The 89,346-nt window shown below is 74.6% G+C and carries 87 protein-coding genes (1 of these 87 running past the window's edge); 47 read left to right on the top strand and 40 right to left on the bottom strand.

The features are described 5' to 3' along the window. Window positions 1-2,738, top strand: a 2,738-nt coding sequence (locus tag ACYVO2_RS17660; protein WP_461008795.1) for a tetratricopeptide repeat protein, incomplete at its 5' end; no start/stop codon positions are given. 70 nt (window positions 2,739-2,808) lie between these two features. Here the strand turns inward: ACYVO2_RS17660 and ACYVO2_RS17655 are convergent. After that, window positions 2,809-3,102: a hypothetical protein gene (locus tag ACYVO2_RS17655; RefSeq protein WP_461008794.1), complete on the bottom strand. Its 294-nt coding sequence runs from the start codon at window positions 3,100-3,102 to the stop codon at window positions 2,809-2,811. Window positions 3,103-3,169: 67 nt separating this feature from the next. After that, window positions 3,170-4,036, bottom strand: coding sequence for a mycothiol conjugate amidase Mca (gene mca / locus ACYVO2_RS17650; RefSeq protein ID WP_461008793.1), 867 nt, complete (start codon window positions 4,034-4,036; stop codon window positions 3,170-3,172). A 133-nt stretch (window positions 4,037-4,169) separates the two neighbouring features. Here mca and ACYVO2_RS17645 point away from each other — a divergent pair, with 133 nt between their 5' ends. Beyond that, a complete protein-coding gene (locus tag ACYVO2_RS17645) occupies window positions 4,170-4,577 on the top strand; it encodes a DUF4307 domain-containing protein (protein WP_461008792.1) in 408 nt (135 codons plus the stop codon). 165 nt (window positions 4,578-4,742) lie between these two features. After that, window positions 4,743-5,240, top strand: coding sequence for a transcription elongation factor GreA (gene greA / locus ACYVO2_RS17640; RefSeq protein WP_461008791.1), 498 nt, complete (start codon window positions 4,743-4,745; stop codon window positions 5,238-5,240). Window positions 5,241-5,291: 51 nt separating this feature from the next. Here the strand turns inward: greA and ACYVO2_RS17635 are convergent, their stop codons facing one another. From ACYVO2_RS17635 to ilvA, 3 genes are all read right to left on the bottom strand, one after another. After that, window positions 5,292-6,146, bottom strand: coding sequence for an ABC transporter permease (locus ACYVO2_RS17635; RefSeq protein WP_461008790.1), 855 nt, complete (start codon window positions 6,144-6,146; stop codon window positions 5,292-5,294). Beyond that, window positions 6,146-7,159, bottom strand: coding sequence for an ATP-binding cassette domain-containing protein (locus tag ACYVO2_RS17630; RefSeq protein WP_461008789.1), 1,014 nt, complete (start codon window positions 7,157-7,159; stop codon window positions 6,146-6,148). Before ACYVO2_RS17630 ends, ACYVO2_RS17635 begins: the two co-directional genes overlap by 1 nt. Before the next feature lie 418 nt (window positions 7,160-7,577). Continuing rightward, a complete protein-coding gene (gene ilvA, locus ACYVO2_RS17625; RefSeq protein WP_461008788.1) occupies window positions 7,578-8,786 on the bottom strand; it encodes a threonine ammonia-lyase in 1,209 nt (402 codons plus the stop codon). A 318-nt stretch (window positions 8,787-9,104) separates the two neighbouring features. On the opposite strand from ilvA, the gene ACYVO2_RS17620 reads away from it, so the two are divergent. From ACYVO2_RS17620 to ACYVO2_RS17610, 3 genes are all read left to right on the top strand, one after another. Further along, window positions 9,105-9,623, top strand: a complete 519-nt coding sequence (locus ACYVO2_RS17620; RefSeq protein ID WP_461008787.1) for a MarR family winged helix-turn-helix transcriptional regulator — start codon at window positions 9,105-9,107, stop codon at window positions 9,621-9,623. 208 nt (window positions 9,624-9,831) lie between these two features. Next, the gene (locus tag ACYVO2_RS17615) at window positions 9,832-10,299 is read left to right on the top strand and encodes a SigE family RNA polymerase sigma factor (protein ID WP_461008786.1); all 468 of its coding nucleotides are present in this window, start codon (window positions 9,832-9,834) and stop codon (window positions 10,297-10,299) included. Next, window positions 10,296-10,580 (top strand): hypothetical protein, encoded by a 285-nt coding sequence (locus ACYVO2_RS17610; RefSeq protein WP_461008785.1) that lies wholly within the window; start codon window positions 10,296-10,298, stop codon window positions 10,578-10,580. Before ACYVO2_RS17615 ends, ACYVO2_RS17610 begins: the two co-directional genes overlap by 4 nt. Before the next feature lie 15 nt (window positions 10,581-10,595). Here the strand turns inward: ACYVO2_RS17610 and ACYVO2_RS17605 are convergent, their stop codons facing one another. Continuing rightward, entirely contained in the window at window positions 10,596-11,753 is a 1,158-nt protein-coding gene (locus tag ACYVO2_RS17605; protein WP_461008784.1) for a cystathionine gamma-synthase, read from the bottom strand. 128 nt (window positions 11,754-11,881) lie between these two features. Here ACYVO2_RS17605 and msrA point away from each other — a divergent pair, with 128 nt between their 5' ends. Beyond that, window positions 11,882-12,571 (top strand): peptide-methionine (S)-S-oxide reductase MsrA, encoded by a 690-nt coding sequence (gene msrA / locus ACYVO2_RS17600; protein ID WP_461008783.1) that lies wholly within the window; start codon window positions 11,882-11,884, stop codon window positions 12,569-12,571. 162 nt (window positions 12,572-12,733) lie between these two features. Further along, entirely contained in the window at window positions 12,734-13,393 is a 660-nt protein-coding gene (locus ACYVO2_RS17595; protein ID WP_461008782.1) for an HAD family hydrolase, read from the top strand. Here ACYVO2_RS17595 and ACYVO2_RS17590 read toward each other — a convergent pair. Then, a complete protein-coding gene (locus tag ACYVO2_RS17590) occupies window positions 13,374-14,660 on the bottom strand; it encodes a transcriptional regulator (RefSeq protein WP_461008781.1) in 1,287 nt (428 codons plus the stop codon). The two genes, ACYVO2_RS17595 and ACYVO2_RS17590, sit on opposite strands and share 20 nt — an antisense overlap. Before the next feature lie 200 nt (window positions 14,661-14,860). Between ACYVO2_RS17590 and ACYVO2_RS17585 the strand changes: the two genes are divergently transcribed. Together ACYVO2_RS17585 and ACYVO2_RS17580 are read left to right on the top strand one after the other, a co-directional pair. Continuing rightward, a complete protein-coding gene (locus tag ACYVO2_RS17585; RefSeq protein WP_461008780.1) occupies window positions 14,861-15,388 on the top strand; it encodes an ATP-binding protein in 528 nt (175 codons plus the stop codon). Between the two features lie 924 nt (window positions 15,389-16,312). Continuing rightward, window positions 16,313-16,618 carry a hypothetical protein gene (locus tag ACYVO2_RS17580; protein WP_461008779.1) on the top strand — a complete coding sequence of 102 codons (306 nt, stop codon included), beginning with the start codon at window positions 16,313-16,315 and terminating at the stop codon, window positions 16,616-16,618. A gap of 645 nt (window positions 16,619-17,263) precedes the next feature. Here ACYVO2_RS17580 and ACYVO2_RS17575 read toward each other — a convergent pair. Beyond that, window positions 17,264-18,049, bottom strand: coding sequence for a GntR family transcriptional regulator (locus ACYVO2_RS17575; RefSeq protein ID WP_461008778.1), 786 nt, complete (start codon window positions 18,047-18,049; stop codon window positions 17,264-17,266). 172 nt (window positions 18,050-18,221) lie between these two features. On the opposite strand from ACYVO2_RS17575, the gene ACYVO2_RS17570 reads away from it, so the two are divergent. The 4 genes from ACYVO2_RS17570 to ACYVO2_RS17555 all read left to right on the top strand — a co-directional run bounded on the left by ACYVO2_RS17570 (window position 18,222) and on the right by ACYVO2_RS17555 (window position 21,773). Beyond that, window positions 18,222-18,581, top strand: a complete 360-nt coding sequence (locus ACYVO2_RS17570; protein WP_461008777.1) for an SCO3933 family regulatory protein — start codon at window positions 18,222-18,224, stop codon at window positions 18,579-18,581. Then, window positions 18,578-19,864 carry an FtsK/SpoIIIE domain-containing protein gene (locus tag ACYVO2_RS17565; protein WP_461008776.1) on the top strand — a complete coding sequence of 429 codons (1,287 nt, stop codon included), beginning with the start codon at window positions 18,578-18,580 and terminating at the stop codon, window positions 19,862-19,864. Before ACYVO2_RS17570 ends, ACYVO2_RS17565 begins: the two co-directional genes overlap by 4 nt. Continuing rightward, window positions 19,861-20,046 carry a hypothetical protein gene (locus ACYVO2_RS17560; RefSeq protein WP_461008775.1) on the top strand — a complete coding sequence of 62 codons (186 nt, stop codon included), beginning with the start codon at window positions 19,861-19,863 and terminating at the stop codon, window positions 20,044-20,046. Before ACYVO2_RS17565 ends, ACYVO2_RS17560 begins: the two co-directional genes overlap by 4 nt. Window positions 20,047-20,387: 341 nt before the next feature. Further along, window positions 20,388-21,773, top strand: coding sequence for a replication initiator (locus ACYVO2_RS17555; RefSeq protein ID WP_461008805.1), 1,386 nt, complete (start codon window positions 20,388-20,390; stop codon window positions 21,771-21,773). Window positions 21,774-21,913: 140 nt separating this feature from the next. Here the strand turns inward: ACYVO2_RS17555 and ACYVO2_RS17550 are convergent, their stop codons facing one another. The 3 genes from ACYVO2_RS17550 to ACYVO2_RS17540 all read right to left on the bottom strand — a co-directional run bounded on the left by ACYVO2_RS17550 (window position 21,914) and on the right by ACYVO2_RS17540 (window position 24,807). Then, the gene (locus ACYVO2_RS17550) at window positions 21,914-23,371 is read right to left on the bottom strand and encodes a recombinase family protein (RefSeq protein WP_461008774.1); all 1,458 of its coding nucleotides are present in this window, start codon (window positions 23,369-23,371) and stop codon (window positions 21,914-21,916) included. A gap of 397 nt (window positions 23,372-23,768) precedes the next feature. Then, window positions 23,769-24,236 (bottom strand): NUDIX hydrolase, encoded by a 468-nt coding sequence (locus ACYVO2_RS17545; protein WP_461008773.1) that lies wholly within the window; start codon window positions 24,234-24,236, stop codon window positions 23,769-23,771. Next, complete coding sequence (locus tag ACYVO2_RS17540; RefSeq protein WP_461008772.1) at window positions 24,223-24,807, bottom strand: DUF5919 domain-containing protein; 585 nt, start codon at window positions 24,805-24,807, stop codon at window positions 24,223-24,225. Before ACYVO2_RS17540 ends, ACYVO2_RS17545 begins: the two co-directional genes overlap by 14 nt. A gap of 291 nt (window positions 24,808-25,098) precedes the next feature. Here ACYVO2_RS17540 and ACYVO2_RS17535 point away from each other — a divergent pair, with 291 nt between their 5' ends. After that, on the top strand, window positions 25,099-25,665 hold the full coding sequence (locus ACYVO2_RS17535; protein ID WP_461008771.1) for an ATP-binding protein: 567 nt from the start codon (window positions 25,099-25,101) through the stop codon (window positions 25,663-25,665). A gap of 33 nt (window positions 25,666-25,698) precedes the next feature. Here the strand turns inward: ACYVO2_RS17535 and ACYVO2_RS17530 are convergent, their stop codons facing one another. After that, window positions 25,699-25,965: a hypothetical protein gene (locus ACYVO2_RS17530; protein ID WP_461008770.1), complete on the bottom strand. Its 267-nt coding sequence runs from the start codon at window positions 25,963-25,965 to the stop codon at window positions 25,699-25,701. Between the two features lie 185 nt (window positions 25,966-26,150). On the opposite strand from ACYVO2_RS17530, the gene ACYVO2_RS17525 reads away from it, so the two are divergent. After that, the gene (locus ACYVO2_RS17525; RefSeq protein WP_461008769.1) at window positions 26,151-26,882 is read left to right on the top strand and encodes a GAF domain-containing protein; all 732 of its coding nucleotides are present in this window, start codon (window positions 26,151-26,153) and stop codon (window positions 26,880-26,882) included. A gap of 34 nt (window positions 26,883-26,916) precedes the next feature. Here the strand turns inward: ACYVO2_RS17525 and ACYVO2_RS17520 are convergent, their stop codons facing one another. Then, the gene (locus ACYVO2_RS17520; protein WP_461008768.1) at window positions 26,917-28,161 is read right to left on the bottom strand and encodes a helix-turn-helix domain-containing protein; all 1,245 of its coding nucleotides are present in this window, start codon (window positions 28,159-28,161) and stop codon (window positions 26,917-26,919) included. A gap of 143 nt (window positions 28,162-28,304) precedes the next feature. Here ACYVO2_RS17520 and ACYVO2_RS17515 point away from each other — a divergent pair, with 143 nt between their 5' ends. Continuing rightward, window positions 28,305-28,841 carry an ATP-binding protein gene (locus ACYVO2_RS17515; protein WP_461008767.1) on the top strand — a complete coding sequence of 179 codons (537 nt, stop codon included), beginning with the start codon at window positions 28,305-28,307 and terminating at the stop codon, window positions 28,839-28,841. A gap of 43 nt (window positions 28,842-28,884) precedes the next feature. Here ACYVO2_RS17515 and ACYVO2_RS17510 read toward each other — a convergent pair whose 3' ends face one another. The 6 genes from ACYVO2_RS17510 to xylA form a co-directional block, all read right to left on the bottom strand. After that, window positions 28,885-29,403 (bottom strand): DUF1203 domain-containing protein, encoded by a 519-nt coding sequence (locus ACYVO2_RS17510; protein ID WP_461008766.1) that lies wholly within the window; start codon window positions 29,401-29,403, stop codon window positions 28,885-28,887. 148 nt (window positions 29,404-29,551) lie between these two features. Further along, window positions 29,552-30,292, bottom strand: coding sequence for an SAM-dependent methyltransferase (locus ACYVO2_RS17505; RefSeq protein ID WP_461008765.1), 741 nt, complete (start codon window positions 30,290-30,292; stop codon window positions 29,552-29,554). A gap of 314 nt (window positions 30,293-30,606) precedes the next feature. Then, window positions 30,607-33,930 carry a S8 family serine peptidase gene (locus tag ACYVO2_RS17500; protein WP_461008764.1) on the bottom strand — a complete coding sequence of 1,108 codons (3,324 nt, stop codon included), beginning with the start codon at window positions 33,928-33,930 and terminating at the stop codon, window positions 30,607-30,609. 331 nt (window positions 33,931-34,261) lie between these two features. Then, a complete protein-coding gene (locus ACYVO2_RS17495) occupies window positions 34,262-34,963 on the bottom strand; it encodes an ABC transporter ATP-binding protein (RefSeq protein ID WP_461008763.1) in 702 nt (233 codons plus the stop codon). Window positions 34,964-34,997: 34 nt separating this feature from the next. Continuing rightward, window positions 34,998-36,455 (bottom strand): ABC transporter permease, encoded by a 1,458-nt coding sequence (locus ACYVO2_RS17490; RefSeq protein WP_461008762.1) that lies wholly within the window; start codon window positions 36,453-36,455, stop codon window positions 34,998-35,000. A gap of 311 nt (window positions 36,456-36,766) precedes the next feature. Continuing rightward, window positions 36,767-37,924 carry a xylose isomerase gene (xylA, locus tag ACYVO2_RS17485; RefSeq protein ID WP_461008761.1) on the bottom strand — a complete coding sequence of 386 codons (1,158 nt, stop codon included), beginning with the start codon at window positions 37,922-37,924 and terminating at the stop codon, window positions 36,767-36,769. A 136-nt stretch (window positions 37,925-38,060) separates the two neighbouring features. On the opposite strand from xylA, the gene xylB reads away from it, so the two are divergent. Together xylB and ACYVO2_RS17475 are read left to right on the top strand one after the other, a co-directional pair. Continuing rightward, window positions 38,061-39,494: a xylulokinase gene (xylB, locus tag ACYVO2_RS17480; protein ID WP_461008760.1), complete on the top strand. Its 1,434-nt coding sequence runs from the start codon at window positions 38,061-38,063 to the stop codon at window positions 39,492-39,494. Then, window positions 39,491-40,783: an ROK family protein gene (locus ACYVO2_RS17475; protein WP_461008759.1), complete on the top strand. Its 1,293-nt coding sequence runs from the start codon at window positions 39,491-39,493 to the stop codon at window positions 40,781-40,783. Before xylB ends, ACYVO2_RS17475 begins: the two co-directional genes overlap by 4 nt. On the opposite strand, the gene ACYVO2_RS17470 is transcribed toward ACYVO2_RS17475, so the two are convergent. Beyond that, a complete protein-coding gene (locus ACYVO2_RS17470; protein WP_461008758.1) occupies window positions 40,753-41,454 on the bottom strand; it encodes a L,D-transpeptidase family protein in 702 nt (233 codons plus the stop codon). The two genes, ACYVO2_RS17475 and ACYVO2_RS17470, sit on opposite strands and share 31 nt — an antisense overlap. A gap of 280 nt (window positions 41,455-41,734) precedes the next feature. Next, entirely contained in the window at window positions 41,735-42,910 is a 1,176-nt protein-coding gene (locus ACYVO2_RS17465) for a L,D-transpeptidase (RefSeq protein ID WP_461008757.1), read from the bottom strand. A gap of 232 nt (window positions 42,911-43,142) precedes the next feature. Here ACYVO2_RS17465 and ACYVO2_RS17460 point away from each other — a divergent pair, with 232 nt between their 5' ends. Then, window positions 43,143-43,502: a hypothetical protein gene (locus ACYVO2_RS17460; protein ID WP_461008756.1), complete on the top strand. Its 360-nt coding sequence runs from the start codon at window positions 43,143-43,145 to the stop codon at window positions 43,500-43,502. Between the two features lie 158 nt (window positions 43,503-43,660). Beyond that, complete coding sequence (locus ACYVO2_RS17455) at window positions 43,661-44,056, top strand: LPXTG cell wall anchor domain-containing protein (protein ID WP_461008755.1); 396 nt, start codon at window positions 43,661-43,663, stop codon at window positions 44,054-44,056. A 43-nt stretch (window positions 44,057-44,099) separates the two neighbouring features. Here the strand turns inward: ACYVO2_RS17455 and hutH are convergent, their stop codons facing one another. Beyond that, complete coding sequence (hutH, locus tag ACYVO2_RS17450; RefSeq protein ID WP_461008754.1) at window positions 44,100-45,677, bottom strand: histidine ammonia-lyase; 1,578 nt, start codon at window positions 45,675-45,677, stop codon at window positions 44,100-44,102. 443 nt (window positions 45,678-46,120) lie between these two features. Between hutH and fdhD the strand changes: the two genes are divergently transcribed. Next, on the top strand, window positions 46,121-46,948 hold the full coding sequence (gene fdhD, locus ACYVO2_RS17445) for a formate dehydrogenase accessory sulfurtransferase FdhD (protein ID WP_461008753.1): 828 nt from the start codon (window positions 46,121-46,123) through the stop codon (window positions 46,946-46,948). Window positions 46,949-46,966: 18 nt separating this feature from the next. Here the strand turns inward: fdhD and ACYVO2_RS17440 are convergent, their stop codons facing one another. The 4 genes from ACYVO2_RS17440 to ACYVO2_RS17425 form a co-directional block, all read right to left on the bottom strand. Continuing rightward, complete coding sequence (locus ACYVO2_RS17440; RefSeq protein ID WP_461008804.1) at window positions 46,967-48,088, bottom strand: GGDEF domain-containing protein; 1,122 nt, start codon at window positions 48,086-48,088, stop codon at window positions 46,967-46,969. A 313-nt stretch (window positions 48,089-48,401) separates the two neighbouring features. Further along, window positions 48,402-49,199 carry an enoyl-CoA hydratase/isomerase family protein gene (locus ACYVO2_RS17435; RefSeq protein WP_461008752.1) on the bottom strand — a complete coding sequence of 266 codons (798 nt, stop codon included), beginning with the start codon at window positions 49,197-49,199 and terminating at the stop codon, window positions 48,402-48,404. A 139-nt stretch (window positions 49,200-49,338) separates the two neighbouring features. Further along, complete coding sequence (locus tag ACYVO2_RS17430; RefSeq protein WP_461008751.1) at window positions 49,339-50,619, bottom strand: adenylate/guanylate cyclase domain-containing protein; 1,281 nt, start codon at window positions 50,617-50,619, stop codon at window positions 49,339-49,341. A gap of 349 nt (window positions 50,620-50,968) precedes the next feature. Further along, window positions 50,969-51,832 (bottom strand): biotin--[acetyl-CoA-carboxylase] ligase, encoded by an 864-nt coding sequence (locus tag ACYVO2_RS17425; RefSeq protein WP_461008750.1) that lies wholly within the window; start codon window positions 51,830-51,832, stop codon window positions 50,969-50,971. A 292-nt stretch (window positions 51,833-52,124) separates the two neighbouring features. Between ACYVO2_RS17425 and ACYVO2_RS17420 the strand changes: the two genes are divergently transcribed. From ACYVO2_RS17420 to ACYVO2_RS17405, 4 genes are all read left to right on the top strand, one after another. Continuing rightward, window positions 52,125-53,762 (top strand): acyl-CoA carboxylase subunit beta, encoded by a 1,638-nt coding sequence (locus ACYVO2_RS17420; protein WP_461008749.1) that lies wholly within the window; start codon window positions 52,125-52,127, stop codon window positions 53,760-53,762. Window positions 53,763-53,785: 23 nt separating this feature from the next. Beyond that, window positions 53,786-54,022 carry an acyl-CoA carboxylase subunit epsilon gene (locus ACYVO2_RS17415; RefSeq protein ID WP_461008748.1) on the top strand — a complete coding sequence of 79 codons (237 nt, stop codon included), beginning with the start codon at window positions 53,786-53,788 and terminating at the stop codon, window positions 54,020-54,022. A gap of 98 nt (window positions 54,023-54,120) precedes the next feature. Continuing rightward, on the top strand, window positions 54,121-54,258 hold the full coding sequence (mmpB, locus tag ACYVO2_RS17410) for a morphogenic membrane protein MmpB (RefSeq protein WP_461008747.1): 138 nt from the start codon (window positions 54,121-54,123) through the stop codon (window positions 54,256-54,258). Between the two features lie 43 nt (window positions 54,259-54,301). After that, on the top strand, window positions 54,302-54,919 hold the full coding sequence (locus ACYVO2_RS17405) for a Maf family protein (RefSeq protein ID WP_461008746.1): 618 nt from the start codon (window positions 54,302-54,304) through the stop codon (window positions 54,917-54,919). 9 nt (window positions 54,920-54,928) lie between these two features. Here ACYVO2_RS17405 and ACYVO2_RS17400 read toward each other — a convergent pair whose 3' ends face one another. Beyond that, the gene (locus ACYVO2_RS17400; protein ID WP_461008745.1) at window positions 54,929-57,046 is read right to left on the bottom strand and encodes a serine/threonine-protein kinase; all 2,118 of its coding nucleotides are present in this window, start codon (window positions 57,044-57,046) and stop codon (window positions 54,929-54,931) included. 82 nt (window positions 57,047-57,128) lie between these two features. Then, a complete protein-coding gene (locus ACYVO2_RS17395) occupies window positions 57,129-57,569 on the bottom strand; it encodes a hypothetical protein (protein WP_461008744.1) in 441 nt (146 codons plus the stop codon). Window positions 57,570-57,997: 428 nt separating this feature from the next. Here ACYVO2_RS17395 and ACYVO2_RS17390 point away from each other — a divergent pair, with 428 nt between their 5' ends. After that, window positions 57,998-59,773: an acetyl/propionyl/methylcrotonyl-CoA carboxylase subunit alpha gene (locus tag ACYVO2_RS17390; RefSeq protein ID WP_461008743.1), complete on the top strand. Its 1,776-nt coding sequence runs from the start codon at window positions 57,998-58,000 to the stop codon at window positions 59,771-59,773. Window positions 59,774-59,851: 78 nt separating this feature from the next. Here ACYVO2_RS17390 and ACYVO2_RS17385 read toward each other — a convergent pair whose 3' ends face one another. The 3 genes from ACYVO2_RS17385 to ACYVO2_RS17375 all read right to left on the bottom strand — a co-directional run bounded on the left by ACYVO2_RS17385 (window position 59,852) and on the right by ACYVO2_RS17375 (window position 62,778). Continuing rightward, the gene (locus ACYVO2_RS17385) at window positions 59,852-60,721 is read right to left on the bottom strand and encodes a DeoR/GlpR family DNA-binding transcription regulator (protein WP_461008742.1); all 870 of its coding nucleotides are present in this window, start codon (window positions 60,719-60,721) and stop codon (window positions 59,852-59,854) included. 86 nt (window positions 60,722-60,807) lie between these two features. Next, window positions 60,808-62,289, bottom strand: a complete 1,482-nt coding sequence (locus ACYVO2_RS17380) for an NAD(P)H-quinone dehydrogenase (RefSeq protein WP_461008741.1) — start codon at window positions 62,287-62,289, stop codon at window positions 60,808-60,810. Window positions 62,290-62,385: 96 nt separating this feature from the next. Next, window positions 62,386-62,778, bottom strand: a complete 393-nt coding sequence (locus ACYVO2_RS17375) for a winged helix-turn-helix transcriptional regulator (RefSeq protein ID WP_461008740.1) — start codon at window positions 62,776-62,778, stop codon at window positions 62,386-62,388. A gap of 96 nt (window positions 62,779-62,874) precedes the next feature. Between ACYVO2_RS17375 and ACYVO2_RS17370 the strand changes: the two genes are divergently transcribed. Then, a complete protein-coding gene (locus ACYVO2_RS17370) occupies window positions 62,875-63,426 on the top strand; it encodes a luciferase domain-containing protein (RefSeq protein WP_461008739.1) in 552 nt (183 codons plus the stop codon). Window positions 63,427-63,917: 491 nt separating this feature from the next. Next, window positions 63,918-64,355, top strand: coding sequence for a gamma-glutamylcyclotransferase (locus ACYVO2_RS17365; RefSeq protein WP_461008738.1), 438 nt, complete (start codon window positions 63,918-63,920; stop codon window positions 64,353-64,355). Window positions 64,356-64,365: 10 nt separating this feature from the next. On the opposite strand, the gene ACYVO2_RS17360 is transcribed toward ACYVO2_RS17365, so the two are convergent. Next, entirely contained in the window at window positions 64,366-65,217 is an 852-nt protein-coding gene (locus ACYVO2_RS17360; protein WP_461008737.1) for a siderophore-interacting protein, read from the bottom strand. 397 nt (window positions 65,218-65,614) lie between these two features. Here ACYVO2_RS17360 and ACYVO2_RS17355 point away from each other — a divergent pair, with 397 nt between their 5' ends. Next, window positions 65,615-66,436 carry a purine-nucleoside phosphorylase gene (locus ACYVO2_RS17355; RefSeq protein ID WP_461008736.1) on the top strand — a complete coding sequence of 274 codons (822 nt, stop codon included), beginning with the start codon at window positions 65,615-65,617 and terminating at the stop codon, window positions 66,434-66,436. 106 nt (window positions 66,437-66,542) lie between these two features. Continuing rightward, complete coding sequence (locus ACYVO2_RS17350) at window positions 66,543-68,267, top strand: phospho-sugar mutase (protein WP_461008735.1); 1,725 nt, start codon at window positions 66,543-66,545, stop codon at window positions 68,265-68,267. Between the two features lie 37 nt (window positions 68,268-68,304). Here the strand turns inward: ACYVO2_RS17350 and ACYVO2_RS17345 are convergent, their stop codons facing one another. Next, window positions 68,305-68,793, bottom strand: a complete 489-nt coding sequence (locus tag ACYVO2_RS17345; protein ID WP_461008734.1) for a hypothetical protein — start codon at window positions 68,791-68,793, stop codon at window positions 68,305-68,307. A gap of 303 nt (window positions 68,794-69,096) precedes the next feature. On the opposite strand from ACYVO2_RS17345, the gene ACYVO2_RS17340 reads away from it, so the two are divergent. Beyond that, window positions 69,097-69,297, top strand: coding sequence for a hypothetical protein (locus ACYVO2_RS17340; RefSeq protein WP_461008733.1), 201 nt, complete (start codon window positions 69,097-69,099; stop codon window positions 69,295-69,297). Between the two features lie 466 nt (window positions 69,298-69,763). Here the strand turns inward: ACYVO2_RS17340 and ACYVO2_RS17335 are convergent, their stop codons facing one another. After that, window positions 69,764-70,417, bottom strand: a complete 654-nt coding sequence (locus ACYVO2_RS17335; protein WP_461008732.1) for a PH domain-containing protein — start codon at window positions 70,415-70,417, stop codon at window positions 69,764-69,766. A gap of 144 nt (window positions 70,418-70,561) precedes the next feature. Between ACYVO2_RS17335 and deoC the strand changes: the two genes are divergently transcribed. The 4 genes from deoC (at window position 70,562) to ACYVO2_RS17315 (ending at window position 74,860) form a co-directional block, all read left to right on the top strand. Further along, window positions 70,562-71,557 carry a deoxyribose-phosphate aldolase gene (deoC, locus tag ACYVO2_RS17330; RefSeq protein ID WP_461008803.1) on the top strand — a complete coding sequence of 332 codons (996 nt, stop codon included), beginning with the start codon at window positions 70,562-70,564 and terminating at the stop codon, window positions 71,555-71,557. 7 nt (window positions 71,558-71,564) lie between these two features. Beyond that, on the top strand, window positions 71,565-72,998 hold the full coding sequence (locus ACYVO2_RS17325) for an aldehyde dehydrogenase family protein (protein ID WP_461008802.1): 1,434 nt from the start codon (window positions 71,565-71,567) through the stop codon (window positions 72,996-72,998). Then, window positions 72,991-73,887, top strand: a complete 897-nt coding sequence (locus tag ACYVO2_RS17320) for an aldehyde dehydrogenase family protein (protein WP_461008731.1) — start codon at window positions 72,991-72,993, stop codon at window positions 73,885-73,887. Before ACYVO2_RS17325 ends, ACYVO2_RS17320 begins: the two co-directional genes overlap by 8 nt. 97 nt (window positions 73,888-73,984) lie before the next feature. After that, window positions 73,985-74,860, top strand: coding sequence for a hypothetical protein (locus ACYVO2_RS17315; RefSeq protein WP_461008730.1), 876 nt, complete (start codon window positions 73,985-73,987; stop codon window positions 74,858-74,860). Here the strand turns inward: ACYVO2_RS17315 and ACYVO2_RS17310 are convergent. Further along, the gene (locus ACYVO2_RS17310; RefSeq protein WP_461008729.1) at window positions 74,849-75,250 is read right to left on the bottom strand and encodes a hypothetical protein; all 402 of its coding nucleotides are present in this window, start codon (window positions 75,248-75,250) and stop codon (window positions 74,849-74,851) included. The two genes, ACYVO2_RS17315 and ACYVO2_RS17310, sit on opposite strands and share 12 nt — an antisense overlap. Before the next feature lie 236 nt (window positions 75,251-75,486). Between ACYVO2_RS17310 and ACYVO2_RS17305 the strand changes: the two genes are divergently transcribed. Beyond that, window positions 75,487-76,200, top strand: a complete 714-nt coding sequence (locus ACYVO2_RS17305; RefSeq protein ID WP_461008728.1) for an ATP-binding protein — start codon at window positions 75,487-75,489, stop codon at window positions 76,198-76,200. Between the two features lie 106 nt (window positions 76,201-76,306). On the opposite strand, the gene ACYVO2_RS17300 is transcribed toward ACYVO2_RS17305, so the two are convergent. Further along, window positions 76,307-77,191 (bottom strand): SigE family RNA polymerase sigma factor, encoded by an 885-nt coding sequence (locus ACYVO2_RS17300; protein ID WP_461008727.1) that lies wholly within the window; start codon window positions 77,189-77,191, stop codon window positions 76,307-76,309. Window positions 77,192-77,512: 321 nt separating this feature from the next. On the opposite strand from ACYVO2_RS17300, the gene ACYVO2_RS17295 reads away from it, so the two are divergent. The 4 genes from ACYVO2_RS17295 (at window position 77,513) to ACYVO2_RS17280 (ending at window position 81,112) form a co-directional block, all read left to right on the top strand. Next, window positions 77,513-78,190 (top strand): response regulator, encoded by a 678-nt coding sequence (locus ACYVO2_RS17295; protein WP_461008726.1) that lies wholly within the window; start codon window positions 77,513-77,515, stop codon window positions 78,188-78,190. Further along, window positions 78,187-79,794 (top strand): ATP-binding protein, encoded by a 1,608-nt coding sequence (locus tag ACYVO2_RS17290; protein ID WP_461008725.1) that lies wholly within the window; start codon window positions 78,187-78,189, stop codon window positions 79,792-79,794. The genes ACYVO2_RS17295 and ACYVO2_RS17290 overlap by 4 nt, the downstream gene beginning before the upstream one ends. Then, complete coding sequence (locus ACYVO2_RS17285; protein WP_461008724.1) at window positions 79,791-80,417, top strand: hypothetical protein; 627 nt, start codon at window positions 79,791-79,793, stop codon at window positions 80,415-80,417. Before ACYVO2_RS17290 ends, ACYVO2_RS17285 begins: the two co-directional genes overlap by 4 nt. Before the next feature lie 170 nt (window positions 80,418-80,587). Next, complete coding sequence (locus ACYVO2_RS17280) at window positions 80,588-81,112, top strand: VanZ family protein (protein ID WP_461008801.1); 525 nt, start codon at window positions 80,588-80,590, stop codon at window positions 81,110-81,112. 82 nt (window positions 81,113-81,194) lie between these two features. Here ACYVO2_RS17280 and ACYVO2_RS17275 read toward each other — a convergent pair whose 3' ends face one another. Next, window positions 81,195-81,857 carry a hypothetical protein gene (locus tag ACYVO2_RS17275; RefSeq protein WP_461008723.1) on the bottom strand — a complete coding sequence of 221 codons (663 nt, stop codon included), beginning with the start codon at window positions 81,855-81,857 and terminating at the stop codon, window positions 81,195-81,197. 334 nt (window positions 81,858-82,191) lie between these two features. Beyond that, a complete protein-coding gene (locus ACYVO2_RS17270) occupies window positions 82,192-83,340 on the bottom strand; it encodes an adenosine deaminase (protein ID WP_461008722.1) in 1,149 nt (382 codons plus the stop codon). Between the two features lie 101 nt (window positions 83,341-83,441). On the opposite strand from ACYVO2_RS17270, the gene ACYVO2_RS17265 reads away from it, so the two are divergent. The 3 genes from ACYVO2_RS17265 (at window position 83,442) to ACYVO2_RS17255 (ending at window position 84,986) form a co-directional block, all read left to right on the top strand. Beyond that, on the top strand, window positions 83,442-84,194 hold the full coding sequence (locus tag ACYVO2_RS17265) for an alpha/beta hydrolase (protein ID WP_461008721.1): 753 nt from the start codon (window positions 83,442-83,444) through the stop codon (window positions 84,192-84,194). Window positions 84,195-84,382: 188 nt separating this feature from the next. Further along, window positions 84,383-84,577, top strand: a complete 195-nt coding sequence (locus tag ACYVO2_RS17260) for a helix-turn-helix transcriptional regulator (RefSeq protein WP_461008720.1) — start codon at window positions 84,383-84,385, stop codon at window positions 84,575-84,577. After that, window positions 84,564-84,986, top strand: coding sequence for a hypothetical protein (locus ACYVO2_RS17255; protein ID WP_461008719.1), 423 nt, complete (start codon window positions 84,564-84,566; stop codon window positions 84,984-84,986). The genes ACYVO2_RS17260 and ACYVO2_RS17255 overlap by 14 nt, the downstream gene beginning before the upstream one ends. On the opposite strand, the gene ACYVO2_RS17250 is transcribed toward ACYVO2_RS17255, so the two are convergent. Beyond that, complete coding sequence (locus ACYVO2_RS17250; RefSeq protein WP_461008718.1) at window positions 84,947-86,146, bottom strand: MFS transporter; 1,200 nt, start codon at window positions 86,144-86,146, stop codon at window positions 84,947-84,949. The two genes, ACYVO2_RS17255 and ACYVO2_RS17250, sit on opposite strands and share 40 nt — an antisense overlap. 64 nt (window positions 86,147-86,210) lie before the next feature. Here ACYVO2_RS17250 and ACYVO2_RS17245 point away from each other — a divergent pair, with 64 nt between their 5' ends. After that, window positions 86,211-87,185 carry a helix-turn-helix domain-containing protein gene (locus tag ACYVO2_RS17245; protein WP_461008717.1) on the top strand — a complete coding sequence of 325 codons (975 nt, stop codon included), beginning with the start codon at window positions 86,211-86,213 and terminating at the stop codon, window positions 87,183-87,185. A gap of 52 nt (window positions 87,186-87,237) precedes the next feature. Here the strand turns inward: ACYVO2_RS17245 and ACYVO2_RS17240 are convergent, their stop codons facing one another. Further along, window positions 87,238-88,236, bottom strand: coding sequence for a helix-turn-helix domain-containing protein (locus ACYVO2_RS17240; RefSeq protein ID WP_461008800.1), 999 nt, complete (start codon window positions 88,234-88,236; stop codon window positions 87,238-87,240). Window positions 88,237-88,414: 178 nt separating this feature from the next. Here ACYVO2_RS17240 and ACYVO2_RS17235 point away from each other — a divergent pair, with 178 nt between their 5' ends. Together ACYVO2_RS17235 and ACYVO2_RS17230 are read left to right on the top strand one after the other, a co-directional pair. Then, window positions 88,415-89,278, top strand: a complete 864-nt coding sequence (locus ACYVO2_RS17235) for an NAD(P)-dependent oxidoreductase (protein ID WP_461008716.1) — start codon at window positions 88,415-88,417, stop codon at window positions 89,276-89,278. Next, window positions 89,275-89,346: the 5' end (the start) of a maleylpyruvate isomerase N-terminal domain-containing protein gene (locus tag ACYVO2_RS17230; protein WP_461008715.1), read on the top strand. 522 nt of this gene lie beyond the right edge of the window; 72 of the gene's 594 nt are visible here — the first part of the coding sequence; its start codon is at window positions 89,275-89,277; its stop codon lies off the right edge, out of view. Before ACYVO2_RS17235 ends, ACYVO2_RS17230 begins: the two co-directional genes overlap by 4 nt.

The raw sequence follows: 89,346 nt of genomic DNA, 5'->3' as shown, positions 1-89,346 counted from the left end.
GGCCCGCCCCCGCCCCCCCTCCCGGCCCGCCGCCGCCCCGCCGGCCCGGGCGGCGGCCCGGCCTGCCGGTGCACCGGGCCGGGACCGAGCCCGCGCGCTCCTTCGAGCGGGCGCCGGTGCTCCAGGGCCCGCTCCTGGGCCGCGAGGACGACCTGGCCCGCATCGAGCGCTGGTCCACGAGCGGCCCCGCGGGCGGGCGCGGCCCGTGGGTGGTGGTGCTGCACGGGCCGCCTGGCGTGGGCAGGACCGCGCTGGCCATGCGCGCGGTGGAGCTGCTGCGGGAGCGGTACCTCGGCTGGTGCCTGGTGAACCTGCGCGGCCGCGCCGTCGGGGACGACGGGCCGGACGCCGACGCCCCGCTGTCCGCCCGCGACGCCCTGCTCCGCCTGCTCAACCAGCTCGGCGCCGCCCAGCAGGACCTGCTCTTCCGCGACCAGGCCGCCCGCGGCACCCAGCTCAGGCACCTGCGGCAGCGGTACACCGAGCGACTGCGGGACGTGCCCGCGCTGCTGGTGCTCGACGACGCCGCCGACGCCGCCCAGGTCCGCGCGCTGCTGCCCGAGGGGTCGCCGAGCCTGGTGCTGGTCACCAGCGGCGCACCGCTCGACCTCGGCGGCGCGGCCACCACGCACCACATCGCCGTCGAGCCGCTCCCCGAGGCGGAGTCGGCGGCGCTGTTCACCGCCGTCGCGGGCCGGCCGCCCGGCTCCCCGCCCGAGGAGGAGCTGCTGCGGGCGGCCCGGGGCCTGCCGCTCGCGGTGTGCCTGGCCGCCGCCGCGGCGGGGCGCGCGCCCTCCGGCGAGGCGCGGCCCGGCCCGCCGGAGCCGCCGACCGTGGTGGAGCACGCCTACCGGGCCCTGGACGAGGACGGCCGCCGGCTGTTCCGGCGGCTGGCGCTGGTGGGCCGCGGCAGCGTCGGTCCCGAGGCCGCCGCGGCGCTGCTCGGCCCCGCCGGGGGCGGCGGCACCGCGGCGCAGGCGCGCCGGGCCGGGCAGGCCGGCCTGGCGGCGCTGGCCCGCGCCCACCTGGTGGAGCCGGTCTCCGGCGGCCGGTACCGGGTGCACGACCTGCTGCGCCCCTTCGCCGCGGCCAACCTGGCCGCGGAGGACCCGGCGGCGGAGCGCGCCGCGGCGCAGGAGCGGCTGATCACGGACTACGCCGAGCTGGCGCAGCGGATGATCCGCCAGGTGGAGGGCGGCTCCGCGGCCCGCTCGGCGCCGGAGCGCCCCGGTGCCGCGCGCCCGGCGCGCTCGGTGCGGGCGGTGCTCCAGCGGCGCGGCGAGGAGGCCGCGCGGGAGGCGCTGGCCTGGCTGGACGAGGAGAGCGGGTTCGTCACCGCGGCGCTGCGGCGGGCCGAGGACGTGGACCCGTCGGCGGTGCGGCAACTGGTCGAGGCGCTGTGCGACTACTGCCTGCTGCGCGGCGACCTGTACCGGCTCGGGGAGATCGCCGACCTCGCGCAGGGGCTCGGCGAGCCGGTGGTGCGCGCGGTGAAGCTGCGCACCGGCATCGCGGCCCGGCAGCTCGGCCAACTGGACCGGGCCAGCTCCACGCTCAGCTCCCTGGTCGGCGTGCACCGGGAGGGCAGGGACGAGGCGGGCGCCGCCCGCGCCCTGTGCAGCCTGGGCATCACGCTGCACCACCGGGGGAACCTGCCGGAGGCGGAGGAGCGGCTGCGGGAGGCCCTGGAGCTCCAGCGGCCCGACGAGCGGGGCGGCGACCGGGCCTGGACCCTGCACGCGCTCGGCGCGGTGCTGCGCGACCGGGGCCGGCTCGCCGAGGCGTGGGAGCTGCTGCTCCAGGCGCTGCGGCTGCACGAGGCGGCGCTGAGCCCGCACGGGCAGGCGTGGACGTGCCTCCAGCTCGGCCAGGTGCACCTGCGGCTCGGCGAGGTGGACGCGGCGGAGGAGCAGTTGTGGCTGAGCCAGGAGCTGCACCGCATGACCGGGGACGGGCGGGGCGGGGCGTGGGCGCTGACCCAGCTCGGCCGGGCGCGACTGCTGCGCGGCGCCGCCGAGGACGCCGTCGCGGACCTGGACCGGGCCAGGACCCACCACCGGGAGCAGGAGGACGCGCGGGGCGAGGCGTGGACGCTGTACTACCTGGGGCAGGCGCTGGAGGACACCGGGCGGCTGGACCGGGCCGAGGACGCGCTGAGCCGGGCCCGCCACATGTTCAGCACCATGGGTGACCGCTACGGGCAGGCGTGCGCGCGGCACCACTTCGGACGGGTGACTCGCGACCGGCTGGCGAAGCGGACGGGCTCGCTGCGCAACACCGGGTTCGCCCGGCAGTTGCTGCACGAGGCCCGGCAGGACTTCCGCACGGTGGGGCTGCCGCACGGCGAGGCGTGGTCGTGCGTGGAGCTGGCCGTGGTGGACGCCGGGTGCGGGCGGGTGGCGCGGGCGGAGGAGGTGCTGGCGGAGGCGCGCGTGCTCTTCGACGGGCTGGGCGACGCGCACGGCGCCTCGTGGGCGGCGTTCCTGCACGGCACCCTGCTGCCGCTGACCTCCGACGACGGGCCGCGCCTGGCCCGGGAGACCGTGGCGCGGGTGGCCGCCGACCCCGCGGCCCACCCCCAGGCGCGGCAGCACGCCGCCCGCTGGCTGGACGAGCCCTGGCTGGACCCGGCGCCGGACACCCCCTGGCCGGTGTGGCGCCGCGGCCTCACCCCGCCGCGCCGCGCCCGCGACGTGCTGGGCGTCCCGCTGCCCCGGGCGGAGGAGCCGACCCGGTGAGGGGCGCCGGCCCGCACCCCGGACCACCGCGGGCGGGCACGGGCCCGCCGGGTCTGCCGCCGGACCGGCCCTAGGCCGAGCCCGGACCGCCGTCCCCGGCCTGCCGCCCGCGCCGCCCCGGGGCGCCCTCGCCGCCGGTGCCCCGGGCCGCGCCCGCGGCGGGGGCGGCCCCGCCGCTCTCCGGCTGCTCCTCGAAGTCGATCTTGCTGAACTGCTTGTTCATGTTCTTCATCAGCAGCCACACCGCCACCCCGATGGCGGCGAACACCAGGAAGCCGAGGACACCCGGCGTCACCTTGTTCTTGTCCAGGGGCTCGGCGAGGACCACCAGGTCTGCCATCGAGGCTTGCACAGTTCCGTTCACCCCTCCAGTGTCGCCCCGCCGCCCGGCGGCGGGGCGACCGGGTGGGCACCGCGGTCCCGCGGCACCCTCAGCGGACGCCCGCGAACAGGTCGTCCTCCGGCAGCGTGGTGTCGACCAGCGACTTGGCCAGCTCGAAGTCCTCCGTCGGCCACGCCTCCTGCTGGATGTCCAGCGGCACCCGGAACCACGGCCCGTCCGGGTCGATCTGGGTGGCGTGCGCGATCAGCGCCTTGTCCCGGACGGAGAAGTACTCCCCGCACGGCACCCGGGTGGTCAGCGTGCGCTCGGGGAAGTCGCTCTCGTCCCAGCGCTTGAGCCACTCGCCGTACGGCGACTCCAGGCCGCGGGCCAGCACCGCCTTGTGCAGGGCCTCCGTGCGCTCCCGGTTGAAGCCCTGGTTGTAGTACAGCTTCAGCGGCTGCCACGGCTCGCCGGTGCCGGGGTACCGTTCGGGGTCCCCCGCCGCCTCGAACGCCACCACCGAGATCTTGTGGGTCATGATGTGGTCGGGGTGCGGGTAGCCGCCGTTCTCGTCGTACGTGGTGATCACGTGCGGGCGGAACTCACGGATCAGCCGGACGAGGGCTCCGGCCGCCTCGTCCACGTCCTGGAGCGCGAAGCAGCCCTCGGGCAGCGGGGGCAGCGGGTCGCCCTCGGGCAGGCCCGAGTCGACGAAGCCGAGCCAGGACTGCTTGACGCCGAGGATCTGGCGGGCCTCCTCCATCTCCCTGGCCCGCACCTCGTGGATGTGCTCCTCGATGTAGCTGTCCCCCTGGAGCTTGGGGTTGAGGATGGAGCCCCGCTCGCCGCCCGTACAGGTGGCCACGAGCACGTCCACGCCCTCGGCGACGTACTTCGCCATCGCCGCCGCGCCCTTGCTGGACTCGTCGTCGGGATGCGCGTGCACCGCCATCAGTCGCAACTGCTCTGTCAACGCAAGATCCTTAAGGATAGGTGTCCCGCGGCCAGGACCGGCCTGGGCCGAAGACGTGTGACAACGCCTTCTATAGTGACCGAACGGGAGGCGTATTTAGTCCCCGCTTCCTCGATCGCGGAAGGGAAAGATCATGAGTGCGACGCGCGGCGGCCCTCCCCCGGGGCGTTACGGGCGACGCACCGCCGAGTCCTCCGCGCGGCGGCTGCGCCTGGTGGGCGCGGTGCTCGCCGTGGCCTTCGTCGGACTGATCGGCTGGCTCGGCTGGTCCTACCTGGACGAGCAGGACGTCTCCGGCACCCTGGTCGGCTTCCGGGTGGTCTCCGAGGACACCGTCGAGGTGCGCCTGGAGGTCCACAAGCCGAAGGACGCCGACGGCCTGTGCACGATCCGCTCCCGCAGCGAGAACGGCGCCGAGGTCGGCGTGCGCGACGTGCGGATCTCCGAGCGCGGCGGCACCGTGAGCACCGTCGTCGAACTGGAGACGACGGCCCGGGCCACCACCGCGGAACTGGTCCGCTGCCAACTCGCCGATCGTTGACTTCCCCGGAAGCCCGGCACAGCGGGCGCGAGGGTTGAACCGCTCCCGTCCGGGAGAGGGAATTGTTAGGCTCGTGGTTTCGCCCGCCCCTGGAGGCGCAGTCTTCTGGGGAGGGCGTTCCTTTATCAGCGCAGCCCCATCAGTGACATCATCCGAGGAGCACCTGTGACCCAGACCAGCGACAACGTCACCTGGCTCACCCAGGAGGCGTACGACCAGCTCAAGGCGGAGCTGGAACACCTGTCGGGGCCTGGCCGCATTGCGATCGCCACGAAGATCGAGGAGGCCCGGCAGGAGGGCGACCTCAAGGAGAACGCGGGTTACCACGCGGCCAAGGAGGAGCAGGGCAAGCAGGAGGCCCGCATCCGGCAGCTCACGCAGCTTCTCGAGCACGCGAAGGTGGGCGAGGCGCCGGCCGACACCGGCGTGGTGGCGCCCGGCACCGTGGTCACCATCGCCTTCGACGGCGACCCGGACGACACGGTCACCTTCCTGCTCGGCTCGCGCGAGTACGTCAGCTCCGACATGGAGATCTACTCCCCGCAGTCCCCGCTGGGCTCCGCCGTGAACGGCAAGAAGGTCGGCGACGACGCCGAATACGAGCTGCCGAACGGCAACCGCGCCTCGGTGAAGGTCCTGGAGATCAAGCCCTACCGGGGCTGAGCGCTGACCCGCTGGGCGCCGCCGGGGTCTCCCGGCGGCGCCCAGCGGCGTTCACGCCACCGACCGGTACTTGCGCACCGCGAGGGTGCGGAAGACCGCGACGATCAGCAGCGAGTACGCCAGCGAGGCGATCACCGGGTGCTCCATCGGCCAGGCGTCCGACGGGGAGACCGGGTTGCCGAACAGCTCCCGCGCCGCCTGCACGGTGGCGCTGAACGGGTTCCACTCGGCGATGTGCCGCACCACGGTCGGCATGTTGTCCGTGGGCACGAACGCGTTCGACAGGAACGTCAGCGGGAACAGCCAGATCAGGCCGCCGGACGTGGCCGCCTCCGGCGTGCGCACCGACAGGCCGATGAGCGCGCCGATCCAGGAGAACGCGTAGCCGAGCAGCAGGATGAGCCCGAGCGCGGCGAGCGCCTTCGGCAGCCCGTCGTGGATCCGCCAGCCGACGATGATCGCGCAGATGATCATCACGACCATGGTCAGCGCGCTCTGCACCAGGTCGGCCAGGGTGCGCCCGGTCAGCACCGCGCCGCGCGCCATCGGCAGCGAGCGGAACCGGTCGATCAGGCCCTTGTGCATGTCGTCCGCGATGCCGGCGCCCGCGGCGGCCGTGGCGAAGGTGACGGTCTGGGCGAAGATGCCCGCCATCATGAACTCGCGGTACGCGGTCCTGTCGCCGTCCGGCGCCCCGGCCACGTCGATCGCCCCGCCGAAGACGTAGGCGAACAGCAGCACGAACATCACCGGCTGGACGAGCCCGAACACCACCATCTCGGGGATCCGGGACATCCGTATCAGGTTGCGGCGGGTCACCACGAGCGAGTCGCGCAGGGACTGCGCGAGACCGCCCCCGCCGTGCCCCCCGCTGCGCTGCTCCGCCGTCGTCGTGGTCGCCGCCATCACGCCTCGTCCTCCGTCTTCTTCTTCCGGCCGTCCTGCGCGCCGCCCGCGGCGCCCTCGCCCTCGCCGGTCTCGGCCGCGTGGCCGGTCAGCGCCAGGAACACGTCGTCCAGGGTGGGCCGGCGCAGCCCGATGTCGTCGATCTCCACGCCGCGGGAGTCGAGCTCGCGGATCACCTCGGCCAGCAGCTTGGCGCCGCCGCTCACCGGGATGGTGATCCGCCGGGTGTGCCGGTCGAGCGAGGGGGCGCCGCCCTTGCTGAAGCCGCCCAGCACCTCGGTCGCGGTGGCGATCAGCTCCGGGTCGTGGACGACCACCTCGACGCGCTCGCCGCCGGTCTGCGCCTTGAGCTGGTCGGCGGTGCCGCGCGCGATGACCCGGCCGTGGTCCACGACCGCGATGTCGTGGGCGAGCCGGTCGGCCTCCTCCAGGTACTGGGTGGTGAGCAGCAGCGTGGTGCCGCCCGCCACCAGGGACTCGATGACCTCCCACAGCAGCATGCGGTTGCGGGGGTCCAGGCCGGTGGTCGGCTCGTCCATGAACATCACCGGCGGCCGCACCACGAGCGCGGCGGCCAGGTCCAGCCTGCGGCGCATGCCGCCGGAGTACGTCTTGGCCGGGCGGTCGCCGGCGTCCGTCAGGCCGAACTGCTCCAGCAGCTCGGCGGCCCTGGTCCGGGCGTCCCGCGAGCTCATCTGGTAGAGCTCGGCGACCATGCGGAGGTTCTCCCGGCCGGTGAGGTACTCGTCGACCGCGGCGAACTGGCCGGAAAGACCGATGCTGCGGCGCACCGCGTTGGGCTCGGTGAGCACGTCGCGGCCGGCCACGACGGCCCGGCCCGCGTCCGGTTTGAGCAGGGTGGTGAGCACCCGGACGGTGGTGGTCTTCCCCGCCCCGTTGGGGCCGAGCAGGCCGAGGACGCTGCCCTCCGGCACGTCGAGGTCCACTCCGTCCAGCGCCCTCACCTCGCCGAAGGTCTTGACCAGACCCTCGGCGTATATGGCACTCGGCATGTGTCCAACTCCCGCTGTGGTGTTGTTGCTGTGGTGTTGTGGGTGAGTGGTGTGTCGCAGGTGTGCGCTCCCAAGGGCTCCGTGCCGCGCCCCGTCCCCGGGCCCGCGGCACGCCCGGCCGGCTCCGGCCCGGCCCACCGCCCGCCGCCACGACCGGCGCGCGGCCGCGCACACCAACGCCCGTGACGCGCACACCGCCTCCGCGGATCGCCCAACCGCCACGATTCCCCCGGACCGGGAGGACCGCGACCGGCGCCTCCCGGAACGCGATGCATCGCGTCTACGCAGAGACGATAGTGCACCTGGCGATATATCGCGTCAACTCCGAAGGCGCGACCACCCGCGCACGGGCGCGCGGCCGGCACGGCACAGCATGCCGTACCCCACCGACAACGCCGGGCCCGCGCGGCGCGGGGCCCTACAGCACCGTGTAGCCCGCCTCGCGCAGCGCCCGCACCACGGTGGCGCAGTGGTCCGGGCCCTCCGTCTCCAAGTGCAGCTCCACCTCCGCCTCCGTGACCTTCAGCCGGGGCTCGGTGCGCACGTGGCTCACGTCCAGCACGTTCGCGTTCACGCCCGACAGCACCACCAGGAGCGTCGCCAGGGCGCCCGGCCGGTCCGGGACGCGCAGCCGCAGCGACAGGTAGCGCCCCGCCGCCGCCATGCCGTGCCGCAGCACGCGCTGGAGCAGCAGCGGATCGACGTTCCCGCCGGAGAGCACCGCCACGACCGGCCCCTCGAACCCCTCCGGATCGCTCAGCAGCGCCGCCACCGGAGAGGCCCCGGCGGGCTCCACCACGAGCTTGGCCCGCTCCAGGCACAGCAGCAGAGCGCTGGAGAGCGCGTCCTCGGAGACGGTACGGACTTCGTCCACCAGAGCGCCAGCGATTTTGAACGGCACGTCACCGGGGCGGGCCACCTTGATGCCGTCGGCCATCGTGGCCACCCGCTCCAGGGCCACCGGGTGCCCCGCGGCCAGCGACGGCGGGTACGCGGCGGCGCCCTCCGCCTGCACCCCGACCACTCGCACATCCGGCCGCAGCGCCTTGACCGCCACCGCGATCCCGGCCACCAGGCCGCCGCCGCCCACCCCGACGACGATGGTGCGCACCTCCGGGCACTGCTCCAGGATCTCCAGGCCCACCGTGCCCTGGCCCGCGACGACGTCCGGGTGGTCGAACGGGTGGATGAACACCGCGCCCGTGTCCTCCGCGTAGGCGCGGGCCGCCCGCAGGGTCTCGTCCACGACCTGCCCGTGCGTGCGCACCTCCGCGCCGTACTCCCGGGTGGCGGCCACCTTCGGCAGCGGCGCCCCGGCCGGCATGAACACCGTGGAGCGCACCCCGAGCAGCGACGCCGCGAGCGCCACCCCCTGCGCGTGGTTGCCCGCGCTGGCCGCGACCACGCCCGCCGCCCGCTCCTCGGGCAGCAGCCCGGCGATGCGCACATAGGCGCCGCGCACCTTGAACGAGCCGGTGCGCTGGAGGTTCTCGCACTTGAAGTGGACGGGCGCGCCGACCAGGGCGGACAGGTGGCGGCTGCCCTCCATGGCGGTCACCCGGGCCACGCCCTGGAGCATCTTGTGGGCGCCACGGACGTCGTCCAGGGTGACCGCGAAATCGTTCATGCGTCCAGTCTGGCCCGCCCCCGGCCCCACCGGCCACCCGGCCCCGCGGGGAGCCGCGGGGGAGCCGCGGGGAGCCGCGAGGCCGGGCCCGCCCCGGCGCGGGCGCCGCCCGGGGGTGCCGCTCGGGGCGGGACCCGGACCAACCCCAGGAAGGGGCCGGGCGACTTGGCGCACCGCGGGCGCCGGGGCGGTGGGACGGGCGGTGGGCGGGTTGCCGGGCGGGCGCAATCTCCCGCTTCGGGCCCCGCCGCAACCTCGGCCGCGTACCCTTCTCACACGACTGCCGACAGGACCGAACAGAACGCGAGCAACTGGGCCATGCCTTCTCCAGAAACGGTCACCCGGGGCGCGGCGGCCGCCGCCGGCACACCCACCCTCTACGACCGCCTCCAGCACGAGGTGGCACTGTTCGCGCGCCGCGCGGAGCAGACCCGCCTCGGCGGCGTCGGCAAGGCGCGCAACTCCATGGACCGCGCGGCCTACCTGCTCCTCAACCGCCTCGACGTCGAGGGCCCCATGGGGGTCAAGGCGCTCGCCGAGGGCATGGGCATCGACTCCTCCACCGTCACCCGCCAGGTGGCGCCGCTGGTCGAGTCCGGCCTGGTCAACCGGGACTCCCACCCCGAGGACGGACGCGCGGTGGTGCTCGCGCTGTCCGCGCGGGGCCGCGAGCGCCTGGAGGAGGTCCGCGAGTCCCGCCGGGCGCTGATGGCCCTGGTCACCGAGGACTGGACGGAGGAGGAGCGGGAGGCGTTCTGCGTCCTGCTCGGCCGCTTCAACTCCGCGCTCTCCCGCCACCACACCGGCTCCGAGCGGCCGCGCCCGGCCGCCCAGTAACCCCCGGCGCCGGCCCCGCCCCGCCGGAGGCCCTCTTGACCAGCCGCGATGCCAGGGCTTCCCATGAACGCAGGGGTTTGTCCACGGCCTCGCCCCGGGCCCCTGAGCCCCAGCTCAGGCCGCATGTCCACGGCCACCCCCGGGAACGGCCGGCCGAGCCGGACCCGGCCCGCCACTGGGGTGGCGGGCGGGGAGACGGGCGGGCACGGTGCACGGGGCACGTCAGGCGGCCGAGCGCCGCCGCGCCCAGGAGTTCGCCGCTTTCGTCGGCGGTGCCGCGGGGCGGCTGCTGCACCTTGCCACTCTGCTGAGCTGCGACGACGCCGAGGCGGGCGAGCGCCTGCTGTGCGAGGCGCTGGCCCGCGCCTATCTGCGCTGGCCCCGGCTGCGCGGCGAGGACCCCTACGCCTACACCCTGGAGGAGCTGGTCACCGCCTACCACCGCAGGGCCGCCGCCAGGCCGTGGCACCGCGACCCCGCGGGCGGACGGCTGTCGGCGCTGAGCCCGCTGGAGCGCCTGGTGCTGGTGCTGCGGATGTCCGAGGGCATGGCCGAGGCGCAGGTCGCCGCGCTGCTCGGGCTCGCCCCGGACCGGGTGGCCGTGGTGTGCGCCCGCGCCTGCGCCGTGGTGCGCGGCGCGCCCCGGCTGTCCGCGGCCACCGGAGGGGAGCGGTGAGCGGGCGCACCGCGGACGGCTCGCCGGCCGCGGCGTCCGCCGACCTCAGGGACGAGGGGGTGCGGCACGTCCTCGCCGGTCCCCACCCGCCGCTGCCGCCCGACCTGGCCGCGCGGGCGGTGGTACGGGCCCGGCGACTGCGGCAGCGGCGGCTCGCCACCGGCACCCTGCTGGCCCTCGCCGCGGTGGCGCTGGCCGCGGCCCTGATCGCGCTGGCCGTCGCCGGCTGGCCGGGGGCGGTGCCGTCCGGCCCGCCGGCGGCGCCGCCACCACCGCCCTGAGCGGTCCGCCCCGCGTCAGCCGATCGCCTGGGCCAGGTCGGCGATCAGGTCGTCCACCGCCTCGATGCCCACCGACAGCCGCACCAGGTCCGCGGGGACCTCGAGCGCGGACCCGGCCACCGACGCGTGCGTCATCCGGCCCGGGTGCTCGATCAGGGACTCCACCCCGCCCAGGGACTCGCCCAGCGTGAACAGCCTGGCGCGGTCGCACACCGCCACCGCCTCCTGCTCGCCGCCGGCCACCCGGAACGACACCATGCCGCCGAAGCCGCGCATCTGCTTGGCCGCCACCTCGTGGCCCGGGTGCTCCGGCAGCCCCGGGTAGTACACCCGCTCCACCCGCGGGTGCCCGGCGAGGAACTCGGCGACCTTCGCGGCGTTCGCGCAGTGCCGGTCCATCCGCACCCCGAGCGTCTTGATGCCGCGCAGCACCAGCCACGCGTCGAACGGCCCGGCCACCGCGCCCATGGCGTTCTGGTGGTACGCCAGTTGCTCCGCGAGTTCGGTGTCGGAGGTCACCAGGCCGCCGCCCACCACGTCGGAGTGGCCGCCCATGTACTTCGTCGTGGAGTGCACCACCACGTCCGCGCCCAGCGCCAGGGGCTGCTGGAGGTAGGGGCTGGCGAAGGTGTTGTCCACCACCAGGCGCACCCCGGCCTCCCGGGCCACCTCGGCGAGGGCCGCGATGTCGGTGATGCCGAGCAGCGGGTTCGACGGCGTCTCCACCCAGATCAGCCGGGTCCCCTCCGTCACGGCCGCCCGCACCGCCGCCGGGTCGGAGGTGTCCGCGACGCTCCAGCGCACGCCCCACCGCTCCAGCACCTTCGCGAACAGCCGGAACGTTCCGCCGTAGGCGTCGTTGGGGATCACCACGTGGTCGCCGGGGGAGCACACCGTGCGCAGCAGGCAGTCCTCCGCGGCGAGGCCGGACGCGAAGGCCAGGCCCCGCCGCCCGCCCTCCACCGCGGCGAGGTTCTCCTCCAGTGCGGTGCGGGTGGGGTTGGCGCTGCGGCTGTACTCGTAGCCGCCGCGCAGACCGCCGACGCCGTCCTGCTTGTAGGTGGACACCTGGTAGATCGGCGGCACGACGGCTCCGGTGAGCGGGTCGGCCCGGTTGCCGGCGTGGATGGCCAGCGTCTCGAAGGAGTAGCTGCTGAGGTCCTCGTGGGTCATGCCGCCGAGGGTAACGGGCGAGCGCGCGCCGCCGCGGGACTATCGACCCGGGGTCGAGCGTTGCACGGATGATGGGAGTGCCCTGCCGGACCGCTGCCCACCCGACGCGAGATCACGGAGCCCGCGCGATGCTCTTCAACCGCTTCAAGACCCACCTGCCCACCGCGGAGGAGGCCCTCCCCGGCCGCCCCACCCGCCCCTTCCCCGTCCCCGAGCTCCACACCGTGCTGGGCACGCCGCTGCTCGGCCCTTACCCCGAGGGCCTGGAGACCGCCGACTTCGGCCTGGGCTGCTTCTGGGGCGCCGAGCGCGTGTTCTGGCGGACGCCGGGCGTGTGGACCACGCTGGTCGGCTACCAGGGCGGCCACACCCCCAACCCCACCTACGAGGAGGTGTGCTCGGGCATGACCGGCCACACCGAGGCGGTCCGCGTCGTGTTCGACCCGGCGAAGGTGTCGTACGAGACCCTGCTGAAGGTCTTCTGGGAGGCCCACGACCCCACCCAGGGCCACCGCCAGGGCAACGACGTCGGCACCCAGTACCGCTCCGCCGTGTACACCCACTCCCCCGACCAGCAGCGCATCGCCGAAGCCTCCCGCACTGCCTTCCAACAGGCCCTCACCGCCGCCGGCCACCGCCGCGACATCACCACGGAAATCCTCCCCGCGGCCCCCTTCCACCCCGCCGAGGACTACCACCAGCAGTACCTCGACAAGAACCCGAACGGCTACTGCGGCCTGGGCGGGACGGGGGTCAAGCTGAGTGACCCTTCGGCTGGCGGGTCCTGCCAGACGGGGATTGCGTCTGTGGACGGCTGAACAGAGCAGGATCAATGTCGGAGGGCCTACCCAGCCTCGTCATCCGTACTGCTTCGGTTGCCGCCGGACCGCTCATGGCCTGGCGGCGACCGGTCACGGCCGACTGGCTCCGGTACTCGACCCCAACCGAACCGCATCCGCACGTGTCCTAGGCTGCTGGCCATGATCCGTGCTGTGGTGTTCGACGTAGGTGAGTGCCTGGTTGACGAGTCCCGCGAGTACGGCACGTGGGCGGATTGGCTCGGGGTTCCCCGGCACACGTTCTCGGCGATGTTCGGGGCGGTGATCGCGCAGGGTCGGGACTACCGCGAGACCTTCCAGGTGTTCCGGCCCGGCTTCGACCTGTACGAAGAGCGGGAGAAGCGGGCGCGCGCCGGGCAGCCTGAGACGTTCGGTGAGGACGACCTGTACCCCGATGCCCGCCCAGCGCTCGGTGCGCTCCGCGACGCTGGACTGTGGGTGGGGATCGCCGGGAACCAGACGGTCCGCGCCGGGGGCATCCTGCGGTCGCTGGACCTGCCCTGCGACTTCCTGGCCACCTCGGACGACTGGGGGGTCTCCAAGCCGGATCCGGCGTTCTTTACTCATGTGGCCGAAGCGGCGCCCTGCCCGGCTGAGGAGATCCTGTACGTGGGAGACCGCCTGGACAACGACATCCGGCCCGCGGTCAAGGTCGGCATGAAGACGGCGCTGATCCGCCGGGGTCCGTGGGCCACGATTCAGCAGGCGGACCCCGACGCGGACGCCCTCACGACGATCCGCCTGGACAGCCTGGCGGAGCTGCCGGAAAAGGTCGCGGCGTTCAACGCTGAAGCGCGCTGACGGTCGCGCCCCACCCGTACATGCGGTCGTCCAGCTCCCTGACGCACGGAAGGTGCTGCCAGCGGTGGAGCTTCTTCCGCACGTCGCGGATCCGGTCCATGCCGGTGGCGTACCAGGTGCGGGAGAGCTGGTCGAGGGCTTCCATGGCCCACCGGCAGGATTCCTCCGGCTTCTCGTCGGCGGCCTCCACCGCGGCGAGGTCGCCGAGGATGATGGTCCGCTGCTTGCCGTCGCCTGCGGGAAGATTCTCAAGGACCTGCCGGAGCGTGTCCCGGGCCTGGGCGGTGTGGCCCGCCGCAAGCTGCGTGTTGCCCTTGAACGCGGCAAGGCGAATGGGGGTGAACCAGTCCATCCACGGTGGGCAGTGCTCCTCCGCCCCTTCGGCGAGCCTTGCCTCCGCGTTCGCGATCAGGCGCAGTGCGGTCCGGGTGTCGCCACAGCGCGTCTGGCACTCGGCCTCCACTGCGTCCAGCCATGCCCACATGAGGGCGGGGGCGGCACCTCGGCGGGCGTAGGAGCGGGCGGCGGACATGCGTTCCGCCACGTCGTCCTTGCGTCCGGCCCATCCGGGGATGAAGGCGGTGTGGGCCAGGATCGCGGCCCCCAACAGGGCGTCGTCGGCTTCTCCGGCGGCCTGGAGGGCGCGGACGAACGCCTCACTCGCCGAGTCGGGTTGCTGCTGGTCGAAGAAGTCGATCCGCCCGGCAAGTAGGTAAGACTCGGCGAGGGCGGCGGCGAGAACGGTGCGGCTGGAACCCGTGGTCTCGGCCAGTAGCGCTGTGCCCAGCTTGGCGTGCTCGATGACGGCCGGGTAGAGCTGGGTGGACTGGACAGACCAGTACAGGCGGCGATGGGCGGTGGTTATCGCCGCGAAGTCCGCGCCTGCGGTTGCTGGCTGGGTGGCCTGCCTGGCGGTCGGGATGGGTGGGGCGGCTCGGCCTATCGCCGTGGCACTGCCGGACACGGAAGAGCGGCGTGCGGCAGTCTCCCGCTGGCTCCCCGACTCCTGTTCCTCCCACGGCGGGGTGAACCCCAGCTCCTCGATCGGCTGCCCCAGCAGGTGCACCAAGACGCGCTGGTGGTGCGGCTGCGGCCACGGGGGGTCGGCGGATTCCCAACGGCGTACCTGCCGAACACTCACTTCGAGGTTGCGCAAGCCCACCTGTGGTGCGGCTGCGGACATCGCCTTGGCGAAGTCCTCTTGCGAGGAGAACCCGGCCGCCTGCCGAGCTGCCTTGAACTTCGCATTGCCGACCGGCCTGGGCATCTTCCTACCTCCGCCGCAACTGAACGACTGGGTTCGAAGGTAGCCCGTTCCGGTCTTCTTGAGGACCCCTATCCGACAGAGGGAGGAATTAAGTCCCTTAGAAGTCCTCTCAGAGTCCTTTCAGTGGCCTTCAAAGGGACTTACGGCACGGGAATCCTGAACGGCGTCCTGAAGCGCAGACCCTCATGGGGTGACCACTCATGATCTGCTTGACGCAAGGCCCGGGGCCGACGGCCGTGACGAACGGCCGCGCGAGACCGGGTGATTGGTTCTCCAACGTCATATGTCGGAGCGGTCGTTTCCCCGCCGACTCGGAGCGCACCCCGCACAACGCGCGTTTGCTGGTGACGGCTGCGCTGGCGGACTGGGGGTTGTACCCGGTGCTGGACGACGCGGTGATGTGTGCCAACGAGTTGGTGATCAACGCGGTGCGGCATGCCTCGTGCGTTCGGCACGGGGCGGCGCCGGATCGGCTGGTGTCGCTGTCGTTGCGGCTGCGGGGCTGGTGGGCCTTGGTCCTGGAGGTGGCCGACGACGACCCGTGCCTGCCCCGGCGGTCGGTGGGGGACGGTGCGGAGCTGGCGGTGTCCGGGCGGGGTCTGGCGATCGTGGACGGGCTCGCCGACCAACTGTGGTGGGCGCGCTCGTCGGTCGGCGGGAAGTTCGTGCTGGCGCGGTTCGACCTGGCGCGGTACAGCCTGCCCGCCGGGTGGCGCGGTCCGCCGTAGGGCACACGGGCGCAGGTGCCGTGTTGCGGCCCTTCGCTTCATGATCCTCCCGTCATGCCTCCCCATGCGGGCCGGGCCTTGCCCCCGTGCCGGTCGGAAGGCGCGGTCCGCGTGCAGCGTGGCGGGGTGGTACGGCGGCTGGCCGTTCTCCTGGGCGGCTGGTCGTCGAGGGGCTGCGGTCCCGGCCGGGTGGGGTACCCGGGTGCCTGGCCGGGACCGCAGTCAACGTGCTGTGGAAGCTGGCAGTCGCGTTTGGAGCGGGTTGTGGGAGCCCGGCGGCTGCCTGGGCCCGTCGTATCGGTGCGTGTTTCGGCCCCGGGGTATCGGGGTGTGCCGGTGCGGTGGGTGGGTGGCGAGTGGAGGTGAGCCGCGTGTCGTCGCCCGGGGCTCCCGGCCGGGCCTGGATGTCCCCCCGGCCGGGAGCCCTCCATGCCGGTGGCCAAGCGAGCAAGGGAGATGGGTGTGGGTGTGCTCAAGGCGCCACCTGGGTGCAAGGAGCCGGACGCGTCGGCACTGGGGAACGGCTCTCGCTCGCCGGGGTGTCGTGGCAGGGCGAGGTGTCTGCTGCGTCGGTGGGTGCGCACTGCGCGCTGGGTGTGGGGCGGGAGGTGAGTCTCCCGCTGTGCGGCGGTGTGCCGGGGTGTCGAAGCGCTCTGGCCCGGCCTCGTCGCACGGCGGGCTGCGGCGGTAGGTGCTGACGCCCACCTTCCGCCGTGGCTGCGGCTCCCGGCCGTATCACCCCCAACCACACCGGCCGGGAGCCGTAGCGGCCCTTTGATCAACAACCCCATAACGCAACCGGACCACCCCTGCGCCTGGACAGCTTCCGGGGTGGTCCGGCAGGGCCCTCCACGCGGCGGACCCCGGTGCCGATGGTACCGGGGCGCTCGTCGTGCGGCTGATCAAACTACGGAGGGCAGCAGGGTGTTGGAGGGGCGGGACCGCTGGGAGCCGGAGGTGGACGGCCTGGATCCTGACGAGTGGTCATGGGCCGAAGGCGTGGACTACCTGGCCGGGTGGCGGGACGCGCAGGAGGTGGCGCGGGAGGTCAACGCCGCAATGGACTCGGCCGGGCTGCTGGGCGAGGTGCGGGCGGCTGCCCTGACCGACGCCGACGGTCGGGGCAGAGTGAAGGTGCGGTGTTCGCTGGAAGGGGCGCGGAAGCTGTCGGCGCTGGTCCTGGCGCGAACTGGGCGGGCGCCTGACTCCGGGGCCGAGGGCTCGCGGTGAGGTGTTGGTCCTGGTGCTCGCGCTGGGACCGGCGGCCGGGAGCAGGCGGCGCCCAGCCACACCACGGCCCGGCTGGGGGTGCGCCCCGATGGACAGCACGCAGTGCTAGCGGGGGTTCTCCGGGCCGCCAACCCTCCCGCAGGGACCATCGGCTCGGGGTTGGCGGCCCGGGGGTTCTCCGCTACCCCTTGGGGTGGCCATCGGGGCGTGCCCCCAGCCCCGCCCGGCCACCCACCCAGCCGCAGCACGACAGCCCGACCGGTGCCCTGATGGACTGCTGGCCGCTTGTTGCGTGCCAAGCCACGGACCCGCAGGACGGCAGCGGCAGGCGACCTAAGCCGCACGACGTGTCCGCCTCGGCCTTCCGCGGCTGCGGCTGCTTGGCCTCTTCGGCGAACCGCTAATTGATCTTGCTCCAGGCCGGCCTGGAAGTTGATCTTGGGGCGGACGCAGCCTCAAGGAATGTGCTCGGCCAGGGAGGTCGGTGGCCCTTCCTCCAGGGCGGGAAGAGCGAGCGGGACAGGCCGGGCGGCCCGGGGCGCGCGCCGGGACCGGCCGCCAGGCCGCATGCCCGGCGCGGCGGCGGGAGGGCCGCCCGGCGGCGCGCAGCGCCGCCCTTGAGGAAGTAAAGAAGATCGCGACAGCTCAACCGGCGGCCGTCGCGCGGGACTGCTCCGCGGGGGCTTTGGCCGTGACGGAGTAGGTGAGGGCGGCTGCGGCGGCGCTGGTCCGTGTCTCTTCAAGGATCAGCGGGCGGCCGTCGGCGGTCTGGGTGATCCGGGTGGCGTGCAGGACCGGGGTGGCCTCGGGCGTGTCGAGCGCGGCGGCCTCGTCAGGCAGGGGCATGCGGGCGCTGATCGTGTCGCGCCATGACAGGGAGCCGTGGGCGGCGGCGAGGGCGCTGTACGCCCTGCCGGGCTCGGCGTCGGGTGCCTCGGCCAGTGCGGTGCCGTCGGCCACGGCGAACGGCAGCACCCGGCGGTACATGACCTTGACGCCCGTCTCGGGGTCGGTGGCGGCGCACTCGACGGTGAACACCGCCTCCCCCTCCTCAATGCCGAGCAGTGCTGCGGTGGCCTGGTCCGCCTCGCCCCGGTGAACCGTGACTTCCTCGCCCGGCCGCCACCATGCGTCGGCGGGGGTGTCGTGCTGCTGGGTGCTGGCCTGGATGACATCCCGGTTCAAGGTGGCCTTGGGGCCCGCCGGGACGCCCCGGACGTAGCTGCCCTTGCCGTGCACCACCTCGATCAGCCCTTGGGCGCGCAGGGCGGCGATGGCGTTGCGGACAGTCGGGCGGGACACGCCGTAACGCTCGATGAGGGCAGTCTCCGACGGCAGCAGTGAACCGGCGGGGTACTCCCCGCTGACCATGCCCTTGCGGATCTCTGCTGCGAGCTGCTTGTAGAGCGCTTCTCCCCGTCGCAGTGCCATGTCTGCCCCCTCCGGGCCCGTCTCGGGCCTGTCGTGTGATAACAGCTCGTCACTCGTAAGCATATGTGTTTGCGCCTTGGGGGCAAGATGCTCCACACTCAACACTCGTCAGCACGAGTGACGTCAGCCAACTGGTGGCGTGCTCAGTCGAGAGAAGGAGCTGTAACCCCTGATGCAGTCCATACCTGTGGACATCGCCCGGCTCGGCACCTGCATGTGCGTGGTGCCGCCGGAACCCAAGACGAACCAGGAAACCGGAGAGGTGAGGACCGACCGGGACGGGGCCACGGTCTACGTCGTCGGCGTCGCCGTACGGCAGCCTGGCCGCCGCGGCGCCTCGGTGATCGAAGTCTCCGTCAGCGGCCAACCCAAGGGAGTCGCCGAGGGCACCCGGGTCCACCTGAACGGACTTGAGGCGTTCTCGTGGTCCATGGGCGACCGGAGCGGCATCTCGTTCCGGGCCGCCTCGATCACCCCCGTCTCACCTCCTGCTGCCGCTGCCGCGGCGGGGAAGGGAGGTGAGGACCGGTGAGCTGGTCCGTGATCCTGTACGTGCTGTCGTTCGCGGTGCTGGGGGCGGCCTGTGCCTCCCCCGCGCTGCGGCGCTACAGCCCCAAGTGGCACTGGTACCTGCTCGGCTACCCGGCCACGGCCCTTCGGGTCTGGTTCTCCTGGCGGCGCGTGGCGGTGCTGTGCGACCTGGCGGTCGCACGCATCCCGTCTCGTGCCCTGCTGGGCAATCTGGTCGTCAAGGGCGACCCGCTGCGGCCGGAGCCTCCCCGCATCGGCGTGCCCCGGCCACTCCCCGGCGGTCTCGCGGTGCGGGTGACACTCCACCCCGGCCAGACCCCGGCGGCGTATCTGGCGGCGGCGGACGCGCTCACCCACGCCTGGCGGGTGCACTCGGTGCGCGTCACCACCCCCGCCCGCGGCCGGGTCCTGATCACCGCCACCGCCACGGACCCCCTCGCCGATCCCCGGGTGCCGAACAAGCCGGTAGGGCTGCTGTCCGCCCTGGTCGGCGCACTGGAGAACGGATCCGCGTGGATCATCGACCTCTTGCGGGTGCCGCACTGGCTGATCATCGGTGCCACACGGTCCGGCAAGTCCACCCTGCTCTCCTCCCTGGTGTGCCAACTCGCGCCGCAACGGGTGGCATTGGTCGGCATCGACTGCAAGGGCGGCATGGAGCTGTCCCTGTTCGAACCCCGCTTGTCGGCCCTGGCCTGCAACCGCCAAGAGGCGGCTGAGCTCCTGGAGCGCCTGGTGGTGGAGGTCGAACGCCGCATGGCCGTCTGCCGGGCGGCCGGGGTGCGGTCCATCTGGGAGATGCCGGAGATCTCCCGGCCGGTGCCGGTGGTGGTCGTCGTGGACGAATTGGCGGAGCTGTACCTCTCGGACGGTTCCCGGGAGGACAAGGCCCTGTCCGCTCGCTGCTCCACGGCCTTGGTGCGTCTTGCCCAGCTCGGCGCGGCATTGGGCGTCCACCTGGTGGTGGCCGGGCAACGGGTCGGCTCCGAACTGGGCCCCGGAGTCACGGCGCTGCGGGCCCAGCTCGCCGGGCGGGTCTGCCACCGGGTGAACGATCCCGGCACGGCGGAGATGGCACTCGGCGACCTGTCCCCGGACGCGATCACCGTTGCCCAAGCGATCACCGCCGACGAACAGGGCGTCGCCGTCACCACCGATGAACACGGCGCCTGGACACGGGCCCGCTCGACCCTCACCACCACCGACCGCGCCAAGCGGACCGCCCGCGACTGCGCTCACCTCACCCCCGACTTGCCCGCGCTGCGAGAGGAGGCGAAGGAGTGACCACCTCCTTCCCGCTGGTCTTCGTGCTCGGCCTGGTGACCGTGATGCTCGTCCGCTCCCGCGACGTGCGCGCCTGGCAGGCGATTGTGATCGGCCTCTTCGGCTTCAACGTCGCGATGTCCCCGATCGGCTGGGCCGTGCTCAAGACGGTCGAGTGGATGGCCAGCGGCCTGCCCAGCTAACCCACCCCCGCCAGAAAGGAGGCGCCTCGCCGTGCCCATGCGTCGTGTGCGCTGCCCCGTCTGCAAGGGCGAGCGTTCCCGCCGGAGCCCCTCCGGTCGGCTCGTGCGCTGCCGCTGCTGCCGTGGCACCGGGACCGTCCGCTGACCCCACACCCTGACCCGGACCAACCGGAAAGGAGTGATCGCCATGACCCCACGCCCCGCCCCCATCCACCCCGCGGCCCTCGTCGCCGCCGACCCCGGGAGGTCCCCACCCCATGACCACCGCCCCGCGCGGAGCCGACAAGAACCCGTTCATCGACCCGACCGCGCGGCGCTCCTACCTCGCCCGGGAGGAGCGCCTGCGCGGCCTCTCCGAGACCGACCGCGACCTGATCCGCCTGGCCAACGAACCCGGGTTCACGCGCTGGCTGGAGCTGATCCGCGGCACTGGTGGGTGCGCCCACCCCGTCTACCTCGCCGGACACACCACCACCGTGGACGCGGCAACGGGCGAAGTCCTCCACCGCTACACCACTGATGACGAACCTGGCGGACGCCTGCCCGTCCGCTGCCGCAACCGCCGCGCCTCCCGCTGCCCCTCCTGCTCCTACGAGCATCAAGGCGACACCTACCACCTCGTCCGCGCTGGCCTGAGCGGCGGCAAGGGCGTCCCCGCCACCGTCCGGCGCCACCCCGCCCTGTTCATCACGCTCACCGCTCCATCCTTCGGCCCGGTGCACCGAGCCACCCCCGTCGGGCAACGCTGCCTTCCCCGGCGCGCTGGCGGGCTGTGCGAGCACGGGCGCCCGGTCGGCTGCGGACGCACCCACACCGACACAGACCCCCTCGTCGGCCAGCCCTTGTGCCCGGCCTGCTACGACTATCCCCACCACGTCCTGTGGCACGCCCACACCCGGGAACTATGGGACCGCTTCACCCGAAACGTGCGGCGACGCCTGGCGGCCGAACTCGGACTCACACAGGCCGCCCTGTCGGCACAAGCGCGGCTCGCCTTCGCCAAGGTCGCCGAGTACCAACGGCGTGGGGCGGTCCACTTCCATGCCGTCGTGCGCCTCGACGGCCCCGAGGGACCCCACACCGACCCACCTTCCTGGGCAACGGCTAGGGCTGTGACGGACGCGGTACGGCTCGCAGCCTCGGGGGTGCGGGTCACCGTCCCTTGGACGGCGGCGCTCGGTGAGCTGGTCCTGCGGTGGGGCTCTCAACTCGACGTCCGCCCCCTACGCTCCCTGGATTCCGGCCAGCCACTCACCGACGACGCGGTAGCGGCCTACATCGCCAAATACACCACCAAGAGCGTGGGCGATGCGGGCGGTACTGACCGCCGCATCCACCACTCCGACGAAATTCCTCTCCTCCCGGTCAACAACCACATACGCACGCTCATAGCGACCTGTTGGCGACTCGGCGCGCTGCCAGAGCTGGGACACCTACGGCTGCGACCCTGGGCACACACACTCGGCTACCGCGGCCACTGCTTGAGCAAATCCCGCAACTACTCGACAACCTATGGCGTGCTCCGCGCACAACGGCTTGAGTTTCGACGCCACGATGCCGGACTGCTCCCCCGCGCCGATGTGGTCGTTGACGCGGCTTGGCGCTACGTCGGCTCCGGCCACACCCCCGGCGCCTCCCTCATCGCCGCCGACATAGCCGAGGACCGCGGCAGAAACCGCGAAGCGGCCAAGACCGTGAGTCGCTGCGGAGACGCTGTTGGCCCCTGACGAACTGCGGCGCCGAGTCGCTGCCTCACGCGCACGGCAAGGTCTTCCCCCCGTGATCGAAGACCTTGCCGTGATCGAACGCGCTGCCCGCGTCTTCTCGTTGATCAAACCCTCTGACCGTCGCTGCGCTTCGGCAGGGGTCAGGCAATCCACTCAAAGATGAACCGATCCGGATCCCACTTCTTGCGCGGGTTGGACGGGGCGACCCGCACCGACCGGACCGCCGAGGTGATCACCGCTCGCCGCTGGGAGTCGTTGAGCTGCTCCCAGCGGCCCAGCATGTCCTCATAGCTGCCGACGAATCCCAGCAGGACGGACTTCCGCGATACCTTCGCCAACTTCGCGCGGTTGCGTTCCAGTCGGTCCTGTACCGGCGCGCGGGCGATCATCCATTCCTTGCGAGTGATGCGCTGCTGACCGAAGTCGTCGGCGAGCGCTTCCAACTCCTCCTCGTCAGCGCGGATGAGGCTGAAAAGATCGTCACCTTCGTCACCCGGGTCCGGTTGGCGGAGACGCTGCATGAACGCGGGCGACTCGAAGGCAGTCAGCACCATGTCGCGTATGTGGTCGTCCGTCCTCGCGGCATTCGTCGCCGTGCCGCCGCACGCGTCGGTGCCGGGCACGTTGGGGCAGACGTAGCGCGGCACTCCCGCACGGGGGCGTCCGACCATGCCCCAACCGCACACCTTCTCGTGACCGATCGGCTTGCCGCATCGCAGAATCCCCGAGAGCAGATATTTGCGGCCGGTGCCCTTCGGCCGTTTGTTCCGGCCCGCGTCGCTCAGAATGGCACGGAGGCGGTCGGACTCCTCGTGACTGATGATCCCCGGCCACACGGCGTCGCCCGTGATCTCTCCCAGCAGCGGGCGGGTGTGCTCCCACGTATTGCGGGGAGTGTGCTCCCGGCGCCCGCTGATCCTGGCGGATGCCAGCATGCGGCGCAGTCCGCTCGGCTTCCACGGGATCCCTGCCGTGGTGACGATCTTCCGTTCCTGCCAGTCCCGGCAGATACTCGCCAGACTCTCCCCGGCCAGCACCCGGCGCGCGCCTTCCCTGACTATCTCTGCTTCGCTCTCGCGGACAGTCAAGCGGTCGTCCTCGTAACCGAACGGTCGCGCACCGCCGCCCGCAACCTTGCCCGCCTCGGCTGCCTGGCGCCGCTGGCGCTGCTGGCGCTCGGCTTTGTGCTCCGCCTCGTGACGAGCGGCGGCGCCGAGCATGCGCGCGATCATGCGGCCGGTCGGCGTGGCAAGGTCGATCTCCCCGCACACGGTGGCCAGCTCAAGGCCGTGCCGGTCGGCCAGATCGATCACGTCTTCCAGCTCGCGGGGAGAGCGGGTGAGCCGGTCCACGTGCCAGCACACCACTGCGTTGACGGTGCCGTTCCTGATGTCCTCCAACAACTCCTGCCACTTCGGGCGCGGGGCTCCCGAGTAGGCGCTGACGTCGTTGTCCGGGTACACGGCGACGACATCCCAGCCCTTACGGGCGCACAGTGCCCGGCAGTCCTCCTCCTGGCGGGCGATGCCGAGCCCGGCTCCCGCACGGTCCTGGCTGATCCGGCAGTAGATCGCTGCTCGTACGCTCTCATGGGTCACATAGCTACACCCTCGTTGGGACGGGGGTCACCTGTCCGGTGGGGATCGCGCGCGCCGGGGAGTGAGTGTTTCCCGTGGCATCCGCGGTCACGGTGGCTACGCTCTGCGTCATGGCCGAGTCCGAGACCGGGATCGATCGGGTCCGGGAGGAGAACCTTCGAGCCTTGTGCGAATCGGTGGCGTTCTTCACCGGCTACGACTCCGACGACTGGGACCGGCAGGCCATCGAGACCGCTCTGCCGAGCACGGACGCGGATCGCCCCGACGGCTGGTGCGACTACCCGCTGTCGGGGCGCGTCCCCGTTGACACTGTCCGTCGCGGGGAACCCCGGATCGTCGGTCGTCGACGTCCGGGTCGCAGGAGAGCGGGACGACCTGAGCGCACGGGAGCCGCTCGCTACCGCACGGCGGGCATGGTGCCGTCGCGCCAGTCGTTCACCCGCTTGCGGATGCCGCTGACCATGGGGAGGGCATCGACTTCCTCCGGGCGGAACCAGCGGACCTCGTGGGACTCGTCGGACGCGGTCAGGGTGCCCCCCACGGGGCGGGCCAGGAGGCAGACGGAGAACTCCTGCCTGACCTCGCCGTCGTCGTAGGCGAATACGTGGCGGGGGTTGGTGTAGGTGCCCACGATTCCGGTGATCTCCACGGTCAGGCCGGTCTCCTCGCGGGTCTCCCGGATCGCGCAGTCCGCCAGCGACTCCCCCAGCTCCATCGCGCCGCCGGGCAGCGCCCACATGCCGTTGTCCCTGCGGCGGTGCAGCAGGATCCGCCCCTCGCCGTCCACCACCACGGCCGAAGCTGCGGGCACCAGACTGTTGGGGGCCGGGGCGTCGGGGTCGTCCTCGTAGTCACGCCTGGCCATGGTCGTCCCCCCAGACACAGCGCCCATGGCGCCACAGCTCCTCCGTGTGATGGGCGAAGCGGTCGAACAGTCCGTCGTCCTGGTGGCGGCGCAGGTGCAGCATCGGAGCGTCGTGGCCCACGCGGTGGGTCAGCAGCGGAGTGACGATCATGTCGTCGTCGAACCGGAACACGGACAGGTGGGCGTGGCCCGTCGAGTGGCGCGCCTCGATGCCCTCAACCTGCTTGAGCTTCGCCAGCTCCGTGAGGGTCACGCTGATGCGGACGGAGAGCGTGAGCGGGACGTTCTCCTCCCGCTCCCGTGCCCTGGTGACCTCGCTGTCGGGCTCGCCGACCAGGAAGCGAACGGAGCAACCCTGCTGCGCCTTGCGGCGGAGTGCCGCGCCGAAGTTCGCCTGCTCCAGCCACAGGAAGTAGTTGGTGTACCCCGCGAAGGTCAACTCCTCGGTGGCCTTGGTGATCAGGTTCCGCCACAGGGACGTGGGGGCTGCGGAACGGTAGGGGAAGATCGACACGACCTCGCGGTCGGGCCCGGTCTTGATCGCTGTTCGGGCGGTGTCTGGCCAGAGCACGGATTCGTCAACTCCCAGGGCGTCACTCGCGGCCCATCGGTGCCGCGGGTGCGGGACACGACCGGCGTCCGTCAGCCATCTGCCCACGGTCTTGGCGTCCACACCGCACGCCTCGGCCAACTCCCGCTCCGTCATCCTCGCATCGGCCATGGCCCGCCTGAGCGATTCGTTCAAGGGCTCCCCCGGGCGTCTCGGGGACGTTCAGGACGTTTCTCATCCTCGCAGCCGAATGTGCTTCTCGTCCCGGCAACGCGGTGCAAACCGCCCGCGGGGCGGTGGAGGCTGATTGCCATGCAGGTACGGGACTTGATCACCCACGGCTCCGCCGGCGGCGCGGCGGCAACGGCTCTGGGCACGGGCCACGTCGGTCATGGGTCGGCGTCCTCGCCCGACGCCTGCGCGTCGAACGTACGGAGTCGGCAGGGCCGCTTCTCGGCCGCCTCCCAGCAGACCCCGCACAACGCGCGTCTGCTGGTGACGGCCGCGCTGGCGGACTGGAGGCTGTACCCGGTGCTGGACGACGCGGTGCTGTGCGCCGACGAGTTGGTGATCAACGCGGTGCGGCACGCGTCGTGCGCACGGCACGGGACGGCGCAGGATCGGCTGGTGTCGCTGTCGTTGCGGTTGCGGGGCTGGTGGGCCTTGGTCCTGGAGGTCGCCGATGACGACCCGTGCCTGCCCCGGCGGTCGGCGGGGGACGGCGAGGAGTTCGCGGTCTCCGGGCGCGGCCTGGCGATCGTGGACGCCCTCGCCGACCAACTGTGGTGGGCGCGCTCGGCCGGCGGCGGGAAGTTCGTGCTCGCACGCTTCGACCTGGCGCGGTACGACCTGCCCTCCGGGTGGCAGGGGCCGCCGTGACCGGTCCCCGCTGTCCGGGCGAAGGCCGATGGGTCAGGTGCGGAAGCGGAGGCGGAGGAGGCTCATGAGGACGGACTTCAGGTGGTCGTTCTTCTGGCGCAGGAGGCGGGCTTCCTCCTCGTGGAAGTGGCCCGACCGCATGGTCTTGGCCCGCACCTCCATGTAGCCCGCCGGGTCGCGCTGGAACTCGCCCATGCGCGGGTCGCCCTCCAAGGCGATCCCGCTCCAGTCAGCCGACATCGGTCCCCCCACATCGTCGAGATCGTCATGCTCCTCGTCGGACGGCATGATGGACTCCATCGCTCGAGCGACGCCCCACCCGCCTCCCAACCGCCATGCGGGACAAGGGGCCTGAGTCTTCGATCGCCGTTTCCAGCTTACGGCCTGTTTGCCCGGCCCGCTCCCGGTTCAACCGGACGTCCCCCGGATGGGCTACCCTCCGTGTACAATCCGCTACACCAGCGTGGAGAGTGCGGGGGGCCGCGATGGGGAAGAGTGTCGTCGCCGCCGGCGGACTGGCGGTCACGCCGTACCTGGCGCAGATGATCGTCGGCTTAGGCATGCCGACCTGGGCCTTCTGGACCACTACCTCGGTGGGCGCCGCGGCCACGCTGCTGACCGTGTGGCTGGCCAACCGCCGGGTGGGCACCGCGGCCGAGGCGGCGGAGGCGGCGACCGCGAGGCAGCGCCGCGCGTTCGAGGACGCCCTCGTGCCCCTGACGCTCAACCTCCAGCAGATCGTCTCCGCGCGCGGCCTGGAGCGCACCCGGTTGCAGCAGCAGGTGAAGCTGGCCATCGTCTCGCTGGCGGCGAACCTGCTGGGGACGGACCGCACCCGCGCCTGCTTCCTGGAGCTGTCGGACACCACGCCGGGGCAGCGGGAGCTGAGGTGCCTGAACCAGGTCTGGGCCGGGGGCACGGTGCCGCCGAGCACGCCGTTCCGGGAGACCGAGCCGCTCGGCAGGCGGATGCTGGAGCAACTGGACACCGGCCGGAGCGTCTTCGTCGAGGACATCGGCCGCCTCCGGCCGCGCCTGCGGCCCCAGGGCGCCCCCAGGTACCGCACCTTCATCAGCTCGCCGGTCAAGGCGGGGAGCACCAGCTACGGCATCCTCGCCGTGGACTGCCCCGAGCCCGGCGACCTCACCAAGGACGACGTGACGATGGTGGAGGTCTTCGCCCGGATGCTGAGCGTGGCCCTGGCCGTCGGGCGCTGACCTCGCCGTGAACGGCCCCGCCCGCGGGGGCCGTTCACGGCACCGGGTGCTCCGCCAGGAGCGCGCGGACGGCGGGCACCTTGGCGAAGGTCCTCAGATGGCGCAGGACCACGCGGGAGCGCTCCGCGGTGCGTTCGGAGGCCATGTCGGTGCTCAGGGTGAGCATGCGGGCGGCGGTGCGGGCGGCCTCCTCCGGCTCGTTGCCGTCGGCGTAGGCCACGGCCAGCCAGGACAGGTACAGGGCCAGCTCCCGCGCGTGGGTGGCGTCGTAGCGGCCGAGGACGTCGGTGAGGACGGGCACGGCGCGCAGGGGGCGGCGCAGTTCGGTGTACGCGCGCGCCTCCATGATCTGGATCTCCTCGCGGTCCACCCAGTACAGGTACGGCGGGTCCTCGTCGCCGGGGCCGGCCTGCGCGTACGCCTCGGCGGCGCGGGCCAGCGCGTGCAGGGCGGGCTGGGTCTGGCCGGCCCGCACGTGCGCCCAGGCCAGGCGGTCCCAGTACAGGGCGCGGGCCCGGGGCGGCGCCTCGTCGCCGGCGAGGTCGACCGCGGCCCTGGCCATGGCGACGCCCTCCGCGGGATCGCCGGTGTTGGTGACCTGGTAGGCCAGCGAGCCGAGGATGTTGGCGGCCAGGGTGTGGTCCCGGGCGGTGCGGGCGGCGGTCAGGCCGAGGCGGTGGATGCGCTCGGCCCGGGCGAGTTCGCCCGCGTCGGCGGCTATCCACCCGGCGATCTGGGCGAGTTCGCCGATGGCGGCGAGCAGGCGGCGGCCCGTCTCCTCGGTGAACGCCGCGTCCCGGTACAGCCGGGTCGCCGAGTCGAGTTCGCGCAGCGCCGGGTGCAGCAGGTCGCCGCCGGCGAGCACGTCGTCGGCCAGGCGCAGCCGGTGCGCGCGGCGGAGGACGTGGTCGACGGCGTCCTGTCCGACGCGGCGGCCGGTGCGGGCGGTGCGCCGGGTCAGCGGCGCGCCGCCCGGCATCAGGTCGGCGAGGCCCCGCCCGTGCCGGGCCGCGCGGACCGGCACGGGTCGGGTGCCCCGGCGGGCGGGGAACGCCGCCCTGCGCAGCTCCTCCAGCGGCACGCCGAGCGCCTGGGCGAGGAACGGCAGCCAGGTGTCGGGGGTGCGCGCGCCGCGCTCCCACCGGCTGACCTCGTGCCTGGTCAGGGACTGGGTGCCGGACAGGCGGCACAGGTGGTCGGCCAGGTCCCGCTGGCTTATGCGCGCGTCCAGCCGGAGCCGGGCGAGGTACTGTCCGAAACGCTGACGTTCATGGGTCATCCGTGGCCCCCCCGTATGGCCTGTGTACCCATTGTGGCCCCCGTCTGGCCCCCTGTCTGGCTCCTCTGCCGCACGACACGCCGCGGCAGCATCGTGGGGCGGGACAGAACACGGCGAGGCGAGACCAACGGGGCTGATGTGTCATGCGCGTCCAGGAGATGAACGCGGAGGCGCCGGTGGGCGCGGGGTGGGGAGGGCCGGTGCCCGCGCCGGGCTGGACGGAGTTCAGGGGCGACCGCTACCGCGCCGAGTCACGGCACACACCGCGCAACGCGCGGCTGCTGGTGACGGCGGCGCTGGCGGACTGGGGGCTGTGGGCGGTGCTGGACGACGCCGTGCTGTGCGCCAACGAGCTGGTGATCAACGCGGTGCGGCACGCCGTGCGCCCGGTCCACGGGAGGGGGGTGGACCGGGCGGTGACGGTGGGCGTGCGCCGGCGGGCGCGCACGGGTGAGCTGTGCCTGGAGGTGGGCGACGAGGATCCGCGCCCGCCGGTGCTCCCGGCGCCGGGCGCGGAGCCCGACGACCGGGCGGTGTCCGGCCGGGGGCTGGCGATCGTCGCCGCGCTCGCGGACGAGCTGTGGTGGAGGCGCGGCGCGCCCGGCGGCAAGCTCGTCGTCGCCCGGTTCGCGCTCGGCCGCTACGGGTGCGCGGAGCCGGGGCCCTCGGCCGGGGAGTGAGGCGGGGGCGGGGGCCGGGGCGCGGGGCCGGGGTGGGAGCCGGTCAGGCGTCCGGGTGGCGGTGGGCCGCGTGGACGAAGCAGCCGAACTCGACGCAGCGCACATGCACCACGGCGGTGTCCGGGTCGGCGAACAGGGTGTCCAGGGCGGCCTCAACGGTGGGCGGCATCTCGGGGTGCAGCGGGTCCACCAGCAGGCCGCCGCGGATGGAGCCGTCCGCCGTGTAGGCCCGGCACACGCGGCGTTCGCCGCGGACGGCCTCGGGCACGCCGTCGCCCGCCGGGCCCGGGCACGGCCCGGGGTGGATGAAGACGGGGCCGGTCTCGTCGTAGGGGCCCGGGTCGGCGCCGGTGGCCCGGGCCCAGCGCCGCAGCGGGGCGTAGGAGACGAGGGCGAGGGTCTCCCCCGGGCGGCCGCGGGTCAGGCAGCAGCGCAGCGGCGAGCCGCCCTCGGCGTCGTGGACGAGCCGCGGCGGGCGGCCCGCGTCGTCGCGCCGCCGCAGCCCGGCCAGGACGTCGGCGGGGATGGCGGTGATCCGGTAGGTGGCGGTCGTGGTGGTCATGGACGCCATGGTGCGCGGCCGGGGGCGCGGCGTTCCGGCGGTCATCGGACGTCGTGCTCCCGGGCGAACGGGCTCGGGCACGGGCGCGGGGCGCGGCGACGGGTCCCGCGCCCCCGCCGCGCTCCGGCGGCGCGGGCGCGGGGTGCGGTCAGGCCGCGGGGGCGAGGGTGAGGTAGGCGAAGCCGAGGATGCCCCGGTAGGCCATCCACCCGGCGCGGTGGTCGTCGGCGCGCTCGCGGGCGGGCGCGGCCTCCGGGGCGCCGGGGTGGGCCAGCGCCCACCGCTCCAGGCCGCCGCACCACCGGGACTCGAAGGAGTCCCACTCGTCGGCGTTCGCCACGGACACGGCCAGGGGCCGGTACCCGCACGCCACGGCCAGCTCGACCAGGCCCGCGAGCGGGGTGTAGTCGTCGGGTGCGGCGTCCAGGGCGGCGAGCGCGGCCGGGGTGGGCTCGCGCTCCCAGAAGCCCTCGCCGAGCAGCAGCCGCCCGCCGGGGCGCAGCAGCGGGCGGACCGCCTCCAGGGTTCGGCGGGCGCCGCCCCAGGCGTGGGTGGCACCAACGGTGATGACGACGTCCACCGGATCGCCCGCCCACCCGGCGGCGTCCGCCCGCTCCAGTCGGACCCGGTCGGTCAGGCCGCGCGCCGCGGCGGCGGCCCGGCCGCGGGCGAGGGCTCCCTCCGCGGTGTCCACGCCGACGCCGGTGGCGGTCGGTTCGGCCTCCAGCAGCCGCAGGAGCAGTTCGGCCCAGCCGCATCCCAGGTCGAGCACGGTGGCTCCGGCCAGGGGGCGCAGCGAGCGCAGCAGTTCTGCGGCGCGGGCGTCGGACAGGGGGGAGTTGAAGTCCAGGTCCTCGTAGGCGAGGTCGCGCAGGGCGGATTCGGTCATGGTTGGGCACCCTGGCACCTGAGGGCGGGTGGCCTCCAGGGGTTTTACGGGCGCGCTCGGGCGTTCGACACGGCGTGCCACTGGCGATACTCGACCGGGACGCGATGATCCACAGAGCGTTTTTCGCCGGGCGATGAATAATATGTGTTGTCAGCCCTCAGCCGGCACCGTCGCTTCCCCCCGTGAGCGACGCCGGCTGGGGGCGTCGTTCGTGCCGGTCCGCCGTGTGCCGGCCGGTGCCGGGACGTGCGGCGGCCCCGGTCCGGCGGTCGTGTGCCGCCGGGCCGGGGCCGTCACCGGTCCGCGCCGGCTCGCTACCGGACCAGGTTGTAGGCGCGGTGGAGCACCTGGTGGGTGGTGTTGCCCGAGGTGTCGCTGAGGCGCACCTTCAACGACACGGACTTCGCGCGCTCCGGGTGCTTCAGCGTGATCGACTTGCCGCCGTTCGCGTCCGTCCGCACGGCGGTCCCGCGCCACCACTCGCCGCCGTCGTAGGAGACCCACACCCGCAGCGTGCGCAGACCGCGGCCCGCGGCGGCGCCCTCCACGGTCAGCGGCACGGTCAGCGACCGGCCCGCCTTCGCGGTGCTCGCCAGGGACAGCTTCGGGTGGAAGCGGACGGTGGACAGCGGCAGCCACACCTCCTCGTCCCCGGTGGGCCGCGCCGAGGTGAACGTCCAGTCGGCGGTGACCCGGGTGGTGGCGGCGGAGACCTTGGCGCTGCGGCTGACGTCGGCGCTGATGGTGTAGGTGGCCGCCGCGTCGGGCAGGTCGGCGAGACCGCCGCACGGCCCGGTCTCCTCGTCCACGATCTTCCTGCCGTCGGCGGTGACCGTGGTCCGGGCCCTGGTGACCAGGGAGTCGCCGAAGTTGCCCGCGCCGTCGCTGAACATCGGCACGCACAGGTCGATGCCGTCCTGGTGGCGCACCGCGCCGAACGGGCTTTCGGGCCCGCCCGCGGACGGGCCGAAGACGCCCACGTTCATCGTGAACCGGTAGGTCTTCCCGGCCCGGTAGGCGCGGCGGACGGGGTGCTCCAGATAGGTCTCGTCCTCGTCGTCGGCGCTCTGGTGGAGGTCGAAGCTCCACTTCAGTCCGGGGGGCGTGCCGACGTGGTGCCGCACGGTGCCGGGCAGCGCGACCGGGTCGGGTACGACGCCGAGCGCCATCCGCTCGCTCCACCACCCGGCGGAGACCGCGCCCTGCTTGCCCGCCGCGGGCTCGCCGACGGTGACCTCCACCCGGGCCAGCTCGCTCGCGGCCGCCCGGTGGGTGAAGCCGGTGTGCAGCGATCCGCGGCGGGCGTAGGCCAGGTCGTACACGTCCGCGCCGCGCGACCAGGTGCCCCCGATCAGGGAGGTGAGCCGGTCGTCGGGGAGGGCGGGGCCGACGTGGGCGGTGCTGACGCCGTCGAGCTCGAACAGGAAGTTGCCGAGGGCGTAGCCGCGGCCCTCGTCGATCTCGTAGGCGACGAAGGCGGCGTTGAGGCCGGCCTTGGGGTCCGGCGGGGTGACCTTCACGGGCTTGGCCGCGCGGGCGTCCAGGGTGAGCGCGGTGTCCCGGGTCAGCGACAGCTTGGGCCGGGTCATCAGGGCCAGCTTCCGGTCGCCGGTGCTGATGGAGGTGTCCACCACGTAGTCGCCCCTGGGCAGGCGGAGTTTCACCACGCCGTCGCCGTCGGTGTCGTCCGGCATCTTCTCCACGGCGTTGTCCAGGCCGACGACCGAGGTCAGGGAGCCGGCGCCGGGCTTGCCCGCGGCGTCGAGGGTCCGCACCGTCAGGTCGTAGGACTCCACCTCGCGGACGACCCCGAAGGCGGTGCCGACCCGGGTGCCGTCGTCCGCCGTGGCGGCCAGCAGGCCGGAGTGGAGGCCGTCCTCGCCGGTGGTGGTGTCGACGGTGAGCTCCGCGTCGGCGGTGCCGCCCGCGGGGACAGTGAGCCGGGAGGCGCTGAGCCGGAGGGCGGGCGGGGTCGGGCCGTTGGGGCCGCCGGTGCCGTGCAGCCGCAGGTCCAGGGTGACCGGCTCGCTGCCGTGGTTGCGGTAGGTGACCTTCCGCGTCACCGGCTCGTCGTCGTGGTGCGGCCACAACTGCACGCCGAAGTCCAGCCGGGTCTGCTCGGTCACCACGCTCTGGCCGACCGCCCGCGCCAGGTCCACCCGGCCGCCGCCCTGCCGGTAGGCGGTGGCGTCGCCGAAACGCGCGGAGGCGGTCAGCGCCTGCTTGATCTGCCGGCCGGTCCAGCCGGGGTGCCGCTGGGCGACGATCGCGGCCGCGCCCGCCGCGTGCGGGGTGGCCATGGAGGTGCCGGACATCGACACGTACCCGTCGCCCGCCGGGTCGCCCAGATAGCCGTGGGCCGCCTTGGCGGCGACGATGTCCACGCCGGGCGCGGTGACGTCCGGCTTGAGCGAGCCGTCGGCGGCGGGCCCGCTGCCGGAGAACTCCGCGACGGCGTCGTCGCGGTCCACCGCGCCGACGGTCAGGGCCTCCTCGGCGGTGCCGGGCGAGCCCAGGGTGCCCTCGCCGGGGCCGTCGTTGCCCGCGGCGACGGCGAACAGCACGCCCTTGTCCCGCGTGTAGGCGTCGATCGCCTTCTCCAGCGGGTCGTCCTCGGGGGTGTCGGGCCCGCCGAGGCTGAGGTTGATCACCTTCGCGCCCTGCCGCACGGCCCAGTCGATGCCGGCGAGGACACCGGAGTCCTCGCCGTAGCCGTCGTCGTCGAGGACCTTGGCGTCCAGGATCAGCGCGTCCGGGGCGACGCCGCGGTTCCTCCCGTCCGACTTGGCGCCCGACCCGGTGATCACGGACGCCACATGGGTGCCGTGGCCGGCCCGGTCCACGGTGTCCTCCGCGGCGGAGAAGTTCTTCTCCGCGACCTCGGCGCCCTTCAGGTCGGGGTGGGTCTGGTCCACGCCGGTGTCCAGCACCGCGACCTTGACGCCCTTCCCGGTGTACCCGGCCCGCCAGGCGGCGGGGGCGCCGATCTGGGACGCGCTGCGGTCCAGGCTCGCCCGGCGCACACCGTCCAGCCACACCCGCGCGATGCCGGCGGCGGTGCGGCGGGCGGGGCCGGTGCCCTCGCGGGTGAGGGCGTTCCACACCTCGGTGGAGCCGGCCTTGGGCGCGGTGACGGCCTCCCCGCCGAGGGCGGGCAGGGTGCGGCGCACGGTCACGTCGGCGGCCTTCAGGGCGCTCCGCGCCGCGGCGCGCCGCCCGCCGGAGTAGGAGACGATCAGCGGGGTGCCGGCGCGGCCGGAGTCGTCGTAGCCGGACGCCAGCAGGGTGGTGACGTCGAACAGGCGCCGGTCCAGGCGGCCCTTGGCGACCAGCCCGGCGGCGTCCATGGGCAGGACGTGGGTACGGCCGTGGACGGTCCTGACGGACACCGGGATCGCGCCGCGGCCCCGGCCCGGGGTGACCCGGACGACCCGTCCCCCGGCGTCCATGTGCACCCGGTCGCCGGTGATCAGGGTGACCGCGCGGGCGGGCTCCCCGGTGGGCCTGCCCTGCCACGACGGCGCGCCCGCCGGCGCGGGTCCGGCCTGCGCCGCGGGGGCGAGGCCGAGCGCCAGCGCGCCCGCCAGGGCCGCGGACAGGGCCGCGGCGGCCGGGCCGGTGGATCCGGTTGTGCGCAAAGTCTGCCTTCCCCTCGCTCGGTGGCGCGGGCGCCGTCGGGCGTGACGGAAGCGCTTCGAGGAAAAGGCTGCGGTCTCCCCCCGGCCCCCCGGCCAGTCCCGGCCCCGCTTGTGCGCATTCATGCTTCCGCCCGGGTTGCGCACGGAACAAGGGCGGTTGCCAGGCGGTTCTGTAACAGCCGGGCGCCCCGGTTCGCGGGACCGGAGCGCGACGCGGCGAGTGCGCCGCCGTCAGGGGCGGGCGGGGGCGGGGCGCGTGGGCCCTCCCGGCCGACCGGCCGGTTCGCCGGTCCGGCGGACGGCCGGGAGGGGGCTTTGGGGTGACGGTGGATCAGGTGGCGCCGGCCGCCTCGGGGCGGCGCTGGTCCTTCACCGTCAGGGTGCCGCGGTCGATCGTCGCCACCCGCGGGGCCCGGGCGGCCAGCGAACTGTCGTGGGTGACCATCACATAGGTGAGCCCGTGCTCGCGCCACAGGCCGTCGAGCAGGGCGCTGATCTCGTCGCGGGTGCCCTCGTCCAGGTTGCCGGTGGGCTCGTCGGCCAGCAGCACCCTGGGCCGCTTGACCAGGGCCCGGGCGATCGCCACCCGCTGCTGCTGGCCGCCGGACAGCTCGCTCGGCAGGTGGGAGCGACGCTCGGCCAGGCCCACCGACTCCAGCGCCTCGGCGGCCCTGCGCCGCCGCTCCGCGGCCTTCACGCCGAGGGGCACCAGCGCGGTCTCCACGTTCTCCTGGGCGCTGAGGGTGGGGATGAGGTTGAAGGTCTGGAAGACGAAGCCGATGCTCCGCGCCCGCACCCGGGTCAGCCTGGCCTCGCTCAGCCGGGCCAGGTCGGTGCCGTCGAGCTCGACCACGCCCCCGGTGGGCCGGTCCAGGCCGCCCAGCATCTGGAGCAGGGTGGACTTGCCGCCCCCGGTGGGGCCCTTGACGACGAGGTGGTCGCCGTCAGCGATGGTCAGATCCACGCCCGCGAGGGCCTCGACGGTCTGGTGCCCGCGCCGGTAGCGCTTGACGACACCGGTGAGTGTGTACATGCCTGCGACTCCTTCGGGGAGGGGGTGCGGTGGGCTACTCGATGCGGCGCAGGGCGTCCGCGGGGCGCAGCCGCGCCGCGCGCCAGCCGCCGAAGGCGCCCGCCACCAGACCGCCGGTGACGGCGAGCAGCACGGCCAGGGCGATGGTGGTCGCGGTGAGCGGGGCGGTCAGGGCGATGTCGATGCTCTTGGCGGTCTTCTCCCCCAGCACCCGGGGCCCGCCGAAGCCGCCCGGGCCGCCGGGTCCTGCGCCGGTCGCGCCGGTGGCGCCGACGGTGGCGGTGAGACCGGGCGCGACCGCGGTGACGGCGAGGGCCCCGGCGACGCCCAGCGCGATGCCGAGGGCCCCGCCGAGCGCGCCGCCGGCGAACGCCTCCCCGACGACCTGCCGCACCACCCGGCCGCGGCTCCAGCCGACGGCCTTGAGGGTGCCGAACTCCCGGACGCGGCGGGTGACGGCGGAGCCGGTGAGCAGCGCGGCGATGAGGAACGCGGCGGCGAGCACCACCGCGGACAGCCACTTGCCGATGCTGGTGGCCAGGTCGGAGGCGGTGGACAGGGAGCCGGAGACCTGCTCGGCGAGGTCGGAGGAGCTGGTGACGGTGGTGCCGGTCACGTTCTTCTCGATGGCGGACTTCACCGCGCCGACCCGGTCGGCGTCCTCCGCCTTGACGTAGACGGTGCTGACCTTGTCCTTCATGTCCACGTCGGCCAGGGCCTGGGCGCGCGCCAGCGGCACGTACACGTTGGCCGCGGGCTCGCCGGTGTCGGCCGTGGCGATGCCGACGATCTCGTACTCGGCGCCCTTGATGGTCAGGGTGTCGCCGACGTCGAGCTTCTCCTGCCGGGCGTAGCCGCTGTCGAGGACGGCCACCGCGGCGTCGGCCTGGGCCGCGGTGAAGCCCTTGCCCTCGCTGATGCCGACGGAGCTCATCGGGCCGACGCCCTGGTCGCTGACGTCCACGCCGAACAGGGTGTAGCTGTCGACGTCGAACTCGGCGGAGCCGTGCCCGCGTTCGACGACGTCCGGGCCGCCCTTGCCGGAGCTGCCGGGCCCGCCGGGGGGCTGCTGCCCCGGCTCGATCCGGAAGGAGCCGTTGAGCTTGTTGACGGTCAGGCTCAGCCCGCCGACGGCCGAGGCCACGCCGTCCTGCCGCGCCACCTCGCGCACCGCGGACTCGTCCAGCGCCGCCAGGCCGCCCGCGGGGACCACGACCTCCTTGCTGCTCTCGGTCTCCCCCTCGCCGCGCTGGTCGAAGCGGAGCCGGGGCCGCGCGGGCCGCTCGCCGTCGGCGTCGGCCTGCCGGCTCACGGTGATGTCCGTGCCGACGCCGTACAGGGACTTGAGGACCTCGTCCTGCGCGTCCCGCATGCCGGCGGACACCGACGACACGGTGATGACCAGGCCGATGCCGAGGGCCAGCCCCAGGGCCACGACCAGGGCGGCCTTCCTGCGGCGGCGCAGCTCGCGTCTGAGATAGGTGAAGAACATGCGCCGCACGGTAGGCAGCGCGTCTCAGACGAAGGTGAGGGGCGGATGAGAGGGGGATGAGACTTCGGGCGGGGGTGAGGGCCGGGGGCATCCCCGGTGGGGACTCGGGGGGCGGGGGCGAACACCCGGGCGGCCGGGGGCCGGGGCCGAAGCCCTCCGGCCCCCTCCTGGGCGGCGCCCCGGGCCGTGGGCCGGGTGCGAGGGCTCGCGCCCCGCGCACCCCCGGGCCCCGGCCCCCGGCCCGCTGTGGGCTCAGCCCCGGGCCCGCTGCCGGGGCTTCGCCCCCGGACCCCGCCGGGGCTTCGCCCTCGTCAGCCGCGCGCGCCCAGCAGGTGGTCCATGGCGAGCTGGTCCAGCCGCTCGAAGGCCATGCCGCGGCGCGCCGCCGACTCCACGTCGAAGTCCTCGGCGAGCAGCGACGCCAGGTCCTCGCCCTCGCCGAGGGTGGGCTGGGCCAGCTCGTGCAGCCGCGAGTCGCGCAGCGCCTGCTGCACCTCGGGGTCGGCGCGGAACGCGGCGGCCCGCTCCTTGAGGATCAGGTAGTTGCGCATGCACCCGGCCGCCGAGGCCCACACGCCGTCGAAGTCCTCGGTGCGCGGCGGCTTGAAGTCGAAGTGGCGCGGCCCCTCGTACCCGGCCGACTCCAGCAGGTCCACCAGCCAGAACGCGGCGCGCAGGTCGCCGGCGCCGAACCGGAAGTCCTGGTCGTACTTGATACCGGACTGGCCGTTGAGGTCGATGTGGAACAGCTTGCCCGACCACAGGGCCTGGGCGATGCCGTGCGGGAAGTTCAGGCCCGCCATCTGCTCGTGGCCGACCTCGGGGTTGAGGCCGACGATCTCCGGGTGCTCCAGTCGCTCGATGAACGCCAAGGCGTGGCCGATGGTCGGCAGCAGGATGTCGCCGCGCGGCTCGTTCGGCTTGGGCTCGATGGCGAACCTCAGGTCGTAGCCCTGGTCGAGCACGTAGTCGCCGAGGATGTCGAAGGCTTCCTTGAGCCGGTCAAGGGCGGTGCGCACGTCCTTGGCCGCGCCGGACTCGGCGCCCTCGCGCCCGCCCCAGGCGACGTAGACCTTCGCGCCGAGCTCGACGGCCAGGTCGATGTTGCGGATCGTCTTGCGCAGGGCGTAGCGGCGCACGTCCCGGTCGTTGGCGGTGAAGGCGCCGTCCTTGAAGACCGGGTGGGTGAACAGGTTCGTGGTGGCCATCGGCACCTTCATGCCGGTGGCGTCCAGCGCCTTGCGGAAGCGGGCCACGATCTCGTCGCGCTCGCTGTCGGAGGAGCCGAACGGGATCAGGTCGTCGTCGTGGAACGTCACGCCGTGGGCGCCGAGCTCCGCGAGCCGGTGCACGGTCTCCACCGGGTCCAGGGCCGGGCGGGTGGCGTCGCCGAAGGGGTCGCGGCCCTGCCATCCGACCGTCCACAGGCCGAAGGTGAAGCGGTCCTCGGGGGTTGGCTGGAAGTTCATGGGGGCGGCTCTTTTCTGCGTTTCTGGCGCGAGGATTTCGTCAGGCCGCTGAACAAATTAGTATGCGAGCGCACATCGGACAAGAGGGACGGGGCCGGTGGCCAGGAAGCCGGCAGATGAGGCAGGGTGGTGCGGCATGGTGAACGGACCGCTGGTCGTGGGCGTGGACAGCTCCACGCAGTCGACCAAGGCACTGGTGGTGGACGCCGGGACGGGTGAGGTCCTGGCGCGGGGGCAGGCGCGGCACCGGGTCAGCGGCGGCCCGGGGCGGGAGAGCGACCCGGAGCAGTGGTGGGAGGCGCTGTGCGACGCCCTGCGGCAGACGGGGCTGGCCGAGCGCGCCGCCGCCGTCTCCGTCGCCGGGCAGCAGCACGGCCTGGTCACCCTGGACCGCGACGGCCGCCCGGTGCGGCCCGCGCTGCTGTGGAACGACGTGCGCTCCGCGCCGCAGGCCGCCGCGCTCACCGAGGCCCTCGGCGGGCCCGAGCGCACCGCGCGGCGGCTGGGCAGCGTGCCGCCCGTCAGCTTCACCGCCACCAAGTGGGCGTGGCTGCGGGAGCACGAGCCCGACGCGGCGCGGGCCACCGCCGCCGTCCGGCTGCCCCACGACTACCTGAGCGGCCGGCTCACCGGCGAACCGGACGGCGGCACCACCGACCGGGGCGACGCCTCCGGGACCGCCTGGTGGTCCACGGCCGACGAGGCGTACGACGCCGAGGTGCTGAAGTTGCTCGGCCTCGACCCCGCGCTGCTGCCCCGGGTACTCGCCCCCGGCGAGACCGCGGGCGAGGTGCGCGCCGCCGACGGGCTGCCGCTCGCCCCCGGCACCCTCGTGGCCGCGGGCACCGGCGACAACATGGCGGCGGCGCTCGGCCTCGGGCTGCTGCCCGGCCGCCCCGCGCTCAGCCTCGGCACCTCCGGCACGGTGTACGCGCCGTCCCTGCGGCGCCCGGCCGACCCCAGCGGCACCGTCGCCGGGTTCGCCGGCGCCCACGGCGGGTGGCTGCCGCTGGCCTGCACCCTGAACTGCACCCTGGCCGTGGACAAGGTGGCGACGCTGCTCGGCCGGGACCGGGAGGACGTCGAGCCCGGCGGCGAGGCCGTGCTGCTGCCGTTCCTCGACGGCGAGCGCACCCCCAACCTGCCCTACGCCTCCGGGCTGCTCACCGGTCTGCGGCACGACACCACGGCCGGGCAGGTGCTCCAGGCCGCCTACGACGGGGCGGCGTTCGCGCTGCTCAACGCGCTCGACCAGGTGCTCGCCGCGGGCGACGGAGCGGGCGGGGACGAGCCGCTGCTGCTCATCGGCGGCGGGGCGCGCGGGGTGGCGTGGCGGGAGACGGTGCGCCGCCTGTCCGGGCGCGCGGTGCGGGTGCCCGTCGCCGAGGAGCTCGTCGCGCTCGGCGCCGCCGCGCAGGCCGCGGCGCTGCTCACCGGCGAGGACCCGGCCGCCGTCGCCCGCCGCTGGGGCACCGACGACGGGCCCCTGTACGAGCCGGTGGCGCGGGACGAGGCCGCCCTGGAGCGGCTGACGGCCGCGCTCGGCGCCGCGGGACCGCTGTTCGCATGAGCGCCGCAGGCCCCGCCAGGGGAGCCCCCGCCACCCAGGCCTCGGTGCGCCACCGCAACCTCGCCCTGGTCCTGCACGCCGTCGCCGCCAGGGGCGAGGCGTCCCGCGCGGCCGTCGCCGCCGACGTCGGGCTGACCAAGGCCACCGTCTCCACCCTGGTGGAGGAGCTGATCACCGCCGGTCTCGTCACCGAGCTCGGGGTCACCCGGCCCGGCACGGTCGGCCGCCCCGGCACCGCGCTCGCCCTGAGCGCGGGCGGCCCCGCCGGGATAGGGGCGGAGGTCGGCGTGGACCACCTCGCCGTGTGCGCGGTGGACCTGCGCGGACGGGTGCGGGCGCGCCGGGAGGCGGAGTCCGGCAACCGGGGGCGCGACCCGGGCGAGGTGCTCGCCGACCTGGCGGGCCTGGTGCGCGCCGTGACCGCCGAGGCCGCCGGTGCCGGGCTGGCCCCGGCGGGCGTGACGGTGGCCGTGCCGGGCCTGGTCGGGCCGGACCACGCCACGGTGGAGCGGGCGCCCAACCTGGGGTGGACGCGGGTGGACGCGGCCGGGCTGCTGCGCCGGGCGCTCGGGTGGCCGGACGGCGGGGCGGGCGGGCCCGGGATCCGGGTGGAGAACGAGGCCAACCTGGGCGCGCTGGCCGAGCTGTGGCTGGGCGGGGCCGCGGACCGCACCGACTTCGTGCACGTCTCCGCGGAGATCGGCATCGGCGCCGCCCTGGTGGTGGAGGGGCGGCTGTTCCGCGGCGCCCGCGGCTTCGCCGGGGAGCTGGGGCACGTCCCGGTGCGCCCGGAGGGGCCCGGCTGCTCGTGCGGCTCGCGCGGCTGCCTGGAGACATACGCGGGCGAGGAGGCGGTGCTGCGCGCCGCCGGGATCGACCCGGTCAGGGCCGCCGCCGAGCACCCGGGCCCGGCGGGGCGGGTGCGGCTGCTGGCGGCCCTGGCCGAGGACGGCGACCCGGCGGCGCGGCGGGCGCTGCGCCGGGCCGGGTCCGCGCTCGGCATCGCCCTGTCCGGCGCCGTGAACATGCTCGACCCGCAGGCCGTGGTGCTCGGCGGGGCGCTGGCCCGGCTGGGGCCGTGGCTGCTGCCGCCGCTGGACCGGGAGCTGCGGCGCCGGGTCACCGACCGCGGCTGGCGGCCCGGCAGCCTCGCCGTCTCCGCGCTGGGGCGGGACGGGGTCCTGCTCGGCGCGGCCCACAGCGTGGTCCGCGCCATCCTGGACGACCCGGCCGCCTACCGGCGGACCGGTGGTGCCGCTCAGGTGCCGGGCTTGCGGCCCCAGACGTGAACGTCGTCGCCGTTCCGCAGCAGGCTCCAGTACTTCGCGGCGTCGCCGCTGCGCATGTTCACGCAGCCGTGCGAGCCGGGCGGGGACCAGACGCTGCCCTTGATGGAGTGGAAGGCCTGGCCGCCGTCGAAGAACTGGCTGTAGGGCATGGCCACGTCGTACAGCGTGGACCAGTGGTTCTTGTTGCGCCAGTAGACCTTCTTGGCGCCGGTGCGGGTCTCGTAGCCGTCGCGCCCGGTGCGCACGGCCACGGGGCCGTACACCAGCTTCTTGCCGTCCTGGATCCACGACAGTTGCCTGGTGAGGTCCACGCAGGCGATGCGGCCCTTGTTGGTCGGGCACTTCCCGGCCTTGTTGGGGTTCTTGCCCGCGGCCTTCTGCGTGTTCATCAGGCTCATCACACCCCAGGTGATGGGCCCGGCGTAGCCGTAGTTCGGGCTGATGCCGTGGGCGGTCTGGAACTTCTGGATCGCCCGGCAGTCGGCGGACGACTGCTTGCCGTCCACCGGGCGGCCGAGGAACTTCTCCACCTGCTTCTGGTACGGGCCGGTGGAGGTGGTGCACGAGGCGGCCTGGGCAGGCCCCCCGAACGCCACCGTCAGCGGAACCACCATTCCGGCGATCCCGAGTACCACCCCGGTACGGCGGCGCACCGCCGCGCTGGCTCTCATCTGCTGGCTTCTCCCCTCGCGGGTCCGCGAAACCGCGCGGACCCCCGCCGCGCGGCACTGCGTAGGACTCCGGGCGGCGGTCGATGGTTGCGGTGGTTTTCGGCGAATCCGGCGGCGGGTACCGCGGGGTCGGGGCGTCGCACACAACGAGAACGGGTCCCGGAGCGGATCGTTCACGCTCCGGAACCCGTTCGGGTGCCCGGTTACGGCCTTGCGGGGGCATCGGGGCGGGCCGGGCTGACGCCTCGGGCGCCCGGCGGGCCCGCCGCGGCGGCCGGGATCAGAGGGCGCTGCCGGCCTTCCACTCCGCCCAGGACATGTTCCAGCCGTTGAGGCCGTTGTCGGGCGAGATGGTCCGGTCGGGGCTGTTGACGACCTTGACGACGTCGCCGATGAGCGAGTTCTCGTAGAACCAGGCGCCGGGCTTGCTCGGGTCGTTCGCGCCCTTGACGTCCTCCAGGCCCACGCAGCCGTGGCTGGTGTTGGTGTTGCCGAAGACGCCCTTGCCGCCCCAGTAGTTGCCGTGGATGAAGGTGCCGGAGGTGCTCAGGCGCATGGCGTGCGGCACGTCCGGTATGTCGTACTCGCCCTCGAAGCCGACCGTGTCGCCGTTCATCCGGGTCTCCTTGAACTTCTCGGAGATCACCATCTCGCCGTTGTAGGTCGGGTTGTCGGGGGCGCCCGCGGAGATCGGGATGGTGCGGACGGTCTTGCCGTCCCGGACCACGGTCATCTTCTTGGTCTTCACGTCCACCGTGCTGACCTGGCTGCGGCCCACGGTGAAGGTGACGTCCTTGGACTGGACGCCGAAGATGCCGGGCGCGGCCTCCACCCCGGCCAGCCGGAGCTTGAGGGTGACCTCGGAGCCGGCCTTCCAGTACTGCTCGGGGCGGAAGTCGAGGCGGGTGTCGTTGAACCAGTGGCCCACCACCTCCTGGCCGCTCGAGGCGCTGACGGTGATGCCCTTCTGCACCGCCGCCCGGTCCTGCACGGGCTTGGTGAAGTTGATCGACACGGGCATGCCGACGCCGACCGTGGAGCCGTCCTCCGGGGTGAACACACCGTAGACGGCGTTGCCCGGCGAGAGGGTGGTGAAGGTCGTGTTCTTGACCTCCTTGCGCCCCTCGCCATCCTTGGCGGTGGCGGTGAGCTGGTACTTGGTGGCCTTCTCCAGCTCGGCCCCGGGCTCCCAGGACAGGCCGTCGGCGGATATCTCCCCCGGCACCTGCTCGCCCGAGGCGGCCTTCAGGGTGACCGCGGTGAGCTTGCCCTCCTTGACGGTGACCTTGACCGCGTCGTTGATGCTGACGTTGTCGGCGCCGTCCTTGGGAGAGATCTTGATGGACGCGCTCGACGCCTGCTTGGCCGCCGCGGCGTCCGCCTTGGCCTGTGCCGAGGCGGCGCCGTCGCCCGAGTCGTCACCGCTGCACGCGGTGAGCGCGAGAGCAGCGCTCATCAACAGGGCCGTTCCGGCGAGCCCCCTGCGGACCGTACCGGCGTTCGCGACCTTCACTCTGTCCCCACTCCACTTCCTGCGTGACACAGGGTCGTTGGCAGACTTCCTATCCAATCAGTAGGACCGTCTGGAAATAAGTCACGGTTGCACCACCTAGCGAATTGTGGGGAAAACCACGCGCCCGCCACCGGTTTTCGCCACGCACGGTGCCCGGCGACGTACCCTCCGTCACATGAGCGAAGAATCCGCACCCCGGTTTGCCCGGCTTCAGGTCGAGTTGATCGTCGAGATCACGGACCCCGAGGCGCTGGCCGCCGAGGCGCTCGACCAGGTGGGCCGGGACACCGGTCTGGCCGAGGGCGAGCGGGACCACACCGCGGAGGCGGTGCGGGACGACGCCACGGAGGCGCTGGCCTGCCTGGTCGACCCGTTCGACCTCATCGACGACGTGCCCGGGATCAGCCTCGCCCAGGCGTCGTGGAGCTGCGCCCCGACCGCGTACGACCCGGACGCGGAGGAGTGGGACTTCGGCGAAGGGCCCGGGGCGGACGGGGAGGGGCTCGCGGGGCCCGACGGGCTGCCGCCGCACTGAGGGACACCGGGGGGCCGGGACGGGTCCGGAGTGGGTCAGGGGCGGGGGCGCGCGGACCGGCCGAGGGCCGTTTCTCCCATCGCTTTCCGGTGTGACTGTCCTATCAGTACCATCGGACGGCATCGCCACTCGGCGTCTCGTCAACTCCCGCGCCCGGCATGGGGGAACCCTTGGAACTGCGCCGCCCGCTCACCGCCGCAGCGGCCTCCTCGCTGCTGATAGCGCTGATGTTCATCCCGTCGGCCTCGGCGTCGGTGGACGACGCCGCCTCCGGGACGGCGGCCGGGGCCGCGGACTCCGCCGCCGTGCCGGCGGCCCCGGCCGGTGGCTCCGGTGCCGTCACCGCGGACACCGCGAGCTTCACGCGGCCGGCGGACTCCGCCGACACCGCGCTCCCGGCCCAGGTCCAGGACCGGGCCGCCGACTCGGGCGCCGACCTCGCCGACACCGGCAGCATCGACACCGACCCCTACCTGTGGGGCGGCGCCGGCTTCATCGGCGTCGGGGCCGCGCTGGTGGTGTTCGCCCGCCGCAGGAGTTACGGGGAGCTGTAGGGCGCCGCGGGCCGGGCCCGCCGCCCCGGCCAGGGCGCCGCTCTCACGCCAGCGGGCCGGTGACCGCCTCCACCGCCGCGACCAGCTCACCGGAGCGCACCAGTTCCTCGGCCACGGCCAGGTCGGGGGCGAGGAACCGGTCGGGACCGGGCCCGCGGACGCCCGCCGCGCGCAGGGCCGCCACCGCGGCCCGGGTCGCGGGGGACGCCAGGCCCGCCGTCTGCGCCGCCCGCTCCCGCAGCTCGATGCCGCGGGCCGCCGCCACCAGCTCCACCGCCAGGATCCGGGCCAGGTTGTCCACCGCGGCCCGCAGCTTGCGCGCCGCCGACCAGCCCATGGAGACGTGGTCCTCCTGCATCGCGGAGGACGGGATGGAGTCCGCCGACGCCGGGACGGCCAGCCGCTTGTTCTCCGCGACCAGGGCCGCCTGGGTGTACTGGGCGATCATCAGCCCGGAGTCCACGCCGGGGTCGTCGGCCAGGAACGCCGGGAGGCCGTGCGAGCGGTTGCGGTCCAGCAGCCGGTCGGTGCGGCGCTCCGCGATGGAGCCGAGGTCGGCGACGGCGATCGCGAGGAAGTCCAGCACATAGCCGACCGGGGCGCCGTGGAAGTTCCCGTTGGACTCCACCCGGCCGTCCGGCAGCACCACGGGGTTGTCCACCGCCGCGGCCAGCTCCCGGTCGGCGACCAGCCGGGCGTGCGCGAGGGTGTCCCGCCCGGCGCCCGCCACCTGGGGGGCGCAGCGCACCGAGTAGGCGTCCTGGACCCGGGGCGCGGGCTCCACGCCGTCGAAGCCGGACTGGTGGTGGCCGGTGAGCCGGGACCCGTCCAGCACCCGCCGCATGTTCTCCGCGCTCGCCGCCTGCCCCGGGTGCGGGCGCACGGCGTGCAGCTCGGGCGCGAGCACCCGGTCGGTGCCGAGCAGCGCCTCCAGGGTGAGGGCGGCGGTGATGTCGGCGGTGGTGTACAGGCGGGCCAGGTCGGCGCAGGCCATGACCAGCATGCCGAGCATGCCGTCGGTGCCGTTGATGAGGGCCAGGCCCTCCTTCTCCCGCAGTTCCACCGGGGCGATCCCGGCCTCGGCGAGCAGCTCGGCCGCGGGCCGCTCCGCGCCGTCGGGGCCGTGTGCCTCGCCCTCGCCCATGAGCACGAGCGCGCAGTGGGCGAGCGGGGCGAGGTCGCCGGAGCAGCCGAGGGAGCCGAATTCGCGGACCACCGGGGTGATCCCGGCGTTGAGCAGGGCGGCCATGGTCTCGGCGACGACGGGGCGCACGCCGGTGTGCCCCGAGGCGAGGGTCTTCAGCCGCAGGAACATCAGGGCGCGGACGACCTCGGGCTCCACCCGGGCCCCCATGCCGGCGGCGTGCGAGCGGACCAGGGAGCGCTGGAGGCGGGTGCGCATGGTGGGGCTGATGTGGCGCACGGCGAGGGCGCCGAAGCCGGTGGAGACGCCGTAGACGGGCTCCGGCTTGGCAGCGAGGGCGTCCACGGTCTCCCGGGCGGCGGTGATGCCCGCCACCGCCTCGGGCGAGAGCTCGACCCGGGCCCCGCCCCGGGCCACGGCCAGGACGTCGGCGGCGCTGGTGCCGGAGGGGCCGACGACCACAGTGTGCAGATCCATATTCACGAACCCTAAGGACTGAATCGCTCCCTGTCATCACGGGAGGGGGTGGCGGAGGGGGAGTGTCGGGGGGAGGTGGGGGACGAGGAGGCGGGTGGCGGGTGCGGGGCGGGGGACGGGCGGGAGCGGATCAGCCGGTCCGCGGGGCAGCGGCCGGACGGCGGGTGACCAGGGGCGGGGGGGGCGGGCACGGAGGCGCCGGGTGTCAGGCGGGGCGCCGCTGCTCGTCCTCTGCGCGGGCGCGCCCCGCGCCGACGCCCTCACCCGCGAACGGAGCCCCCTCCCTCGCTCCCGCGCCCTCCCGCGGACCCGGCCCCCATCCCGGCAGCCCCGCCGCCAATACCCCGCCCGCCCCCGCCCGGCGGACGACGCCCCCGCCCCCAAGCCCTCTCCCCCGCGTTCGGGGCCCCGGGTGGGGGCAAGTCGTCACGTATCGTCGTCGCATGGGACGAGTCACGAGCCGGCACAAGGTCCTCAGGCTGGACGGCGGCGGGGCGAGCCTGCGGCGGGACACCCTGGTGGGTGAGGAGCCCCTGGAGATCCGGGTCCGCGGGGAGCGGCTGACGGTGACCATGCGCACCCCGGGGCACGACTTCGACCTCGTGGCCGGGTTCCTCGTCACCGAGGGCGTGCTGCACTCCCCCGGCCAACTGCTGGCCCTGCGGTACTGCGCGGGCGCGGAGGGCGGCGAGGGCAACACCTACAACGTGCTGGACGCCGCCCTGGCCCCCGGCGCGGAGCCGCCCGTCTCGGCGCACCGCAACCTGCTCACCACCAGCGCCTGCGGCATCTGCGGCCGGGACAGCGTGGAGTCGGTGCGCACCCGCACCCGCTGGCCGGTCTCCGGCGACCCGGTGCTGCTCTCCCCCGAGGCGCTCTACGGCCTGCCGGACGCGCTGCGCTCCCGCCAGCGCACCTTCGCGGCCACCGGCGGCCTGCACGCGGCGGGCCTGTTCACCGCGGACGGCGAGGAGCTGTGCGTCCGGGAGGACGTGGGCCGGCACAACGCGGTGGACAAGGTGGTCGGCTGGGCGCTGCGCGAGGGGCGGCTGCCGCTGGCGGGGTGCGTGCTCATGGTCAGCGGGCGGGCCTCGTTCGAGCTCACCCAGAAGGCGGCGATGGCGGGCATCCCCGTGCTCGCCGCCGTCTCGGCGCCGTCGGGCCTGGCCGTGGAGCTCGCCGAGGAGCTGGGGCTGACCCTGGTCGGCTTCCTGCGGGGGCGCAGCGCGAACGTCTACACGGGCACCCACCGGATCGCCGTCCCCGGCTGACGGGCGGCGGGCGGCGCCTCACACCCGGGGCGCGTCCCGGAACCGCCGCCGCTCGCCCTCGTGCACCTGCCTGTCCGCCACGGGCGCGTCCCGGCCGGCCGCCACGGGGTGGTCGGCGCGCGCGGCCTTGGCCCGGTACTGGGCGGCGTCCGCGAGCCGGAACAACTGCGAGGGCGTGGACACCGGGCCCACGTCCTCGGTGGAGGCGACCCCGCAGGCCACCCCCTCCCCGTAGGGCAGCAGCCGCGCCCTGCGGCAGACCTCCTCGACGGCGTCCAGCACGTCCCCGGTGGGCCGGTCCTCCACCACCAGGCAGAACTCGTCCCCGCCGAGCCGGGCCGCGATCGACCCGGGCAGCCTGGCCGCGCACAGCGCCAACTGGTGGGCGAACCCGGTGAGCAGCTCGTCGCCGACCTCGTGCCCGAACTCGTCGTTCACCCGCTTGAGCCCGTTCATGTCGCACATGGCCAGCGCCACGACGGTGCCGTGGACGCGGTGCCGCTCCAGCGCCTCGTCCAGCCGGGTGTCCACCGCGCGGCGGTTGGCCAGGCCGGTCAGCGGGTCGGTGAAGGCGAGCCGGCGCACGTGCTCCAGCCGCTCGGTCTGGGCTATGCCCGCCGCGATCAGCGAGGCGAGGACGGTGGCGAACTCCTCGTCGGGGCCGTCGAACACCGGCTGGGTCGGCCCGCGCGCCACGTACAGCTCGCCCCAGGCGGAGCCGTGCAGCATGATCGGCGCCACCACGCAGCAGGAGCGGCCCCGGCGGCGCAGGGCGGCGATGCGCTGGTGGGCGTAGGGGCCGCGCTCGGCGGACGCGCCGTCGGCCGTCTCCACCCAGGCGTGCGGCTCGCCTCCGTCCGCCCACCGCTGGTGCAGGAAGCGCAGGATCTCGGGGAAGTCGGCGACGGGGTACGACTCGTTCTCGGGCCGCTCCTCCTCGTCCGGGGCGAGGTCGCCGGTGTTCACCAGCACCCGCAGCCGGCCCCGCTCCCGCTCCCAGCGGGAGATGGCCGCCATGGAACCGGCGAGCGCCCGCCGGGCGCGCTCCGCGGCGACCGCGACGGCCTCCAGGGGGTCGCGGACGCCGGCCAGCGCGCGCGCCAGCTCGGCGACGGCCTGGAGCCGCTCGTCCGCGCCCACCCGGGTGTGTGGCTGGTTGTCGCGCTCGATGTCTATGGCGTCGCCCACTGGTGGTGCCTCTCGCTTCCCCCGTGCATGTCCTGATCAGACCAGGCTAGGAAGGATGCCCACATTTTGCGCCGGTTGCCACCCCATCGCACGCGTCTCCCCCGCCTCCGGCCACCGCAAAGATCGCGCCAGCCGGGGAGGCGCGTTCCCCCGCACGGCCGGCACCGACATCCGGCGGCTACCCACCAATCACGGCCGCACGCGGCCCGTCACCCGTCGCGGCGGGAAACCGGCGCCCCGGCCGGGCCGCCCCGGCCCGCGGCGGCTACTCGCCCGGCCACTGCGGCCTGCGCTTGTCGTTGAAGGCGGCCACGCCCTCCTTGCGGTCGCCGGAGAAGGCGACCGTGCGCCACGCCGCGTCCTCCACCTCCAGGCCGGAGCGCAGGTCCATGCCGTGGCCCAGGCGCAGCGCCCGCTTGGCGGCGCGCAGCCCGACGGGTGAGTTCTCCGCGATCCGCCCGGCCAGCGCGAGGGCCTCCTCGCGGTCGCGGCCCGCCTCCACCAGATGGTCCACCAGGCCGAGCGCGTGCGCCTCCTCCGCCTGCACCCGGCGGGCGGTGAACACCAGCTCCGCGGCGCGGGCCGCCCCGATCCTGCGGGGCAGCAACTGGGTGCCGCCGCCGCCCGGGATCACGCCCACCGACACCTCGGGCAGGCCCACCACGGCGGTGGCGTCCGCCACGATCAGGTCGCAGGACAGCGCGATCTCGAATCCGCCGCCGAGCGCGTACCCGTGCACCGCTGCCACCGTCGGCACCGGCAGCTCCAGCACCCCGGTGTAGGCCGCGCGGGCCAGCGGGCGCTGCCGGGCCAGCTCGGCGTCGGTCAGCGCGTTGCGCTCCTTCAGGTCCGCGCCCACGCAGAACGCCCGCTCGTTGGACGAGGTGACCACCACGGCCCGCACCTCGCGGTCGGCCGCCAGCGCGTCCGTGGCCGCGACCAGCGACTCGGCCATGGCGGAGGACACCGCGTTCAGCGCCTTCGGCCGGTCGAGCACCAGCTCGGCCACGAACCCGGACCGCCGCACCGCGACCCACTCGCCGTACCGTCGCTCCTCGCTCATCCCCACTGCCCCGCCTTCCGAAGTCGAAGCCGGACCCGAAGCCCGGCGCGCAGCCGAACGTTACGGCCGGAAGCGTAGACCTCATCCCTCGACCGCCCCGGGCGAGCCCCGCCCCGGGGCGCTCGCGCGGTCGGCGGGCTCAGCCGCCCTTGCGCCGGGTGAGCAGCCACGGCTCCACGAGGCCGAGCCCGCGCACCGGGCGGCGCCACATCGGCTGGACGGAGAAACGGTAGGAACCGTTGTGCGAGGGTCTGTCCGGATTGACCTTGACGGCGCGCTCGGCCTTGGCGGCGTTCCCGCCCTTGGCGGCGCGCTCGGCCTCGCCGGCGCTCTCGGTCCCGCCCGCGCCCTCGGCCCTGCCGGGGCCCTCCCCCCTGCCCGCGTTCTCCGCCTTCTCCGCGTCCCCCTCCACCGGGCGCGGCGGGACCTCTCCGGCCCGGCCGAGCGCGGCGACCATCTCGTCGTCCACCAGCACGTTGTCCTTGGGGGCTATGGAGGTCAGCCGGCTGGCGAGGTTGACGGTGGTGCCGAACACGTCGCCCATCCGCGTGGTGACGGTCCCGAACGCCATGCCCACCCGCAGCGCGGGCATGGTCTCGTCGTTGCCCATCGTCTCGATCAGCCGCAGCCCGATGTCCCCGGCCGTGCCCGCGTCGTCGGCGACGAACAGCACCTCGTCCCCGAGCGTCTTGATCAGCCGCCCGCCGTGCGCGGCCACCAGGTCGGCGGCCGTGGTCTCGAACGCCTCGACGAGCTCGCCGAGCTCCTCCTCCTCCAGGCGCTTGGACAGCCGGGTGAACCCCACCAGGTCGGCGAAGCCCACGGCGAGCCGCCGGTTGACCGCCTCCTCGTCGTCGGCCGCCTGCACCACCCGGCCGGTCACGGCGGCCAACTGCCGCCGCCAGACGTAGACCAGGAACTCCTCCAGCTCCGGCAGCAGCAGCTCGACCAGCGGATACGCCATCTCGGCGCGGGTGAGGCCGAGCTCCCTGGGGTCGGTGAGGCCCTCCAGGAAGGAGTCGATCTGCCACTCGGCGAGCCGCGCGGTGGTCTGCCCCGTGGAGCGGGCCACCTGCACGGCCATGGCCTCGCTCAGCAGGTCGGCCTCGACCAGGCCGGCGAGCCGGCGCAGCGCGATCACGTCGGCCTCGGTGAGCGCCCGGGCCTGCCCGATGTCGGCGAAGCCCATCGCCCGCCAGAACCGGGAGGCCAGCTCCATCGGCACTCCGGCGGCCCGCGCCGCCTGGAACGGGGTGTAGCGGCGCTCCGCCCCGAGGATCAACTGCTCCAGGCGCAGCGCGATGGGGTCCTTCTCCTCCTCGGCGCGTTCCCGCGCGCCCCGGTCCCGGGCGGCGGGGTCCCCCGGCCCGCCGTCGTCACCGGGTGGTACCGCCCCGGTCCCCGCGTTCTCCGCTGTCACCGCCCGCTCCCTGCGTCCGGCCTTCGCACTGCGTCCCCGCCGTATCCGTAGTGCCTGAGCTGGGGCCCGGCCACCGCGGTGGCCGCCCCTGCCGGTACGAGACTCCTTCGGCCCATACCGGGGACACGTCGCGGCCCCCCGCCCGCCGTTGATCGCCGATCATCAGGTGATACGTCCCGCGCGGGCGCTCGGTTCGATCGTGGCGGCGGCGCCTCGCCCACTCCCGCGCGGGCGCGCGGGACGCAGCCAGGACGTCGGCCGCATGTGCGCCTCAACGATACGGCAGATGTGCCCCAGCTCACTCTCCACGGGGAGTGATCCGCCATGGCTCCGGCCACCGCCCGCCGGGTCAGGCGCGTGCCCTGACGTGCACGATGTCCCCGGCTCCGACCGCGTGTTCGATACCGTCCGCGGCGACCACCAGGCGCCCGGTGCCGTCCACGGCCACCGCCTCGCCGACCAGCTCCCGCCCGCCCGGCAGCTCCACCCGCACGGTGCGGCCGAGCGTGGCGCACCCGGCCGCGTACGCCTGCTGGAGCAGGCACGCCGCGGGGTCGCCCGCCGCGTCCCGCCAACGGGTGTACCAGTCCGCCAGATGGCGCAGCACCGCCCGCAGCAGCGGGTCGCGGTCGGTGGCGGGGGAGCCCGCGAGGGCCAGGGAGGCGGCGGTGGGCACGGGCAGCTCGTCCGCGCGCAGCGTCACGTTCACCCCGATGCCGAGGACCAGGCTGTCGCCGACCCGCTCCCCGAGGATGCCCCCGGCCTTGCGCTCCTCGCCGCCGACGGTGACCAGCAGGTCGTTGGGCCACTTCAGGGCGGTGTCCACCCCGGCGGTGCGGGCCAGCGCGGAGGCGGTGGCCACGCCCGCGAGGAGCGGCAGCCAGCCCCAGCGGTCGGCGGGGACGGCGCCGCCCGGGGTGAGGACGACCGAGAGGAACAGGCCGGATCGCGGCGGTGCGCTCCAGGCGCGGTCGAGCCTGCCCCGACCCGCGGACTGCTCCTCGGCGACGAGCACCGCGCCCTCGCCCGCCGCCCCGGCGCGCACCCGCCCGGCGAGGTCGCTGTTGGTGGAGCCGGTCACCTCCACCACCTCAAGCTCCGTCCACAGCCCGCCGGGCACCAGCAGCGCCCGCCGCAGCGCGGCCCGGTCGAGCGGCGGCCGGTCCAGGTCGGACCAGCGGGAGGGGCGGCGGGGGGGCTGCGGGGAAGTCACCCGTCCAACCTAGTGCGCCGACCGCCCCGGGGCGCGCCGGGAGTCCGCCCGCGGCACGCCGTCCCGCGGCCGTCCCGGGCGCCCCCGCCCCCGTCACCCCGGGGTCCGAGCCCCCGGACGGCCCGCACGGCTCCCCCCGGCACACCCAACCCCGTGAATGCCCGCGCACAGTGACGAGCGCCGCAGCGTGTCGCGCACGGGCGCGGTTACGCTACGGAAAGGTGCCTGGGCCGTTACTCCTCCAGAGCGGACCCGAGGCAGGAACCCTCACCAGAGCAGGAGAGTCGCTTCGATGGCCGAGCCGGAAACCGCGCGCCGCGACCCCAGCGCCCCCGAGTCCGCCCCCGCAGGGGAGCCGAGCATCCACACCACGGCGGGCAAGCTCGCGGACCTGCGGCGCCGCATCGATGAGGCCACCCACGCGGGGTCCGCGCGGGCGGTCGAGAAGCAGCACGCCAAGGGCAAGATGACCGCCAGGGAGCGCATCGACCTGCTGCTGGACGAGGGCTCCTTCGTGGAGCTCGACGAGTTCGCCCGGCACCGCTCCACCAAGTTCGGCATCGACAAGAACCGCCCCTACGGCGACGGCGTGGTCACCGGGTACGGCACCATCGACGGCCGCCCGGTGTGCGTGTACTCGCAGGACTTCACCGTCTTCGGCGGGTCCCTCGGCGAGGTCTACGGCGAGAAGATCGTCAAGGTGCAGGACTTCGCGCTGAAGATGGGCTGCCCGATAATCGGGATCAACGACGGCGGCGGCGCGCGCATCCAGGAGGGCGTGGTCGCGCTCGGGCTGTTCGGCGAGATCTTCCGCCGCAACACCCACGCCTCCGGGGTGATCCCGCAGATCTCGCTGATCATGGGCCCGTGCGCGGGCGGCGCGGTGTACTCGCCCGCCATCACCGACTTCGTGGTGATGGTGGACCAGACCTCGCACATGTTCATCACGGGACCCGACGTGATCAGGACGGTCACCGGCGAGGACGTCGGCTTCGAGGAGCTCGGCGGCGCCCGCACCCACAACGTCACCTCGGGCAACGCCCACCACATGGCCGCCGACGAGAAGGAGGCGGTGGAGTTCGTCAAGGCGCTGCTGTCCTACCTGCCGTCGAACAACCTCGAGGACGCCCCGGCCTTCCCCGAGGAGGCCGATCTGGAGATCACCCCCGAGGACCGCGAGCTGGACACCCTCATCCCGGACTCCCCGAACCAGCCGTACGACATGCGCCGGGTGGTCGAGCACGTCCTGGACGACAACGAGTTCCTGGAGACCCAGGCCCTGTTCGCGCCGAACATCATCACCGGCTTCGGCCGGGTGGAGGGCCAGTCCGTCGGGATAGTGGCCAACCAGCCGATACAGTTCGCCGGCACCCTGGACATCAACGCGTCGGAGAAGGCGGCCCGCTTCGTCCGCACCTGCGACAGCTTCAACATCCCCGTGATCACCTTCGTGGACGTGCCCGGGTTCCTGCCCGGCACGGACCAGGAGTGGAACGGCATCATCCGCCGGGGCGCGAAGCTGATCTACGCCTACGCCGAGGCCACCGTGCCGCTGATCACGGTGATCACCCGCAAGGCGTACGGCGGCGCGTACGACGTGATGGGCTCCAAGCACCTGGGCGCGGACCTCAACCTGGCCTGGCCCACCGCGCAGATCGCGGTCATGGGCGCCCAGGGCGCGGTGAACATCCTGCACCGGCGCAAGCTCGCCGAGGCGGCCACTCCCGAGGAGGCCGAGGAGCTGCGGCAGAGGCTGATCACCGAGTACGAGGACACCCTGCTCAACCCGTACGAGGCGGCCGAGCGCGGCTTCGTGGACGCGGTGGTCTTCCCCTCGCAGACCCGCACCCAGTTGATCAAGGCGCTGCGCACGCTGCGCAACAAGCGCGAGTCCCTGCCGCCGAAGAAGCACGGCAACATCCCGCTGTAGCGGCGGCGCGGAGCCGTCCCGTCGTGCCCGAGCCCGTCGTCGTGCCCGAGGAGGTCTTCATGCAGGTGGTCAGGGGCAACCCCACGCCCGAGGAGCTGGCGGCGGTGATCGCCGTGGTGGCCTCCCGCTCCGGGGCGCCCGCGCGGCCGAGCCGGCCCGACCGGGTGTCGGTCTGGGCCCAGCGGGCCCGCAACATCCGCCGCGCCCCCCAGCCCGGCACCACGTCCTGGCGCGCCTCGACCTGGCCCGGGGCCCGGTAACCGCGCCCTCTTCCGGTATGACCGTCCGCTCGGCGGGTGTCCGGATTTGAGTACCCGTACTCAGGCACAACCGCCCCGGCCGGCGCACCATCGGAAGCATGCTGTGGTCCGACCGCACCAGGGAGATCGCCCCGGAGGTCCGGCGCGCGCAGACGATGCTGCGCCGCGCCGGACCGGTGATCGCCCTGGCCGCCGGGCTGCTGATGCTGCTGCTGGTGTCGGCCGGCGACGGCTGACCGGCCCCGGCCGCCGCCCGGGCCTGCCCTACTCTTGGGCGCCATGAGCGACCAGCGCACCGTGATCCTCGCGTCCGCCTCCCCCGCCCGGCTCGGCCTGCTCCGCCAGGCCGGCCTCGCGCCCGAGGTGCGGGTCAGCGGGGTGGACGAGGACGCGATCACCGCACCCACCCCGGAGGAGCTGGCCCTGGTGCTGGCCCGGGCCAAGGCGCGGGCCGTCGCCGGGCGCCTGGCCGAGGAGGGCCCGGGGGACGGCGCCCTGGTGATCGGCTGCGACTCCGTGCTCGACCTGGACGGCGTGGCCCTGGGCAAGCCCGCCGACGCGGCGGACGCCACGGCCAGGTGGCACCGGATGCGCGGCCGGACGGGCGTGCTGCGCACCGGGCACTGCGTGATCGACACGGCGAACGGCCGGGAGGCGTCGGCGACCGCGTCCACCGCCGTCCGCTTCGGCACGCCCGACGACGCGGAGATCGCCGCCTACGTGGCCAGCGGGGAGCCGCTGCACGTGGCGGGCGCGTTCACCCTGGACGGCCTGTCGTCCCCCTTCGTGGAGGGCATCGAGGGCGACCACGGCAACGTGATCGGCCTGTCCCTCCCCCTGCTGCGGCGGCTGCTCGCCGACCTCGGGGTGCGCATCACCGACCTGTGGCGGCGCTGAGCCGGCCCCTCACCAGCGCTCCCAGCGGGGGCCCGCCACGTCCAGGGCCCAGACGGTGTCGGACGTGAAGGCGTGCACCAGGTCCAGGGCAACCGGCGGGGTGCTGCGCTGGAGCAACTGCCGCCGGAACGTCCACTCCACGGCGCCGGTGTCCGTGTTCAGCGCGTACATCACCCCGGCGTCGGTGGTGGCGAACAGGGTGGCGCCCCGCGCGGTCAGCCCGCCGGCCACCGTGCCCTCGGTGACGCGCTTCCAGCGCCGCGCCCCGGTGCGCGCGTCCACCGCGTGGACGGCGTCCCCGTACGCGAAGCACAGGGCGCCGTCCACCAGGAGCAGGCCCGCGGCCACGGCGTCGTCGGAGTCGGCGGTGAACCGCCAGACCAGCTTGTCGGTGGACTCGTCGTAGGCGTTCACGCCCCCCACCGTGGGGTAGTACGTGGCCGTGGCGGTGAGCAGCGGCCCGTAGGGCACCCTGGCCAGGTCCTTCTCCCGGCGCAGCACCTTGCCGGTCCGGGTGTCGAGCATCTCCGAGGTGCGGCTGCCGGCGAAGTACACCAGCACGGCGTTCCCGCCGTCCGGGAAGCGCGCCCAGCTCATCGGCGCGTCCCAGGAGCGGCGCCACAGCCGGCCGCCGCCGCGGATGTCGAGCGCCTCCAGCACCCGCCCGCCGTCCCCGGCGACGGCGAGCACCCCCGAGTGGCCGACGTGGCTCGGCGCCCACAGCCCCTCCCCCGCCGAGTGGCGCCACAGCTCCTCGCCGGTCTCCGGGCGCAGGGCGTGCACCGTCCCGTCCCGGCAGGTGGCGATCAGCGTGTCCAGGGTGGGGAGGAGGGCGAACGGCTCGTCCGCCGCCGCGCGGCTCCACCGGGCGCCGGCGCCGCCGCCGGTCCGGTGCGTCACCCGGACCACCCGGTTGCCGGTGTCCGCGAGGAACACCCCGCCGGAGGACGCGGCGTGCACCCCGCTGCGCAGCGCCGTGCCGTGCCTGTACTGCCACGACGGCTGCGCCAGGTCCTCGTCCCACGGCTCGCCGAGCCTGCCGCCGGTGCCCTTGTAGTACAGGCCGGCCGCCACCGCCGCGGCGCCCAGCAGCGCCAGCGCCCCGCGGCGCCCCGGCACCGGCCGCGCTTCCCGGGGCGGCGCCACGGCGGTGGGGCCGGGCGCCGCCCCGGTGCCGGCCGGCTGCCCGGACGCCGGCCGCCGGGGCGGGAGGGTACCGGTGCGCCCGCCCTCGTCCGACTGCTCCGCCTCCAGCGCCCGCTCCGCCGCCCGCACCAGCGCGTGCAGCACTCCCGGCGGCAGCCACCCGGGTCCCGGCCGCTCCTCCGCGGCCCCCGCCAGCTCCAGCACCCGGTCCAGGTCCGGCCGGTCCTCGGGCCGCTTCTCCAGGCACGCCAGCACCGCCGGCAGCAGCCCGGGCGGCACCCCCGCCAGCTCCGGCTCGCCCATCTGCACCTGGTAGAGCACCGCCGCCAGGTCCGCGCCGCGGAACGGCGGCCGGCCCGTGGCCGCGAACGCCAGCACCCCGCCCAGCGAGAACACGTCGCTCGCGGCGTCCACGGGCCTGCCGTCCGCCTGCTCCGGCGACATGTAGGCGGGGGTGCCGATGGCGTCGCCGTCCCGGGTGAGCAGGCTGGCGTCCGGGTGGCGGGCGATCCCGAAGTCGATCACCCTCGGCCCGTCCGCGGTCAGCAGCACGTTCGACGGCTTCAGGTCCCGGTGCACCAGCCGCACCGCGTGGATCGCGCGCAGCGCCTCCACGAGCCCCGCCGCCAGCGCCCGCACGGTCCGCTCCGGGAGGTGGCCGAACTCCTCGACCGCGTCCTCCAGGGAGAGGCCGGGCACGTAGGCGGTGGCCAGCCACGGGATCGGCGCGTCCGGGTCGGCGTCCAGCACCGCCGCGGTGTACCGGCCGTCCACCTTCCGCGCGGCGGCGATCTCCCGGGTGAAGCGCTTGCGGAAGTCCCCTCTCCCCGCGTGGGCGGCGCGCATCGTCTTCACGGCCACGGTACGGCCGTCGGCGCGCCCCCGGGCGAGGTACACCACGCCCATGGCGCCCGCGCCGAGCCGTCCCAGCAGCAGGTACCCGCCCAGGCGCACCGGGTCGTCCGGCAGCAGCGGTTTCACAGCCTCCCCCGTCCGTGTCGCGGTCGCACCGCGATTCTGGCGGACCGGCACGGCGGAGGCAGCCCGGTTGCCGCGACGGGGCTCAGACCAGGCTCGGCCGGCCCGGGGGGACGTCGCCCGGCGCGGGCCCGCCCTCCTCCGTCCCGTCGTCGCCGAACAGCATCACGGCGAAGATCAGCAGTCCGAGCAGCACCATCGTCCAGGTGAACACGAGCCAGCCGACGAGCGCGGCGGCGACGGCGCCCAGCACCCCGTGCACCACGGCGGTGACCACCGTCAGGATCCGCCCGGTCCGCCCCGGCACCCGCCCGGTGGCCGCCGCCCGGACCAGGATCACCGCGACCCCGATCAGGTACAGCGCCATCGCGCCGCCCAGGATCCAGGTGCCCACCGACATCACCGCGGGGTCGCTGCCCGCGAGCGACATCTCCTGCCGCTCCACGACGATCCCGAGCACCCAGTTGACGACCGCGATCCCCACCGCCTCGACCAGGAGCATGACCGCGGCCACGGCCAACGCCATGCGTCGCACTCCGTCACCTCCCGTCCAGTCGTCCCCCGTCCCGCGCGGAGGCGGGCGAACCGCCGCCCGGCGCGGGCCAACCATGGCGCGACCGAACCTACTAATCAGTAAGGTCCACGACAAGAGTCCGGCGCGCATCACCCGCTCGCCGCGCATCCGGACGGCGAACCCGCAAACTTTGGAGAGTCTGGCAGTGGGAAACCGACAAAGAATCCAGAGATGCGCGAGAGTGGTTGGTTAGACATGGCGGCGGCGTGGGACAACGCGGGGCGCCCCCCGGCACCCCGCGTACCCTGGCTCATCAGTGCGTCCGAGCCCTCGCGCACCCGCAAGGTCACCGTCCGTGTGTGCAAGGTCACCTGGGAGGGCGGCTCGGCATCACGTGTCGGCAGTACCTAAACTCACGTAGGTTCAAGAAGGGAGCCATCGTGCGCAAGGTGCTCATCGCCAATCGCGGGGAGATCGCGGTCCGCGTCGCTCGCGCGTGCCGGGACGCCGGGATCGGGAGCGTCGCCGTCTACGCGGACCCGGACCGCAACGCACTGCACGTGCGGGTCGCCGACGAGGCCTTCTCGCTGGGCGGCGACACCCCGGCCACCAGCTACCTCGACATCGGCAAGGTCCTCAAGGCCGCGGCCGACTCCGGCGCGGACGCCGTGCACCCGGGCTACGGCTTTCTCTCCGAGAACGCCGAGTTCGCCCAGGCGGTGCTGGACGCGGGCCTGACCTGGATCGGCCCGCCGCCCGCCGCGATCCGCTCGCTGGGCGACAAGGTCGCGGCCCGCCACATCGCCCAGGCCGCGGGCGCCCCGCTGGTGGCCGGCACACCGGACCCGGTGTCCGGGGTCGAGGAGGTCGTGGCGTTCGCCGAGGAGCACGGGCTCCCCATCGCGATCAAGGCCGCCTTCGGCGGCGGCGGGCGCGGCCTGAAGGTCGCCCGCACGCTGGAGGAGATCCCCCACCTGTACGAGTCCGCGGTGCGCGAGGCCGTGGCCGCGTTCGGCCGCGGCGAGTGCTTCGTCGAGCGCTACCTCGACCGGCCCCGCCACGTGGAGACGCAGTGCCTGGCCGACACCCACGGCAACGTCGTGGTGGTCTCCACCCGTGACTGCTCCCTCCAGCGCCGCCACCAGAAGCTGGTGGAGGAGGCCCCGGCCCCCTTCCTTTCGCCCGAGCAGAACGCGCAGCTCTACCGCGCCTCCAAGGCCATCCTCAAGGAGGCCGGCTACGTCGGCGCGGGCACCTGCGAGTTCCTGGTCGGCCAGGACGGCACGATCTCCTTCCTCGAGGTGAACACCCGCCTCCAGGTGGAGCACCCGGTCACCGAGGAGGTCACCGGCATCGACCTGGTCCGCGAGCAGTTCCGCATCGCCGACGGCGAGGCGCTCGGCTACGACGACCCGCCGGTGCGCGGCCACTCGTTCGAGTTCCGGATCAACGGCGAGGACCCGGGCCGCAACTTCCTGCCCGCCCCCGGCACCGTCACCGTCTGGGCGCCCCCGTCCGGGCCCGGTGTGCGCCTGGACGCCGGAGTGGAGGCGGGCTCCGTGATCGGCCCCGCCTGGGACTCGCTGCTCGCCAAGCTCATCGTCACCGGCCGCGACCGCGCCCAGGCGCTCCAGCGCGCCGCCCGCGCCCTGGCCGAGTTCCAGGCCGACGGCATGGCCACCGCCCTGCCGTTCCACCGCGCGGTGGTCGCCGACCCGGCGTTCGCCCCGGAGGTGAACGGCGACGAGGGCCCGTTCCGGGTGCACACCCGCTGGATCGAGACCGAGTTCGACAACACCATCCCGCCCTTCGCCGCCGCCGTGCAGGCACCGGACGAGGAGGACACCGCCGCCCGGGAGACCGTGGTGGTGGAGGTCGGCGGCAAGCGCCTGGAGGTCACCCTCCCGGCGGGCCTGGGCATGGCCTCGGGCGCCGTGGCGGGACCGGCGAAGAAGGCCCCCAAGCGCAAGGCCGCCAAGAAGGCCAGCACGGCCGTGTCCGGCGACTCCCTCGCCTCCCCGATGCAGGGCACGATCGTGAAGGTCGCCGTGGAGGAGGGCCAGGAGGTGGCCGAGGGCGAGCTGATCGTCGTCCTGGAGGCCATGAAGATGGAGCAGCCCCTCAACGCGCACCGCTCCGGCACGATCAAGGGCCTGACGGCCGAGGTCGGCGCGACGGTGAGCGCGGGCTCGGTCCTGTGCGAGATCAAGGACTGAGGACCGGCACGGTCCCACACGGCGGCCGCCCGGCCCGGGAAGCTCCCGGGGCCGGGCGGCCGCCGTTTCCGCGCGCGGTCAGTTCCGCCGGGAGGCGTACGACCCCGACTGCTTGCGCTGCCCCGGCACGGGCACCTCGCGGCGGCGGGCCGGCTCAGGGGCGGGCTTGACCGTGGCGCGCTCCACCCGCACCCCGCGGTCGGCCAGGGCCTCGATCTCGGTCGCGGCCTGCTCGGCCGACTGCGGGGGCTCGTTGGTGACCAGATGGGTGATGCGCTCGGTCGGGACCGTCTGGAACATCGTGTCGGACCCGAGCTTGGTGTGGTCGGCGAGCACCACCACCTCCGCCGCGGCCTGCACCAGCGCCCGGTCCACGCTGGCCGCCAGCATGTTCGACGTGGACAGGCCGCGCTCGGCGGTCAGGCCCGCCCCGGAGATGAACGCCCGGCGCACCCGCAGCCCCTGGAGGGACTGCTCCGCGCCGCTGCCGACCAGCGCGTAGTTGGTGCCGCGCAGGGTGCCGCCGGTCATCACCACCTCCACCCGGTTGGCGTGCGCGAGGGCCTGGGCGACCAGCAGGGAGTTGGTGACGACCGTCAGGCCGGGGACCCGGGCCAGCCGCCTGGCCAGCTCCTGGGTGGTCGTCCCCGCACCCACCACCACGGCCTCGCCCTCGCCGACGAGGGCCGCGGCGCGGTCGGCGATGGCGGTCTTCTCCGCGGCGGCCAGATGCGACTTCTGCGGATAGCCGGCCTCCCGGGTGAACCCGCCGGGCAGCACGGCCCCGCCGTGGCGGCGGTCGAGCAGCCCCTCCGCCTCCAGCGCCCGCACGTCCCTCCGTACGGTCACTTCGGAAGTCTGGACGACACGGGCGAGCTCACGGAGCGACACGGCTCCGTTGGCCCGCACCATTTCGAGGATCAGTTGGCGACGCTCTGCTGCGAACACGAAACTGACAGTAACGCGGATGACCGTCTGCTTTCAGCAGCTTCCACCTATTACCGGAAATTGTTCACAAGACGCCGCCCGGAGTGCTATAGGGCGTCCTCCTGCCCCTTGCGCGTGTGCAACTGCCGCGCCACCTCGGCGATCGAACCGGAGAGCGACGGGTAGACGGTGAACGCCTTCGCCACCTGCTCCACCGTCAGATTGTTGTCCACCGCGAGCGAGATCGGGTGGATCAGCTCGCTCGCCCGCGGCGAGACCACCACGCCGCCCACCACGATGCCGGTCCCCGGGCGGCAGAACAGCTTCACGAAGCCGTCCCTGATGCCCTGCATCTTCGCCCGCGGGTTGCGCAGCAGCGGCAGCTTCAGCACCCGGGCATCGATCTTCCCCGCGTCCACGTCCGCCTGGCTGTAGCCGACGGTGGCGATCTCCGGGTCGGTGAAGACGTTGGACGCCACCGTCTTCAGGTTCAGCGGGACGACCACGTCGCCCAGCATGTGGTACATCGCGATGCGGCCCTGCATGGCCGCCACCGACGCCAGCATCAGCACACCGGTGCAGTCGCCCGCCGCGTACACGCCCTGCGCGGAGGTGCGGGAGACCCGGTCGGTCCACACGTGCCCGGAGTCCTTCAGCCGGACCCCGGCCTCCTCAAGACCGATCCCGGCCGTGTTCGGGATGGACCCCACCGCCATCAGGCAGTGGCTGCCGCGGATCACCCGGCCGTCGGAGAGGGTGACCTCCACGCCGTCGCCGGTGCGGCCCGAGGGCCCGCTGTAGTCCGAGACCCGCTTGACGCTCTCCGCCCTTGACCGCGCCATCACGTTCATGCCGCGCCGCCGGAAGACGTCCTCCAGCACGGCCGCCGCGTCCGGGTCCTCGCCCGGCAGCACCCGGTCCCGGCTGGAGACCAGGGTGACCTTCGAACCCAGCGCCTGGTACGCGCCCGCGAACTCCGCGCCGGTCACACCGGACCCGACGACGATCAGCTCCTCGGGCAGCTCCTCCAGGTCGTACACCTGGGTCCAGGTGAGGATCCGCTCCCCGTCGGGCGCCGCGTCCGGCAGCTCCCGCGGATGGGCACCGGTGGCGATCAGCACCGCGTCGGCGAGCAGCGTCTGCGTGCCGCCCTCGGCGGTGCGCACCACCACGCGCCGCGCCCCGTCCGCGTCCTGCCCGCCCTCCAGCGCGCCGTGCCCGCGCACGACCCGCCCGCCCGCGCGGATCACCGACTGGGTGATGTCGTGCGACTGCGCCAGCGCCAGGCGCTTGACGCGCCGGTTCACCTTCCCCAGGTCCACGCCCACGACCCGCGCCTGCTGCTCCAGCGGCGGGGTGTCGTCGGCGACGATGATGCCCAGCTCCTCGTAGGAGGAGTCGAAGGTCGTCATCACCTCGGCGGTGGCGATCAGCGTCTTGGACGGCACGCAGTCGGTGAGCACCGAAGCCCCGCCGAGCCCGTCGGCGTCGACTACGGTCACCTCCGCGCCGAGCTGCGCGGCCACCAAGGCCGCCTCGTATCCGCCGGGTCCGCCGCCGATTATCACGATCCGAGTCACGAGGCCCATTGTCCCGCACCCCTCCCTCGCCCACCCACCTGGGCCGTGCCATGCACCTGCCCGGCGGCGGACGGGGTACTCCGCGCGGCCGGGGACGCGGCCGGCTCAGCGCGCCTCCGCGGCGCCCGCGTCGTAGGCGCGGCGGGCCGACTCGATCGCCGGCATGTGGACGTCCGACCAGCCGACCAGGGCGGCGAAGACGGGGCCGAGGCTCCGCCCGACCTCGCTGATCTCGTACTCCACCCGGGGCGGGATCTCCGGGTGGTACGTCCGCCTGACCAGCCCGTCCCGCTCGAGCTGCCGCAGCCGCTGGGTGAGCACCTTGGAGGTGACCGGCCCGAGGAGGCGCTGGAGCTCGCCGAACCGCAGCCGCCCGTGCTCCCGCAGCACCCACAGGATCGGCGCGGTCCAGCGGCTGAACACCAGATCCACCACGGGCCCGATCGGACACGCCTGATCCGCGTCCTCGGTGTGCCCGGTGCGCTCGTCCACCGCCATCACTTCCCCAGGTGAAAGCCAGTATCTCCTAGGAACCTACAATACTCACGATGCTAACTTCCCTCGCGTCGGCACGACGACGACGAGGAGCACCCGATGCAGCTTCCCTTCCGCGAGGGCGACCGGCCCAGGACCGGCCCCAGCGTCCCGCACGTGCAGTTCACCCAGACCAGCCCGCCGCCGCTGAGGGCCGAGCTGAAGCGCTGGATGTCCACCGAGCTGCCGGGAACCACCACCGGCCCGAGCGAGATCTCCGACCCGGCGAAGATGCGGCGCTGGGCGGCCACCGCCCTGCCCGACCTCCCCCTGCCCGACGAGCTCCCCGACGAGAACGCGTGGGCGCTCTTCCTGGACGGCACCCCTCCCCCGCCCGGCGCGGTCCTCATGCCGCCGCGGCTGACCGCGGAGTTCGCCCACATCCACCCCGACGGCAGCCTGCACCTGTCCCTGTCCGCCTCCGACCAGCGGGAACTCCTGGACAAGGGCTGGGGCGAGCTCCACCCGCTGCACTCCCCCCACGTCAACGTGGTGATGCTCTACGCCCCCCGCACCGAGGCCGAACTCCCCGTGGCCCACACCGTCCTGAGGGCGGCTCACCGCTACGCCACGGGGACGGACGCCTTCACCCCGCACAGAGCGGACCGCTGAGCCGGCCCCCGGCGGTGTCGGAGCACACCCGCTGACACCACCACGTCCCGCACGCCGCCGAGGCCGGGGCCGGGGCCGGGGAGCGGGGCAGGAGGAGCGCCGGGTCGCGGGGCCAGGACGCCAAGACCCCGAGCCGAAAAGCGGCCCCCGCCGTCTGTGGGACGCCTTGGAGCGCGTCCGGCGGACATGGGAGGAGGGCGGTCGGTTCCCCCTTCATGCGCTGCGGGTCCGGCTCACGTCGGAGGGCGGCACTCTGACCGGCCCCGACGGCTCCTGGACGTTCACCGTCTGAGCCACCGCCCCATCCGCATCGGTCCGGGTGAACGGCGGGAGCCGTCTCCCACCGTGCCGGGTCCGGAGCCGTTGGTGTGTGGACGGCCGGCCGGTGGGGCAGCCGTCCGCCGCGGGGGCGCCTGCCGTCTCCCACCCGTCACCTCCCGTCCCCCGGGGCCCGGTGGGATCGTCGTGGCGCTCCCTTACCCTTAGCTCTTATGTCGCTCTACGCCGCCTACGCCGGAAACCTCGACGCGCGGCGGATGGCCCGCCGGGCCCCGCACTCGCCGCTGCGCAGCACCGGCTGGCTGATCGGGTGGCGGCTCACCTTCGGGGGTGAGCACCTCGGGTGGGAGGGGGCGCTCGCCACGCTGGTGGAGGATCCGCTGTCGGAGGTGTTCGTGGCGCTGTACGACATGGCGCCGCTGGACGAGCCGTCCCTGGATCGCTGGGAGGGCATGCAGCTCAACCTGTACCGCAAGATGCGGATCCTGGTGCACACCCTGGACGGCGACGTGCCGGCGTGGACGTACGTGCTGAACGACTACGAGGGCGGCCTGCCCTCGGCCCGCTACCTGGGCGACATCGCGGACGCGGCCGAGTCGGCGGGGGCCCCGCACGACTATGTGATGGAACTGCGCAAGCGGCCCTGCTGAACGGCGCCCGTCACGCGGACGCCTCGGCCAGGGCCTCCGCCTGGTCGGCGGTGTCCTCGGCGGTGGGGGCCTCGTCCTGGGCGAGGTGCAGCCGCCAGTAGCCGGTGAAGGCGACGTCCCGCTTGTCGATGCCGCGCTCGTTCACCAGGTGGCGGCGCACCGCGCGGACCGCCGACGCCTCCCCCGCGACCCAGGCGAACACCGGCCCGTCGGGGAACCGCGCCCCGCGCACCGCGTCGATCAGCGCCGTGGACCGGCCGGCCGGGGTGGCGCCGCGGTGCAGCCAGTGCACCTCGACGTCGCCCGCGCCGTCCCAGCGCTGCTCCTCCGCGGCGTCGGCGACCTCGGCGTACACCAGGGCGCGTTCGCCCGGGGCGAGGGCCTCGACCAGCGCCGCCATCGCGGGCAGCGCGGTCTCGTCGCCCACGAGCAGCCGCCAGGCGCCCTCCCGGGGTGTGCGCAGGTGGCTGGGCGCCGGGCCGACGAGGCCGATGACGTCGCCGGGGCGCGCGGCGGCCGCCCACCGCGTCGCGGGGCCCTTGCCTCCGCCCTCGCCGTGCAGCGCGAAGTCGATCTCGATCCGCTGCCGGTCGGCGAGGTGCCGGCGGACGGAGTAGGCGCGCATCCAGGGCCGCACGGGCTCCGGTATCGCCAGGTAGCTCTGGTACCAGCGGACGGTGTCGCCGTCGGCGGGCGGCTCGGGCACCGCCGGGACGCCGCCGTCGCGGGCGAAGAACAGCTTGACCTGCTGGTCGGGGGCGAGCGAGGTGAAGTCGGCCAGGCTGTCGCCGCCGAAGGTGATCCGCCGCATGCCCGGGGTGACCTGCTCCGTGGCGACCACGTGGAGCTCGGCGTAGATCATGGCTGTGCGCCTTCCTGTCGGCGGGGGTGCTGGGTGCGTCCCGGTGGGGTCCGGTGTGACGCGGCGGGGGGCGGGGGCGGGGCGCGGCGGTTCCGGGCGCGGGGCGGGGCGTCGGCCGCCGGGCGGGGCCGTGGTGGACGACACGGAGGGACGGGGGTGCCGATCGTCCGGCGCCCACCGAGAAAGTTAGGGTTACCTTACTTAAGGGTTGATCGGTCTCGCAATCACCGGACGTGGCGGGCGGCCCGGGCGGGGAGCCCGGCGTGATGCCCGGGCATGTAGCCGCGCCCGTCGGGGCGCCGGAGCGCGGGAAGGCAGCGGCGCGCGGCCGGGCGAGGTGACGGCGGCGCGGGGCCGCGTCTACGCGCGTAGGCGTAGACGGGATAGGCTCGGCGGCGTGAACGCTTCTGCTGACCCCGACATCATCTCCGACCCCCACGCCGCGGCCGACGCCGCCGCCGGCCGACTGCGCGCGCTGACGGGCGTGGAGAGCCACGACGTCGCCCTGGTGATGGGCTCCGGATGGGTCCCGGCCGCCGACGCGCTGGGCGAGCCCGCACACGAGTTCCCCGTCACCGACCTGCCTCACTTCCCGCCGCCCGCGGTGGAGGGCCACGCCGGCCGGATCAGGTCGGTGGCCATCGGCGGCAAGCAGGCCCTGGTCTTCCTCGGGCGCAACCACCTCTACGAGGGCCGCGGCGTCGCCGCCGTCGCGCACGGCGTGCGCACCGCGGTGGCCGCGGGCTGCAAGACCATTGTCCTCACCAACGGCTGCGGCGGCCTGCGCGGCACCTTCTCCCCCGGCCAGCCCGTCCTGATCAGCGACCACATCAACCTCACGGGCACCTCCCCCATCCTGGGCGCCAACTTCGTCGACCTCACCGACCTGTACTCACCGCGCCTGCGCACCCTGTGCCGGGAGATCGAGCCCACCCTGGAAGAGGGCGTGTACGTCCAGTTCCGCGGCCCCCAGTACGAGACGCCCGCGGAGATCGCCATGGTCCGCGCGATCGGCGGCGACCTGGTGGGCATGTCCACCACCCTGGAGGCCATCGCCGCCCGCGAGGCCGGGGCCGAGGTGCTCGGCATCTCCCTGGTCACCAACCTCGCCGCGGGCATGACCGGGCAGCCCCTCAGCCACGAGGAGGTGCTGGAGGCCGGACGCTCCTCCGCCACCCGCATGGGCGCCCTGCTCGCGCAGGTGCTGGAGCGCATCTGACCGGCGTGTCCCACTCCACACGGTGACCGCCGGAGCGATACGGCGCACCCGGGGTATCAGCGCAGCGAACCCTCAACCTTCACAGAACCACGCGAGGAGCCGAGACGTGGGAACCGATCTGGAGCAGCGGGCCCGAGCCTGGCTGGCCGAGGACCCCGACCCGCAGACCCGGGAGGAGCTGCGCGCGCTGCTCGACGCGGCGACGGCGAGCCCGCCGGACGACAAGGCCGCGGCCGAGCTCGCCGACCGATTCTCCGGGCTGCTCCAGTTCGGCACCGCGGGCCTGCGCGGCGAGCTGGGCGCGGGCCCCAACCGGATGAACCGCGCGGTCGTCGTCCGGGCCGCCGCCGGGCTCGCCGCCCACCTGAAGCGGGAGGCCGGCGAGGACGGCGCGTCCGCCGACACCCTGGTGGTGATCGGCTACGACGCCCGGCACCGCTCGGCGGACTTCGCGCGGGACACCGCCGCCGTGATGACCGGCGCCGGGCTGCGCGCCGCGCTGCTGCCGCGCCCCCTGCCCACGCCGGTGCTGGCGTTCGCCGTGCGGCACCTGGGCGCGGCGGCCGGGGTGATGGTGACGGCCAGCCACAACCCGCCGCGGGACAACGGCTACAAGGTGTACCTCGGCGACGGCTCGCAGATCGTGCCGCCCGCCGACGCCGCCATCGCCGCCGAGATCGCCGCGGTGGGCTCGCTGGACGACGTCCCGATGGCCGAGGACGGCTGGGACGTGCTCGACGACTCCGTGGTGGAGGCGTACCTGGACCGCGCCGCCGGGGTCGTGGACGGCAACGGGCCGCGCGACGTGTCCGTGGTCTACACGCCGCTGCACGGGGTGGGCCGCCAGGTGCTGACCGAGGCGTTCGCCCGGGCGGGCTTCCCCGCGCCCGCGGTCGTGGCCGAGCAGGCCGACCCGGACCCGGACTTCCCCACCGTGGCCTTCCCCAACCCGGAGGAGCCCGGCGCCATGGACCTGGCGTTCCGGCTCGCCGAGCGGGTCGCGCCGGACATCGTGATCGCCAACGACCCGGACGCCGACCGGTGCGCCGTCGCCGTGCCCGTGGGCCGCGGCCCGGGGGGCACCTCGCCCGACGGCGGCTGGCGGATGCTGCGCGGCGACGAGGTCGGCGCCCTGCTCGCCACGCACCTGGTGGGCAAGCGGGCCGGCGGCTCCTTCGCCACCACCATCGTCTCCTCCTCGCTGCTGTCGAGGATCGCGGGCGCCGCCGGACTGGGCTACGCCGAGACGCTCACCGGCTTCAAGTGGCTCGCCCGCGTCCCCGGCCTCGCCTACGGCTACGAGGAGGCGCTCGGCTACTGCGTGGACCCGGCCGGGGTGCGGGACAAGGACGGGATCACCGCGGCGCTGCTGGTGGCCGAGCTCGCCGCCGCGCTGAAGGCGCAGGGCCGCACCCTGTCCGACCTGCTGGACGACCTGGCGGTCGAGTACGGCCTGCACGCCACCGACCAGTTGTCCGTGCGGGTCGCCGACCTGTCCGTGATCGGCCGGGCCATGGCCGCCCTGCGGGAGCGGCCCCCGGCGCGGCTCGGCGGGCTGCGGGTGACCGCGGCGGACGACCTGCGGCGGGGCGCGGGCGGGCTGCCGCCCACCGACGGCCTGCGGTACGCGCTGGCCCCGGCGGAGGGCGACGAGCAGGTGGCGTCCGCCCGGGTGGTGGTGCGGCCCAGCGGCACCGAGCCCAAGCTGAAGTGCTATCTGGAGGTCGTGGTGCCGGTGCCCGCGGCGAACGCCCTCACCGGGGCCAGGGCGCTGGCCGACGCCACCCTGGAGCGGCTGAAGGACGACCTGGCCCGCGCGGCCGGGATCTGAGGGCGGCGGCATTTTCGGGGCGAGCCGGGCCCGCGCGTCAGAAGACGAACGGGCCCGGCTCCTGCTTGGACGTGGCCGTGCAGGTGATCCGGTAGCCGAGCACGACCGCGCTCAGCGACTGGCCGCCGAGGTAGGAGTCCAGCCGGTCCCCCGCCCGGACGTTCCCCTTCAGCGGCCCGGACCGCACCGGCTCGCCCCTGGCCAGGGCCGGGTTGTCGTGGCCCTTGAAGGTGACGGTGCCGCCGCCGTTCCTGGCCAGGGTGAGCTTGGTCGTCAGCACACCGCTGAACAGGGGCACCGGCGCCTTGAAACCGGGCAGCCGCACCTCCACGGTGGCGTCGGTGCCGTGCTTGGCCGCCGCCAGCTTCACGTCCCCCACCCGGTCCGCGCACCGGTACGTCGCCGTGACGGTGCCCGGCCGCACCGCCACCCCGCGCGGCCCGGTCTGCGACGACAGGGCGAACGCTCCGACGAGCACCATCGTGGCGATCACTGAGGTCCCGACTCGGGTCGTGGTGGTGAGCACGGCGGTCCTCCCAGGGCGGCGAGACACGGGCACGGTGACTCATCACGGTCCGTCAACACCATTGACCCTAAAGTCACCCGTGCGGCCATGCGCCCCCACACCACCCCCGTGAGTGATCCTGCTGGCCCAGGTGCAGGACAGCGGCGCGCGGGGGCGGCGCACCCGTCGCAGCAGGGGACGGCCGGGGCCGCCGCCGGATCGAATGCGGGCGGAAGCGGGACGCTCGCCGCGATACTCGGGCAACGGCCGTACGAGAGGTGACGATCGCCATGTCCGAGGCTGCCGGAATCCGTCGAGGGACGGGTGGGCGAACGCGGGACGTCGGCCCGCACCACGGCCGCCACCGCCCACCGGGACACGATGGACCGGCTCCGCGAGCTCGGCGACCGGCTGGAGGCCGAGTACGGGCCGGTGACCGAGCAGGAGATGCGGGCCGCGCTGGACCGCATCGCGGCCATCGACGCCTGGCACGCCCGGCGCCGTGGACCTGAGCCCGCGGCGTGACCCCGGATCGCGGCGCGGCCGGTGTCCACGGCGGTGCGGGTGCGGGTGCGGCGGATGTCCGCACTCGGCTCGGCGGCCTTCTCCGAGGCGGTGCGGGGTGACCGCGATCATCTGAGCCGCGCCCACGGCTCACCACCGCCGCCCTCGCCACCGGCGGCGCGCGGAGCCCCCCGGAACCGGAATCCGTCCCGCGTGGCGGTCGTGCACACCGACGACCGGCCCGTCCGCCCGTCCCGTGCCCCGGGACACCGCCGTCCACGGACACGAGCACGCCATCGACGCGCTTCTCGCCGCGGTGGCCCGCACCGCGGCGGACCGGGGTCGGCCGGTGACCGTCCTCACCTCGGACGCGGACGACCCGGGCGAGCCGCTCGGGCAGCGGCCGACCGGAATCGACAGGCTCCGACCCGCGCCCCGCCCGGTGCGCCCCGCACCGGCGCCTCCTCCCCCGGCGGGGCCGCTGCGATCAGCCCGTCGCCAGCAGCACCAGCAGGACCACCGCGCCCGCCAGGGAGGGGGCGAGGACCTCGAAGGCCCAGCGGACGGTGGTCTCGCCGGTCGCGCCGGGGCGGTCGCGGTTGCGTTCGGCGAGCTCGCGCAGCTCGTCCACCGCCATGTCGGCCCACGCCCGGTACGGCACCTCCGCGGCGCCCGGGGTGTGCGCGGAGGTGCTGGTCCTGCCGAACGGGTCCTCCGCCGCGGCCCTGGCCTGCCGCCGGGCCGCCCGCTTGCGCTGCCGCAGCGACACCGGGATCGCCCAGAGCTGGTACCTGCGGCCGTCCGCGAACACCTCGGTGGAGTAGCCGGACCGCAGGTCCTCCACGGCCGCCCAGGGCAGGGTGACGGTGCGGAACGGGTTGCGCACCACCAGCCGGTCGTCGCTCGCGAACACCGCGGGGCGCAGCGTGAAGGCGATGGCCAACGGCGCGCCGAGGAGCAGCCCGGCGAGCGCCAGCCACGGCACCATGCCCTCCCCGTGGAGCACCGCGTCCCCCACCAGCCACACGCCGATGGCGAGCATCACCACGCCGGTGATGATGGCCATGGTCGAGCGGTAGGCACGGGCCGCGTACACGGGGTCGGAGGCCTGGGCCTCGGGAGGGGTGTCGGGGCTCGTCATGGTCCCGATTCTGCCGGACGCCCGGGGCGGACCCGACTCGGTGAGGTTGCGGTCCCGCATCGATGGCGGGGTGCGCGGGGAGCGGCTGGGCGGACCCGGGGGAGGACATGCCGCTACGCGTGTAGATATGCTCGTCTGGTGAGCATGCCCACGGTTCCCGCACACAGCCCCGACGCGGCCGCCCGCCTGTCCGGGATGGCGGACGTCACCGCCTCCGACAGCGCGCTGCGCCGCTTCCTGCACGGGTTGCCCGGAGTGGACGCGGTCGGCCTCGCGGCCCGCGCCGCCTCGCTGGGCACCCGTTCGATCAAGACGACGGCGAAGGCGTACGCCATCGACCTGGCCGTCTCCATGGTGGACCTGACCACGCTGGAGGGCGCCGACACCCCCGGCAAGGTCCGCTCCCTGTCCGCGAAGGCGGTGCGCCCCGACCCGGCCGACCCCTCCGTCCCGTCCGTCGCCGCGGTGTGCGTGTACCCGGACATGGTCCCGTTCGCCCGCCGGGCCGTGGACGGCTCCGGGGTGAAGGTGGCCTCGGTGGCCACCGCGTTCCCGTCCGGCCGCGCGGTGCGCGCCGTGAAGCTCGCCGACACCGAGCACGCGGTGGCCGCGGGCGCCGACGAGATCGACATGGTGATCGACAGGGGCGCGTTCCTCTCCGGCCGCTATCTGGAGGTCTTCGAGGAGATCCGGGCGGTCAAGGCCGCCTGCGCCCGCGGGGACGGCGCGGAGCCGGCCCATCTGAAGGTCATCCTGGAGACGGGCGAGCTGTCCACCTACGACAACGTGCGCCGCGCCTCGTGGCTGGCCATGCTCGCCGGCGCCGACTTCATCAAGACCTCCACCGGCAAGGTCGCGGTGAACGCCACCCCGCCGGTCACCCTGCTGATGCTGGAGGCGGTGCGGGACTTCCGCGCGGCCACCGGGGTCCAGGTGGGGGTGAAGCCCGCCGGCGGCATCCGCACCACCAAGGACGCGCTGAAGTACCTGGTGATGGTCAACGAGACGCTGGGCGGGGAGTGGCTCACTCCGGACTGGTTCCGCTTCGGCGCCTCCAGCCTGCTCAACGATCTGCTGATGCAGCGGATGAAGCTCGCCTCCGGCCGGTACGCCGGTCCCGACTACGTGACGGTGGACTGAGTTGACCGTGAATCCTTTCGAGTACGCACCCGCGCCCGAGTCCCGCGCGGTGGTGGACCTGGCGCCCTCCTACGGCCTGTTCATCGACGGCGAGTTCGCCGAGGGCAGCGGCGGCGCCCTGCGCAAGACGATCTCCCCCGCCACGGAGGAGGTCCTCGCCGAGTACACGCAGGCCGGCGAGGAGGACGTGGACCGCGCGGTGGCCGCGGCCCGCCGGGCCTTCCCCGCCTGGTCGGCCCTGCCCGGCGCGGAGCGGGCCAAGTACCTGTTCCGCATCGCCCGCATCGTGCAGGAGCGCTCCCGGGAGCTCGCCGTCCTGGAGACCCTGGACAACGGCAAGCCGATCCGCGAGACCCGCGACTTCGACCTGCCCGCGGTCGCGGCGCACTTCTTCTACCACGCGGGCTGGGCGGACAAGCTCGCCCACGCGGGCTTCGGACCCGACCCGCGCCCGCTCGGGGTGGCCGGGCAGGTCATCCCGTGGAACTTCCCGCTGCTGATGCTGGCGTGGAAGGTCGCCCCGGCGCTGGCCTGCGGGAACACGGTGGTGCTCAAGCCCGCCGAGACCACGCCGCTGTCCGCCCTGTTCTTCGCCGACATCTGCCACCAGGCCGGGCTGCCGCCCGGCGTGGTCAACATCGTCACCGGCGACGGCAGCACGGGCGCGGCCCTGGTCGCGCACCCGGACGTGGACAAGGTGGCGTTCACCGGCTCCACCGAGGTCGGCCGGGCCATCGCCCGCACCGTGGCGGGCAGCCGCAAGAAGGTCACCCTGGAGCTGGGCGGCAAGGCGGCGAACATCGTCTTCGACGACGCGCCGGTGGACCAGGCCGTCGAGGGCATCGTCAACGGCATCTTCTTCAACCAGGGCCACGTGTGCTGCGCCGGCTCGCGGCTGCTGGTGCAGGAGTCGGTGGCGGACGAGGTGCTGGCGGCGCTGAAGCGGCGGATGGCCACGCTGCGCGTGGGCGACCCGCTGGACAAGAACACCGACGTGGGCGCCATCAACTCCGGCGCGCAACTGGCCCGCATCCGGGAGCTGGCCGAGTCCGGCGAGGCGGAGGGGGCCGAGCGGTGGTCGGCGCCGTGCGAGCTGCCGTCCCGCGGGTTCTGGTTCGCGCCGACGGTGTTCACCGGGGTCAGCCAGGCGCACCGGATCGCCCGGGAGGAGATCTTCGGCCCCGTGCTGTCCGTCCTCACCTTCCGCACCCCGGCCGAGGCCGTCGAGAAGGCGAACAACACGCCGTACGGCCTCTCGGCGGGCGTGTGGACGGAGAAGGGTTCGCGGATCCTGTGGATGGCCGACCGGCTGCGGGCCGGGGTGGTGTGGGCGAACACGTTCAACCGCTTCGACCCCACCGCGCCGTTCGGCGGCTACAAGGAGTCGGGTTACGGCCGTGAGGGCGGCCGGCACGGTCTGGAGGCTTACCTCGATGTCTGAGTCCGACGCGCCGGTGACCGGCGGGCCGTCCGGGCGGTTGACCGTCCTGAAGACCTACAAGCTGTTCGTGGGGGGCAAGTTCCCCCGTTCCGAGAGCGGGCGGGTGTACCGGGTGACCGACACCGAGGGCGCATGGCTGGCGAACGCTCCCCTGTCGTCGCGTAAGGACGCCAGGGACGCGGTGGTGGCGGCGCGGAAGGCGTTCCCCGGCTGGTCCGGCGCCACCGCCTACAACCGCGGGCAGATCCTCTACCGCGTCGCGGAGATGTTGGAGGGGCGGCGCGGGCAGTTCGCCGCGGAGGTCGCAGAAGCGGAGGGCCTGCCGCCCGCCGAGGCCGCGGCCCAGGTGGACGCCGCCGTGGACCGCTGGGTCTGGTACGCGGGCTGGACGGACAAGGTCGCCCAGGTCGCGGGGGCCGCGAACCCGGTGGCGGGGCCGTACTTCAACCTGTCGGTGCCGGAGCCCACGGGCGTGGTCGCCGTCGTGGCGCCGCGGGAGTCCTCCCTGCTCGGGCTGGTCTCGGTGGTCGCCCCGGTGATCGCCACCGGCAACACCGCGGTCGTCCTGGCCGCGGAGAGGTGCCCGCTGCCCGCCCTCTCCCTGGGCGAGGTGCTGGCCACCTCCGACCTGCCGGGCGGCGTGGTCAACATCCTGTCCGGCCCGCCCCGGGAGACGGCCCCGCACCTGGCCGCCCACCAGGACGTGAACGCGCTGGACCTCACCGGCGCGGGCGACCTGGCCGCGGAGCTGGAGGCCGCGGCGGCGGAGAACCTCAAGCGGGTCCTGCGCCCGGCCCCCGGCGGCGAGGACTGGACGGCGGACCCGGGCCTGCGGCGGCTGCGGGCGTTCCTGGAGACCAAGACGGTCTGGCACCCGAAGGGGATCTGACGGCTCCCCCGGGCGGGCGGGGCAACCTCCCGCCCGCCCGGGGCGTCTGACGGTCGTACGGGTGTGCGCCCAGCGCCTGTCGTCCGCGGGGGGAGCCGTGCCGAGTACCGCTGTGACGTTCCGCGGTGTCGCGGAGGCCGCGCGGCGCGCTCCCCTGCCCGGCGGGCCGCCGCCACCGGACGACGCGGACGTCCGCCACGCCCCGTGGTGGCGGGTGCGGGCGCTGCGGCGGGCCGCCCTGCGCGGCGGGCTGAGCGTCGGCGGGCTGCTGGTGTTCGGCTGCGTGGCGGTGCACGCGCTCCCGTGGTGGGGTGACGCGGTGCGGCTTACCGCGGCGGACACTGCGCGGGCCCGGGCCGTCGTGCGGGACGTGGACGGGGCGCTGCTGCCCGGGGTGTTCCCCGACAACGTGGAGGTGGTGTTCACCACCGCGCAGGGGCGGCGGGTGCGGGCGCTGGTGGCGCACGGCGGCGAGGCGCCGGAGCCGGGCGCCGCCCTGGAGGTGGAGTACGCCGTGTCCGCGCCGTCCCACGCCGCGCCGGTGGGGGACGGCGGTCTGCTGTGGGGCGCCGGGGCGAGCGCCGTCGCCGCGGGGCTGGCGCTGGCCCGGGTGGGCCGGCGGGCCGCGGACGGCGGGCGCCGCACGCGGGCGCTGGTGCGGGCGGCCCGCTCGCCGGAGGCGCACCCGGCGCGTTGTGTGCTGCTGCGGGACACCGGGGGCGGCCCGGACTGGCTGCTGCTCTTCCCCGTGCCGGGCGGGCGGGAGGACGCGCCGAGCCATCTGCTGCCGGTGCGGGCCGTGGGCGTGGACCCGGTGGGCCTCGCCGATCCGCGGGGCGAGGTGCGGGACGGGGGCGACGTCGTGCCGTGGGTGGACGGGCGGGCGGTGTGGCCCGAGGCGCCGCTCGCGGTGTTCGGCGCGGAGCACGTGCCGCTGGTGGAGCGGCTGACGGCGCCGGCGTCAGCCGGGTAGGTGCCGGACCAGGTCGCCGACGCCGGGCAGCTCCGCCAGCGAGGCGCCGCTCGCCAGCGGGCCGGTGAGCAGGCCCGTGGTGACCGGCGGGAAGTCGGCGATGCTGGTGCCCAGCGTGTTGTCCAGGGGGTCCACCCCGGTCCTGGCGAGCGGGTTGAGCCGCAGGCGCTTGACCGGGCCCACGACCCCGGCCACCCCCGCCTCGAGCCCGGAGGCGGCCCCGCCGAGCGCGTCGGCGGGCGGGGGCTTGCCCGCCGCCTGCTCGGCGGACGCGGCGGCGGGCAGCGCCCCGAGCAGCGCGCCCGCGGACGAGGCCACCACGGCGGCGCGCAGCAGGCCGCGAGGGCTGCGCGGGGGACGGGCGTGGCGCCCTCGGGAGCGGGTCGTCATCGTTGTCCTGCCTGCCTGGGTGGGCTGCTCGGGAAGGCTGCCGGGGGAGCAGCGGTACGGGGGCGGGGTGCGGGCCGGGCGGAGGGGTGCGGGCCGGGCGGAGGGGCGGCGCGCTTGCGCCCAGCGTAGCGATCCGTCACGCACCGTCACAAGCCGCGGGGGAATCGTCCACCCGGACGGCCTACTTTTCCGCCTATCAGGTGAACACAGAGGGTCATCCTGCACACTGGTGTTCCGTGAGCCTTCACCCCGTCGCCCGCGTGATCCTGCTGACCGGTCCCTCAGGGACGGGAAAGTCCTCCCTCGCCGAGCGCACGGGCCTTCCCGTGCTCCGGCTCGACGACTTCTACAAGGAGGGCGACGACCCCACGCTGCCCCCGCTGCCCGACGGCGGCGGGGTGGACTGGGACTCCCCGCAGTCGTGGAACGCCCGCGCGGCGGTGGCGGCGATCGCCGGGCTCGCCCGCACCGGGCGGGCCGAGGTGCCGGTGTACGACATCGCGTCCAGCGCCCGGGTGGGCACGGCGACGGTGGAGCTCGGCGGCGGCGACCCGGTGTTCGTCGCCGAGGGCATCTTCGCCGCGGAGATCATCGACCGGTGCCGGGAGCTGGGGCTGCTCGCGGACGCGCTGTGCCTGCGCGGGCGGCCGTTCACCACCTTCCGGCGGCGGCTGCTGCGGGACCTGCGCGAGGGGCGGAAGTCGGCGGCGTTCCTGGTGCGGCGCGGCTGGACGCTGATGCGCGCCGAGGAGTCCATCGTCAACCGCCAGACCGCGCTCGGAGCGCACCCGTGCGACCGGGACGAGGCGCTGCGGCGGGTGGAGTCGGCGGCGCGCCAGTGGGCGTACTACGGCGGCGCCGCGCGCCCGGCGGCCCCGCAGCACCCGGCCCCGCAGCAGCGGTCCGCGCCCCAGCCCCCGGTGGCGCCGGTGGCGGAGCCGCTCGGATGACAGCGCCGCACGGCCGGGAGCCCCCGGCCGCCCACGCGCGAGAGCCGCGCCCATCCTCCCCATGGGCGCGGCTCGTGTGCGCGGCGGTCCCCCGGCCGCCGTCCCCTCAGGCCACCAGCTCCCCGAAGGCGTCCGCCTCGCTGTGGCCGAAGCTCAGCGACTCGTCCTCGCGCAGCCGCCGCAGCGACCGCCAGATGCTGCTCTTGACCGTGCCGACGCTGATGCCGAGGATGTCGGCGATCTCCGGGTCGGTGCGGCCCTCGTAGTAGCGCAGCACCAGCATGGTGCGCTGCGGCTCGGGCAGCTTGGCCAGCGCCTTCCACAGCACCGCGCGCAGCTCCGTGCCGCGCATGGCGTCGCTGTCGCCCGGCGTCTCGGGCAGCTCCTCCGTCGGGTACTCGTTCAGCTTGCGGCGCCGCCAGGCGGAGATGTGCAGGTTCGTCATGGTGCGGCGCAGGTAGCCGCCGACGGCGGCCTTGTCGCTGATGCGGTCCCAGGCGCGGTAGGTGCTGAACAGCGCGCTCTGGAGCAGGTCCTCGGCCTCGAACCGGTCGCCGGTGAGGTGGTAGGCGGTCGCGTACAGGGACGCGCGGCGCTCCTCGACGTAGGCGGTGAAGTCCGCCTCCGCCGTGCCGCCGCGGTGGGCCTCTCCCCCCGAAGAGGCCCCGACCTCCCTGTACGCGACCGCGGTTCCCCCGTTCCCCCCGGTGCCTCCCCCGTTCCCCCCCGGCTCGGTGCCGCCGGCCGGCGCGACCACCCGGCGGGCCAGGACCGCGGCGCCGGCGGCGCTCCCCCGAAGGCCGCCGGCACCGCCGGACGCCACACCCGCAACCGCGTGGGCCCCTTGCGCGTGGTACCCGTGGGTGTGCGTCCGTCCGGCGCCGCGAGCGCACCCCCGCCCGCACGCGGCGCCGGACTTCTCCTCGCTCCTGCCGTGGGCGGCGCGCGGCTGACGGACTGCGCCTGTGGTGCCGGTGTGCAGTGCGTTCATGACGCGCCCCCGTTCGGTGGAGCCGATGTGGTTCTTCACAACGACGAGCTGTGCTGGTCTGCCGGGTCTCGCCGGTCCCCCGCGGTCCCGGTCCGGCGGCTCCCGACTCCCGGGAGGTCCCGCCGTGGTGCACCAGACTGTCGAAGCAGTTTCATAGCGCTGTCCGACGACTGTCACAGCCATGTCACAGGCCGTACCTCCGGCGGCCGCACGGGAACCGCTCGGGTAAATGCTCGCTTATGTCCGCGCATGTCCGTCCCCGGTCAAGCAGGGTTGGCCAACTGTCGAAGCGCCGGGCGGGAGTGGGACACAATGACCCCCGTGCCCTTCCTGTTGCTTATCGAGGACGACGACGCGATCCGCACTGGCCTCGAGCTCGCGCTGAGCCGCCAGGGCCACCGGGTGGTGTCCGCGGCCACCGGCGAGGACGGCCTGGAACGGCTGCGCGAGCAGCGGCCCGACCTGGTCGTCCTCGACGTCATGCTGCCCGGCATCGACGGCTTCGAGGTGTGCCGCCGCATCCGCAGGACCGACCAGTTGCCGATCATCCTGCTGACCGCGCGCAGCGACGACATCGACGTGGTCGTGGGCCTGGAGTCGGGCGCGGACGACTACGTCGTCAAGCCGGTGCAGCCGCGGGTCCTCGACGCCAGGATCAGGGCGGTGCTGCGGCGCGGGGAGCGGGACAACTCCGACTCCGCGGTCTTCGGCAGCCTGGTCATCGACCGGTCGGCGATGACCGTCACCAAGAACGGCGAGGACCTCCAGCTCACCCCGACCGAGCTGCGGCTGCTGCTGGAGCTCAGCCGCCGCCCCGGCCAGGCGCTGTCCCGGCAGCAGTTGCTGCGCCTGGTGTGGGAGCACGACTACCTCGGCGACTCCCGCCTGGTGGACGCGTGTGTGCAGCGGCTGCGCGCGAAGATCGAGGACATCCCGTCCTCCCCCTCGCTGATCCGCACGGTGCGCGGTGTCGGGTACCGGCTGGATCCGCCGCAGTGAGCGCTTCCGACCACGGTCTGGGCCCCGAGGACACCGGGCGCCGAGGCCGCTTCGGCATATGGGCCGGCCGTCTGCTCGGGCTGACCAGCCTCCGGATCCGCCTGGTGGCGGTCTTCGGCGCGGTGGCGCTGACCGCCGCGGTGTCCGCCTCGGGCATCGCCTACTGGCTGAACCGGGACGCCGTGCTCGGCCGCGCGCAGGAGTCCGCGCTCAACGACTTCCGCGACTCGCTGGAGGAGGGCTTGGTCTCGCTGCCGCTGCACCCGCCGTGCGACGACCTGGCCGAGGCCGCCCGGCAGATCGCGCGCAGCAGCAGCCAGGACTACGAGATCGTCCTGATCGACACCACACCGGGCGGCGGCGACTGCTCCGCGGGCTCCGACCTCGGCGAGTTCGACGTGGACCTGGTGCCCGACCGGCTCAAGCGGGCGGTCGCCGAGCGGCGCGACCTCGGCGAGGGCAACGACCACGAGTACCACCTGTACTGGCAGCGCGTCATCCACGACGGCCGGCCGTACCTGGTCGGCGGCACCCGGGTGATCGGCGGCGGGCCGACCGCCTACATGCTCAAGTCCCTGGACGCGGAGCGGGACGACATCGAGTCCCTGGCCTGGTCGCTGGGCATCGCCACGGCGCTGGCGCTGGTCGGGGCGGCGCTGCTGGCGCAGGCGGCGTCCTCGACGGTGCTGCGGCCGGTGCAGCGGCTGGCCGACGCGGCCCGGCGGCTGGGCGAGGGCGAGCTGGACACCCGGCTGCGGGTGACGGGCGCGGACGAGCTGGCCGAGCTGTCGAGGACGTTCAACGAGACCGCGGCCTCGCTCCAGGAGCGGGTGGAGGAGCTGAGCGCGCGGGAGGCGGCCAGCCGCCGCTTCGTCGCCGACATGTCGCACGAGCTGCGCACCCCGCTGACCGCGATGACCGCCGTCACCGAGGTGCTGGAGGACGAGGCGGACGGCCTCGACCCGCTGATAGAGCCCGCGGTGCGCCTGGTGGTCAACGAGACCCGGCGGCTGAACGAGCTGGTGGAGAACCTGATGGAGGTGACCCGCTTCGACGCGGGCACCGCCCGGCTGGTGCTGGACGACGTGGACGTGGCCGACATGGTCACCGCCTGCATCGACGCCCGGGCGTGGCTGGACGCGGTGGAGGTGGACGCGCCGCGCGGCATCGTCGCCCGCCTCGACCCGCGGCGGCTGGACGTGATCCTGGCCAACCTGATCGGCAACGCGCTCAAGCACGGCGGCTCCCCGGTGCGGGTGGCCGTGCGCACCGAGCCGGTGCGGCCCCAGGACGACTCCGAGGCGTTCCGGGCGGCGAGCGGGGCGCTGGTGGTGCGGGTCGCCGACAGCGGGCCGGGCATCCCCGAGGCGGTGCTGCCGCACGTGTTCGACCGCTTCTACAAGGCGGACACGGCGCGGCCGAGGTCCGAGGGCAGCGGGCTCGGCCTGTCGATCGCCGCGGAGAACGCGCACATCCACGGCGGGGTGATCGACGCGGCCAACGCCCCCGAGGGCGGCGCGGTGTTCACCCTGCGGCTGCCCATCGGCGGCGAGCACGGCGAACGGGAGGACGGCGAGCGGGAGGACGGAGGGGACGGACGATGAGGGGGACGGCCGCGCGGCCGGCCGCCGTGGGCGCGGCGGCGCTGCTGACGCTGCTCGCCGGGTGCGGGATCCGGGCGACCAGCGTGCCCGTGGACGCGGGGCCCGCCCCCAGCCGGGCCACCTGCTCCGGGCCCGACAGCACGGAGACGGCCGCGCCCCGCAGGCCGCAGCGCGACTCGGCGGGCCGGCTGCGCCTGGACCGCATCGAGGTGTTCCTGGTGTGCAACGGGCAGGTGCAGGCGGTCGAGCGGGACACGCGGGTGCGGGGCGACGAGGCGCTGGTCGCCGACCAACTGCTGGCCCAGCTCAAGATCCCCCCGGAGCGGCAGGAGAGCGAGCGCGGCTACGGCACCCGGGTGCCGTCCGACCTGGAGTTCGCCCCGGCGCTCCCGTCCGACCCGGCGGGCACGCTGCGGCTGAGCCGGGAGCCGGGCGAGATGCAGTCGGTGGAGCTGGGGCAGGTGGTGTGCACGCTGTCGCGCAATCTGCGGGCCGACGCGCGGGTGCCGCTCGCCGGGCCGGACGCGGGGTCGCCGGCGGTCGCGTACGCGTGCGACGCACTGGTGCGCGCCGGGACGGGCACGGTGGCCGCGGGAGCCGGGGCGGGGAGTTTTACGGAGTGACGCGCTCCGCTTCGGCGTGACGGGTGACTCTCCGTCCCGTACCGTGGCGGTCTGTGGGGACACGGAACCACGAGGCGGCACCCGGCGTCCTTCCCGGCGTGCAGCGTGGAGGGTCCGGCACACGGACCGGTACTGAAGGACCTTGGCCGGACGACCACCGGATCGGCCCGGTGGCGCGGGCGCTCGGCACCGTCGCCGTCCTCACCCATCTGGCGCTGGTCGCGTGGCTCACGCTCCGCCCGGTGTCCGTGCCGTGGGTGTACGGGAGCAACATCAGGCCGCTGGCCACCATCGACCGGGTCCTGCTGGCCGACCCCGTCTCCGGCACCCGCACCATCGCGGGCGGGCTGCTGCTGCTGGCCCCGCTGGGGCTGCTGCTGCCCATGGTGTCGGGCCGGCTGTACGCCTCCACGCTGGGCTCGTTCACCCGGACGGTGTTCTTCGGCGCGGCCGTGTCGTTCGGCATCGAGTGCTGGCAGACCGGTGTGCCCGGGCGGGTCTTCGACGTGGACTCGGTGATCCTCAACACCCTCGGCGTGGCGGTGGCGCACCTCGCGGTGGTGCCGAGCACCCGGGGGCGGCTGCGCCGGAGGTACGAGTCGCGGACGGGCCGGACGGCGGAGGAGCGGGTCAGACCCGTGAAGGCGCCCACGGTCGGCTACGAGGTGGCGGCGCACCTGCACCGGGGGGCGTGAGGGCCCCGCCCCGCGAGAAGCGCCGAGCCGGGCCGCGCTCCCCTGGGGGCGCGGCCCGGCTCGGTGTGTGCGGGAGGCGTCCTCAGGAGGCGCCGCCGCCCGGGTGGATGTCGGCGAGCAGCCGCACCAGGTTCTCCAGGGGCAGCTTGTTGCCCTGCCAGTGCCCGCCCATGTCCGTGGTCTTCGGCGCGGCGGCACCCTGGCCCTGGGCGCCGCCCCGGACGGGGCGGGCGCCGGTGATGTGGTCGGTGCGGCCGAGTTCGCCGCGCCGGTCCACGACCTGGCCGCCCCCGGACCCGGCCTTGTCCCGGCCCTGGGGGCGCGCCTCGCCGTCCTGGGCGGGGAGGGTCTTGGCGTCGTGCACCACGGGGACCGGGTCGGCCTGGCGGTGCTGGGGGTGCTTGGGGGCGGTGCGGCGGGCGGGGGCGGGCAGGGTGTGCGCCCTGCCGCCGGGGGTGGTGAGCCGGTTGCCCTCGCCGACCCGGACCGGCGGGGCGTCCTTGCCCGGCGCGGCCTTGCCGTTGAGGAACGGCACCTGGGAGGTGCTCGCGTCCAGTGCCGTCCGGGTGGCGGACAGGGTCTGCGGCATGCCGGGGACGGCGGCGGTCGCCTGCTCCACCGGGAGGGCGCCGAGCAGCGCGCCCACGGGAGTGGGGGCGGCGGCGGCGGGCGCTGCCGCCACTGCGGCGAGGGCGAGGCCGGCGACGGCGGCCCCCGCGGTCTTCAGGGTGGTGGAGGTCTTCATCAGCGTGTGTCCTCGTGGTCGGTGCCCGATGGCCGCCCGCGGGCGACTGGCCGCGGGCGCCTCGCAACGTAGTCACGCGAACACGCTCCGTGCAAACAGCGACGCGCGGGGCGCACGAGGCACGGGGGGCGCGGACGGGCGCGGGCCGGGCCCGGCCACGTCAGCGGCGCGCACCGGGCGCCCACCCGAGGGGTGAACGCGCACGTCGCCGGGTTGACCGGGCCCGGAGAGCGCCGCCGGTCCGCGCCGCCTCCGCCGCCCCGCCCGGACGGGCCCGCGCCCTCCGGCGGCTGGTCCCACCGGGTCCCACCGGGCCTGGCGGGCCTGGCGGCTCCTAGCGGAACAGCCACTCCGACTTCAGCGCGGCGTAGCCGGGCTTGATCACCTCGTTGATGAGGGCCAGGCGCTCGTCGAAGGGGATGAACGCGGACTTCATGGCGTTGACGGTGAACCACTGGAGGTCGTCCAGGGTGTACTGGAAGGTGTCCACCAGGTGCTGGAACTCCCGGCTCATGGTGGTGCCGCTCATCAGGCGGTTGTCGGTGTTGACGGTGGCCCGGAAGCACAGGCGGCGCAGCAGGCCGATCGGGTGGTCGGCGTAGGAGGAGGCGGCGCCGGTCTGGATGTTGGAGGTCGGGCACAGCTCCAGCGGGATCCGCTTGTCCCGCACGTACGCGGCCAGGCGGCCGAGCCGGACCGTCCCGTCGTCGGCGACCTCGATGTCGTCGATGATCCGCACCCCGTGGCCGAGCCGGTCGGCGCCGCACCACTGGAGCGCCTGCCAGATCGAGGGCAGGCCGAACGCCTCGCCCGCGTGGATGGTGAAGTGGTTGTTCTCCCGCTTGAGGTACTCGAACGCGTCCAGGTGCCGGGTGGGCGGGAAGCCCGCCTCGGCGCCGGCGATGTCGAAGCCGACGACGCCCGCGTCCCGGTACCGGTTGGCCAGCTCGGCGATCTCCAGCGAGCGCGCGGCGTGCCGCATGGCCGTCAGCAGCGCGCCGACCCGGATGCGGCGCCCGGCGTCGCGCGCCCTGCGCTCGCCCTCCCGGAAGCCCTCGTTGACCGCCTCGACCACCTCCTCCAGGGACAGCCCGCCCTCCAGGTGCTGCTCCGGGGCGTAGCGGACCTCGGCGTAGACCACGCCGTCGGCGGCGAGGTCCTCGGCGCACTCGGCGGCCACCCGGAACAGCGCGTCGCGGGTCTGCATCACCGCGCAGGTGTGGGCGAACGTCTCCAGGTAGCGCTCCAGCGAGCCGGAGTCCGCGGCCCGGCGGAACCAGGTGCCCAGGCGCTCGGGATCGGTCTCGGGCAGCGCGCCGTAGCCCGTCAGCTCGGCGAGCTCGACGACCGTGGCGGGCCGCAGCCCTCCGTCGAGGTGGTCGTGCAGCAGCGCCTTGGGGGCCCGGCGGACCTGGTCGGGGGTGGGCACCGCGCGCTCCGCGGTCGCGTCCGGCAGTGAGGGGGTGGGACTGGGGCTTCGCATTGCCGAAATCTAGCTCCTACACGCGTAGATCGCACCTTCGCGACAGCAATCGCCTTCCGGGGTATGGCACTACCCCGGAGGCGCTCTGCGAAAGTTCTGCCATGGGATCCGAGACGCTCAAGACGCGGGACGCACGTCTGGGCCGGGCCGTGGGGGCGGCGCCCGCGAGGACCGTCCGGGGAGCCGTGGTGCTGCTGCCCGGCGGTGACGTCATGGGCACCCGGCGCCCCACCGGGCTGCCCGCGGCGGCGATGTGGCCGCTGGCCCGCCACCTGGCCAAGGCCGGACGGGAGGAGGGGCTGGCCGCGCACATCCTGCACTACCGGTACAACGGCTGGAACGGGGAGAGCGCCCACCCGGTGCACGACGCCCGCTGGGCCGCCGACGAGGTGGTGCGGCGCTACGGCGACGTCCCCGTCTGCCTGGTCGGCATGTCCATGGGCGCCCGGGCCGCGCTGCGCGTGGGCGGGCACGACGCGGTGGCGTCGGTGGTGGCGCTGGCCCCGTGGCTGCCGGTGGTGCCCGACCCCGACCCCGTCAAGCAGTTGCTGGGCCGCCGGGTCCTGATCGTGCACGGGACCCGGGACGCGGAGGCCGACCCCGAGCTGTCCTACCGGTTCGCGCAGCGGGTGAAGAAGGCGAACCCCGACATCTGCCGCTTCGAGGTGCACTCCGACGGCCACACGCTGTACCAGCACCGCCCCGAGGTGTTCGCCCTCACCGCGGACTTCGTGCTCGGCACCCTGTTCGCCCGCCGCCTGTCCCGCCCGGTCGCCGACGCCCTGGCCGCCCCGCCACCGCTGGGCCTGCGGATGCCGCTGGCCTCGGGGTTCGGCAGGAGCCTGAGGGACTGACGGGGGCGGGCGCCGCCGGCTTCCGGGGCATTGCCGCCGGCTCCGGGGCCTGTGCCGCCGGCTTCCGCCCCCCCCCGCCGCCACCCCGTCCGACAAGCCGTCCGACACCCCGTCCCGACGACCCTCCCGGGCAGCCGCCCTGACAAGCTCGCTTGACACCGCCCCGCGGTGACAAGCAAGCTTTACACGTGCGCAACACGGTACGGGAGCTGCGGACGCAGCGCGGCCTGTCCCAGGGAGCCCTCGCCGAGGCGATGGGGGTCTCGCGGCAGACCATCAACTCGATCGAGACCGGGCGGTACCTGCCGTCCCTCCCGCTCGCCATCGCGTTGGCGCGCCACTTCGGCACCACGGTGGAGGAGGTCTTCCATGTCGATGAGTGACAGCGGATCGGGCGGCGGGGTCGGCAGGGCGCGGTCGGGGAAGCGCTGGATCATCCCCGGGGCGGCCGTCCTGTTCGGCCTGGCCTACCTGGTGGCCGGCGGGCTCGGCGGCGACCGGACGTTCGCGTTCGTCGGGCTCGCGGTGATGCTGGTGACCGGGGCGGCGTTCCTCCTCCTGGGCCGGGTGAGCGAGACCGTCGCGGGACTGCTGGACCGCAGGGACGAGCGGATCAACCAACTGGACGGCGAGGCCACCGCCGTCGCGGGCATCACGCTCATGGCCGCCGTGCTGGTCGCCTTCGTCGTCGAGATCGCCCGCGGGCAGGACGGCCAGCCGTACGCGACGCTCGGCGCCATCTCCGGCGTCACCTACGTCGTCGCGCTGGTGGTGCTGCGCTTCCGCCGCTGAGGCGGGTCCTCTCGCAGCCGCGGGGCGAGGGCCAGGGTGACGGCCGTGGAGGCCGCGGCCAGGGCCGTCATCGCCGCGGCCGGGGAGGTGAGCTGCGCGAGGGTGCCCGCCACCACGGCGGACACCCCCTGGGCGGCGAGCATCCCCGAGGAGTGCAGGGCCAGGGCGTGTCCCGTCAGGTGGTCCGGGGTGCGGGCCAGCAGGCGCTCCTGGAGCAGGAGCGTGGCGCAGTAGCCGACGGACGCCAGCGCGACCACCGCCACCGCCGCGGGCAGCGGCGGGTGGAGGGCGAACAGCAGGTAGGGCACGGCCAGCAGCAGGCGCAGCGGGGCGGCCAGGCGGGCGCGCAGCCGGGGCGGCAGCACACGGCCCGCCAGGGCGTCCCCGGCGAGCATGCCGAGGGCGGCCGAGGCGAACAGCAGGCCCGCGTGGGCGGGCGCGTAGGGGACGAACAGGGCCTCGCAGCCGACGATCAGGCCGTTGGGGACCCACAGCGCCAGGTAGACGTGGCGGCGGGACGGCGCGGACCACAGCAGCGCGTTGGCGCGCCAGGTCTCCCGCGGCGACGGGCGGCCGCCGGCGCGGGCCGGGCGGGCGCTCAGCCCCAGGCGGGCGATGGCGGCGGCCAGGGCGTACAGCGCCGCGCCGGCCAGCAGGGCGCCGCGGGGCGAGGCCACGGCCACCAGCACCCCGCCCAGGCCGTAGCCGCAGATCTGGAGGGTGCCGACGGACATGTTGAGCACCGAGCGGCCGAGCAGGTAGCCGTCGGCCGGGAGGATGTCGTTCAGCAGCGCGAACCGCACGCCGGCGCCCAGCGAGGCCAGCACCCCGAGCAGCGGCAGCACCGCGAGCACCCCCCACATGGGCAGGCCGGGCAGGGCCTGGAGCGCGGTGCCCGCGGCGAACGCCAGGGGCAGGGCGGCCAGGGCGGCGCGGGGCGGCAGGCGGTCGGCGGCCGACAGCAGGGTGGCGGCGCCGAGCAGTTGGGCCAGGGACGGGCCGAACATGCCGAGGGCGGCCAGCAGCGGCGAGCCGGTCGCCTCGTGCACCAGGGTGCCGAGGGCCAGGCCGCTGACCGTGGAGGCGGCGGTGTTCGCGGTGGAGGTGACGAACAGCGGGGTGAACTCCGGGGTGCGGAAGAGTTCGCGGTAGGTGCGCATGGGCCGCGAGTGTGGACGGGGGCCCGCCCGGGACGTCACTCTTTCGCGAGGAGGCGAAACGTCGATGGGGTACTGGGTGGTCGGCGCGGACACCCTGGCCGGGAGCCGGTTCGTGCTCTCGCCGCTGGCCGAGACCACCGCGTGCCTGCTGGCGCTGGACCGCGCCGAGGCCGCGCACCCCGGCGAGCGGGCCTGGCTCGCCGCGCACCTGCCCGCCTACCGCGAGCGGCTGGCCCGGGACCCGGTGACCGCGGCGCTGGCGCGCTCCGCGCTGGGACGGCGCTGGCTCGCGGACTTCCTCGCCCCGGCGCCCGGGGGCGAGCGGGAGGAGACCTTCGAGGAGGAGGTGGCGCGGGTCGGGCAGGCCCCGCCCGAGGTGGCGCGCGCGGACGTGCGGGTGGCGCTGGGCGGCGGCCTGCCCGCCGAGCTGGCGGACGCGGACCTGCCGGCGACGGCCGCCCGCCTGCTGGAGTGGGTGTGGCGGCGGGCGGTGGCGCCGTCGTGGGACAGGCGGCGGCGGATCCTTCAGGCCGACGTGGTCGCGCGGACCGCCGGGCTCGGCCGGGGCGGCTGGGCGGAGGTCCTCGGCGACCTGCGGCCGGGCATGCGGTGGCTGGGCGGGGACCGGCTGATGATCAACACGCAGGACAACCCGCCGCGGAAGCTCGCCGGGGCCCGGCTGCTGTTCGTGCCGGTCACGCCCCGGCAGTCCTGGACGGCGTGGGAGCTGCCGCACCGCTACGCGCTGGTGTACCCGTGCGCGGGCGCCCTGGCGGAGACCGGGCCCGCGGCGGTGGCCCCCGGGGCGCTGGGCCGGGCGCTGGGCCCCGGGCGGGCGACCGTGCTGGCGCTGCTCGGGGAGCCGAAGAGCACCACGCAACTGGTGGCGCTGACCGGTCTCGGCCTCGGTTCCGTGGGGCGGCACCTGCGGGTGCTGCTGGACGCGCGGCTGGTGGAGCGGCGGCGGGCGGGACGGTCGGTGCTGTACTACCGCACGGCCGTGGGCGAGGCGCTGGTGCGCGCCCAGGACGAGGGGTGAGGGGCCTGTCGGCCCGTCACCCCCTTTGCCCTGGGGCCGCCGGCCGGGCCGCTCAGGCCGCGGAGGGCGAGCCCGGCACCGTGTGCGGGAAGGCGCGGCGGTAGGCGGTCGGGGAGACGCCGAGGTGCTTCAGGAAGTGGTGGCGCAGGTTGTTCGCCGTGCCGAGGCCGCTGAGCTCGCCGACCCGCTCCACGGGCAGGCAGGTGGACTCCAGCAGGCTCTGGGCGCGGGCCAGCCGCTGGTGGAGCAGCCACTGCACCGGGGTGAGCCCGGTGGTCTCGCGGAACCGGCGGTGCAGGGTGCGCGGGCTCAGCGCGGCCCTGCGGGCGAGGTCCTCCACGGTGAGCGGCCGCTCCAGGTTGGCCCGCGCCCACTCCAGGACCGGGCCGAGGCCCAGGTCGTCGGCCACCGGCACGGACAGGTCCACGAACTGGGCCTGGCCGCCGGGGCGGTGCGCGGGGACGACCATGCGGCGGGCGAGCTGGTTGGCGACGTGCGCGCCGAGGTCGCGGCGGACCAGGTGCAGGCACAGGTCCAGGCCCGCGGTCAGCCCGGCGCTGGTGAGCACGTCGCCCTCGTCGACGTACAGCACCGAGTCGTCCACCTCCACCTTGGGGTAGCGCGCGGCCAACTGGGCGGTGTGCTGCCAGTGGGCGGTGGCCCGGCGGCCGTCGAGCAGCCCGGCCTCGGCGAGGGCGAAGGCGCCGGTGCACAGCGACACCACGCGGGCGCCCGCCTCGTGGGCGCGGCGCAGGGCGGCGACCAGGTCGGGCGGCACGGGCGCGCCCTCCTCCACACAGGCGTCGGGGACCGAGGGGACGACGACGGTGCCGGCCCCGTCCAGGCCGTCCAGGCCGTACGGGGTGCGCAGCGCGAGCCCCGGGCCGCCGCCCGGGCCGCCCAGCCCCACGCCGCCCTGCCCCACGCCGCACAGCCGCAGGTCGTACCAGGGGTCGGCCAGGTCGGGCTGCGGCTTGCCGAAGACGGTGCAGGGGATGCTCACCTCGTACAGGTCCCAGGACGGCAGGGGGATGTCCTCGGGCACGACCACGGCGACGGTTCCGGCGCTCACACTCACCCGCAAAGGGTATGGCAGGAATTTGGTGGTCGCCGACACCGGTGTCACTGTCGGCGGCCGGCGGGGTTTGCGAGCGTGGACGGCACGTGATCGTTTCCGCCTCCGGGCGGACCGGAGAGGGAGAAGTGCCGTGGACGTTGGGCATCCTGCCGTGAGTGTCGTCGGGCTCGGGAACATGGGTTCGGCGCTGGCCGCGGCGCTGCTCGAGCGGGGGCACCCGGTGACGGTGTGGAACCGCTCCGCGGAGAAGGCCGCGCCGCTGGCCGGGAAGGGCGCGGCGGTGGCGGCGACGCCGGAGGAGGCCGTGGCGGCGAGCCCGCTCACCGTCGCCTGCGTGCTGGACTACGACGTGCTGCGCGCCGCGCTCGGGCCCGCGTCGGGCGCGCTGGCCGGAAGGACCCTGGTGAACCTCACCTCCGGGTCCCCCGAGCAGGCGGCGCGGGCGCAGGAGTGGGCGCGGTCGCTGGGGGCCGGGTACCTGGACGGGGCGATCATGACGACGCCGCCCGGGGTGGGCAGCCCCGAGATGATGTTCCTGTACAGCGGGGCCCGGGAGGTGTTCGACGAGCACCGGGGCACCCTCCAGGTGCTCGGCGACCCCGTGTACCTGGGCGCGGACCCGGGGCTGGCCTCCCTGTACGACGCCGCCCTGCTCGGGCTGATGTGGGCGGCCATGACGGGTTGGCTGCACGGGACCGCCCTGCTGGGCGAGCAGGCGCGGGCCACCGAGTACACGCCGGTCGCGCTGCGGTGGCTGACGGCCGTGGGCGGGTTCCTCACCCGGTACGCCGCCCAGGTGGACGCCGGGCACTACCCGGGTGACGACGCGACCGTGGACGTGCAGATCGCCGCGATCGACCACCTCATCCACGCGGCCGAGGCGCGCGGCGTGGACAGCGGGCTGCCGCGGCTGCTGAAGGCCACCATGGAGCGGGCCGCCGCGGCCGGGCACGGCCAGGACAGCTTCGCCGGCGTCATCGAGGTGCTGCGCGGCGCCGGGGACGCGGCGCGGTGAGCGCCGCCACCGCCGTCGCCTGGGACGAGGCGGTCGAGGCGGCCGCCGAGGAGTGCCTCGCGGTGCTC

This window comes from Streptomyces capparidis, from assembly GCF_054782095.1.
This window is presented reverse-complemented; position numbering and strand designations above follow the sequence as displayed.

Bases quoted from the DNA above. Each gene is read 5' to 3' on its own strand.
- ACYVO2_RS17645 (WP_461008792.1), top strand. From the start codon at position 4,170: ATGAGTGCGACGCGCGGCGGCCCTCCCCCGGGGCGTTACGGGCGACGC.
- ACYVO2_RS17635 (WP_461008790.1), bottom strand. From the start codon at position 6,146: ATGGCGGCGACCACGACGACGGCGGAGCAGCGCAGCGGGGGGCACGGC.
- ACYVO2_RS17630 (WP_461008789.1), bottom strand. From the start codon at position 7,159: ATGCCGAGTGCCATATACGCCGAGGGTCTGGTCAAGACCTTCGGCGAG.
- ilvA (WP_461008788.1), bottom strand. From the start codon at position 8,786: ATGAACGATTTCGCGGTCACCCTGGACGACGTCCGTGGCGCCCACAAG.
- ACYVO2_RS17620 (WP_461008787.1), top strand. From the start codon at position 9,105: ATGCCTTCTCCAGAAACGGTCACCCGGGGCGCGGCGGCCGCCGCCGGC.
- ACYVO2_RS17605 (WP_461008784.1), bottom strand. From the start codon at position 11,753: ATGACCCACGAGGACCTCAGCAGCTACTCCTTCGAGACGCTGGCCATC.
- msrA (WP_461008783.1), top strand. From the start codon at position 11,882: ATGCTCTTCAACCGCTTCAAGACCCACCTGCCCACCGCGGAGGAGGCC.
- ACYVO2_RS17595 (WP_461008782.1), top strand. From the start codon at position 12,734: ATGATCCGTGCTGTGGTGTTCGACGTAGGTGAGTGCCTGGTTGACGAG.
- ACYVO2_RS17590 (WP_461008781.1), bottom strand. From the start codon at position 14,660: ATGCCCAGGCCGGTCGGCAATGCGAAGTTCAAGGCAGCTCGGCAGGCG.
- ACYVO2_RS17585 (WP_461008780.1), top strand. From the start codon at position 14,861: ATGATCTGCTTGACGCAAGGCCCGGGGCCGACGGCCGTGACGAACGGC.
- ACYVO2_RS17575 (WP_461008778.1), bottom strand. From the start codon at position 18,049: ATGGCACTGCGACGGGGAGAAGCGCTCTACAAGCAGCTCGCAGCAGAG.
- ACYVO2_RS17570 (WP_461008777.1), top strand. From the start codon at position 18,222: ATGCAGTCCATACCTGTGGACATCGCCCGGCTCGGCACCTGCATGTGC.
- ACYVO2_RS17545 (WP_461008773.1), bottom strand. From the start codon at position 24,236: ATGGCCAGGCGTGACTACGAGGACGACCCCGACGCCCCGGCCCCCAAC.
- ACYVO2_RS17535 (WP_461008771.1), top strand. From the start codon at position 25,099: ATGCAGGTACGGGACTTGATCACCCACGGCTCCGCCGGCGGCGCGGCG.
- ACYVO2_RS17530 (WP_461008770.1), bottom strand. From the start codon at position 25,965: ATGGAGTCCATCATGCCGTCCGACGAGGAGCATGACGATCTCGACGAT.
- ACYVO2_RS17525 (WP_461008769.1), top strand. From the start codon at position 26,151: ATGGGGAAGAGTGTCGTCGCCGCCGGCGGACTGGCGGTCACGCCGTAC.
- ACYVO2_RS17520 (WP_461008768.1), bottom strand. From the start codon at position 28,161: ATGACCCATGAACGTCAGCGTTTCGGACAGTACCTCGCCCGGCTCCGG.
- ACYVO2_RS17515 (WP_461008767.1), top strand. From the start codon at position 28,305: ATGCGCGTCCAGGAGATGAACGCGGAGGCGCCGGTGGGCGCGGGGTGG.
- ACYVO2_RS17510 (WP_461008766.1), bottom strand. From the start codon at position 29,403: ATGACCACCACGACCGCCACCTACCGGATCACCGCCATCCCCGCCGAC.
- ACYVO2_RS17505 (WP_461008765.1), bottom strand. From the start codon at position 30,292: ATGACCGAATCCGCCCTGCGCGACCTCGCCTACGAGGACCTGGACTTC.
- ACYVO2_RS17495 (WP_461008763.1), bottom strand. From the start codon at position 34,963: ATGTACACACTCACCGGTGTCGTCAAGCGCTACCGGCGCGGGCACCAG.
- ACYVO2_RS17490 (WP_461008762.1), bottom strand. From the start codon at position 36,455: ATGTTCTTCACCTATCTCAGACGCGAGCTGCGCCGCCGCAGGAAGGCC.
- xylA (WP_461008761.1), bottom strand. From the start codon at position 37,924: ATGAACTTCCAGCCAACCCCCGAGGACCGCTTCACCTTCGGCCTGTGG.
- xylB (WP_461008760.1), top strand. From the start codon at position 38,061: ATGGTGAACGGACCGCTGGTCGTGGGCGTGGACAGCTCCACGCAGTCG.
- ACYVO2_RS17475 (WP_461008759.1), top strand. From the start codon at position 39,491: ATGAGCGCCGCAGGCCCCGCCAGGGGAGCCCCCGCCACCCAGGCCTCG.
- ACYVO2_RS17470 (WP_461008758.1), bottom strand. From the start codon at position 41,454: ATGAGAGCCAGCGCGGCGGTGCGCCGCCGTACCGGGGTGGTACTCGGG.
- ACYVO2_RS17465 (WP_461008757.1), bottom strand. From the start codon at position 42,910: ATGAGCGCTGCTCTCGCGCTCACCGCGTGCAGCGGTGACGACTCGGGC.
- ACYVO2_RS17460 (WP_461008756.1), top strand. From the start codon at position 43,143: ATGAGCGAAGAATCCGCACCCCGGTTTGCCCGGCTTCAGGTCGAGTTG.
- ACYVO2_RS17455 (WP_461008755.1), top strand. From the start codon at position 43,661: ATGGGGGAACCCTTGGAACTGCGCCGCCCGCTCACCGCCGCAGCGGCC.
- hutH (WP_461008754.1), bottom strand. From the start codon at position 45,677: ATGGATCTGCACACTGTGGTCGTCGGCCCCTCCGGCACCAGCGCCGCC.
- fdhD (WP_461008753.1), top strand. From the start codon at position 46,121: ATGGGACGAGTCACGAGCCGGCACAAGGTCCTCAGGCTGGACGGCGGC.
- ACYVO2_RS17435 (WP_461008752.1), bottom strand. From the start codon at position 49,199: ATGAGCGAGGAGCGACGGTACGGCGAGTGGGTCGCGGTGCGGCGGTCC.
- ACYVO2_RS17420 (WP_461008749.1), top strand. From the start codon at position 52,125: ATGGCCGAGCCGGAAACCGCGCGCCGCGACCCCAGCGCCCCCGAGTCC.
- mmpB (WP_461008747.1), top strand. From the start codon at position 54,121: ATGCTGTGGTCCGACCGCACCAGGGAGATCGCCCCGGAGGTCCGGCGC.
- ACYVO2_RS17405 (WP_461008746.1), top strand. From the start codon at position 54,302: ATGAGCGACCAGCGCACCGTGATCCTCGCGTCCGCCTCCCCCGCCCGG.
- ACYVO2_RS17395 (WP_461008744.1), bottom strand. From the start codon at position 57,569: ATGGCGTTGGCCGTGGCCGCGGTCATGCTCCTGGTCGAGGCGGTGGGG.
- ACYVO2_RS17380 (WP_461008741.1), bottom strand. From the start codon at position 62,289: ATGGGCCTCGTGACTCGGATCGTGATAATCGGCGGCGGACCCGGCGGA.
- ACYVO2_RS17375 (WP_461008740.1), bottom strand. From the start codon at position 62,778: ATGGCGGTGGACGAGCGCACCGGGCACACCGAGGACGCGGATCAGGCG.
- ACYVO2_RS17370 (WP_461008739.1), top strand. From the start codon at position 62,875: ATGCAGCTTCCCTTCCGCGAGGGCGACCGGCCCAGGACCGGCCCCAGC.
- ACYVO2_RS17365 (WP_461008738.1), top strand. From the start codon at position 63,918: ATGTCGCTCTACGCCGCCTACGCCGGAAACCTCGACGCGCGGCGGATG.
- ACYVO2_RS17360 (WP_461008737.1), bottom strand. From the start codon at position 65,217: ATGATCTACGCCGAGCTCCACGTGGTCGCCACGGAGCAGGTCACCCCG.
- ACYVO2_RS17335 (WP_461008732.1), bottom strand. From the start codon at position 70,417: ATGACGAGCCCCGACACCCCTCCCGAGGCCCAGGCCTCCGACCCCGTG.
- deoC (WP_461008803.1), top strand. From the start codon at position 70,562: ATGCCCACGGTTCCCGCACACAGCCCCGACGCGGCCGCCCGCCTGTCC.
- ACYVO2_RS17320 (WP_461008731.1), top strand. From the start codon at position 72,991: ATGTCTGAGTCCGACGCGCCGGTGACCGGCGGGCCGTCCGGGCGGTTG.
- ACYVO2_RS17310 (WP_461008729.1), bottom strand. From the start codon at position 75,250: ATGACGACCCGCTCCCGAGGGCGCCACGCCCGTCCCCCGCGCAGCCCT.
- ACYVO2_RS17300 (WP_461008727.1), bottom strand. From the start codon at position 77,191: ATGAACGCACTGCACACCGGCACCACAGGCGCAGTCCGTCAGCCGCGC.
- ACYVO2_RS17285 (WP_461008724.1), top strand. From the start codon at position 79,791: ATGAGGGGGACGGCCGCGCGGCCGGCCGCCGTGGGCGCGGCGGCGCTG.
- ACYVO2_RS17275 (WP_461008723.1), bottom strand. From the start codon at position 81,857: ATGAAGACCTCCACCACCCTGAAGACCGCGGGGGCCGCCGTCGCCGGC.
- ACYVO2_RS17270 (WP_461008722.1), bottom strand. From the start codon at position 83,340: ATGCGAAGCCCCAGTCCCACCCCCTCACTGCCGGACGCGACCGCGGAG.
- ACYVO2_RS17265 (WP_461008721.1), top strand. From the start codon at position 83,442: ATGGGATCCGAGACGCTCAAGACGCGGGACGCACGTCTGGGCCGGGCC.
- ACYVO2_RS17255 (WP_461008719.1), top strand. From the start codon at position 84,564: ATGTCGATGAGTGACAGCGGATCGGGCGGCGGGGTCGGCAGGGCGCGG.
- ACYVO2_RS17250 (WP_461008718.1), bottom strand. From the start codon at position 86,146: ATGCGCACCTACCGCGAACTCTTCCGCACCCCGGAGTTCACCCCGCTG.
- ACYVO2_RS17245 (WP_461008717.1), top strand. From the start codon at position 86,211: ATGGGGTACTGGGTGGTCGGCGCGGACACCCTGGCCGGGAGCCGGTTC.